The sequence below is a fragment of the Runella defluvii genome (assembly GCF_014195535.1).
Lineage (GTDB): Bacteria > Bacteroidota > Bacteroidia > Cytophagales > Spirosomataceae > Runella > Runella defluvii.
This window is the reverse complement of sequence record NZ_JACIBY010000003.1, coordinates 288357-376345: the sequence shown is the minus strand read 5'-3', so window position 1 is coordinate 376345 and position 87989 is coordinate 288357. Positions and strand designations below refer to the sequence as shown.

General features: G+C 43.8%; 65 protein-coding genes, 1 tRNA gene and 1 CRISPR repeat array (1 of these 67 only partly in view). Of the genes, 12 read left to right on the top strand and 54 right to left on the bottom strand.

Translation table 11 applies throughout. The annotated features are described in order from the left end of the window. Positions 1-172: 172 nt before the first annotated feature. The 4 genes from FHS57_RS09075 to galK are packed head-to-tail and all read right to left on the bottom strand — an operon-like array spanning position 173 to position 5134. Entirely contained in the window at positions 173-1243 is a 1071-nt protein-coding gene (locus FHS57_RS09075; protein WP_183972725.1) for a mandelate racemase/muconate lactonizing enzyme family protein, read from the bottom strand. Between the two features lie 12 nt (positions 1244-1255). Further along, entirely contained in the window at positions 1256-2308 is a 1053-nt protein-coding gene (locus FHS57_RS09070; protein WP_183972723.1) for an N-acetyltransferase DgcN family protein, read from the bottom strand. 1 nt (position 2309) lies between these two features. Beyond that, positions 2310-3941 (bottom strand): glycerol-3-phosphate dehydrogenase/oxidase, encoded by a 1632-nt coding sequence (locus tag FHS57_RS09065; protein WP_183972721.1) that lies wholly within the window; start codon positions 3939-3941, stop codon positions 2310-2312. Positions 3942-3964: 23 nt separating this feature from the next. Then, positions 3965-5134 (bottom strand): galactokinase, encoded by a 1170-nt coding sequence (gene galK, locus FHS57_RS09060; RefSeq protein WP_310586985.1) that lies wholly within the window; start codon positions 5132-5134, stop codon positions 3965-3967. 134 nt (positions 5135-5268) lie between these two features. Between galK and FHS57_RS09055 the strand changes: the two genes are divergently transcribed. Beyond that, a tRNA-Arg gene (locus FHS57_RS09055) sits at positions 5269-5342 on the top strand. Positions 5343-5436: 94 nt separating this feature from the next. Further along, positions 5437-11067: direct repeats of the CRISPR family, unit length 30 nt; unit sequence GTTTCAATTCCAAAATGGTACGATTTAAAG. A 204-nt stretch (positions 11068-11271) separates the two neighbouring features. On the opposite strand, the gene cas2 is transcribed toward FHS57_RS09055, so the two are convergent. The 15 genes from cas2 to FHS57_RS08980 all read right to left on the bottom strand — a co-directional run bounded on the left by cas2 (position 11272) and on the right by FHS57_RS08980 (position 29686). Then, positions 11272-11535 (bottom strand): CRISPR-associated endonuclease Cas2, encoded by a 264-nt coding sequence (gene cas2, locus FHS57_RS09050; protein ID WP_028525640.1) that lies wholly within the window; start codon positions 11533-11535, stop codon positions 11272-11274. A 39-nt stretch (positions 11536-11574) separates the two neighbouring features. After that, positions 11575-12579, bottom strand: a complete 1005-nt coding sequence (gene cas1b / locus FHS57_RS09045) for a type I-B CRISPR-associated endonuclease Cas1b (RefSeq protein WP_183972719.1) — start codon at positions 12577-12579, stop codon at positions 11575-11577. Between the two features lie 20 nt (positions 12580-12599). Next, positions 12600-13151, bottom strand: coding sequence for a CRISPR-associated protein Cas4 (gene cas4 / locus FHS57_RS09040; protein ID WP_183972717.1), 552 nt, complete (start codon positions 13149-13151; stop codon positions 12600-12602). Next, the gene (locus FHS57_RS09035) at positions 13148-13741 is read right to left on the bottom strand and encodes a transposase (protein ID WP_183972715.1); all 594 of its coding nucleotides are present in this window, start codon (positions 13739-13741) and stop codon (positions 13148-13150) included. The genes cas4 and FHS57_RS09035 overlap by 4 nt, the downstream gene beginning before the upstream one ends. 152 nt (positions 13742-13893) lie before the next feature. After that, positions 13894-14562, bottom strand: coding sequence for a hypothetical protein (locus tag FHS57_RS09030; RefSeq protein WP_183972713.1), 669 nt, complete (start codon positions 14560-14562; stop codon positions 13894-13896). Next, a complete protein-coding gene (locus tag FHS57_RS09025) occupies positions 14562-15548 on the bottom strand; it encodes a DevR family CRISPR-associated autoregulator (protein ID WP_183972711.1) in 987 nt (328 codons plus the stop codon). Before FHS57_RS09025 ends, FHS57_RS09030 begins: the two co-directional genes overlap by 1 nt. 11 nt (positions 15549-15559) lie before the next feature. Further along, positions 15560-17314, bottom strand: coding sequence for a hypothetical protein (locus FHS57_RS09020; RefSeq protein ID WP_183972709.1), 1755 nt, complete (start codon positions 17312-17314; stop codon positions 15560-15562). Between the two features lies 1 nt (position 17315). Beyond that, positions 17316-19847 (bottom strand): CRISPR-associated helicase Cas3', encoded by a 2532-nt coding sequence (gene cas3 / locus FHS57_RS09015; protein ID WP_183972707.1) that lies wholly within the window; start codon positions 19845-19847, stop codon positions 17316-17318. 75 nt (positions 19848-19922) lie between these two features. Further along, entirely contained in the window at positions 19923-20849 is a 927-nt protein-coding gene (locus FHS57_RS09010; RefSeq protein ID WP_183972705.1) for a helix-turn-helix transcriptional regulator, read from the bottom strand. A 59-nt stretch (positions 20850-20908) separates the two neighbouring features. Next, positions 20909-21712, bottom strand: a complete 804-nt coding sequence (cas6, locus tag FHS57_RS09005) for a CRISPR-associated endoribonuclease Cas6 (RefSeq protein WP_183972703.1) — start codon at positions 21710-21712, stop codon at positions 20909-20911. 286 nt (positions 21713-21998) lie between these two features. Further along, positions 21999-22469 (bottom strand): hypothetical protein, encoded by a 471-nt coding sequence (locus FHS57_RS09000; protein WP_183972701.1) that lies wholly within the window; start codon positions 22467-22469, stop codon positions 21999-22001. A 51-nt stretch (positions 22470-22520) separates the two neighbouring features. After that, positions 22521-23615 (bottom strand): AEC family transporter, encoded by a 1095-nt coding sequence (locus tag FHS57_RS08995; protein WP_183972699.1) that lies wholly within the window; start codon positions 23613-23615, stop codon positions 22521-22523. 75 nt (positions 23616-23690) lie between these two features. Then, a complete protein-coding gene (locus FHS57_RS08990; protein WP_183972697.1) occupies positions 23691-24872 on the bottom strand; it encodes a pyridoxal phosphate-dependent aminotransferase in 1182 nt (393 codons plus the stop codon). Between the two features lie 148 nt (positions 24873-25020). Beyond that, the gene (locus FHS57_RS08985) at positions 25021-26481 is read right to left on the bottom strand and encodes a SusD/RagB family nutrient-binding outer membrane lipoprotein (RefSeq protein ID WP_183972695.1); all 1461 of its coding nucleotides are present in this window, start codon (positions 26479-26481) and stop codon (positions 25021-25023) included. A gap of 13 nt (positions 26482-26494) precedes the next feature. After that, positions 26495-29686: a SusC/RagA family TonB-linked outer membrane protein gene (locus FHS57_RS08980; protein WP_183972693.1), complete on the bottom strand. Its 3192-nt coding sequence runs from the start codon at positions 29684-29686 to the stop codon at positions 26495-26497. An 865-nt stretch (positions 29687-30551) separates the two neighbouring features. Here FHS57_RS08980 and FHS57_RS08975 point away from each other — a divergent pair. Further along, positions 30552-31736 (top strand): pyridoxal phosphate-dependent aminotransferase, encoded by a 1185-nt coding sequence (locus FHS57_RS08975; protein ID WP_183972691.1) that lies wholly within the window; start codon positions 30552-30554, stop codon positions 31734-31736. A gap of 6 nt (positions 31737-31742) precedes the next feature. Next, a complete protein-coding gene (locus tag FHS57_RS08970) occupies positions 31743-32648 on the top strand; it encodes a Hint domain-containing protein (RefSeq protein ID WP_183972689.1) in 906 nt (301 codons plus the stop codon). Between the two features lie 86 nt (positions 32649-32734). Here FHS57_RS08970 and FHS57_RS08965 read toward each other — a convergent pair whose 3' ends face one another. Further along, complete coding sequence (locus FHS57_RS08965) at positions 32735-33586, bottom strand: ChbG/HpnK family deacetylase (protein ID WP_183972687.1); 852 nt, start codon at positions 33584-33586, stop codon at positions 32735-32737. Between the two features lie 57 nt (positions 33587-33643). Continuing rightward, the gene (locus tag FHS57_RS08960; RefSeq protein ID WP_183972685.1) at positions 33644-34636 is read right to left on the bottom strand and encodes a cyanophycinase; all 993 of its coding nucleotides are present in this window, start codon (positions 34634-34636) and stop codon (positions 33644-33646) included. 256 nt (positions 34637-34892) lie between these two features. Here FHS57_RS08960 and FHS57_RS08955 point away from each other — a divergent pair, with 256 nt between their 5' ends. Continuing rightward, entirely contained in the window at positions 34893-35870 is a 978-nt protein-coding gene (locus FHS57_RS08955; RefSeq protein ID WP_183972684.1) for a DNA/RNA non-specific endonuclease, read from the top strand. 5 nt (positions 35871-35875) lie between these two features. Here the strand turns inward: FHS57_RS08955 and FHS57_RS08950 are convergent, their stop codons facing one another. The 17 genes from FHS57_RS08950 to FHS57_RS08870 form a co-directional block, all read right to left on the bottom strand. Further along, positions 35876-36298 carry a secondary thiamine-phosphate synthase enzyme YjbQ gene (locus tag FHS57_RS08950; RefSeq protein WP_183972682.1) on the bottom strand — a complete coding sequence of 141 codons (423 nt, stop codon included), beginning with the start codon at positions 36296-36298 and terminating at the stop codon, positions 35876-35878. Positions 36299-36420: 122 nt separating this feature from the next. Then, positions 36421-37320, bottom strand: coding sequence for a helix-turn-helix domain-containing protein (locus FHS57_RS08945; RefSeq protein WP_183972680.1), 900 nt, complete (start codon positions 37318-37320; stop codon positions 36421-36423). A gap of 33 nt (positions 37321-37353) precedes the next feature. Then, complete coding sequence (locus FHS57_RS08940; RefSeq protein ID WP_183972678.1) at positions 37354-38367, bottom strand: aldo/keto reductase; 1014 nt, start codon at positions 38365-38367, stop codon at positions 37354-37356. 116 nt (positions 38368-38483) lie between these two features. Next, on the bottom strand, positions 38484-40379 hold the full coding sequence (locus FHS57_RS08935) for a CocE/NonD family hydrolase (RefSeq protein WP_229601291.1): 1896 nt from the start codon (positions 40377-40379) through the stop codon (positions 38484-38486). Between the two features lie 41 nt (positions 40380-40420). Then, complete coding sequence (gene mnmE, locus FHS57_RS08930; RefSeq protein WP_183972674.1) at positions 40421-41770, bottom strand: tRNA uridine-5-carboxymethylaminomethyl(34) synthesis GTPase MnmE; 1350 nt, start codon at positions 41768-41770, stop codon at positions 40421-40423. After that, on the bottom strand, positions 41770-41970 hold the full coding sequence (locus FHS57_RS08925; RefSeq protein WP_122930634.1) for a DUF4177 domain-containing protein: 201 nt from the start codon (positions 41968-41970) through the stop codon (positions 41770-41772). Before FHS57_RS08925 ends, mnmE begins: the two co-directional genes overlap by 1 nt. Before the next feature lie 40 nt (positions 41971-42010). Then, positions 42011-42724, bottom strand: coding sequence for a DUF3575 domain-containing protein (locus FHS57_RS08920; RefSeq protein ID WP_183972672.1), 714 nt, complete (start codon positions 42722-42724; stop codon positions 42011-42013). A gap of 10 nt (positions 42725-42734) precedes the next feature. Then, entirely contained in the window at positions 42735-43496 is a 762-nt protein-coding gene (locus FHS57_RS08915; RefSeq protein ID WP_183972670.1) for an LVIVD repeat-containing protein, read from the bottom strand. A gap of 9 nt (positions 43497-43505) precedes the next feature. Continuing rightward, positions 43506-44051, bottom strand: a complete 546-nt coding sequence (locus FHS57_RS08910; protein WP_183972669.1) for an LVIVD repeat-containing protein — start codon at positions 44049-44051, stop codon at positions 43506-43508. 14 nt (positions 44052-44065) lie between these two features. Beyond that, positions 44066-45247, bottom strand: coding sequence for a metallophosphoesterase family protein (locus FHS57_RS08905; RefSeq protein WP_183972666.1), 1182 nt, complete (start codon positions 45245-45247; stop codon positions 44066-44068). An 11-nt stretch (positions 45248-45258) separates the two neighbouring features. Further along, a complete protein-coding gene (locus FHS57_RS08900) occupies positions 45259-47280 on the bottom strand; it encodes an OmpA family protein (protein ID WP_183972664.1) in 2022 nt (673 codons plus the stop codon). Positions 47281-47377: 97 nt separating this feature from the next. Further along, positions 47378-48643, bottom strand: coding sequence for a glycoside hydrolase family 140 protein (locus tag FHS57_RS08895; RefSeq protein ID WP_221225579.1), 1266 nt, complete (start codon positions 48641-48643; stop codon positions 47378-47380). Between the two features lie 167 nt (positions 48644-48810). Beyond that, positions 48811-52176 carry a transcription-repair coupling factor gene (gene mfd / locus FHS57_RS08890; protein ID WP_183972660.1) on the bottom strand — a complete coding sequence of 1122 codons (3366 nt, stop codon included), beginning with the start codon at positions 52174-52176 and terminating at the stop codon, positions 48811-48813. A gap of 115 nt (positions 52177-52291) precedes the next feature. Then, positions 52292-53071, bottom strand: a complete 780-nt coding sequence (trpA, locus tag FHS57_RS08885) for a tryptophan synthase subunit alpha (RefSeq protein ID WP_183972658.1) — start codon at positions 53069-53071, stop codon at positions 52292-52294. Positions 53072-53074: 3 nt separating this feature from the next. Continuing rightward, entirely contained in the window at positions 53075-54268 is a 1194-nt protein-coding gene (gene trpB / locus FHS57_RS08880; RefSeq protein ID WP_183972656.1) for a tryptophan synthase subunit beta, read from the bottom strand. A gap of 215 nt (positions 54269-54483) precedes the next feature. Beyond that, positions 54484-54732 (bottom strand): hypothetical protein, encoded by a 249-nt coding sequence (locus FHS57_RS08875; RefSeq protein WP_183972654.1) that lies wholly within the window; start codon positions 54730-54732, stop codon positions 54484-54486. Positions 54733-54967: 235 nt separating this feature from the next. Then, positions 54968-55690: a hypothetical protein gene (locus FHS57_RS08870; RefSeq protein WP_183972652.1), complete on the bottom strand. Its 723-nt coding sequence runs from the start codon at positions 55688-55690 to the stop codon at positions 54968-54970. A gap of 153 nt (positions 55691-55843) precedes the next feature. Here FHS57_RS08870 and FHS57_RS08865 point away from each other — a divergent pair, with 153 nt between their 5' ends. Then, positions 55844-56689 carry an MBL fold metallo-hydrolase gene (locus tag FHS57_RS08865; RefSeq protein WP_183972650.1) on the top strand — a complete coding sequence of 282 codons (846 nt, stop codon included), beginning with the start codon at positions 55844-55846 and terminating at the stop codon, positions 56687-56689. A 13-nt stretch (positions 56690-56702) separates the two neighbouring features. On the opposite strand, the gene FHS57_RS08860 is transcribed toward FHS57_RS08865, so the two are convergent. Further along, complete coding sequence (locus tag FHS57_RS08860; RefSeq protein ID WP_183972648.1) at positions 56703-57962, bottom strand: metallophosphoesterase; 1260 nt, start codon at positions 57960-57962, stop codon at positions 56703-56705. Positions 57963-58118: 156 nt separating this feature from the next. Between FHS57_RS08860 and FHS57_RS08855 the strand changes: the two genes are divergently transcribed. Further along, positions 58119-58535 (top strand): molybdenum cofactor biosynthesis protein MoaE, encoded by a 417-nt coding sequence (locus FHS57_RS08855; protein ID WP_183972646.1) that lies wholly within the window; start codon positions 58119-58121, stop codon positions 58533-58535. Between the two features lie 86 nt (positions 58536-58621). Here FHS57_RS08855 and FHS57_RS08850 read toward each other — a convergent pair whose 3' ends face one another. The 3 genes from FHS57_RS08850 to FHS57_RS08840 form a co-directional block, all read right to left on the bottom strand. Next, positions 58622-59299: an SGNH/GDSL hydrolase family protein gene (locus FHS57_RS08850; protein WP_183972644.1), complete on the bottom strand. Its 678-nt coding sequence runs from the start codon at positions 59297-59299 to the stop codon at positions 58622-58624. 194 nt (positions 59300-59493) lie between these two features. Continuing rightward, entirely contained in the window at positions 59494-63351 is a 3858-nt protein-coding gene (locus tag FHS57_RS08845) for an SNF2-related protein (RefSeq protein WP_183972641.1), read from the bottom strand. A gap of 35 nt (positions 63352-63386) precedes the next feature. Further along, entirely contained in the window at positions 63387-63686 is a 300-nt protein-coding gene (locus FHS57_RS08840) for a hypothetical protein (RefSeq protein ID WP_183972639.1), read from the bottom strand. Between the two features lie 239 nt (positions 63687-63925). On the opposite strand from FHS57_RS08840, the gene FHS57_RS08835 reads away from it, so the two are divergent. Then, the gene (locus tag FHS57_RS08835) at positions 63926-64618 is read left to right on the top strand and encodes a hypothetical protein (RefSeq protein ID WP_221225578.1); all 693 of its coding nucleotides are present in this window, start codon (positions 63926-63928) and stop codon (positions 64616-64618) included. A gap of 4 nt (positions 64619-64622) precedes the next feature. Here the strand turns inward: FHS57_RS08835 and eat are convergent, their stop codons facing one another. Both eat and FHS57_RS08825 read right to left on the bottom strand, forming a co-directional pair. Continuing rightward, a complete protein-coding gene (gene eat, locus FHS57_RS08830) occupies positions 64623-65936 on the bottom strand; it encodes an ethanolamine permease (protein ID WP_183972635.1) in 1314 nt (437 codons plus the stop codon). A 45-nt stretch (positions 65937-65981) separates the two neighbouring features. Then, positions 65982-66707 (bottom strand): LOG family protein, encoded by a 726-nt coding sequence (locus FHS57_RS08825; RefSeq protein WP_122930653.1) that lies wholly within the window; start codon positions 66705-66707, stop codon positions 65982-65984. A gap of 98 nt (positions 66708-66805) precedes the next feature. Between FHS57_RS08825 and rpiB the strand changes: the two genes are divergently transcribed. Next, positions 66806-67240, top strand: a complete 435-nt coding sequence (rpiB, locus tag FHS57_RS08820; RefSeq protein ID WP_183972634.1) for a ribose 5-phosphate isomerase B — start codon at positions 66806-66808, stop codon at positions 67238-67240. A gap of 147 nt (positions 67241-67387) precedes the next feature. On the opposite strand, the gene FHS57_RS08815 is transcribed toward rpiB, so the two are convergent. Together FHS57_RS08815 and FHS57_RS08810 are read right to left on the bottom strand one after the other, a co-directional pair. After that, positions 67388-68626, bottom strand: coding sequence for a spore maturation protein (locus tag FHS57_RS08815; RefSeq protein WP_183972632.1), 1239 nt, complete (start codon positions 68624-68626; stop codon positions 67388-67390). Positions 68627-68660: 34 nt separating this feature from the next. Next, positions 68661-69686 carry a hypothetical protein gene (locus FHS57_RS08810; RefSeq protein ID WP_183972630.1) on the bottom strand — a complete coding sequence of 342 codons (1026 nt, stop codon included), beginning with the start codon at positions 69684-69686 and terminating at the stop codon, positions 68661-68663. A gap of 143 nt (positions 69687-69829) precedes the next feature. Here FHS57_RS08810 and FHS57_RS08805 point away from each other — a divergent pair, with 143 nt between their 5' ends. Both FHS57_RS08805 and FHS57_RS08800 read left to right on the top strand, forming a co-directional pair. Continuing rightward, positions 69830-70573, top strand: coding sequence for a DUF4290 domain-containing protein (locus FHS57_RS08805; RefSeq protein WP_183972628.1), 744 nt, complete (start codon positions 69830-69832; stop codon positions 70571-70573). Positions 70574-70623: 50 nt separating this feature from the next. Further along, positions 70624-71868, top strand: a complete 1245-nt coding sequence (locus FHS57_RS08800; RefSeq protein ID WP_183972626.1) for a pyridoxal phosphate-dependent aminotransferase — start codon at positions 70624-70626, stop codon at positions 71866-71868. A gap of 460 nt (positions 71869-72328) precedes the next feature. Here the strand turns inward: FHS57_RS08800 and FHS57_RS08795 are convergent, their stop codons facing one another. Next, the gene (locus FHS57_RS08795) at positions 72329-73864 is read right to left on the bottom strand and encodes a glutamate synthase subunit beta (protein WP_183972624.1); all 1536 of its coding nucleotides are present in this window, start codon (positions 73862-73864) and stop codon (positions 72329-72331) included. 139 nt (positions 73865-74003) lie between these two features. Then, positions 74004-78581 (bottom strand): glutamate synthase large subunit, encoded by a 4578-nt coding sequence (gene gltB / locus FHS57_RS08790; protein WP_183972622.1) that lies wholly within the window; start codon positions 78579-78581, stop codon positions 74004-74006. Positions 78582-79103: 522 nt separating this feature from the next. Here gltB and purL point away from each other — a divergent pair. After that, entirely contained in the window at positions 79104-81353 is a 2250-nt protein-coding gene (gene purL / locus FHS57_RS08785) for a phosphoribosylformylglycinamidine synthase subunit PurL (protein WP_183972620.1), read from the top strand. A 269-nt stretch (positions 81354-81622) separates the two neighbouring features. Here purL and FHS57_RS08780 read toward each other — a convergent pair whose 3' ends face one another. The 6 genes from FHS57_RS08780 to FHS57_RS08755 all read right to left on the bottom strand — a co-directional run bounded on the left by FHS57_RS08780 (position 81623) and on the right by FHS57_RS08755 (position 87549). Beyond that, positions 81623-81808 (bottom strand): hypothetical protein, encoded by a 186-nt coding sequence (locus FHS57_RS08780; protein WP_183972618.1) that lies wholly within the window; start codon positions 81806-81808, stop codon positions 81623-81625. A gap of 201 nt (positions 81809-82009) precedes the next feature. Further along, on the bottom strand, positions 82010-84067 hold the full coding sequence (locus FHS57_RS08775) for a BatA domain-containing protein (RefSeq protein ID WP_183972616.1): 2058 nt from the start codon (positions 84065-84067) through the stop codon (positions 82010-82012). A 77-nt stretch (positions 84068-84144) separates the two neighbouring features. After that, entirely contained in the window at positions 84145-85080 is a 936-nt protein-coding gene (locus FHS57_RS08770) for a sugar phosphate isomerase/epimerase family protein (RefSeq protein ID WP_183972614.1), read from the bottom strand. Positions 85081-85187: 107 nt separating this feature from the next. Next, a complete protein-coding gene (locus FHS57_RS08765; RefSeq protein WP_183972612.1) occupies positions 85188-86147 on the bottom strand; it encodes an alpha/beta hydrolase in 960 nt (319 codons plus the stop codon). Between the two features lie 94 nt (positions 86148-86241). Then, positions 86242-86748 carry a DUF2911 domain-containing protein gene (locus FHS57_RS08760; RefSeq protein ID WP_183972610.1) on the bottom strand — a complete coding sequence of 169 codons (507 nt, stop codon included), beginning with the start codon at positions 86746-86748 and terminating at the stop codon, positions 86242-86244. A gap of 66 nt (positions 86749-86814) precedes the next feature. Beyond that, positions 86815-87549: a hypothetical protein gene (locus FHS57_RS08755; RefSeq protein WP_183972608.1), complete on the bottom strand. Its 735-nt coding sequence runs from the start codon at positions 87547-87549 to the stop codon at positions 86815-86817. 150 nt (positions 87550-87699) lie between these two features. On the opposite strand from FHS57_RS08755, the gene FHS57_RS08750 reads away from it, so the two are divergent. After that, positions 87700-87989: the 5' end (the start) of an RNA polymerase sigma factor gene (locus FHS57_RS08750; protein WP_183972606.1), read on the top strand. The gene runs 319 nt beyond the window's last position; the window shows 290 of its 609 coding nt (coding positions 1-290); its start codon is at positions 87700-87702; its stop codon lies off the right edge, out of view.

Genomic DNA, 87989 nt, shown 5'->3' with positions numbered 1-87989 from the left:
TAGCTAATAGGTCAGACGGTAGTCAGACCGAACCTAGCTAATAGGTCAGACGGTAGTCAGACCGAACCTAGCTAATAGGTCAGACGGTAGTCAGACCGAACCTAGCTAATAGGTCAGACGGTAGTCAGACCGAACAAGCAAGTCAATTTATTCGGTCTGACTATCGTCTGACCTATGATACCGATGATAATCCTAAGCCCGCTTTGTCTGTTAGACTTAATAAGCCATTCTCCAGCACAAAACCACCCGAAACCACGTCTTCGGCGAGGTCAAAACTTCCGTCTAAATCCAAATAACGGGTAGTGGGGCAGGCAAAAGCAGCGTGCAAAGCCGCCGTAATGCTAACGATGCTTTCGTCGTTACAGCCCCAAAAGAGATCAATAGCTGCGTTTTTGGCAATGGTAGCAATCTCAAAAGCATTGAGGATTCCGCCGCACTTCATGAGTTTAATATTAAAAACGCCAAACGGCTGAGGGTGTTGCGCCAGTGTTAACGCCGCCTTGGCATTTTTGAGCGATTCGTCCGCGACGAGGTTCTTTCTTAGTTCGGCATCAAGCGATAAAAGCGAAGCCTCCTCTCCTACCACTAGCGGTTGTTCGATGACCTCAATCCCCACTTTTTCGGTGGCTTTGCTAAACCGTTTCAATTCTTCCAAACTGTAGCCTTGGTTGGCATCCACCCGAATTTTAAATGAAGAACCGTAGTTTTCGTGCAGTCGTAAGACCCGTTCAACGTCTTCTTCCACCACCTCTCCTGTCTTGATTTTCAACACTTTAAAACCTAACCTTCGGTATTCTTCGGCTTCTTTCAGCGTTTCCTCTACCGACATAATCCCGATGGTAACGGAGGTAGGAAGTGAGGTTATTTTTTGACCGTATAACGCCACAATGGGGATTCCAAGGTACTGCCCAAACGCATCGTGAAGCGCAATATCAACCACGGCTTGCGTACCAGGAAGCATTGGAAAAACTTGACAAGTTTCAAATATCAATTGCCTAAAATGACGAATATCCCGCCCGACAAACCCTTGAAAAAAATCCGATTGCAATTGGGCAAACGTCTGCGTTCCTGTTTCTCCGACCACTTCTTCCGCTGGGCTGGCGGCTCCAAGCCCGACGATGCCGTTTTCAAGTTCGATTTCCAAGAAAACATTTTCCGCGTCCGTAAACGTATAGCCCGCAATGGCATACGGTTTACTCAATGCCAATTTTTTGAGAAAAGGTCGAACGCGGGCAATTTTCATAAAGTGTTGATTTTATACCAAAAGTAGTTGAAGCTGCTCCACAATTTCCTGAACCCCTTGTTCCAAAGGCAACACCACAGGAATTGCCAACCGTGAACGGTATTCTTGCTGAAAATCAAGGGCTTCTTGATGGGTACAACCTTCGGTATTGAGGGCTAGCGCAATTACTTTTGACCCGAATTTTTCAATGATTTCAATTTCAGACTCCACCGACGGGATTTTACCCCAATGCGCCTCATTGTCAAAATAAACACGTTTTGGGGCGTGTACCAACACCACGTACTTCGCTTGACCCGAAATCAAAAACTCCAGTCCACAGGGGCCGCTGGGGTTTCGGAGCGACGATTGGCCTTCTACCAAAATCAGGTCGGCATTGGTTTCTTTCCAACACGAAACAATGGCGTGTTCGACCTCGCCCGACACAAAATCATTGAGCGTTGAATCAAAAATAAAACCGTATTTTCCGCCCTGCAACCAACCCGTTTGACCCGTATAAATCATTTGGGCGTTGATGTTTTGTGCCCCACAAGCTTGACGAATCAGCCTTGCCGTAGTGCGTTTGCCTAGAGCGCAATCCATCCCAATCACCGCTACAATCGGACAACTTACGTCGTAAATTTCTCCCGTCCAAAAATGCAAATCCTTGCGGGCTTTGGGTTTACGAACGTCGATAAGTTGAACATTATGTTGGGCAGCAAGCGCCGCAATTTCAGGTTTTTCCGACAAATATTCGTGCAAACCATTCACAATGGAAAGCCCCTTTTTGATGGCCTCCTCTACAATCGTGAGCATATCGGGTGGCAACACCCCTCCCACCGTCGCTACCCCAATGATTAGATAATCAACTGACGGTAACTGCTTTAAACTCTCCAACAAGCTACTAAAAATGGGGATATTGCGACTTTTGCCATCCAATACCTCACCTGCATCTTGTCCAGCGGTGGGTGCATCAATCACTCCCACGATGGTGTATCGCTCCGTGCCACGAATCAGACCGTGAGCCGTTTTGGCGTCATTGGTACTTAGAAGGCCATTAGTTAAAATGAGCGCATTGTTACTTTTCATTTTATTGCGCTGATTTGATAAATGATTGAAGTTGAGCCGTGTATTCGTCGATTTGCTGCTGTTTTTGTTCCGCCGTCCAGCCCAATTCTTGCGCCATCAAATCGGCCACAACGGGCAGGGCTTCCATAACAGCCTCCCAATCCAGAATTTCCAAACGCGTACGTCGCGCAAATACATCCCGCAAGGTCAAGGCCATTTCTTCCCGAACTTGGTAAATAACCTCCGCTTGAATGAATGGGTATTTGTCCACCAATCGCTGCGCCCAAAGGATATTTTCTTGCGTCAGACGCGCGACTTTGTGCGCCCGACTTCCGTACTTACGAATGAGATTTTTGGCTATATCTTTGGCCAAACGATATACCGTTTGAATAATTTTCCAATCTTCAAACGCATAATCTTCACCACCAACTAAGAGATGTTGAGCCGTTGTACATTCACGGTCAACGCTCAGCAATTCACAGGCTTTGTCGATGGTATCTTTGGCCATATAACGGTAAGTTGTCCATTTTCCTCCCAATAAACTTACCAAATTCGACGTAGGGTCGTGTTCAACTTCGTGGTCACGAACCAGCTTTTTGGTAGAGGCCGACTCACTCGCCGCCAGCAAAGGTCGCAGTCCACCAAAACCTGCCTTTACCTGAGACTTATCGGGGCGTTTGGCCAAATAACGAGTAAGCGTATCCAACAGAAAATCAACCTCTTTGTCATCTAAAATAGGTTCTTTGTCCAAATCTTTATAATCCGTATCAGTTGTTCCTAACAACAACTGCCCCTCAAACGGAATCGCAAAAACGACACGCCCATCGCTAGTTTTTGGAATCAGCATGGCATCATCACTTTTCAGCACTTCGTATGGCAACACCACGTGCACCCCTTTACTCGGACGAATACGTTTTGATAATTTAGGATTGGCCATCAATCGAACGTGATCCGCCAATGCCCCCGTACAATTGATAAATAATTTTGCTTTTATCCCAAACGTAGCCTCCCCTTCGGTGGGTCTTACTTGCGCTTCGGTCAGCTTGCCATTGGTATCTTTTTTTACCCCCACTAACTCCGTATAATTGGCAACAGCAACCCCTGCTTCTTCGGCTGCGTGGGCCAAGGCAAGGCAGTAACGCGCGTCGTCGAGCTGTCCGTCAAAATACAAAACTGCGCTGTGCAATTTTTTAGCATCCAACGAAGGCATTCGCAAGAGGGTTTCTTTTTTGCTCAACCAACGGCTTTTGGGCAACGCATCCCCTTTGGCAAAAAAGTCGTACATCCGCAACCCAATCGTAAAGTATAACCCTTCAAACCAGCTAAAAACGGGCGTCAGAAGGGGCAACGGTCGGGCCAAATGCGGGGCATTTTGGAGCACAATTTGGCGTTCTTCTAAGCCGTGACGTACCTGTTTTAACTGAGCAAAATCTAAGTTTTTAAACGCTTGTTCAAGGTAACGTACTCCCCCATGAATCAGCTTGGTCGATTTCGACGAAGTTTCGGAGGCAAAATCTTTTTTTTCAATCAATGCCACCTTAAAGCCGCGCAGTGCCGCGTCGAGCGCACAACCTGCCCCGCTGGCACCGCCTCCAATGATACAAATATCAAACGTTTCATTTTGAAGGCGTTGCAAATTTTTTGAACGATTCATGGGAATGAGTTTTTAGTGTAACGTTATAGCTTTTCTAGTCGGGCAACGCCTTCCGTGATACCCACGACGTGGCAGACCAGTTTTTTGTTAAACTGCGCGCGGTAGGCCACCGTCATCTTTTCGATAAAAGAATCCACTTGCGCCGTTTCGACGATATTAATGGTACAGCCGCCAAAGCCACCGCCCATCAAACGAGCCCCTAAGACTTCGGTCAGCGCAACCGTTTGTTCTACCAAAAAATCAAGTTCTACGCAACTCACTTCATAATCCTCACTCAATCCCGTATGCGTTTCGTACATTTTTTTTCCAAAAGCCACTAAATCACCCCGTTGCAAATCTTCACACGCACTTACGACTCGCTCAATTTCGCCCGTCACGTACCGACAACGGCGATAAACATTTTCAGAAAAATCGGCTTTATGCGCTTCCACTTGGGCCAACTTTACATCCCGTAAGCTGGTAATAGTCGGGTAAAATTGCTGTAAAATGGCCACACCTTGCTCACATTCTTGGCGGCGGGTGTTGTAAGCTGAATCGGCCAACGTATGTTTTACTCCCGAGTTGCAGAGCACTAACTGATAATTTTCAAAATCGAAGGGAAAATATTCAAACGTCAAATCGCGGCAATCAAGGCGAATGACGGAATTAGCTTTGCCGTGGATAGACGCAAACATGTCCATAATCCCACACTGAAGTCCAGCGAAGTGATGTTCAGCCCGTTGCGCAACGAGAGCGAGTTGTAAACGCGGGATTGCCAATCCAAATAACTCACTTAACGCCCATCCCATTCCACTTTCCACTGCTGCCGACGACGAAAGACCCGCTCCGTTTGGTACATCACCACCGAAAGCAACCTCAAAACCCGTCGGAATGACATACCCGTCCGTTATCAGTTCGCTCGTCACGCCAATGAGGTAATTGGCCCAACTTTTGGGGCATTTATTGAGCGAATCAAGGCTAAACTCAAACGTATCGTTCAAATCTGCGGCATATACCTTACAAAGTCGGTCGGTGCGGGGGGCGATGGCGAAGTAAATCGCTTTGTCGATAGCCGCGGGCAGCACAAACCCATTGTTATAATCGGTATGTTCGCCAATAAGATTGATGCGACCAGGAGCACGCACGACGAAAGAAGGAGTTTTTCCAAAAATTTGTTGAAAGTCCTCGACAATTTTTTCTGAATACAAATACACGCTAAATAGTTGGTTTGTGGGTCTTTAGTAAGTCACAAAAATAGGCAGATTCGGGAGGGATACACAATTTTTGGGGAGAATGTTGTTAAAAGTCGCAAAAACATTTATTTTTGCACCCGCGTTCGACAAGAACAGGTCCCGTAGCTCAGCTGGATAGAGCAACAGATTTCTAATCTGTCGGTCTTAGGTTCGAATCCTAACGGGGTCACTCAAACAACAGTTCCCATCGCAAAAGTGCCTTAAATTTATTTTAGGGCACTTTTTGTTTTTCTAACCAGCCTCCTCTTCTCAAATCAAACTGCTCTTCAATTCCAAAATGGTACGATTTAAAGTAGCGGCTAGTGCCTTGGGGTCGCTGTCGGCAAGCTGCGTTTCAATTCCAAAATGGTACGATTTAAAGTAAAGTATGGCTTTGGAAGACAATAGCTTATTTTAGTTTCAATTCCAAAATGGTACGATTTAAAGACGCGTAGTTACGTAGCTCAAAATCCGCTCTTTTCTGGTTTCAATTCCAAAATGGTACGATTTAAAGTTTTGAGTCGTCGCTAGGCAGATCAGCGAGCTTTGTTTCAATTCCAAAATGGTACGATTTAAAGAAGAGGGAGGAGTTGTTGAGTCTCGTAATATAACCTAGTTTCAATTCCAAAATGGTACGATTTAAAGAGCGATAAATGGCACTGGAGGAGTACATTTATTTAGTTTCAATTCCAAAATGGTACGATTTAAAGTTTGGGCTGCGCATAACGAGTCGCTTTATTGCCATCTGTTTCAATTCCAAAATGGTACGATTTAAAGGCTCACTAGCTCTACGCTGGTGATGCTGGCGGAGGTGGGTTTCAATTCCAAAATGGTACGATTTAAAGCTACACATTTGGCGTGTATATGGCTCCCCCTATCGTGTTTCAATTCCAAAATGGTACGATTTAAAGTTATCTTCTACGAAGCCCGTAGCGTCGCCAAAAACAGTTTCAATTCCAAAATGGTACGATTTAAAGAAACTTATGCTGGGTGCGCTCCAAAGTCATATTCAAGTTTCAATTCCAAAATGGTACGATTTAAAGAAGTTGGTAGCACAGCAAAATCAGTTGGCGTTTGAGCGGTTTCAATTCCAAAATGGTACGATTTAAAGATCAAGACTGGAAAGAAAGAAGCCAGGGCGTTGAGTTTCAATTCCAAAATGGTACGATTTAAAGGACTCCGTAATCGGTTCGATGAGCTAGTTGTACTTATGTTTCAATTCCAAAATGGTACGATTTAAAGCGGCGAGTGCGCAGGCGATTGCACTAGGCAATGCAACGTTTCAATTCCAAAATGGTACGATTTAAAGAAGCAACGCCACGAAAGTAGATTTCAAGCTGCAAAGTTTCAATTCCAAAATGGTACGATTTAAAGTCGGCCTTGGTAGCGCCGCCGCGACGGTATTCGTGTTTCAATTCCAAAATGGTACGATTTAAAGATGGCACTGCTGTACAGGTTCTTTGTTTCCTTTTTTTGTTTCAATTCCAAAATGGTACGATTTAAAGTTCCAACCAAAATTATCCCATCTGATAAAACTTTGGCGTTTCAATTCCAAAATGGTACGATTTAAAGAACTACGCTGCAGATTTCATGCAAATAATTGTCTAGTTTCAATTCCAAAATGGTACGATTTAAAGGGTCAACCGTGCCACCCGCCGAAATGAAGTTCGCAAGTTTCAATTCCAAAATGGTACGATTTAAAGTTCCAGGCTGGGCGATGCCCAAATTTTCCCGCGTTGTTTCAATTCCAAAATGGTACGATTTAAAGAAGGGCAAAAAATATCCATCCTCTTTGTCTTGTTCGTTTCAATTCCAAAATGGTACGATTTAAAGTCCCAAAAGTTTGGTAGAAAAGCGGTGCCCATTTCGTTTCAATTCCAAAATGGTACGATTTAAAGTCTTGAGTTCTGAAAAACTAAATCCACTACCCTATCGTTTCAATTCCAAAATGGTACGATTTAAAGCTTTGCCGTATCCATCTTTCTTAGGGCTTGACTTGTTTCAATTCCAAAATGGTACGATTTAAAGGCTCGTATTTGGGATCGGTAAATTCTTCGTTTTTAACGTTTCAATTCCAAAATGGTACGATTTAAAGGCTATAGGTGTAACGAAAGAAGAACTTACCGCCACACGTTTCAATTCCAAAATGGTACGATTTAAAGTTATAATGCAGCGTGAACCAGCGACTTGATTGCGTTGTTTCAATTCCAAAATGGTACGATTTAAAGTTTTTATCTTTAATATCTGTAAAAATATATGCTCCGTTTCAATTCCAAAATGGTACGATTTAAAGTCTATAGGAATAAAGTATGATGATAAATTAGATGATGTTTCAATTCCAAAATGGTACGATTTAAAGATGCTGGAAAGGCTGACAGTACAATCTTATCACGAAGTTTCAATTCCAAAATGGTACGATTTAAAGAAAATATTTTGATGCTCAGCGGTGAAAACTTCGTGCGTTTCAATTCCAAAATGGTACGATTTAAAGTTCAAAAATGCACAGCAGGAACAAGAGTACAACCAAAGTTTCAATTCCAAAATGGTACGATTTAAAGAACTGTAAAACTCACACTTTAAACCACTCCCAACAAGTTTCAATTCCAAAATGGTACGATTTAAAGTTGTACTTTCGCACAAATTCCCCATTGCGATTGCACGTTTCAATTCCAAAATGGTACGATTTAAAGACGCTCACAAACGAAGACTTAAACATCGTAAGCGGGTTTCAATTCCAAAATGGTACGATTTAAAGTTTGTTACAAATAATTCATCGCTTGAAGGCGTATAATGTTTCAATTCCAAAATGGTACGATTTAAAGCTCAGTACCGAGAAGTCAGAACACCTTTAACGGAATTGTTTCAATTCCAAAATGGTACGATTTAAAGAACCGTGTATATGTCATTGAAATCGCCTCCAGCAAGTTTCAATTCCAAAATGGTACGATTTAAAGAGGGACTCAAAATGTCAATAACAGCGTCAATGTGTAGTTTCAATTCCAAAATGGTACGATTTAAAGGGTTGGGGCAACCATACGGGTTTGTATGCTCCTCTGTTTCAATTCCAAAATGGTACGATTTAAAGTGTCAGTTTGATTAATCATTTGTGGAGTCCACGTATGTTTCAATTCCAAAATGGTACGATTTAAAGCCTTAGGCGGAAGCATGGTGATGATTACCGCCAAAGTTTCAATTCCAAAATGGTACGATTTAAAGGTTGTAAAAATTGAGGTTGAAAGATTGTTTAAAAGGTTTCAATTCCAAAATGGTACGATTTAAAGGAAAAAGCAAGATAACACCTATTTATTCATCCTTTGTTTCAATTCCAAAATGGTACGATTTAAAGATGATGGTAGCTTGTTATCATCGTCTCTTCTGATGTTTCAATTCCAAAATGGTACGATTTAAAGGTGACTCCCAACTACAAGCACTAACCGCCCCTTAATAGTTTCAATTCCAAAATGGTACGATTTAAAGTGTACTTTTCTGCCGCCTTACCTAGATTCACTTTGTGTTTCAATTCCAAAATGGTACGATTTAAAGTAAAAAAATCTTTTTGAGTTAATGACATGATTTTGAGTTTCAATTCCAAAATGGTACGATTTAAAGCTGTTGTAGCAGACGTGGCGGCGTTCGTTGCGCTTGGTTTCAATTCCAAAATGGTACGATTTAAAGGCCACGTTCCGAGGCCATACCTTCCGATTGAATCTGTTTCAATTCCAAAATGGTACGATTTAAAGGTTAATGTTCATTTTGGTAATGGTTATTTACGTAATGTTTCAATTCCAAAATGGTACGATTTAAAGCAGCAAATGCCCGTATTTCTCAACCATTTTCGAAAGTTTCAATTCCAAAATGGTACGATTTAAAGTAAGCAGTTGTGTGCCGATGCCAACGACGATGCTATGGTTTCAATTCCAAAATGGTACGATTTAAAGTCGATCCATCCCGCGAAAAAGCGGAAAAAGTACTGTTTCAATTCCAAAATGGTACGATTTAAAGAAAGTACGGATTAAATGCACAACAAGTCAATCAAAAGTTTCAATTCCAAAATGGTACGATTTAAAGATTATCAAAGTGCCGCTCGTAGGTAAGCAAGATGCGTTTCAATTCCAAAATGGTACGATTTAAAGCCCTCCATCTCTGCCACGTCCTTAAACATTCGATACAGTTTCAATTCCAAAATGGTACGATTTAAAGAACTGATTGGTACGGAGATAACCACAACAGAATTTTGTTTCAATTCCAAAATGGTACGATTTAAAGAGTACAACGTTTTTTGGTTTTATCCTTGGGAAAATGTTTCAATTCCAAAATGGTACGATTTAAAGCTTTTCATTTGCCGCCTCCAAAGATTTCAAAACCTGTGTTTCAATTCCAAAATGGTACGATTTAAAGTAATTTGTTTTGATACAGACTCTACCAAGTTTACTGGTTTCAATTCCAAAATGGTACGATTTAAAGTCCAAATCAAAACACTGCACCTCCCCACCGTCAAATGTTTCAATTCCAAAATGGTACGATTTAAAGCTACGTGAAGCGTCAATGAAGTTAGGGTGCGTGTTCAGTTTCAATTCCAAAATGGTACGATTTAAAGTTCGCAGACGATGAAGGCCGAGAGTACGCCAGGTTTAGTTTCAATTCCAAAATGGTACGATTTAAAGCACCTTTGGTAGAAAAGACACTGGAACGGATTTACGCGTTTCAATTCCAAAATGGTACGATTTAAAGTGTCCAAGTTCGTCCTTCGTAGTAATGAACTTCGTGTTTCAATTCCAAAATGGTACGATTTAAAGAAACGCCCCATTCCATCCCATGTCTTTGTTTTTTCAGTTTCAATTCCAAAATGGTACGATTTAAAGTGGCGCTGGTGGTATTACCTTCGAGGGGTCTATAACATGTTTCAATTCCAAAATGGTACGATTTAAAGTAGCATAGAGTTTAAATTTTATACGCCTGACATTGTTTCAATTCCAAAATGGTACGATTTAAAGAATCAAACGAGATTGGAAAGATACCACCGCAGGACGGTTTCAATTCCAAAATGGTACGATTTAAAGATGCGTATCTGGAATGATAGGCTAGTTTGGTCAAGGTTTCAATTCCAAAATGGTACGATTTAAAGAGGCGTTAAAATAGAGCGCTTAACAATCGAAAAATGGTTTCAATTCCAAAATGGTACGATTTAAAGCCAAACCTATTTTGATACAGCCTCTAAACGCTTTAGTTTCAATTCCAAAATGGTACGATTTAAAGCAGGCACTTTAATTGTGCAATAAAATTTAAGAAAAGTTTCAATTCCAAAATGGTACGATTTAAAGGTATTTGTACAAGCAATGGCATTACGGTTGTGCTGTTGTTTCAATTCCAAAATGGTACGATTTAAAGTTTTCTTTATCGGACGTTAAACCCATTTTTCGCAAGTTTCAATTCCAAAATGGTACGATTTAAAGAAGCAGGGCTTTTTTCTTGATACCGATGTTTCCAAAAGTTTCAATTCCAAAATGGTACGATTTAAAGCTATTTCAAGAAAAACAAAAGTGGTACGCTCACCTTGGTTTCAATTCCAAAATGGTACGATTTAAAGGCGTTTACGGTGGAACGTGCAAAGGCCGAAAATGAGTTTCAATTCCAAAATGGTACGATTTAAAGTACTATTACAGATATTGCGGGCGGGGGGATGCAGAGTTTCAATTCCAAAATGGTACGATTTAAAGGTACCTATTTTAGTAAGTAAGGTAAGTTTATTTTTTGGTTTCAATTCCAAAATGGTACGATTTAAAGTGTCCCGATGACGGGTCAGTGTAAGGATACGAATACGTTTCAATTCCAAAATGGTACGATTTAAAGATTTGATTTATCTAGCAATAACTTACACCCATAGAGTTTCAATTCCAAAATGGTACGATTTAAAGCCGTTGGAAAAACGGCTATTTTGGCTCAATTTTAAGGTTTTTTGCGGTATTTTTCAACTGAAAAATCGTCGATGGCCAATGACTCGATTTTACTAGACCATCGACGACTGCTCATTATCAAACACTTACGTCAACTTCAAGGGTTTTTATAGTCAATATGTCAACGAACTTTTGAGCCGTTTTCCGACTTCGACGACTTTGCCCTCAAAGAAAGTTATCAATGGAACTTCGTTCTACCCCAATAATTTCTTTGTCGAGCCACCGCTCGTTCCGACTCTTAAATAGGATGACGCTGTCTTGGTCCTCATTCATAATCGCCCGCGCACCCATCAACATTTCTTTCAACTTCGCCTCCGTGATTTCTCCTTCAAACACCGAATTTTGAATCCAGTTCAGGTACTTGCGGCAGTGTTTCAACATCTTTGCCACTCGTTTTTCTCCAATATCATACACCAATATTACATACATAGCGCTTTCCCCTCCCTACTGGGGAGAGACAGGGTGGGGTTACCACATCATTTTAAAAGGTTTATACACTTCCATACCCAGCAGGTGCTTTTGCAGTTTGTAACACTCTAGTTTTACTAAATGCTTATAACTCACGCTTCTACCCAACGAACGATGTTTAAATGTCTCTTTCAGCCGCTCTTCAAACGCTTGTACAAATACCTTTTTTGCCCCTTCTTTCAACACACAGCGGTTTATATCCTGCCGAAAATCGCTGGCTTGTAGCTGTTTTTTGTTCAATACGCTGAAAATCGTGCGATCGACCAACATCGGTTTGAATATCTCCGACAAATCCAATGCCAACGAATACCGCCTCGCCCCAGGTTCGTGCAAAAAACTAATGGTAGGGTTGAGTTGGGTGTGGTAAATTTGGTCTAAACATACCGTGTAGCACATCATGTTCCCAAACGAAATCAACGCATTCACCTCGTTTTGAGGCGGTTGCTTGCTGCGGGTTCCCATGTCAAAATCGTTGATTATCTCTCCAAATGCCCCGTAATAGGCTTGTCGGATATTGCCTTCGATGCCCATCAACTCCGCAATGTTTCCCGCATTGGAAATCAAAGGCGTATAACTTTCGATTTGTCCCAGCTGCTTGGCTACGTCTTTACCACGCCCTTGGTAGTACTTCAGGTTTTTGGACATGTTAAAAGCCGCCCCTTCAACCAAGGTCTTGGCTACGACCATCCGTTTTTTGTCGGAGAGATAATGACGCGTTTGTTCTACTTGCATTTTGCCCGCCAACAAATACTCTTTGGCCATAAACGACCCCGTATAATGTTCGTAATAGTCGAAAAAATGAACCGATACGTGGTTTTTACCCAAAAAATTGTACATCGCGCTGTTGGCGTCCAAACTCCCAAAACAATACAGGTTATCGACTCCTTCAATGGGAATGTAGCGCGGCTGTCCTTCGTTACCGTCCTCGTCAACGGGCAAAAAACAGAGCGTGTTGTCTTTACGGCTCAAGCGGCCAGGGTTAAAGAGATAATAGCTTTTTTTCATTTTTTGTCTTCCAATGGTTGTTATTCGTCTCCCACCCAGCAAAATTCAAAATAGCTACACGCTTTGCATTTTGAAATCGGCAACTTTGGCGGACATTGTTCTTGTTCGAGCACTTCCCTGATTTTTTCGATGTTGGCTTCAATTCGTAGCACGTCCTCTTCGCCAAGTGTCACCCGTTCGGTTTGGCGTAATTTGGGGTATTCGATAACACCGTGGCTGACTTCTACGCCATTTTTTTGCAACAAGTACAGATAAAACTGCACCTGCGCGACGTGCGCCCATTCTTTGGCTGCCGATTTCTTGGTTTCGTGGACAATCCCACGTTTGGCGTCAAAAAAATCTATTTTGGCCGTTAGGACAACCTCCTCACCCCAGCCATCTCCTTTCTGGAGAGGGAGTGATATTTCCACCTCTTCGTTTTTATCGGCCCGAAAAGGATAGCTCTCCTCCCTTATCAGCTTGCCTTCATACACCACCTCCGAGGTGTGTTCCATTCGGATGGCATGGTAGTGCAGCCACATTTTGCGGTGGCACAGCTGGTAATAGTTTAGCAATGTCGCAGTGATGTTCATTGGTCAAAAAATTTGTCCTTGTTCCAGTTGGCAGGATTGGTGACGATGTAGTTACGAATCCTATCCCACGATGCTTCGTTCCGAATGATATTGTCCCAAAAACGTTCTTGCCAACCAAAATTCTGCTGTGGAAAGGTTTCACGGATGTGTTTGGTACAGGCCGATTTAAACGAACGAATTACGGTTGGTATCGACCCTGCATCGGGCGAAATCGCCTGATAAAATGCGGGGGCATTCGTGGGGGGTAGAGACGTTGCATGCAACGTCTCTACGTCGTCGTCGTCACCGTTGTCCCCCCGATTTTGTTCCCGCAACGATTTATCCAATACCAAAATCCCGTGAATATGATTAGGCATCGTCACGAAGGCGCCCAACGCAATGTGTGGAAAATGCGCGGGGATGTCGTACCAACACCCCTGCACAATTGCCCCCATGGTCGATAATTTCATTTTTCCATTGACACATTCGCCAAAGAAATGTGCTCGGTCTTTGGTACAAATGGTAATAAAATAGGCCCCTTCCGACCCATAATCCCATCCTTTTAACCGTGCCGATTCGATACGGTATTTGTTCTCAAACAATTCCCCCATAGCCGTCTAAGTTTTTTAGGCATTAGACGGGGGTTGGGGGGAATGGTAATGGGATTACAAAAAATGCTAAAGGGTAGGTACGTTGAAGACAACATCTCTACAGAAAGTTGATATTTCCCTGTGTATCAAAATGTCGAGGAAACGTCATTAATTTATTTGAATAATGTAAAGCTTTTTGATGCACCTACTATTTGTAATGGCAACACTAATATCTGCTTCGACCTTTTTACTGTCGAATTGGAGTAACTATTTACACTATCAAAAGTCGCTTTTTCATCAAAATCGTCATACGACTGTAAGACTCCCATAACTCCTTTTTTAGCATCAAATGGCTTAACATTGGCTTCTGGAGGGTTATCATTAAATTCCAAAAACTGAAAAAAACAACCTCTTTTCCCAAAATAATTGATTTTATACAAATATTTCGAGAGATATTGTTTTGCTTCAATTGCCGAAACTTCAAAAATGATTTCAATCTTGTCTGAGATGAAAACATATTCTCTGAAAGAAATGGTTGGCTTAAATCCACTTCCCTCTCTTACTGGTTCTTGAATTTTAACAAATGAATTGTTTACACAAAAACTATTTGAATCAGGTATATAAAAACTTATTTTTGAGTCACGAATAAACCCAAATTCTTGACTTTTTTTCTCCTCTAATTTTGACAAATCACCACCAATCGTAATGGCTTGATTAAGAATTGCCATTTTTATAGAATAAGGCGAAGGCAAAAAAAGGGATTTTGCTCCTTTATTCGTTGAATTACTTTCTTTTAGCGAAAATAATGTCGTTGGTTGAAAAATTGCCGAAAACCTCATCATCAGGAAATTTTGTAGGGTTCATACGTCATTAAATCTGCAATAATTTCGGCAAGATTACCTAAGCCATCAAATTTTTTCAGTTCAATCATATCTGACTCTATCTTGTTCAAGCTGTTAGCAATTTTCGTGATTTCAGCTTGGTAACCATCATTTATAGCACTGATAGTTGGAGCAGGAGTTAGTTTACTTGAAATTGCAACAACTCCTTTAAAATCAGTAATATGTGGCTTTTGGGTGCTCGTCATAGCCCCTTTTGGATTAATAAATGAACTCAATAAACTTTGCAATAGTGCTTTATAGCGCGCGGCTCTATCAACTCCATCTGGATATTTTCTTGAAATATCATTAAATCCAATACGGTAAACGTCTATACTACAGACGAAAGCATACACTCCATGGTTGGCGGGACGATGGAAAATATTTTGTCCTTCATTACTTCCCGTTGTTTCTGTACTTCCAGCATTCGTAACAAGTTTTGTATGCAAGTAACTTTCAGTATTAGTTTTATTGGGGATTCCCACTGTCCAACCAAATTCAACTGTTGATTTTCTTGGCGTGTTTGAACTGTTTTTATTCTCTCCAATTTTGTCAGTAATCAAAATTCCATGCGTATCGCAAACTGTACAAATATCAATCATCGCATCTATAACATCAGCAGCAGTACCGTTCGCTTTAGCAATACTATTTTTAGAATAACTCCCTAATTCTTCCCCAGAAATTCTGTTCGGATTTAAAGCTTCTGCATATTTGCTCAAAGGCAATTGTTGTTCTTTAGCAATTTGAGCCAAATGAACGGCATGTATATGTTTAAACATATCGCCAGAGATAGCATTGACGGTATGTATTTCCCCTTCTTTATCAACAATTGTTACTTGACGAGTGATAATTTGATTTCCTTCACCTCCTTCATTATTTAAAGAATGAAGATTTAGCGTAATTTCTCCACTGATTGAGATTGAGGCAATTATTTTTTTAGCTTCAGCCATTTTGGTAGTGTTTATTGGTTAGTATCTTCTTGATTATCTTGCGTTTGCTCAGTTTCGTCTGGCTCTTGTACTTTTTCTTTTGATGAAAGAGCAAAGCCATAAGACGCTAATAATGCACCTACTAAACGAGGAGGATTACTGTCTAAAATATCATAAAACCTCATCAATTCTCCTTCTTTTACATTGGCTCTAAGAGCTTTACCTCCATTCTTTTCAGCATTTCTTCCTGTTTCAGCATTATAAGTACTGATAAACTCACCAATGAAAGTTGCTAAATCCTCCTTTGATTTAGATTTGTTTTGAAGCTGCTGAGCTAGACCATATCGAATATCAAATTTTCGTTGGTCTTTAGGTGTGTACTGAAGACTTACAGTACTTCTTCTAATAGCACCCGCGACGGCCTTAAAACCTTCATTGTTGATAATTTCACTTAATTTTGGTTCCATATTGTGATAAAATTTGTTTAAATGTTCAATTTTAAATGCCCTTACAAATTTGTTCCCTTTGGTCAATTGTTGCATTAAATAACCAGAGTACCAGTAATTGAATTTTGAAAAATGACCCAACGCTGAGTTAGATACACTTCCAAGAAAATCCCTATAGGCTTGCAATCCTTGCATTGAATCACCTAATTCTTCAATGTTCGATATTAAAGATTTTTGCTGGCTTAGAATTTCAATCCATTCTAAACTCTCATCCTTATTTTTATACTCAACAAAATCTGGAGTTTGAATAAAGGCAATATTTGCCACCGCCTTATTTTGACCCAAATCCTTTTGATAAACAGAATGAAAGCCTTTTATTGTGTTTTTTACCTTTCCTTTATTGTATTCGGGTGTTTCTTTTATAAACTTTTCAGTAAAATCAAGAATGTTTATAATATCCAATTTTATTGGTGAAGTACTTTTCAGGTGCTTTTTAAAATGACACACAACATCTTTTGCTTTGTGCAATAGAATATCATTAAACTCGGGGACAAATACCTTTAAGTCATACGAAGAACCAACTTTTACATACTGGCAAACCATCATGTCTAACGCACCCGAAATTTTCATCGTTTCGGAAATCCAATTTGAGTCTAGATTACCCATTGAAGGATTGTTAGCTTTTCCTCGGTTCAGCCCTTTCCCTTGATTCGGGTTGTATAACTGCTGAGATGTTGGCTTTTCATCTGCTAATTTAAACGACCTTTTAGCAATAGGTTGATCGGTATAGAAATTCAAAATCTCTTTAACCAATAATCTAAAGTTGTCCCTATTCTGGTAAAAGTTATCGAAGAGTTTACTAAATGATGCGTATGGGTTCTTGATTATTTCCCTGTACACATCAAACTCAGCATCTAGCTTTTTGCCAAATTCTGACAGTTTTTCTTCTGCTAGTTTCTTACGTTCAACTTTCTTCTGCTCTACATTCAAGAGCTTATTGCTTTCAATTTCGGTAAATCGCTTCTTATAATTATCTAACTCAACCTTTTGGTCAGGATAATTGAAATAGTCATTCACCAGAAGACCTTCTGGAACCTCTTGACTTGCATCTTTTTTGATAAATTTTAATATCAAGAAATATGACAAGTTATCTAAAAGCTCGTTTGTTAAAGGTTTATTGCTACTTACACAATAAAAACTCCCCTTATCTTCAATTTTTATTTGTACACCTTGAATACTAAGGTTTGAGAAAATATTTGATATAAGTTTTGCAACCCCAAAAGCTTCTAATGTCTCAGAGTAAGTGCCAGATTCTTTTTTAATTGAAAAGTTTTGATACATGTTAGTTTTCGTTAAAATATTTTTTAAAATTATCTGTCGCTTTCTGGTCACAAAGTCTAAGAATCCTTACAAAAAACAAATAAATGACATACTGCTTAAAATCACTATCATCTAATATAAACCCATCCAATCTTCCCTCTGTATCATTTTTTTCCAAGTCAAAGTCTAACTCGAACTGTGCCAACAGTTTTCGCATAACGTTATAATTAAATTCTGAAATCTTAAAAGTTGGATACTCTGCTTTTGATAAGTCTGGGCTATGATGTTTTGCTATTGCCATGGAGATACCACTTTTTAAATAGGCATTATCATAATATTCATCTAGTACTTCTTGGATAGCATAAGCTCCAACGCCTGCGTGTGGAGGTCTTTGGTTAAGTCCTGCCTGTTTTGCTAAGGCTAAGTCCTTTTCATCCTTTGAGTCATAATCTGTATGTCCCAATACTTCAAGTTCCCAGTTGGTGTCTTTCAATGCTTGGTATTTTTGCATGGGCACTTGCCATTTTTCATTGAGCTTTCCGTAGTCGTGTAAAACAATCATCCACTTTATCAGTTCAATAAAATTATCCTTTTCTAGCTCTGACATATCAATGTAGTCAGCCAATTGCTTAAATACAAAGTCCAATTTATTTCTTTTATCTCCCAAAAATTCTTGTTCAAAAGCTCCAATTAAGCCCATATTGTGCTGATAGAACGTATCTTTTTCAAGTGGTTTGAAATCATCTTTCTTTTCTTTATACACGCTTCTTGGCGACGAATTATCAAATGTAGATTCATATTGCCAGTTTAACCCTATACCTTCATCATAGCCTAAATAATAGGCATTTACGAATAAACGGTTTGGGATTTTATCAAGAGTAGTGAGCTTTTGAAGCGTAAATTTAACATCTTCATCATTTTCAAAATTCATTTCGCCTAAGAAGGTATTTTCTTCCAAAGTCCATGCAAGTGTATTCGATTCAATATCATAGTTTCTTACACCTTCTCCTTTCATAATTTTGTTTAGCCATGAAACTAAGCTCCATTTATACATACCAATTGATTGGAAGCGAAATGGATATTTGGCAACTTCATTTTTTTGGTTCTCATTGATTAAAATAACTTCTACACTCTGAATATCTCTAATTGTATGTCGGTAGTTATTCTTTTTACAATCCTTCCAGCTTTGTTTAATCTTTTCTTGATTAAATCCGCCAGCTTGTCCAGAAGACATATTTTTAATTAAATCTTTTTCTGTTTCGCCTAATACTGCTTCAATTAGTTTTTTTAGAATATTTCCATCAAGTGTTTGATATTTTTTAAGTTCAGTGAATGTTTTTTCACATAAATCTTTATCATAAGGCAAATATTTATTATTCAATTTCGCTATCTCAGTCTTATCTTCTTTGTTTTCTGGTTCTAACTTTATTCGTTCTTTCTCTTCAACCTCCAAAAGTGAATAAATAAATACTTTCCCAATTTCATCTGCAAAGCGAGCATTACGACCAACCCTTTGTAAAAAAGAGCTTATTGGTGATATTTCTGTGTGCATGACTGAACATGAAATATCCATTCCTGCCTCAATTACTTGCGTTGCTATTAATATCACATTGGTATCGGTAGCATTTTTCCCGAATAAGTTCTTCAACTTATTCTCTTTTGCTTTCCTGTCACTATCAAAAAAGCGAGAATGTAAACAGATAATTTCGGCATTTTTGAACTTCAAATTATCGGTTATCTCCTTTTTCTCAATCAGTTCATAGTAGATTTTTTGTGCATTTTCAACCCGATTACAAATGATTATTGTTTTATCCTTATGGTTTTCAATGACATTTTCTGCATTTAGTGTTGTATCTAAAACGCAAACGGTTTTCTTATTTTCGGTAGGAAGTAAAGACCTTATTCTACTTTTATCAACCTCAAAATCATCTAATGTGATAATTTCGTAATTATCCAACGTACTTTTGAGAGAGCACATAAAATCTTCACTAAGTGTCGCAGTCATTATACAACATCTACAAAGATTCCCGAGCATTTTCAATGTACCAATAGTGGTTGCCATTGAAAGCTCACTATCTAACAAATGAAATTCGTCAAATACTAAATAACTTCCAATCAATGCCCCTGCATTAATATTGGCTTGTCGTGGTGATAACGGCAATGGAAAGCAGAGGAAATTACTTAACGTTTGATCAATAGTTGAAAAAATAATATTCTTCTCAAAGTAGGGGTCATCAGAATATTCTCCTGTTTGTCTTTTTATTTCTCCTTCATCATACCCATTTTTTTTAAGAACTTCAAAAACATCTTCATAAATAGAGTTTGTCAAAGTCCTCAAAGGAAGACTATAAATCATTTTTTCAGGAAATGAGTCAAGCCCTAATTCTCGCGCATACAAAAAAGGCATTATAGATGCCCACGTTTTTCCTGCTCCTGTTGGGACTTGTAATATTACATTTTTACCTTCCAATAGTTTTTTAGCTACGGCAAGCTGATAACTGTATGGAACAATGCCATCAGAAAATGTTTTTTTGTAGTATTCTTCTATGTTCATATTTTCGTAAATCAATTTTCTGTTTCAAATATTCACCCCTCCCCCCCTCATTATTCGCCCTACCCCTCAAATTTTCTAAAAATTTATTTTTGCAATGTGCCTTCGGATATGCGCAATGAGCGATTCAGGTTCTACGATTTCAACGATATGCTCGTGATAGCCCAGAATAAAGTTGGTCAGCCCAAAGAACTTTTCATTTACATTACATTCAAAATCATATACACCAGGTTCGCCAGCCGAGGGTTGTAAATAGGCTTGCGTAAGCGGGAAGCGTTCTATCAATTCGTTATAGCCACCCACACGCAGGCGAATATGCACCCGTATTTTTTGGTCATTTACAATCCTAAAAGGGTCTGTGGCAGTTACATAATGTTGCGTTTCGTATAGCCAAGGTAGTTCCTGCAATTCTACTCGCTCAATTCTTGAAATCCTGTAATGCCGAATGTCCTTGCGTTCGATGGCAAAAGCATGAAGTATGTCTTCTTTTACATTTACCGAAAACGGCTCTACCAACCTATCTGACACTTCGCTACTATTCGTTGAACGGTAATTGATCAGTTTCACCACTTTTTTATGTTGCTTGGCTTGCTCCAGCAAATTCGCTTTCGAGAGAAAAGTCCTTGAAAACAAGCTACTTCCCAATTTTGATACATCATAAATGGCATTCAATTTTTCCTGCATTCGCTTTGTTCTTTTTTCAGAAGCTTTGGCATTGTTGGCAAGAGCATCCATCAAAATTTCTTTCTCGGTTTCTGTAAAAAACAGCATATCCTCTAAGTGTTGCATCGACTTGTTAGGAACGATAGCATATCGGTATTGATGGTCGTGTTCCACATTAAAATCGGCATCACGAAGCTCTTCAAAATCCTTTTTGATAGTATCGGGGACAACGTTGTACATGGTCGCCAATGTCCTTCTCGTATATTGGTACGGGCTCTCAATGAGGAGCTTGAGAATTGCCAACAAGCGGTATTTTGGACTATTATCGTTGAATTTATTCATAACTCAAATTCATTAACCTAGCGCATTTTCTTTTTCTAAAAATTAACTTCCAAAACCCTTCATCCCACCACCTCTACACACCCACATCCCATCGAACAATACTTCCCAAATCCTCCCAAATAGCCTACCTCGATGAGTTCGGGCGGGGCGGTCAGGGAAAACGTAAAATTGTGATAACCAATTACTTTTGTTTGCTCCTTCTCTTTGCCTTCTTTGGCCAGAAAACCTCGCTTTTTTATCCGTTCAGGGTCGCTTAGCAACTCAAACTTGACCAGTCGCTCGGCAATCGCCGCGTCCATCTCCATGGAAGGTTGCACCGAACGCAGTTTATCGACCAAATTCACCGCAAAAAATCGCCCAAAATCAGCGTCCGTTGGGGTTAAATATTGATCCAAATCATCTACTTTTTGGGCCACAACCATCGGCGACAGCGTACGAAATGTCATCGAACTTTCCATCGCGGGCAAGGGCGCTGTCTCCACGCGTTCTACCACAAAATCGGCCCTACATTCTCGATTATAAATGCTCAGTTGCTGCTGTTGAAACAGCCCAACGATAAAATTTTCGGCCGCTTTGTCCACATAAAATGAAATATACAACGTCAAAACACCCGAACGCAGCACCATATACGTATCACCTTTCTTAATGGGTTCGATGCTGGGTATTTGCAAAGCTGAAAAAGTAAAGTGCTTAAACGCCTTTCGACTCTCGGGTACTTGGTAGCCCCGTTCATGCAGAAAACCAGCATACTCAGCGTCGGCATTGGCCAAGCGACCATAAATCCACGCTTGCAGGGGATATTGGTAGTTGAACACTAAACGCTGACGGTCTCTAACGGGGGCTAACGTGAGTTTGAATCGCATGAATTATGTCATTTAGAACGCTAATTTATGCCATAAGTTAGTTTAACGAGAACTTTACTTATGTTTTACTAAAAAAATAAAAAAACAACGCCGAGACGAGTGCCTCGGCGTTGTCAGTTCAATCATTGATTATTCAAACCCACCAATAATCTTTAAGTCAATAGTCCACGGTCGATGGTCAATAGTCCATGGTAGTCGAGTCATCCATAGTCCACTGTCGATAGATTAGACCATTGACTATGGACTGTAAACTATCGACTGACAACTGTGGACTGTCAACTATTGACTAATTCGCTTGGAGACGCGCTAGTTTTGTAAACGCTTGCTCCTTGTATTTTCCAGTCAGTGTTAGTGATACAGTATTTCCAGATTTAGGGGCTGCTAGTCCAAATTCAGCCCACGTTTTTGTAATCGTTGCACGGCCTTTGGAGTCGGTTGTCACGTCGGCAATTTTTGTTCCCGTGCGCGTCGTCAAGGCCAAACTCAACCCCGTAAGAGGAATAGAGTCAATGCCTTTCTTGTAATCCAAAATATTGGTTTTGTCCAATTCAAAAATCCGAACGCTGACCGTCGCTTGCGTACTTGTCGCTTTTGACGTGACGGTAGGCTCAGTTGTAAAACCTCCGCCATCGCCCACGGCATTGTCAAACACTAGCAATACAGGCGAAACAACTCTGTCCACAAAGGGGTCTTCTACTTTGCAAGATGCTGCTGCCAAGGCCGTAGCCACAAATAAGAATATTTTCAAAGTTTTCATTGGTTCATCAGTTTTGTTGAAACATTCATTGTAACAAGTGTTCGTCGTTTTTTATGCTTTCGACAAACGAACGGTTTTACGTCCCAAAAAAGTTGGAACAAAACCCACTAACATCAAAACAATTCCCGAGATGGCAATGGTACTGGTATGGGCAAAAAACGTTCCCGTTGACAAAATCCCTAAAATAAGTAACGTAGAAAAAGGCAACGAAAAGGCCATGACCAACACCGCTAACTCGGCATTAAACGTACGGCGTTCTTTTGGAATCTCCAGGGCTTCTTCGCGTGAGTTAAAAGCTGAGATGTGTGCAAATGGCCAAAAACTCGCCGAACTCAACGGAATGACGGTGGCCAACAAAATCATGGTTGGGTCATGAATGCCCAGCAGTGTAATAACAGCGGCGCTAAAAAGCATCGTTAGTCCTGCACGAAATACCAACAACGAAGCAATAAGTCTTTTTTTACGTTGTTTTAGTTGAACAGCTACCCCGATAAAAATCAACACCAACGGCGTCATCATCGCGCTTGTTTTGTCAAATACTTCCTGCACAATCATCGGAAGTGCTTTAAAATTTAAGCCTAAGCTCAACAAAACCGCCGCCGAAATAATGATGATGTTAATGGGTTCTTGAACGAGGTTCATCAAAAGACTTTTGATTTTTTCGCCCATTTTGGTTTCCTCCGATTTGGTATTTTTGAGGAACATGTTCATAGCGATAACGTACAAGAAAATCAATACAAAAAACTTGTTTCCTACGTCGCCAAGCGCAGCCATGGCTACACTTTTTTCACCCAAAAATTCGGCAATAAACGGGAAGCACGATAAGCCTGGTGCCAACGACGGCAACAACATCACCAACGTACGCCCCATCGAACTGTCTTTTTCGATGCCAAAAAAAGGAAAGGCCAACGGCGCTGTGAAATACATAAAAAAGTTAAACAACAACGTTAACGCAGGAACTACAATCAGCTTGGCGTCCACGTCGATTTTCATCAACGCAATAAAAATCGTGGCAGGAAGTGCCACCGAAAGCACCATTTCCTTGATTCCGTTGGTTTGTTCTTTGTTCTTAAACTTAGAACGTAATATAAGACCTAACCCAATCAACGCCAGAAGGGTTATGGCTTTTTGTAAAGCTTCACTCATAAGTAAATGTGGAAAAGTAACAATTCGTTGGGCGTAGGTAGGTTTGCTACCTACGCCGCTGTCCTTATTTCAAAATTAGCTTATCGCCTCAAGCGTACTTACAAACTGCTTGATTTCGTCCATCGTCCCCATACTTACGCGGCACCAAGGCTTGCCCTGAATTTCGTATCCGCGTACCATGATGCCTTTCGCCATCATTTTTTGGAGCAATTCTTTGGTCGGAATGTTGATCGGGAAAATCACGAAGTTGGTGTATGAAGGCACGTATTTGTAACCCAAACGATCCAAGTTTTTGCAAAGATACATCTTCACTTCGTGGTTCAGTTTACGTGTTGTGTCTTGGAACTCTGCATCGTCCATACTTGCCACCGCTGCGGCAATCGACGTTTGGGTGATTCCCATTCCACCACGGGTGATTTTCTGAATTTTATCCAACGTTGCAGGGAGCGCCGCTACGTATCCTACGCGCAAACCTGCCATACCCATAATTTTTGAGAAAGTACGGGCGATGATAACGTTTTTCTTTTGTGCCAACAACGACACCATACTCTGAGTATCAGCACCTACGGCCAATTCAAGGTACGCTTCGTCCACAAAAATGGGTACTTTTTCCGAAACACGTGAACAGAAATCCAATAGCTCTTTGCCCGACGTGATGCTACCCATTGGGTTGTTAGGGTTACAGATATAAACAAGTTTTGTGTCCTTGTCGATGGCCGCTTCCATTGCTTTCAAGTCGTGCGACCAGTCACCTTTGCACGGCACCGCCTTCCAAGTAGCTCCCGTCGCTTCGGCTACTTTTACCAATGACATATAAGTTGGGTCAGCCGAAACTACATTTCCACCTTTTTGGAAAAGTACGATGGCCACTTTCTCTAACAAATCCGACGAACCAGGGCCCATCATGATGTGGTCAGGAGTAACGCCTTCTTTTTTAGCGATTTTTCCAACAAGGTTTTCTAACTCTTTCCACGAATAACGGCTACCGCCCGCAACGGCATCTGCCACTGCCTTCCGAGCGCTCATTGGAGGGCCGTAAGGGTTTTCGTTGGCATTGATACGCACGATGGTTGGGGGCGTTTTTGGCGGGTTTTCCAACACCGTTTCTCTGAGTAAAGGGCTATGAAATAAGTTACCGTTGGTGTCTATACGTGAAGGTACATTTGCGAAGGCACCTACTGCTGGGGCAGCGGCCATTCCTCCTAAGGTCATCAAACCTGATTTAAGTAAACTGCGGCGGTTGATAATCTGTGTCATGTGTTTGTGAGTGTGTTTTGAATTGGTGGTTTAGCTTATGGCTTTTGTTGGTACTTTGTTATGGTGACTCTAAGTTAACTATTTTATTCACAACTACATAGCAAAATTCAAATTATGTATTTCTGTGAATAAAAATTTAACAAATGACTTATTTTTCAACCCACCAAAGCTTGGTTTTCATGTTATCGGCACCGCCATTGAGGGCAATACCTTTTTCCAAACTAGCTTTGTTGAGTGAATATTCGGTACTTGGATACGGCAAACGGGTTGGCAACACACCATCATTTTCAAAAACGGCGCGTGGATCTTTGGCAGGTAATACAGGGAAACCTGTTCTGCGGTATTCGGTCCAAGCCTCTACCCCTACTCCGTAGAGTGCTATCCATTTTTGATCAAGTACTTTTTCGCGCGTTACGGCACCTACTTTGGTAAAATAATCGGCAGGCACTTTCAACCCATATTGTTCAAAAGAAGCCGTAATCCCGTTTTCAAAATACGTTTTGGCATCGCCTGTAATGTCTCCATCAATGGCTGCTTCGGCCAAAATCAGGTTCAATTCTGAAAGCGTCATAATCACACTTGGTGTTTCGGGGCGGGTGAAGTAGTTTCCAATCGTTGAGCTCGACGACAAGTAAGTCGTGGCAATGGCATCGGGCAAACCGTTGGGGTGTCCTACGTATTTTCCAGCTACTGGATTCGCATAAATCGTGATGCGGGTATCGCCCAAAGCGTTGAGCTTATCGGCCAAGGTGCTGCTGATGTTCCAGTCAGTACGGCTACCGCGTACCATCACTTCGTGCCATTCGTTGTTGCTTGGGAGCGTTGCCGTATTTTTAATCAAGGCATTGTCATCGTTGCTCGTAAAAATGGGGTATTTTGTGGCATCGCCCAAAATTTCTCTCATAATCGCCCGCGACTCAGCCGACTTCTTCGCAGCCTGGCGATTGGCCAAACGCAAACGCAATGAATTGGCAAACTTCTTCCATTTCAGGATGTTACCTCCGTAAATAATATCCCCTTGAACGCCTGGCCCACCGACTATGAGTTTTTCGTTGGCAATTTTCAGGTCGTTCAACAATCCTTCATAGATTTTATCTTGTGAATCATACGCAGGGGTGTAGCTAGGCGACTCGGCTGTCCCTTTTAAGGCTTCCGAATACGGAATGGCACCCCAAAGATCCGTCGTCACCGAAAACAACCACGAACGCATTACCAATGCCACGCCTTCGTAATTAGTGTTTGGCGCTTTGCCCGTTGGCGAACTATCAACAATGATTCGTTGGAAGTTCAACAAGCCATCGTTAAAGAAAGACGCCCAGTTGTTGTTGTAAAATGCGGGTGAAAGTCCGTAGTTATCTCCTTCGTTTGAGTAAATATTACGGGTAAAATACTGCATCCAAAGCATCATTCCGTCGATGTTCAAACGCTCAAAACGCGTGCTTCCCCCCCAAAATCTGTCCACCGATTTTTCCATGGCGTAGGGCAGCAAATACTGCGGACCAATGGCCGTTGGGTTATTGGGGTCGATGTTCATTTTGTCAAACTCTTTGGTACAAGAAGAACCCAAAAGAGCCGCCAACGTCAGCGAAAGTAATGTGTATTTTTTCATAGAGATAAGTCGTTTAGAATCCGAGAGATACGTTAAAACCAACACTACGAGAGTTAGGCAACTCGCCGTACGCAAACCCTTGACGGTTTCCACCGAAGCGGTCCACTTCTGGGTCGATGTGTGGTGTATTCTTGAACAAAATCGCAAGGTTACGTCCAACGATTGACACTTTGGCCGAGCGAATAAAAGAGCGTTTCAAGATGGCCTCAGGAACTGAATAACCGAAAGACATCTCGCGAAGTTTGACGTAACTTCCGTCATAAATAACGGCTTCATGATAACGACGTGGATTGTTGTACCCGTATAATTGATTGGCTGCCACAATGATGTCGTTTGGTGCATATACCGACGAGCCATCTGCATTGGTGCTTACCACTTTTACCCCTTTACCGATGATACCTTCTTCACGTCCAATCGCCGTTTCTTCGTACTGACCTGTCCAACGCGCCGTTCCCGTACCTTCGTCGAAGAAATCGCCTCCTACGCGTACATCAATCAAAGCAGCTAAAGAGAAGCTCTTGTACGTGAAGGTGTTAGAGAAACCACCCGTCCAGTCAGGCTGGATATTTCCGAGCAAACGTGGTGTGGTTGAAACCACTGGCAAACCGTCTTTGTAGATAATTTGACCGTCAGGAGCTTTTTCAAAACCAATGCCGTACAAAGCACCATAAGGTTGGCCAACGCGAGCTTCCGAAGTCAATCCACGCTGAGTGTGTAGCGTATAAGTAGTTAATCCTTCCGCAAGTGCGATTACTTTGTTGCGGTTGCGGGCAAAGTTAAAGCTCACATCCCACGTAAATCCGTTTACGGTTTTCAAAGGTGTCCCTGACAATACCACTTCAAGTCCTTTGTTGACAATTTCTCCCGCGTTTAAGATGCGACTATTGTAACCAGATGCTTTTGAGATTTCTACGCCAAGAATCTGGTTTTTAGACGATTGATTATAATACGTCACGTCCAATCCTAACTTACCACGAAGGAAACGCAAGTCTAAACCTAACTCAATTCCTGTTGTGATTTCGGGTTTAAGGCTAGAATTAGAGATGGTAGTGTTTTCATAATACTCGGGTGTGCTACCATTCCAAGCACTGGCTGAGCGGAATGTTTGGGCCAATTGATACGGCGAAGCATCGTTTCCAACTTGTGCCCAGCTAGCGCGCACTTTACCAAAAGTCAAAATAGAGCTTTGAAGATCCAACAAATCTGTCACTACTGCGCTTGCCGAAACCGATGGATAGAAGTACGAGCGAGCATTAGAAGGCAACGTGCTAGACCAGTCGTTACGCGCTGTAAAATCCAAGAACAAGGCGTTTTTCCAACCTACCTGTGCCGTTCCAAACACACTTTGCATTTCTGTTTTTTCGATGCGGCTCGACACGGTGTTCAAACTGGTTACGGAGTTTGATAAGTTATAAAGGCCATCTACCACCAACTCCCCAACTTGCGTGAAGTTACGTTTGAAATAATTGGTACGTTTGATGGCTCCCGCTTGAGCACTTACCGAAATGTTGTTGGTTACGCTTCTGTTGAACGACAAAATGATGTCGCTGTTGGTTTCTTGGGCACGTTGTACATCTTCCGAATATTGTCCAGGTGTACGGTTTCCGTTACGAACACGGTCGAAGTTGATGACGTTGATGCGCGTATCTGACCAATAGTCCGTTCCCGAACGAGCTAACACACTAAACGAAGGCGAAATTTTGTAGTTCAAGGCAATGTTACCTACCAAACGGTCTTTTTCATTGGATGATGGCAGGTAGTCTTGCGTGTAGAATGGATTGGTAAAAAACGTATGTTGCCAGTTAGGCGGGTCATTGTCTGGAAGGCGACCAGCCACTTTACGTTGAATATGCACCGTTGTATAATCGGCATATTTTTTCAACATCGACCAATCGGTGTGGCGGTGTGCCCAAATAAACTGCTGACCTTCTTGGAACGAACGGTTATCTGAGCCACTTTTTACGTATTCAGCTGATACTGTTGCACTTAACTTTGAAGTGAAGTTGTAATTAGTATTCAATTTAAAGTTATTCCGCCAAAAGTCATTGTTGTACATAATCCCTTTTTGGTCCATCCGACCCATCGACAAGCGGAAGCTTCCTTTATCGTTTCCTGCCGAAAGGGCTACGTTGTTGGTTGTAGTAGCACCCGTTTCCCAGTATCCTTCCCAGTTGTTGGGTTGAGGAGTAAGCGGCGCTACATCAGCTCCCGTGTACCAATGACGTACCAGACGGCCATCCAAAGGAGCACCCCAGCTTTCGTCCGTCCCTTCTGTTCCAGTCAAAGGTGCGTTAGGGCCATAGGCAGCGCGGTATTGTTGGATTTCGGTAGGATCAGTAATTGTACCCGACCAACCGTCATTATACCAAGTACGGTATCCGTTTCCTCCACCGTACATGTTTTGAAACTTTGGTTTGACCAATGGGCGCTCAAAAGTTGTATTGTGGTTAAACTCAATACCAATTCCTTTGGTACCCGCGCCATTTTTGGTGGTAATCAAAATAACCCCGTTGGCCGCGCGCGAACCATACAATGCTGCCGCGTTAGGGCCTTTTAGGATACTAATATCTTTGATGTTGTCGGGACTAATTTCCGACAAACCACCGCCGAATTGCTTTTCACCGCTAGTCATACGACTAGAGGTTGATTGGTCGATGGGGACACCGTCGATAACAACGAGCGGTTGGTTGTTCCCAGAAACCGACGAACTTCCTCGAATCTGCACCGTTGAGCCACTTCCAGGCCCTCCGTTGCTCGCCACGCGCACCCCTGCCACGCGCCCAGAGAGGCTATTGACAACATTGTTGGAGCGAGATTCAGAAATTTGATTTCCTTTGATTTCTTGTACGGTGTAACCAAGGGCCTTTTTCTCTTTCTCGATACCAAAAGCCGTTACTACTACCTCCTGAAGCGCTTTAATATCGGGTTGAAGCTCAATGTTAATGCTTGAACGCCCGCCTACGGGAATTTCCTGAATTGAATAACCAATAAAACTATAGACCAAAACCGCGTTATCGTCAGGAACGCTAATTTTGTAATTTCCTTCTGCATCCGTCACAACTCCAGCTCTCGTACTTTTTACGATTACGTTCACGCCAGGCAAAGCGCCTTCGTCTTTTGAAGTAACCGTACCTTTGACAAACCTTTGGGCATATCCAACCCACGCGATTGTCATTAATGCTGATAAAAGTAGATATTTTTTCATCTGGTAACAGTTTAGTTTTAGGTATTCGTGTGACTCCTTTCACGCATTGCACCGACTGAACAGTTGTTAATCTATACTGGCCGCATTAGCATAAACTAACCATCCGAACAGTCGGGCAAGCGTGGCCAAGCAAGAGGATTTTTCCTCCTTTATCTTTCGATTGAAAACAGCGAATGGAAAGAAGCTAAACTTCCCGTTCGGATTTCAATCTGATGCCATTTTGGAATTTCAAGTAACTGCGATACTCAGCGAGCAAACGTTCATAACCTCGTTTGCTTCCTTGCAAGAAATATGGTGGTCTGCACAGAGACCTTTCAATTTTTAGTGTTGAAACAACCCCTACAAGTGCGGCTCTGGAGCTATTCAACTAGAAGAAAATTGTACTATTCCTTAGTTTGTTGAATCGAAAGTATAGCATCATCTCCAAATTGCCAAATATATTTTAATAAATTTTGCAAAATATTTACATTTTACTGTTTTAATGCAATTATTTGTTGTTTTTACATTATTTTATTCTATATTTTCAATCATTACCAAACAATTATTAACAACAAAATAACAAAAATAGCTTGTTTATCAAAAACGTCATTTTGGTTATATTTTTGATTTTTTACCATTTTTTAGTTTAATTTTTGATGTATATACGCCAAAATTTTGATTTTTGTTAAATTTTTGATTGCACATTTTTGAAATATGTATTGACATTAAATTATATTTTTCTAATTTTGCATCATCAAAGACGCAGTCACTTATTCACACCATTAGTATATATAGTAAGAATAAGTACTTCCGTTTTATCGCCGCCAAGCGAGAGTCCAGTTTTTCTTTTGGGAAACAAAACGAAAACCTTTTTACCGCTATCACTATGTCTTTTATTGTAAATCGTCGGGATTGGTTAAAGTCTGGGCTACTGGCCTCATCAGGACTTGCTTTGGGTTCAGCAACTACAGCTCAAGCGTCAACGGCTTATTCATCACTAGGAATTTTTGATGTATATGCTGAGCGCGAACGAGAAATTGTTCAAGAGGCTCTGTTGGCAGCAGCACCCCAAGTACGGGCACGTTTGTCGTCCAATGAAAACCCTTGGGGCCCTGCGCCAACGGCGATTAAGGCCATTGCCGACAACGCACCAAAAGCCTTTTTGTACGCTGGCCCCGTAACGGCCGAACTCAAAAAGACGATTGCAGGCATGCACGGCGTCACACCCGACCAAGTGATGCTGGGGGCAGGTTCTTCGGAATTGTTGATGGCAAGCCTTCTATTGGCCGCCACCAAAGGAAAAGTGATGATGGCCGAAACTTGCTACATCTCTGGACGCGATGCCCGCGAAGACGGCGCAACAATGAAAACGGAAAAAGTGCCTTTGACCAAGGACTATCAATACGATTTGGAAGCGATGGCAACGCGCGTAAACAGCGAAACTAGCATGATTTACGTGTGCAACCCCAACAACCCAACGGGTGTGATGTTGCCTTCGGCCAAGTTAAAGTCGTTTTGTGATTCGGTTTCTCCCAAAGCAACGGTTTTAGTGGACGAAGCCTACATCGACTACGCTCCCAATCCCGCCACGGATAGCATGGTAGAATGTATCCGTAAAGGACAAAATGTGCTCATCTTGCGTACGCTCTCTAAGCTCCACGGTTTTGCGGGCTTGCGAATTGGCTACGCCTTGGGGCAACCAGCTTTGTTGAAAGATTTGCGCAAATTCTGCTCGGGCGGCTTTACCGTTTCTACCACTTCGGCAGCGGCGGCAGTTGCGTCTTTCAAAGACAAAGCATTTCAGGACATGGTTTTAAAAAACACCATCGAATCTAAGAAATTCCTCTGCGACAGTCTTACTTCAATGGGATACAGTTATTTACCTTCATCAGCAAACTTCGTTTTATTTCCCATCAAAATGAAAGGGCCTATGCTCCTTCAAAAAATGATGGCTGAGGGCGTCAGTGTTAAAAGTTGGTTTTTTGACCAACAACACTGGTGCCGCGTAAGCATCGGAACCATGGACGAAATGAAAGCCTTTAAAGATGCTTTTGCAAAATCGGTCAGCTAAAAAGTCATGAGATTTATTCCCTTTGTTTTAGTCGCTGTCAGTTGGGCAACGTTTGCTCAGGAAAGGCAGCCAGGAATGACGTTGGCCGAATTTGACAAAGCAAAAGCCGTAGAGATTCGTAGTGGCTCCCCAAAACAACATTTTCGGAGCCACGGCCTCTCCTATCGTCAGTACGAAACCCCGCTGTCGTTTCAGTTTAACGATGGTGTGGAACACAAGGTATCGTTTTATGATATTTCGGAACGTACTGGCCAAAGCGCACTTGGACAACTGGTCGTGTATTCGTCGCAAAACCGCCTCGTAACGCTCGTTTTACCCAATGAAACTTCGTCCAAAGCTGTTAAGGATAATTTCGTAGCTGACTTAAAAGCCAAAAGCCTTACCAACGACGGACTGGGCATTTGCGTCGCGTTTGCATTAAGCCAAGCTCAACCGCACTCAAAGATTGTTTTAGCACATCCTCAGGAATTTTGCTTTCCTGCCGAAACTTTTGTCAACCTCGTGGATGGTACCGAAAAGAAAATTTCGGGCATCAAAGCTGGTGATGAAATTACGGGCATACGAGCTAATCGAGTTGAGAGAGTGGTTGTCAATGAAGGCGTTTTTTCGCTTACGCGCCTGCTTGTTCGTCCCAACGGGCAAGCGTGGGTAAGTACGCGCAACGAAAGTGGTTTACTTTCGTTGGAGGTGACGCCCTACCATCCTGTTTTGACACTTTTGGGTAAAAAACGCGTGGAAGACCTCCGCGCAGGCGATTGGCTTTTTGTGCGGGACGCCGTTACGGGCAGGTACCTTACTGCCGAATTGACCAACATTGCCTCAGCTTTCCGAACCGTTGACAAGGTGTATCATTTACAAACTGAAGGCGGCACGTATGAAGCCGAAAACATTGTCGTATTGAATAAGCACTAGCATTCCGAACCCTTCTATATACAAGAACTGTCTTAAAAAGAAAGGGCGCTCTCCAGCGCCCCCTTTTTAGACAGTTTCTTTTTTTATTACTTCCCCTGCATAGCTTCTTTGATGCTTACTAGCTTGATACCGCGCTCCGCAATGATTTTTTTTACTTCGGCACTCGTAAAAGCGCGCGTCACCCCTTCGCGGTCATAAGCTACATTTTCGTAGCCCACGTGTCCTACACCTTTCATGTCTCCCGAATCGTAACCTGGGTGTTCGACCAAAAAGTGCGTTCCTGCGGGAAGATTTTTGAGGATTTCGACCAAATCTTTTTCCTTTTGTTCGGGCGATTTATCGGCTCCACCAAACCCACGAACGTACTGAACGTCTTTGGGCATTTGAATGGGTAAGTTATATTCTTTCGACAAGCGCTCTACCATCGTTTTTACCTCGGCAGTAGCGTTGGTGCAACCCATGTGCGCCGATAAGTGACTTGCCCACGGCAAGTGCTTTTTGACGAGTTCAATTTGTGCCCGAAACTCGCGCTCTACTTCGGCGACGTTGATGGTTTTTTGAAGCAGATACGGGCTGTCTTTTAATTTTTTGTTTTCCCAAACAAACTGTGGAAAATACCCGTCGGCGTCCGTCAACGAAGGAGCTGACGTTAAGGGACGCCATTTTAGGTTTTCCCACTCGCTCGTGAGGCATAAATGCACGCCGACGTCGTAATTGGGCTGGGTTTTAAGCATTTTCACGGCTTCCATAAACCACGGTGCGGTGGCGAGGATTTCTACCGAACGGCTGATTCCATAGGTATAGACTTTCATGCAGGCGGCGTTGGCCGTGTGACAAAAACCAATATCGTCCGAGCGAATAATCAGACGGATTTCGTTGGAGGTTTGGGCCAATAGGCTTTGGGCTAGGAATAAAAATGCTATTAGTATCTTTTTCATGGGTTTATTTTTTTCTCGCAGATGGGCGCAGATTAAATCCACGCAGATGCACGCTGATTATTCGGTAATGACGCCATCATTGGCAAACCAGTACGTCCACGTTTGGCCTTTGGGGAGTTTCCAAGTGTTTAGGTCAAAGCGCCCGTCTCCGTTGAGGGTCGCGGGGATTTTATACACTTTTACGGCTTTTCCGCCACGGTTCCACGTCAGTTTTTGTCCTGATTCGCAGCGCTCTGGTTTCTTTTTGTTGACCATAATAAAATAAGCTGCTTGACTCCCAAAGACACGGGCGATGCCTTTTTCATCAATGCATACCGAAGTTTTTTCATCGACCCCAATTCCTTTGGCTTTCATATCCCAATCTTGTTTCATTCTAGCCAAAAAAGCCAAGTGTCGTCCGTGCCGACTGCGGTTGCTGTAGTGGGTGTCGGTAATGGTATTTTTTAAGATGGGTATATCAATAAAACCACCGTTTAAAAGGGTCATTTTGGGATGAAAAGGATTTGTTAGGGCTTCTTCTGAATTGATACCGTCGTTGAGGGCAGCAAAACCAACTTCCCCCAAAATAGCACAACCCGCACTCGTTCCTCCGATAGGTGCTTTTTTGACGTGAATCAAATAATTGATGGCTTCTTCAACGGGGGTATCTTGCCAAAACTTCACATAATTCCCTTGGTCACCACCCGCAATAAAAAGAAGTTCGGCTTGCCTAATTCGCTGTCCAACAGCAGGATTCATGGCCAATTCTCGATTATTGATAAGCAAGGTTTCTACCGAATTAACCCCTCCTAAACCATAGATAAAATCATTGTAGCCCGTAGCGCCACTGGCCCGAATAATGACCACATCGCCGCCTTTAGCACGTTCAATCATCCACTGCAAGGCTTCTTTGACGTCGGTACTCCCGCCACCTAACACAAAGCCCGTTTGGGTCGGAACGGTTACATCGGCGGTGTCGCCCACTATCCCAATAGAAGCGGGCGTCATTCCCTTCGTTTGGGCAAATAGGGGGGTAATTTTTAAAAACAGAAGTAAAAAAATCAAGCGCATTGGGATAGTAAGTTTAGATGAAGTGTACAAATAAAAGAGTTATTCATTCGTTTTTTGTGTGCCGTGAAAAAAATAACACCTTTGGAGCCAAATGTGAGAAACAGCCTGTTAATCGTCAACCGTTACTCGTCAATTGTAAAACACAGATTATCAACCCACTAAGTATTTTTTAGAATATGCTAGGACAAGACACTCAGTTAACGATTAACAGATAACTATTAACTTTGCCTCTGTACTTATTGTAAAATTTATTTGTATGAATCTTTTCCGTTCGTTGGCTGTCCTAGCGCTGGTAGCTGTTGTCGTCTCAAGTTGTGCTCCAGGTTACACGCCTGCAACTACTAATCAAAGCCCACATTTAGCCCTTGGAAATCCAAGTAATGCTCAAACCAATCCTTCGTCGTACGACAATTATTTATTGAACAAACCCCAATTTGCGCTTTCGTACAACCGTTCCAAAGGCCATGCCAACTGGGTAGCGTGGGAGTTGTCGCCAAAATGGTTGGGAACGATTGACCGCCAAAATGATTTTCGTCCCGACGAAGCTTTGCCACAAGATTGGCCTAAAATAAAACCTAGCGACTATTCAAGTTCAGGATTTGACCGTGGGCATTTGTGCCCGTCGGCCGACCGAACCAATTCGATACCTAGCAATTCAAGCACTTTTTTGATGACCAACATGATTCCGCAAGCGCCCGACCTCAACCGAGAAGCGTGGGAGCACTTGGAACAATTTAGTCGGGAATTGGTCGAGAAAGGCTACAAACTGTACATAACGGCAGGTGCCTATGGCACAGGTGGCGAAGGAAGCAAAGGCACCGCTACCAAACTCGACGACGTGGTCAATGTCCCCGCGCGGGTGTATAAAATCATTGTGGTATTGCCTGGAAATGCCTCGGTGAATGAAATCAACAGCACTACGCCCGTGATTGCCGTCGATTTCCCGAACAAAAACAGTACGGTCAAGAACACAAGTTGGATTCGCTATATCACAACCGTGAGCGAATTGGAGCGAAAAACGGGCATGGATTTTTTCAGCAACCTCCCCTCTTCTACCCAATCAGCCCTCCAAAACGCGCGATTTGACTACCGCAGCACGTCCATTAATGTTGACACCAAATGCAGCGTTTATAACGGGAATGCCCTGTACATTGGCAAAAGTGGGGGCTGTTATTACCTCACGGCCAGTGGCAAAAAAACGTACGTTGACCGCGACTTATGCGACTGTAAGTAAACAATTTACTCTCCCCACGCTGTTATCATAACTGTGCGAGCACCTCCATCGTTGCGGTGTTCGCACAAATAAATTCCCTGCCAAGTTCCTAACGCTAAACGCCCATTTCTTACGGGCATGAGCACCGAAGCGCCTAACATTGAGGCTTTTAAATGCGCAGGCATATCGTCAGAACCTTCGTAATCGTGGCGATAATCGGGGTCGTTTTCTGGGACGGCCTTGTTAAAAAACATTTCAAAATCTTGACGAACCGTAGGGTCTGCGTTTTCATTGATGGTCAACGATGCTGACGTGTGTTGGATAAATACTTGGCACATGCCAACGGAGATTTCGCGCAGTTGGGGAAAAGCCTGCAAGACTTCGGAAGTTACGAGGTGAAAGCCTCGTTTGCGAGGTTTTAATTGGAGTTGTTGTTGAAAGAATTTCACTTGATTTTTAGCATCTTACTATCGAAAAGTCATGGCTAAAGCTTACGTATTATTGTTCCTGCTTGCATTCCCCAGCCTAAAGGCATGGGGTTAGAAGAGTCACACCTTATGCATCCCTCCCTCTACGCCCGAAACGCCGTAGGCGTCATTCCTGCGTGTTTTTTGAAGAAATGGTTAAAGTGGGCAGGTTCTTCAAACCCCAGTGAGTAACTGATTTCTGACACGTTCCGATGCGTATGGCGCAACATCGCTTTGGCCTCTCCCATCAGTCGTTCGGCGATGTGCTCGGTGGTTGTTTTTCCCGTACTTAGTTTAATCGCCCGATTGAGGTGGTTGACGTGGACATTCAACTTTTCGGCGAAGTCTTTCGCAGAGCGCAATTGAAATTTTTGGGTAGTAGGTTCAACGGGAAACTGCCGTTCGAGCAATTCCATAAAAACGGTAGTAATGCGCGCATTGGCATCAATGTTCCGATACAGTTTTTCGGAGGGTTGGATTTTAAGCGCATTATGAATGATTTCCATAATGTAGTTCCGAATGAGGTCGTTTTTGAAACGATAATCGGACTGAATTTCTTCCAACATTTTTTCAAAAATCACCCCAAAACTGCGAAATTGAGCCTCATCTAGCCTATAAGCAGGCTTTCCTCCAGGGGCATACATGGGCAATTCTCGCAAACTATTTCGGAGGTGGTCGCTAAAATATTCTCCTCTAAAAATGCAGAAAAAACCCGTACGCTCCTCCCCCAAGTGCTCCATGGTGTAGGGAACTTCGGGGTTAAAAAACAACAATGTCGCTCCGTTCACCTCCAAGCTTTTATCGGCATAGTGATAGACAAAATGCCCTTTTATCAGCGAAATTTTGTAAAACTCCCGACGCGCATACTTTAGCGGCGCTTTTTTAGTTGGCGCGTGGTCTTCTACCCGAAATACGTTAAAATGCCCAGGATCGTTGGGGTCTATTTCAGGAAGCGTCGCATATTTTTGCCGATAAAATTCTTCTAAGGTTTCGACGATTGACATTGTTGTTTTCTTTAATTACTCAAATACAAGGACTTATCGGCGGTCAGCGCCTTGGCGTTCAATCATCCACGCGGGGTATTCGGCGGGCAATTTGCTGATTAAATCCAAACGTGCCAATTCTTCGGCGGTTAGACTCACCTCGGTCGATTTGATGTTATCGGCCAACTGCTCTGGTTTTTTTGCGCCAATGATTACCGTCGAAACCGCAGGCTGATGCAGCAACCAAGCTAGCGCAATTTGAGCTACGGTTACTCCTTTTTCGGTAGCTATTTCGCGCATCACTTCGATGATGTCATAGGCTTTGTCTTTGTTGATAGGTGGGAAGTCGAAATTAGCGCGTCGAGCATCTTCGGGTGTTTCGTGGCGACCGTATTTCCCGCTTAATAAACCACCCGCCAACGGACTCCAAACCATCAAGCCCACTTTTTGATCCTGGAGCATCGGAACAATTTCGCGTTCCAAATCACGGCCTGCAATCGTATAATACGCTTGCAACGAAATGAATTTCGACCAGTGGTTACGCTCCGAAATTCCCAGGGCTTTCATGATGTGCCAAGCTGCTAAATTGCTGCAACCAATGTACCGAACTTTGCCACTTTGAACCAACGAATCTAACGCCGACAGGGTTTCTTCCAAGGGCGTAACGGGGTCAAACCCATGAATTTGGTACAAGTCGATGTAGTCTATTTGGAGGCGTTTGAGGCTTTCGTCGGCTTGTTGCAAAATGTGTTTGCGGGTCAAACCCGTTTGGTTTGGCCCCGCGCCCATGCGCCCTCGTACTTTGGTCGCAATTACCAATTCATCGCGATTCAAGCCCAATTCACGAATAGCCTTCCCCGTCATTTCTTCGCTAAGGCCCTCGCTGTAAACGTTGGCCGTATCAATAAAATTAATCCCCGCCTCTACCGAGGCTTTCACCAAGGCATTTACTTCGTCTTGTGGCAACGTACCAATAGCAGTCCACATTCCTTTGCCTCCAAAGGTCATGGTACCTAAACACAATTCCGATACTTTCAGTCCTGTGTTTCCTAACAAGTTGTACTTCATAGCTCGTTTGTTTTTAACTTTTGATTGATATTTAACAATGCAAAAGTAAAAGTTGGAGCCAAACCAAGGGTTGTTTGAATCAAACGGATGCTTGTAAAATTCAAACAATTGTCTTTTTATTCTACTACCCGAACACCGACATACGAGGAGGCATTTCCCGAACAAAATATTTTGTGAGTTGCCTTTTGAAAATCGCTCGCGTCGGCTTTATATATATTCAAAAACTTCTGCGGATTGCGGTCAACCAACGGAAACCAGCTACTTTGAACCTGAACCATGATTTTATGGCCTTTTTTGAAACGGTGCGCCGCATCTTGCATATCGAACTTTACGTGTTCAATTTTGCCAGGTTTCATCGGTTCTGGAGTGGTAAAGCTATTTCTAAACTTAGCACGCATCACCTCACCACGCACCAACAATTGAAAACCACCCATCGCTTTTCGGGGATTCTCGGGGCTGTCGTTGGGTGCGTCGCCAGGATAAACGTCGATTAATTTTACAATAAAATCGGCATCCGTTCCCGTCGTTGACACAAAAAGGTCAGCAAAAACATTTCCCGAAATGGTCACATCATCGGTTAACACGTCTGACTCATACACCAATACATCGGGGCGTTGTGAGGCAAAACGCTGGTCCTCGTACATAAAATCACTTCCTCTTATGACACGAATCTCAGACGTATAAGGGACAGGACGTGCAGGGTCGCTGGTGTATTCGTTGAACGCAGGTTCTTTTCCCTTTTGGACACTTTCTGGGGTTGGGTTAAATGAAAGTTTACCGTCGGGGTGGAAATACAATTTCTTTTCTACCGAATTTTTGGGCGGCCACTGGTCGTAGGTACGCCATTGGTTAGCACCCGTTTCAAAGATGTACGCCTCGGGCAATTTAGGATCAGGCGCGTCTTTCAGATGGTGATTGAAGAAAGGCAATTCAATGTTTTTTTGGTAAAACTCACTCGTCGCCGAGCCGAAGCGAATGTGTCCTAACGACTCGCCTTTTCCACGCGCCCAGCCTCCGTGAATCCACGGCCCCATCACCAAACGATTCGACGACGAGGGGCTATTTTTTTCGATACCTTCGTAGGCTTTCAATGGCCCGTACAAATCCTCTTGGTCAAACCAGCCCCCAACAACCATCACGGCAGGTTTTACATTTTTGAAATGCGGAACAGGCGTACGTGACTGCCAAAACTCGTTGTAGGTTTCGTTTTCCATCAACTGATTCCAAATGCGGTTTTCGCCTTTAAAAATCCGCTCATTGACGTTTTTGAGAGGACCCAATTTCATGTAAAACTCATAGCCATCGGGCGTACCATAGGCCGAAAACCCTGGACGTGCTTTGGCCGCAGGTACGGGACGCGGCGCGCCAAAACCTGAGATAAAGGCAAACGTTCCCATCAAAAAGAAAGCGCCGTTGTGGTGGCGGTCATCCCCCATAAACCAGTCGGTCACAGGGGCTTGAGGCGAGGCCGCTTTGAGGGCAGGATGGGACTCAATGGTCGTCATGGTAGAATAATAACCAGGCGACGAGATTCCCCACGTGCCCACTTTTCCGTTGTTGCCTTCGATATTTTTCACCAACCATTCAATCGCATCGTAGGCATCGGAGCTTTCATCGTTGTCGGTCGCGTTTTTCTTATTTGGAATAAACGGACGGTACGCCTCAAAACTGCCTTCCGACATGTATTTTCCGCGGACATCTTGGTAAACAAAAATATAACCATCGCGCGCAAATAGCATCGACGGCCCCAAGGAAGTTTTGTAGAGTGTATCTCCATAGGGAGCAACGCTGTAAGGAGTCCGATTGAGCATAATCGGGTACTTTTTCCCGCTTGCTATGTCCTTGGGGACATAAATCGACGTAAAAAGTTTGACACCGTCACGCATCGGAACCATGCGTTCCATTTTGGTATAGTGCTGACGAATATAGACAGAATCTTCGTTGATTTTAGGGGTTTGCGCCATCGAAAGCTGCACCAAACCAACCAGTAAGAGGGTAAACAAAAACTTCATTTGGGTCATGGATTATAGTGAAGTGTAAAATAGAAAAATTGTTACTTTCCAATACAGAACTTACTGAAAATATTAGCTAATAAATCATCGGTAGCGATTTGCCCCGTGATTTCTCCTAAGTGGTGCAATGCCAAACGAATATCTTGCGCCAAAAAGTCTCCCGTAATTCCTATCGCAAGGCCATTCAGAACGTCCGATAGGGCTTGTTGCGTTTTTACCAAGTGTTCATAATGACGCAAGTTGGTCACCACAGTATCGTCGGCGGCTTTGGCAGCCACTGCCACTGCGACCAATGCTTTTTTAAGGTCTTCGATACCTGTACCTGTTTTGGCGGAAATGGGGATTTCAACCTCACCCCCTGCCCCTCCGTTGGGTGAGGTCAAATCCGCTTTATTCCTTACCCACAACACCTTTTTCCCCTCCTCTAGCCCTTCCGCCAACTGCTCCACATCGGCGTAGGTTTCTGGACTATCAAACAACAGCACCACCACGTCGGCTTGGTTCATGGCTTTTTTGGAACGCTCAATCCCAATTGACTCCACCACGTCAACCGTCTCACGAATACCTGCCGTATCAATGATTCGGAATTTGATGCCATCTAGGTAAAGGAGATCTTCGATAACGTCGCGGGTGGTTCCTGCAATCGACGTCACAATGGCTTTTTCTTCGTTCAAAAGCGCATTGAGCAACGTCGATTTGCCCACGTTGGGTGCCCCAATGATGGCCACGGGTATTCCCTCTTTGAGGGCATTTCCAAAATCGAAGGAATCAATGAGCGGCGCGATGGTCGTTTGAAGGTTATTTATCAACGCCCGTAAATCGTCCCGATTGGCAAATTCAACGTCTTCCTCGCCAAAATCCAATTCCAACTCTACCATGCTGGCAAAATGAATCAGGTCTTCGCGCAGAAATGCCAATTTTTTTGAAAATCCACCCCGAAGTTGGTTCAAGGCCGTGCGATGACTAGCGGCCGAATCGGCGGCAATCAAATCGGCCACTGCTTCGGCCTGTACTAAGTCAAACTGACCATTGAGAAAGGCGCGTTGCGTAAACTCCCCTGGACGCGCCAACCGTGCGCCATTTTGAACGAGGAGCTTCAAAATTTGGCGAATGATGTAGTCTGAGCCGTGGCAAGAAATTTCGACCGTATCTTCTTTGGTAAACGAAGTTGGTGTTTTAAAAACAGCGATTAAAACTTCATCAATGATGTCGTTGCCCGAACGAATGGTTCCAAAATGAACCGTATGGGAATCGACTTTCGTCAGGTCTTTGCCCCGAAAAAGTTTATTGACGACCGCAAATGTCCCTTCTCCTGACACTCGAATCACCCCAATGGCTCCTACCCCTGACGGGGTCGCCAAGGCACAAATAGGTTCTTGCTGAAAAACCATTAGAAAGTTTTTGCCCGTTTAAAAATGAAAACAATTTTAGAAGTCATCCCTTCGTAGGCGTTCATATCCAATGAGTTCACCAACTCCCATCCTTCACTTGCCATGCTATTGAGCTTATCTTCAATATCTTGTGGGTCAAGTTTGGTTCCCCAGAAACCCCCAGGTTTAACCTCAATTACCTTGTATTCGTAGGTTTGCATTTTTATCCTATTTTGTCTGTTAGCAGTATCTCTTTTTTTGCTAACGCAAAGGTAATGCTTTCGGGTTTCGTTGTCCTAGAAGAAATCCTAAACTAAATCCGCCCGTAATAGACGGAATGGTTTCGTACCTGCCTGGCTGAAGGGTACGCAAATTAAAAATATTTACATTTCGCCACCAGTTGTTTATGCTTCCCTCCTCGGCATCGTTAGTGACCAAGAGATTTCGAAATCCGCCCCCAAGGTACAAATCAATCACCAATCGCCTTGGCACAACCACCTGATAACCAGCTTTTACATGGCTAGCCGAAACCCGACGACGGGTTTTCAAAAATCCTTCTTCAAAATAAGCACATCCTCCTGTGGTGAGGTTGCAGCCTCTGCCCAATGCCCGATATTCTTTAATAAAAACCTCTTTTCGGTAATATTCAACGGCTAAATACCAACTCCCTCGTTGTGAATAAGGATCAGAAAAATAATAACGGCCCTGGGTTCGGAATCGGAAATTATTTTTGCTGGCAAACTCTTTCCCATCTTCCCAAGGACTCAAAGCCGCATTACCCCAACCAGCCTCTTGATAGATGCTCCAACGCGTTGCAATCGGTATCTCTGCCCCAAGCGTCAGCGTATTATCGGGGTCTATGAGGGTTGTGGGGACTGTTTTTAAGATTACTTTGGGACGAAGTGTATCTTGCGCCCAAAGCATTTTGCCCATTAAACTGAACAAAAAGAGCCAATACCATCTGTATTTTTTCATTCCGCAAGTGTTAAGGTTCAATGGCTAATTTGCTCAACACCTCCAGCTTCCCGCCCTCTTGCAGACCGTATTGAATCAAGCCGCCGTCGCCCGTCACTAGTAAACTTTTGCTCGTAGGGATCACATCGTAGGCTTTAATGTCTCCTATGACGTGTTTCAATTTAGGCTGTTTGGGGTCGGCTAGGTCAAAAATTTTCATCCCCCGATCTCCTTCGCAAACAAACAGTTGGTCGCCACTTACGCCCAACCCGTAGGGTGATTCCATCGTTTGGGAATTGATTAACCTTGGGCTTTTCAAATCAGTCACGTCAACCACGTCCAACGTACTAGCGGTTGCCATTCGTCGGCAGCCCGAGCCTCCACGGAGCGTAACGTAAGCATAGTTTCCTTGAACAACGACTGGGTCGCAGCTTTGAACGTGAAAATAGCTCGACAACAACACAGGAGAGTCAGGCTGCTGGTTATCAAAAATGTACATCCCAGCATTGGCACCGATGAAAAGGGCATTCTTGTAGGGAAAAATCGTTTCCAAACCTACCGTCAAAGGGATAGTTTTTGCCGACACAGGATTGGTTGGGTTAGCGATAGAATAAACCTGAAGCTTATCAGGCAAGACGCAATAAAGCACATCACCCACAATGGCAAATCGGGCCATCGAACCGCCCGTACCCGTTTGGCTATTAGGATTTACGTCAGCACTTTTGTCGGTTGCACAGCCAAGAGCAAATGCAAAACAGAGCGCACAAAGGGTAGCTAAGTTAAAATTTTTCATAACGATTGCTTAACGAAAACATTTAGGACGATTCATTTTCACTTTTTCCCAACCCACCACAACACCTTTCGATGCCTCAACGCACTCAAAATAAATCTGATTGTAAGGAGGGTACGAAGGCGACGGAAACGCATTGGTGATTCGTTTTTCTACCTTCACTTGCGTAGGATCTGCAATGTTGAGCACCACAAAATCGGGGCCATTGTCGGCATACAAAAAGTTGCCTTTCACCGCCATGTCAACATTCCCCAAAATCTTGATGAACGACATTTTTTTGGGGTTTCGTGGGTCAGCGTTGTCTATCAAATGAATCCCTTTGCCCTGTTCATTGATAAATAAATAATTGCCTCTAACGTAGATTTTGCCAGGTTTTTTCAGCGGCTGCGGCGCTTCGGTTGTCACTTGGTTCACCTCATTTTCAGAAGCATAAATCGGGCGATAGCCTTCCCCGCTGAACGCAGGTGCTCCCGCAGGTGGTTCGTTGACATCCACGCCAGATTGGCACCCCACTACCAGCCCTATGCCGATGAAAACGAGGTAGCTTAATTTTTTCATACGTTTTACAGTTTTTAAGTGATTGGCAAAAACTCTAGTTTACCTTCCTCAACCCGAACTAACTCCCTGTAAACCAGCGCATCGTTAATATCACGATACTCAATGGAAAGATGTTGTTGGTCGAAAGTTAGCCAGGCAAATCCGTTGAAACCAACATCAATGCGCCGTAATGTAGTACGTTTTCGCTGATCATAAAAGGCAATCGCCTCTTTGTTATTTTTCGGTAAATCAATTTCCGCAGGCATTCCTCCGTGGCCAATGCACCGACCATTAATAGTTAAGTTGGTGAGTTGTTTAGGATGATATACGACCATTCGGTGTTCGTGTCCCCATATCCATATAACAGGACGCACGGCATCGCCTAAAAGTTGGGAGAGCTGCTTGGCAGGCTCAGGAAACGACTTACGAAACGAAGAAAAAGGGGGATGATGACTCAAGAACACGATACCACGCTGATCGGCGGGGTTTCCTAATTGTACCTGTTCGCGCAGCCACGAGACTTGTTCTTTTCGTAAATGACAATCGGGGGGAGAGAGCACTTCTAGAAACGGACGTTCGACCGAGGTATAGCCCGTATCCAGTCCAATAACGCGCCAGTGATCATTTTCCAAACAAAAAAAACCTGCTTTTTGAATCCGCACCGAATCCCCTTCTCGAACCCCCATCGTGGGGAGTAAATACTTGAAAAAAGCGTCCCCATTGGAATACATTTCGTGGTTTCCCGACAAGGCCAAACTGCCCCATTTCCCGCGCGGCCACGATGCCTTGGGGCTGGTAAAATTGGCGGCTACTTCGCTGGGCGTTCCGACAAAATAAATATCTCCCAAGTGAATTGAATAATCGGGGGAATGCGATGCCACAACTGCTCCCACTGCGTCGGATTCGGGGGTATCGGAAGCCCAATCTGAAAGCAACGCAAGTTGAGTTACGCCATTTTTTCCTTCCATTTGGAAAATCCCGTTATCGTCTCCTTGGGGATAGCTTTGGTAGGGATGGCGTTTCCCAAAACGGCTTTTGAGGTAATGATAAGCAAACCCAAAGACGTTGAACCACAAAAACTCCGTCAAAGTACGGGTAGTATCGGAAGAAATGGAGGGTTGTTGGGCCTGCGACTGCTGGGTTCGGAAGTGGTTTTCGGCTTCGGTATGGCCAATGGCGACATACTCTTTTAATTCACGTTTGGGTGGCTGAGACATGCAGGGCAAATTCAGACCTTGAGAATCGTAAATTCTACTCGGCGGTTTCTCTTACGGGTTTCTTCTATTTCGTTACTGGCAACGGGCTTGGTAGAGCCCCAACCTTTAATTTGAATGCGCGGTTCGGCAATTCCTTTCCCCATTAAGTACTTCTTTACCTCTTTCACTCGATTATCCGACAGTTCCATGTTGAGGTTAAAATCGCCTTGGTTGTCGGTATGACCTTCCACCAAAATTTCCATGTTGGTATATTTATTCATCATTTCGGCGATTCGGTCTAAATCGGGCAGTGACTGGGGTACAAGCTCAAATTTACTTTGCTCAAACACCACCGTATTGAGCGTAATCTTCTTTCCTTCTTTGATGGGAACCAATAAAATATTCCGTTTGATGTCGCGGTAGCGTTTGTCTTTGGAAAGATCAACGATTTCGTCCAACGGAAAAAAACCATCTTTCACCGCGCTCAGTCGATATGATTCTTGCACAGGAAGCAAAATTTTATACTCTCCCGTTTCGGGGTCGTACTCAACTTTCGACACGTTCGAGTTGTCCTTCATCAAGTTGGTCACCACTTCCGTTGTCACGGGTTTTTTTGTATCAGCATCCAACACACTCCCCGAAATCATGGCTACGGGTTCGGGGCGAATAGCAGAATATACCTTGAAACGAAAAATATCTTCGCCCCCCATGGAATTTTGCATCGAGCTGACGTAGGCATAATCACCCGACGCAGGAATACTCAAAAAGCCGTCCCATTGAGGTGTATTGATGGCTGGGCCCAAGTTTTCGGGTTGCGACCATTTCGTCCAGCTTTCGTCTAATCGGCGCGTGATAAAAATGTCACCTCCGCCGTAGCCCGCGTGGCCGTAGGACGTAAAGTAGAGGGTTTTGTTGTCGGTAGCAATAAAAGGCGCACTTTCTACGTCGGCAGTGTTAATGACGCTTCCCATGTTGAGGGGCTTGCTCCACGTGCCGTCGCTCTTTAAAAATGACACGTACAAATCACGGTCGCCGTTGGTATCTTGCCGCTTGACCGACATAACCAATACATTTCCTTTGGGGGAAAGCGCAAACTCGGTGTTATTTCGTTTATCAAGGTTGTAAATATCTTCAATTTTACACTCCACAGGCGCATTCCATCCTGATTTAGAACGAGTTGACTTTGACAAACCAAACGTCATCGTTCCATCGGGGCGATAAACGTTCATCAGGTACAACGTCTTTCCATCGGGCGAAATACTCACGATGGCATTGTTGTCGGCATTGTTAATTGGACTTCCCATATTCTGGGCTTCCCCCCACAGTTCGCCTTGGCGGGTGGAGAACCAAACATCCTGATTTTCGGCACCACCAATATTTTTCTCAAATTTCCCTCTAGTAAAAAATATCGTTTTCCCATCGGGCGAAATCACAGGCGCTACTTCTTGCGCCTTAGAATTGACCCCCACGCCCAAATTTTCCTTGATAATTTCTTTGGGAGCATCTTTATACACATTGATTTTAAGCTCAAAAGGTTTAGAAGAGGTGTTTAGGCCGATGGCGTCAATCTGATTGTACCCTTTTACCCGAATCGGATTCAAAACTACTTTAATGGAACTAACCACAAACGTAGTATCGGGCATGTTGAGCGATAACACGCGGCCTACATCCGACAAAACGGGCATCCCATTGTCGAGCACCGACACCTCTTTTCCAGCCGCATCGTAAGCAAAAACTTTGGTGATGCAACCTTGGTTAAAATTTTCAACAATGACGATTTGGCGCGCTTTTTGTGGTGAATCAAAACCGACCTTAATCCATTCTTCAACGTTAGAATCGGCATTGTAAGGCGACCAAGCACAGGCGGTTTCGCCAAAAGGAGGTATCGAATTGGGATACCCCAACACTTGCACAGCTCTGTATTCTTTGCCCGTTGACTCTTTGATATATTCAGAAGAAAAACCCTGTAACTTACTGGCCCACTGCACCTCTTGTGCGCGGCAAAGACCCACAAAACCCAAAAAACAGTACAACCAACACGTTATCTTGGTCATTACAGCGATGAAGTAAGTTCTATTTTATGTGTTTATTATTCGGTAAAAATAAGCAAAAATCGTTCCAAAAACACCTTCTGGTACAGATTTGGCAGATTTACTTTCGGCCTACATTGCCTAGCAACAGCAACCAATCTTCATCCAAGGTAGGTGGCGTAAGTTCCCTGATTCCCTGCGGTTTAAAATAGCCACCAATGAACCGTTTGTTGGTCTGGGGATTAATCCATAAAGCGCGAATATTTGTACCATTTATTTTACCAACATTCACTTTTAATGTCCTACTTGTGGGTATATAAATGGCTGCCATGCGGTTGTTGGGCAACACCGACACAATCCCGTAATCATCATTTCCGTACGTACCTCGCCCTTCTACCAAAACCTCATCGGTGGTATCGGGTCGAAACAAGTACCACGGCAATCCGCTAAAAATTTTGAAATACAGCTCCATATCCTGTGCGCCTCGAAGTTGGATTTTTTGCCGCCAATCGTCCCCAAAATCAGCGACTGAACTTCCGTAACAATGCCCACTTCCACCACTTAATAGCGACCAATACGCCTGCCGACGAATCACTTGGGCATTTCCATCTTTTTCATCCTCATACTGTGATTCACCTAAAATAAATACCTTTCGGGGATTTTTGTTATGTTCGCTCAATGAGGCTTCATAGACCTGGGGCATTTCCATGGTCCAAGTACCCGTCTTTCCTCGAAAATACGTGTATATCATACTAAAATCCAGCCAAGCTTCCTTTCCTGCCACATCCGTGCTGGAATGCGAGCTTGCCGCGTGGTAGGTCATCAGGTGATGCGGCGCTTCGGCTTTGATGCCCTCGGCCATCGCCCGCTGCACGATTTCCTCTTGTTGGGGATCACGGTCGCCGCCCATTACCCAGAGTATATTTGAAAATTTATTAAATCGTCTTCCCAAATAAGCACCATACGTGCGGCATTTGTCGGTGCCATTCTTTCGCTGCACCTCATCCCAATTCGTTTTACAACACCCTAGCCAAGCGGGTGCAAGCGCCACCACAATTTGCAAATGAGACGCATAACGAACTACCTCTTCCACGTATTGGAAATACTTTTCGTTAGGATTGGAAAAGTCGCCTTTTGACGCAAACGGAAACTGACCATACGCGTTTGCATCGTCGGGTTCGGTTGGAAGCAACTGGACAAAAACCGTATTGAATTGCTGTGCATTACGAGCCGACAAATACACTTTTGCCTCTTCTAGTTTAAGTTTAGCAAGAAGATTCCAGCCCGCATCTGCATTTAGCAAAAAGGGGCGGTTGTGTTTGTCGGTAAGATAACGGCCATTTTTACTGACTTTCAACGGAAAAATGCCTTGGCTAACTACGGTCACTGGCGCCTTCTTTTTTCGAGAAGACGATCTTCGTTTTTTCTTTTGGGCAAAGAGCGTAGTTGTCGCAAGAAGCAACAGTAAAATCACACGTAACGTTTGGGGCATAACAAAAGAGTCAAGAAGGTTAGGAAAGGGGCAAAACTAATAAAAAACGAAGAACTACCCACCTACTTCACCGTCAGTTCTTCCAAGACCTTGCGTAGCTCAGGCAAGCTCCTAACGTCGGAGCAAGTAAGAAGCAATTTGTTTTTAAGGTCTTTGAGCGCAAAACGCTTGGGATTGCGTTGGATATGACTGAGGATATGCCCAAATTTTGGAGACTGGAAAAACGAATCGTTGCCAGTTGAAATAATGTAGCCTTTGAGCGTATTATTTTTGAGGGTCAACTTATCCATAAAAAGCGCTTCGGCCATCCACCTGATTCTCACCATCTCAATCAACCACGTTACTTCCTCAGGTAAAGGACCGAAGCGGTCTGCAACCTCATCACCAAAAGCGCTCAATTCTTCTTCACTCTTGAGGTTGTCCAGACGAGTATATAACGACAAACGTTCCGAAATATTTTTTACGTAATAATCTGGAATCAAAATCGACAAGTCGGTTTCAATCTGGCAATCGACCTGAATGGCCTGTACCGCCTCGCCCAAATCAAACAAATCCTTGAACGTCGTTTGTTTTAATTCTTGCACGGCTTCGTCCAAAATCTTGTGGTACATTTCGTACCCAAGGTCATTGACAAAACCACTCTGCTCGGCGCCCAATAAATTTCCTGCCCCCCGAATATCAAGGTCACGCATTGACACTTTGAAGCCATCGCCTAGCTCCGAAAACTCTTCCAACGTTTGAAGTCGTTTGCGGGCATCGGTGGTCAAGTGGGAAATGGGCGGCGTCAACAAATAACAAAATGCTTTTCGGTTGGAACGTCCTACCCTACCCCGCATTTGGTGAAGGTCTGACATCCCAAAATAATGGGCTGAATTGATGATGATGGTATTGGCATTTGGTATATCAATCCCTGACTCAATGATGTTGGTACTTACCAAAATATCGTATTCGCCCTCGATGAAGCGCATCATCACCTTTTCCAGTTTATCGCCTTCCATTTGGCCGTGCGCAACCCCAATACGGGCCTCTGGAACCAAGCGCAAAATCAAGTTGGCAATAGACTCAATGTCGTTGACACGATTATGGACAAAGAAAACCTGCCCACCGCGGTTAAGCTCATAACTTACCGCATCACGAATAAATATTTCACTAAAGACCTGCACCTCAGTCGTTACTGGCTGGCGGTTTGGTGGAGGCGTCGCAATCACCGATAAGTCACGGGCGCCCATGAGAGAAAAGTGGAGCGTTCGCGGAATCGGGGTTGCCGTCAGGGTCAGCACGTCGATATTAACGCGCATTTCTTTTAATCGGTCTTTGACCTTTACCCCAAACTTTTGTTCTTCATCAATAATCAACAAGCCCAAATCTTTGAACTTGATGTCTTTATTGACAATTCGGTGTGTACCTATCAAAATATCCACCCTTCCCGCTTCTACCTCTTTCAAAATCTCCTTGATTTGTTTTTCAGATTTGAAGCGGTTGATGTACTCAACCCGCGCAGGGAAATCGGCCAAACGCTCGCTGAACGTTTTGTAATGTTGCATGGCCAAAATCGTCGTCGGCACCAACACAGCCACTTGTTTGCTATCGGTTACGGCCTTAAACGCCGCCCGAACGGCCACTTCTGTTTTCCCAAAACCGACGTCACCACAGACCAAACGATCCATCGGATGCGGTTTCTCCATGTCCTCTTTCACATCCGCCGTTGACTTGGCTTGGTCAGGCGTATCTTCGTACAAAAACGACGATTCGAGTTCGGCTTGTAGGTAGGTATCTTTGGTAAAAGCAAAACCTTGGGCATTTCGGCGTTTGGCATAAAGTCCAATCAACTCCTGCGCAATGTCCTTGAGTTGTCGTTTTACTTTTGATTTTTTGTTTTCCCACTCTGGCGAGCCCAATTTACTCATGGTCACTACGCCGCCTTCTTTGCCTGTGTATTTCGCGATTTTGTGCAAACTGTGGATGCTGACAAACAAAATGTCATTGTCGCGGTAAATCAGGCGAATCGCTTCCTGGTCTCGCCCCCCTACATCTACCTTTTCCAAGCCCGCAAAACGCCCAATTCCATAATCCACGTGGGTCACAAAATCGCCCGTTTTCAACGACTTCAACTCCTTCAATGTCAAGGCTTTTGACTTACTAAATTTCTCCTTGACGTGGTATTTGTGGAAGCGTGAAAATATTTGGTGGTCGGTATAACAAATCACCTTGAGCTGGTCGTCGATGTACCCCTCTCGAAGCGAAATATTCATGGGGCGAAACTTGACATACGGGTCAAGCTCATTCACTATTTTCTCCAAACGTTCCAATTGTTTGGCCGATTCCGCCACAATCACGTTGGTATAACCTTGGTGCTGGCGTTCGGACAAATCATCAATCAATCGTTTGAAATCTTTGTTAAAAGAAGGCTGCGGTTTTGCCCCCCATGTTTCTCGAAAAGAAGCATTGTTTGTATCGCTTTTTGGGCTAAATGGGCCATAAAAACGCCTTCCAAACTCAATCGTTTTGAAGGTTTTTATTTGGTTCAAAAACCCACGACGCGTTTCAAAAATCTCGTTCGGGTCAGATACCAATTGAATATCGCCACTTTTAACACCAGTCAGGGCATTTTCGGCCTTTTCAAAACATTCTTCAATCACCTCAAGGGTCAACTCTACGTCTTTAAACCACAAAAGGGCATTGGTTGGAAGAAAACTCAAAAACGACTCACGGGTTTCGAGCGTCAATTTGTTTTGAATATCAGGAATAATGTTGACGTGCTTAACCGCCTCTACCGACAACTGCGAATCGGGATTAAACGAACGAATACTTTCTACTTCATCCCCGAACAATTCGATGCGATAGGGGTATTCACTGGCATAAGAAAACACGTCAATAATCCCCCCTCGCACCGAAAACTGACCCGCTTCAAACACAAAATCAGTTATTTCGAAGTCGTATCCCAACAAAAATTCACGCAAAAACTGCGCATCTAACCGCTCGCCTACTCTTACGGTGAAGGTATTGGTAAGCAACGACCGTTTGTTGATTACTTTTTCAAAAAGTGCCTCTGGGTAAGTCACCACCAAAAAATTATCAGGTACGGCCACGTTGAGTTTATTCAAAATCTCAGCGCGCATGAGTACGTTGGCATTCTCAATTTCCTCGTAGTGGTAGGGGCGTTTGTACGACGTTGGGTAATACAAAACTTCTTTGCCAAGTAAATTTTGCAAGTCGTTTTGTAGGTAAGCGGCCTCTTCGCGGTCGCTGGCTACGAACAAGCCCAATCGAGGCAAGCTTTGATGTACCGCCGCCCCAATGACAGCATCCAAGCTCCCAGCAAGCCCCTTGAGCTGGACGTGCTGCTGGGCGCTTGAAATCTGATTTACAATGACTTGAACGAGGCTGTCGTTGGCGTATAACTGAAGAAAATCGTGGGTTGAAAGCATTATCTTAATTCTAAAAAGCCACAAACGTAGGTTGTTTTTTCAACCAATTTTGGCATTATTTATACAACAAAGTTAGGAAGAAATTGATTTAATTTACCTCACAAACCGATGCACTTCAATTAAGTCTTAGCTCTTTCACAAAATCTTCAACCGCCTTTGAAGCGTCAGTTTGTTGTAGTTTTCGGATAAACGCCGAGCCAACAATCGCTCCTTGGCCGTAACGATGCGCAAATTCTACCTCTTCACGGGTTGATATATTAAACCCTATTGCCTTGGGATTTCGCAATGGAAGTGCCTGAATACGTTCCAAATACGCCTTACTATCTGACAACGTTTTGTTGGCAGCACCCGTTGTTGAACTCGACGACATGACGTACAAAAAGCCACTTCCTTCGGCGTCAATTTCCAGCAAACGCGCCTCACTTGTACGAGGTGTAACCATAAAAATGGGGGCAAGGTGGTATTTTTGGTACAATGTCTTAAAATTCTTCTGGTACTCCGACAAAGTCAAGTCTGGAATCAAAACCCCATCAATGCCAACTTGGTGACAACGTTCGCAAAAACGTTCTACCCCAAACTGAACAATTGGATTGAGGGCGCCCATCAACACCAGTGGATACGAAATTTCGGAACGAACCGAATCAAGTTGTTCCATTAAAACCTCCAGCGTCATTCCATTTTCAAGGGCAACTTGGTGGCTATGCTGAATCGTGGGGCCGTCCATCAAAGAATCTGAAAACGGGAGTCCAACTTCCACAAAATCAATATTTGCTTTTTGAAGTTCTTTCAACAGCACTGCCGTGTCGGGCAATTTCGGGAACCCTGCCGTTATGTAAAGACTTAACAAAGAAGGCTTTGACTGAAATGTAGTTACAAGTCTATTGCTGGTTTTCATGAATTATAAAGTGTTTTGGGTAGAACGATAATTGATGTAAGTCTCTAGGTCTTTGTCACCCCTGCCTGATAAGCAAACCACCACCACTTGAGCAGGTGCCAACGAAAGTTGTCGCAAGGCCGCTATGGCATGAGCCGATTCTAGTGCGGGTATGATGCCTTCTATTTTTGAAAGTAACAGGGCCGCATCTAGGGCATCCTTATCGGTTACTGCCACAAACTGTGCACGTTTTTGGTGGTGTAAATACGCCAATTGTGGCCCAATGCCAGGATAGTCCAATCCAGCCGAAACCGAATGCGCCTCCTTTACTTGTCCGTCGGGCGTTTGCATAAAAAGAGTCTGTGTACCGTGCAAAATTCCTTGTTTTCCCAAGAACGTAGCCGCCGCCGAATAATCCGTTTCGATGCCTTTTCCTGCTGCTTCGGCCGCAATGAGCTGCACCGAAGGTTCGTCTAAAAAATGGTAAAAACTACCGATGGCATTGCTCCCACCTCCCACGCAGGCAACGACATAATCGGGCAGTTGCTGCCCCGTAATGGCGGGAACTTGCTCACGCAATTCTTTGCTTATAACGGACTGCAAACTGGCGACCATGTCGGGATAAGGATGGGGGCCAAACACCGAGCCAATAACGTAAAAAGTATCTTCTGGTTCATTTATCCAAGCTCTAAATGCCTCATTGACGGCATCTTTCAGGGTTTTACTTCCCGACGTGGCTGGAATCACCGTGGCTCCTAACAAGCGCATTCGTTCTACGTTTGGGTATTGGCGTTGCATATCAACTTCCCCCATATAAACACAACATTCCAAGTTCAACAACGCACACACCGTCGCCGTCGCGACTCCGTGTGAACCCGCCCCTGTTTCGGCAATGATTTTCCTTTTGCCCAGTTGTTTTGCCAATAGCACTTGTCCAAGTGTATTGTTCAATTTGTGTGAGCCCGTATGACAGACATCTTCTCGTTTCAGAAATATTCTTGCACCGATTTCTTCCGATAACCGACGGGCTTCATACAAAGGCGTGGGCCTTGCAACAAACTGAGAAAGCAGCGTTTCGTATTCTTTTTGAAAACGTTCTGAGCGTAATATATGCTGGTAATGCTGTTGAAGTTCTTCGATATTGGGGTACAGAACTTCGGGTACGTAGGCACCTCCGTAAGGGCCATAAAATCCGTGTTGGTTTACTTGATATGACATTTTTGTAAAAATTGGTTTGGCAGAAGAGAAAAAACGAATGGGGAGGGCCGAAAACAAAAAAAGCCACCTGTAAACAGGTGGCTTCATGTATTTTTATACAATACCCTCTTAAAGGACACGCCATGACTGTTCACACTTTCTCCGTTGGAAAGTGCGCCACCAGCAAGTCGTATAAAGGGCTGAATTATTCATGCCGTAAATGTAGGAAAACTTTTTTATTTATGCTCTAATCGTATTTTTTTGACAACATCCAGCGTCACGTCGGCCAAACCTGCGATTTGAGCATCATCAAAATCGGTAGATTTTATCATTTTAAGCACAAAAGCCAACTTTTGAGCCTCTTTTCCTTTTTTTTCACCTCTTTGCTCACTGAGACGCCGTTCTCTATCTAATACAAACTCAACAATTCCCATTGTCTCTTTTGGTTTATTTAATAATTGGGTAAAAGTTTTAGAGTAATTCAAAGTAGCCTCGGTAGAGGCGCAACATTTGTAGTAGCAACAGGTAATTTTTTAATTTTTGCTTCGGACAGAGCCGCCTGTGCGGAAGCATAACTTGTTGGTTTTTGTTATGCTTCTCCGAAGCAAAAGGATTCTAACTTTATGGACGACAATTTCTAGCCTACAAAGGTTACGCTTCGCCGAAGCGAAATAAACTACTAATACACTAAAACTTTTGCCCAACTACTTAATAAGTACCCTAAAATGCAAATCGTAAACCTCCAGTTACATTGACGACTCCTACATTTTGCTGAATATCTACCGATTGTGTAACGGAAGGAAAACCCGTCGTTGTTACTTTGTTATTTACACCCTTAAAGGTTGTGCTTATCAAACTTGCATCGGCATTTACCACAAGCGCTACTCCGCTAAAAAGCCCAATATGAAACGTAGCCCCTGCACCGTATGCTAAATCTGACGCCATTTGGCTCGAAGTTTCTACGTTGATGTTATAATTTTGAAAAGCACCCGTTGTTACAAACATCGGACTGTTCACTTTGGCATAACCCACCAATAGACGCCCTTCTAATCCAAGACGACTACCGCCTAAGCGCAAGGTAGGTCCAATCATCGCACTCAACACATCCCATTCTTTTGCTTCTACCACCACTGGATTAAGGATGCCATATTGATTTAACGCAATCTTCTGAATTCCTTCTTCCCTAGTTTCGTTTTTATTGTAGGAAACCCTGGCCGCTAACCCAAGACGTTTGGTTGGATAATAGCTGGCCACAAATTGCGCACCAATACCGTCTCCCGCAATTTCACCACGCGTTTCTCCAAAAACTTTGGTAGCAAGTTCCCGAACAGACAAACTTTTGCCAGCCGCAATGTTCAAGGTGAAACGGTCATAATCTTGTGCAAAACCAGTTGATATACAAATAGCAACTAAAAAAAATCCCAAAAAGCCAGAACGTATCATGGGTAGTTAATAAGGTTAATAAATAAAGACGGGAACAAGACGCTAATTACGGTCGAAAGTCTTAAAAAACGAAATTATAAGCGATTAGATTATTTTTCGGCGGTATTTTTCGTCGTTTTTTGGCTTTTGCATAACAAAGAAAATGGTTATAACATGGCCCTGATTCAAGCGTTTCAAAAAGACGAAGCACTCCTTGCTGATATTAGAAAAAGCCAATCAAATCCTTCAGGTTTTCGGACATGGTGGCTGGGGCAAAGTGGTTTTTTGATTCAATGGCAAGGGAAGCATTTATTGTTTGACCCCTATCTGTCGGATTCGTTAAGCATCAAGTACGCCCAAACCGACAAACCCCACGTTCGTATGAGTGAACGGGTGATTGCGCCCGAACTGCTTGAAGGTATCGACATCGTCACGTCGTCGCATAACCACACCGACCACCTCGACGCCGAAACGCTTTTACCGCTTTTTAGCCGAAATCCATCCATCCAACTGGTCATTCCTGAAGCAAATCGGGCATTTGTGTGCCAACGATTAGGCTGTTCTACTGCTTGGCCAAAAGGAATAAACGACGGAGAAAGCCTTGAAATAAAGAACTTTACACTTCATGGCATCCCCGCCGCCCACAACACGGTTGAGCGAGACGACCAAGGCCGCTGTAAATTCATGGGCTTTGTCGTTGAATTTGGCCCCTATCGGGTATATCATTCGGGTGACACCCTTTGGTTCGATGGTTTGCCCGAACTTCTCTCACCTTACCAAGTTGACGTGGCGTATTTACCCATCAATGGCAACAAGCCTGAGCGGCGGGTAGCAGGCAACCTCAATGCTGAAGAAGCAGCCCGACTTGGGAAGCAGATTGGTGCCAAATTGGTTGTTCCTCATCATTACCATCTATTTGAATTTAATACAGCCGAACCAAGTGAATTTGAACACTTTGCTCGGCTGTATCACACTCCTTATAAAGTTTTACAATTGGGAGAAGGCATTGACATTGAATAACCATTTTGATTGGTTATGCACTCACTAATTCCATTAAAGTAATTTCGGGTAAAATACCGACTCGACCTGGATAACCAATATACCCAAAACCGCGATTGACGTATAAATGTTGGTCGCCTTGGGTATATAAACCACCCCACTGTTTGTATCGATACTGCACGGGGCTCCATTGAAAACCGCCTACTTCTACCCCAAATTGCATTCCGTGGGTGTGCCCCGCAAAGGCAACGTCGATGTCCTTAAACTGCGAAGTTACTTGGGCGTTCCAATGGCTTGGGTCGTGCGATAAAAGCAATTTTACGGAAAAATCGTCGGTACGTTGGTGGGCTTTTTCCAAACTTCCGTATTTGGCAAAACCACCCATTCCCCAGTTTTGAATCCCCAACAAGCCAATTTGCTCGTTACCCACTTTAATGGCGCGGTGTTCGTCTAGGAGTAAATCCCAGCCCAATAAACGGTGCGCATCTTTCAAATCATTGAGATTTTTTATTTTAGCTTCTACCGAAGGCCACTGGTAATAATCGCCGTAATCGTGGTTTCCCAACACCGAAAATTGCCCCAATGGTGCTTTTACTTTTTTGAAAATATCAATGTAATTTTTTACTTCATCGGCGGTATTATTGACCAAATCTCCCGTAAAGAAAAACAAATCGGGTTTTTCGGCCATCAACATATCGACACCGCCTTGAACGGCTGTTTTGTTAAAAAAACTCCCCGAGTGAATGTCCGACAACTGGGCAATTTTTATTCCTTCAAACGCTTTTGGCAGGTTTTTAACAGGAACCCGAACGCGGCGAATGCGGTAATCGTGCGCTCCCGAAATGATACCATAGGTAAATCCCGCGACCGTCGTACCTGCCACGGCCAAAGCAGATTTCATCAAAAACTCCGAACGAGGAATCGTAGGAGCGTCCACGACGGGAGCAGTTGTTGGTGGCTGTGATTGAAAGAGACTGACCACCCATTTTCCAAAACGTACGACATCGTCGATAAGGAGTAAAAACATGCCAAAAAATTTGGCAAAATAGGGAATCAACAACGCACTCCAGATGAGTTGACGCGTGGTTCTTGAAAGGGAATCGGGCGGAATGATGAACTGAGTGACAATCCAAACCACTAAACTTGCCACGGGAATAGCCCAATAAATGGTTGAAATGAGTCGGCGGGTTTCTAGTGAACTAGCGCGAGAAAGGGTTTTTACGGCCTGAAAAACGTACAAATCCAACAGAAAAAAAAAGCCTATTGTGAGGAGAATGGCTGGTAATCGGTTCATAAAGCTAGAAGGGGAAATTACAATTTTGACAATGGATGAGTAACAAAAGACGCTTTAAAAAAGTGTTTTTCTTGGTCAGAATTGTGGGAAACGGCAAATAGTTGGGATGAACTGACTATTTTTGAGGCCGAGTAATTTTGTTAAGCTTTTCACCCAATGATAGATATTCAACTCACCGACGCGCCACTTTCACTTGATGCCTGTTATCAATACGTTCTTTCTGACGATGCGGGTGGACTTGTCACTTTTGTCGGCACGGTTCGTAATCAAACCAAAGGGAAGCAGGTATTACGGCTAGAATTTGAGGCTTATGCCCCCATGGCCATCAAAGAAATGCAGAAAATCGCCGAAGAAGCGGTGCGTCGCTGGCCAGTGTTAAAGATTTCGATACATCATCGCGTGGGCGTGCTTGCCATCGGCGAGGTTCCAGTCATTATTGCCGTTGCCTGCGCCCACCGAAAGGCTGCCTTTGAAGCGTGTCAATTTGCGATTGATACCTTAAAAGAAACGGTACCGATTTGGAAAAAAGAATTTTTTGAAGACGGCGAAATTTGGGTCGCCGCCCACCCATAATTTTATGATTCAGTAAAATGTGCTAAAGTTGCTAACTTCGGGGCGAGCTCATTCGACATTCTACCCTCGACAATCGACATTCACCTTTACATTCCCTTCAACACTTTCCACATTTCGTCCGCTACGAGCTGATTTCCAGCGTCGTTGAGGTGAACGCGATCGGTTGTGAGGATATTTTTTTCGTCGTTGGTGGCGTTATTTTTTAGGTTATAGTCTAAAAACGATTTACGAAGGTCAATCAAAGGCAAGCCTTGTTTTTTGGCCAAATCGCGAATCAATTGTGAATAACGGTTCAAATCTCCATCTTGTTGGTTGGAGAAATCGGTGCGCTCACCAATGACGGCGGGTGTACACATAGCCACCCGAATGTTGGCGGCTTTGAACTTCTTCAACAATGCTTCGTAAAAGCGAACAAACTTATCAGGGTCAGTACCTGTTCCCGATGAGGCTTTGTGCCAAACATCGTTTACCCCTACGTAAATCACCACAATATTGGGTTGTTTTGCTAACACATCGTCTTCCAAGCGCAAGTAAAGGTCATATACTTTATTCCCTCCAATTCCCGCTCCAATTAGCTCATATTTATCCTTTAGTCCTTGTTTTTCAAGCATTTCACCCATTTTAACGATGTAGCCACCAGGTTTAACGGCAGCTTGGGTAATCGAATCGCCAAAGAAAACAATTCGGAGCGGTTTGTCTTGCTGAAATGCCAACAAGGGAATGGCCACAAGGGCTAATTTGAGGTAGTGAAAAAAGGATTTCATTGAAAAGAGTGTAAAATTGATTCGTTTAGAAAAGCAGTTTCTTCCTTCATTCTAACCCTAACAACCTCAAAATGCCGAAGGTTTACTTTCTCAGGGTTGTGAGCAACCCACTTCCATTTGTTCTTTCTATGAGGCTGGTTAAGAGTAACCAGCTGCACATTTTAAGTTAGGAGTAACCAGCTGCACGGCAGGTTTTAACTAAACAACTGCAAAATATCGTCTTTATCCAGCTTTTTCAAGAACCCTGCATCGGTCGAAATCAAATCATCGGCCAAGGCGCGTTTTCGTTCTTGGAGTTGCATGATTTTTTCCTCGATGGTGTCTTTGCAAATCATCCGATAAGCAAAAACCCGTTTGGTTTGGCCAATGCGGTGAACGCGGTCAATCGCCTGTTGTTCCACGGCGGGGTTCCACCACGGATCTACGATATACACATAATCGGCTTCCGTCAAATTCAGCCCAATGCCCCCTGCTTTTAGACTCATCAAAAACACCCGACAGGCTTCATCTCCCTGAAAACGATTTACCCGTTCGGCACGGTCGTTGGTCTGGCCGTCTAAGTATTCGTAAGGAATTCGGTCGCGTTCGAGTTTTACTTTGATGAGGTCAAGCATTTTCAAGAACTGACTGAAAATGACAATTTTATGATCAGAAGCATTTTCTTCAATTTCTCGGACAATTTCGTCCAGCTTCACCGAATCGTTGCCATAATCTTCATCATCGGAAAGCAAGGCGGGCGAATCACAAATTTGACGTAGTTTTAATAATCCTTCCAAAATCAAGAACGACGCCTGTTCGCGGCCCACTTCGTCCATTTTTCCCGCAATTAAATCACGGTATTTGTCCTTAAAGGCATTGTAAACTTTGCGTTGACGTTTGTCCATTTCGCAAAACAGCACCGTTTCTGTCTTTTCTGGCAAGTCTTTGGCCACCTCTTCTTTGGTACGTTTTAGCATGAATGGATATACCATTCGGCGTAGCTCCGCAGCACGTGTTTTGTCTTGGTATTTATCAATTAATACTGCGTATTCGGCTCGGAAGAAATCTTCTGCCCCCAAAAAACCAGGATTTAGAAAATCAAATTGGGAGTATAAATCAAAGGTGTTGTTTTCGACGGGCGTCCCTGTCATCGTCAAGCGGTTTTTGGCATTAATCAATTTCACCGCCTTCGCAATCATCGAGTCAGGATTTTTAATGGCCTGTGCTTCATCCAAAATCACGTAATGAAACCGAAAATCCTGCAACAACTCTATGTCCGAACGCACGGAGCCGTAGGTGGACAAAATGATGTCGTATTTGTTAAAAACGCGCGTATTTTTGGTTCTTTGTGGCCCCGTATGGACGTACAAACGCAATTCAGGGCAAAATTTAGCGGCTTCGGCTTGCCAGTTAAAAATCAAGGTTTTGGGCACTACCACCAAATGCACCCCTTTCGGGAAACGATTTTTTTGTTCTTGCAAAAACGTCAGCATCTGCAACGTTTTCCCCAATCCCATGTCATCGGCCAAGCAACCTCCCCAGCCAAATTCATCCAAGAAATTGAGCCATTTGTAGCCTTCTTCTTGATAAGGGCGCAACTGAGCTTGCACATTTTTAGGTAATGCAATGTCTTTTATAGCCCTAAAATCAAGCAACTTCTCCCGTTTATCGTCTAGTTCACGTAGCAATTTCGGATTTTCGATATACTCTTTGTAACGTTCCAAAATTGTAAAATGCTGTTTCGACAAGCGGAGGGTGTCTTTTTTGTCATCCACTTTGCCAAAACGAAACAACTGGGCGTACTGCGCAACCCACTCATCGGGCAATAAGCCAAACGAACCGTCTTTTAACTCAACGTAATTTTGTTTCTTTAAAATAGCTTTTCGTACTTGGGCCAAGGAGACAACCTGTTCGCCAAACGAAATTTCTATCTGCAAATCAAACCAGTCGATACCCGACGAATTCTTGATTTTGAAGGTCGCCTTGTTGGGATTGTATCGGAATTTTTTGAGGTTATTGAAGCCAAAAAGTTTGGCGCCATGTTGGTTCAAGGCTTCATAAAACTGAAACAACCAGCCATTTTCCAACACCGAATCGGCAGGCAAATAAAAATATTCGTCCGTTTGATGGGCAAAATCAGGATGTTGGCTTTGCAAAAATTGCACAAACTGTTCTTCCGCATCTCGGTCACGCCGCTGAATTTGCACAGTATTTTTATAAGCATTTACGCGTGCTTGCCGAAAATCTCGCGGCAATTCTATCGACGCTTCATCGTCGCTGGAATAAATAAAAGCGGGGATTATCAGCAAATTATCTTCGACTTCCTTCAAATACACCCGACCTTCTTGCCATTCTAAATCGGCCTGGGTAATGGATTGACCTTTGTCAAACTCTAACGAAAACTGGTCGGCCAGTGGAATCACAAACCCATTAAAAAAGTCATCGTCTCGTACACTTCGTAGGCGAATAGCTCCGCCCAATTCCAAGAAATGGCGTGCTACTTTGGCCGCCGCCGTTGACCGAAAACGGCATAGTAGGTTATCAGGCAGCACGACCAGCCAGTACGTTCCGACATCTTGTAATTGTTGGAAAGAAATTTGTTCTCCCGTTGGTAGCACCACAAACGCCTCCAACAAAGTCTCCTGCCCCGTCCGAGAGAGTTTAAAATGCAAATCAAGCGGTGTTTCTGTCACCTTTACCGCATGGCCTGTATTTCCGTAACTGTCATTTTTTTTGTTGACCCGAACCACTTTTTCCACCAACATCGGAAACAACTTCTCCAACACCTTGCCCGTAATTTCCAAGGCTTCGTCGATGGCTTCGCTGGTGTAGTTCAAGTTCCAAGAATTGGCGGAGATTTTATGTCCACGTTGGCGAAGGGTTTCGTGCAAAAACTCTTGTTCCAACAAACGACTGGTTTTGATAATTTCTAAATCTTCCGTTTGGGTAGTTGGTCGTTCCTTGTCGCCCCACGTACTTCGGGTGACGTTCGTTACTTTGCCTGATTTAGCATTGAGGTTTCCTTTGGCAATTTCCAGGCGCATAAAGGGCAAGGTTTTTACCGAAAATTGCTCAAAAATATACACGTAAACCAACCGCTCTTTGCCCGCATTTACGGGGACAAAAGGGCTATTGGGCTTCACAGGCAGGGTATTTTTTAGAATATTGTTCCATTCCACCCCCTCAATGGGCTGAATGCTTTTGTCCAACAAAATAATTTCTAACTCCCCTTTTGGATTGAATTTAAAATCAAACTTTCCCTCCAAATCATCTTCCAAGGTGTATCCATAACGCACCAATAAAGCGTTCTTTTCGGGGCCCCAATCCCGCAACGATTCGAGGTAATGAGCACCGTATTGCATTTTTAACCAAACCAATGCCCCCATCATGTGTTCGCACAAAGGCGTGCGAAGCTTTTGCTCACAACTGCACGACAGATGGACACGCCCTTTTTCCAAACGCTTCACCGTCACGGCATATCGTCCGTCTTTTTTCACATACACATCCAGCGTCTCAGAGTCGTTTTCTTTCAAAACAGAAAACACATTCAAATAATGACGCCGCCCCGTCCAGTGTTGTGGAGAACAATGCCGTTGAATATAATGCTCCTCCAGCGACGGCATTTCGAGGGTAATATCCGCCATAGAGTGTATCCCTTTCTCCTGAAATTCAATCACTTTTGGCGCTTGTGGGCGTTTACCATTGGTCAGGTCAATGATCACCTTTTGCAGGTCTTGCACCGACGCTTTCGGTTTTTTATTGTCACGCTCAAGGTACTCATCTAACGCCAACGACGCCGCCACGGCGTGCTTGCAAGGATAATGCTCTGAGGGACAATCGCAATAACTTTGAACGCCCTCGGCATCGTCGAGGTTGACCAGTTCTAATTCATATTTTTCAAAACTAGACTGGCTTTCAACTTCAAATTTAGCCCCATAATAATCCCCGTTGAAGGACGTCATTTTCACCCCTCCATTTCGGTAAATATCATTCCCTCGCTGCCGCACTGCCGTCGATGCTTCTCTTCGTAACGCTGCTAAACTCTCAAAAATAAGTCCTTTATAAAAAGCCATGAATCTTGTAATCTCGTCTAAACTGTACTATTTTTCTACCCACATTCTTCTAAACACACTTCGGGCAAGTCATAAAGTTGATTTTCAACTTCTTTCATTTTAGGAAAATTGGTTGTATCGGGCAATACCCCGTAACGAAATGTGAGTTCTGCCAATTCAAATTCAACGTTTGCTTTGGTTGCCCAGAGCAACGGAAACGCCACCCGAACTTGATACACTGTCCCTTCAATCACCTCATAGGGCGGTTTTTTGTAGAGGGTTGCAATATGAACCCGTACTTTATCTCCTACTTTGAACGGAGACACTATTTCTGTTTGTGGAAATATCACTTTCATAATTGCGCGAATAACGATAAAACAACCCACCTTTGCAACGAAGTTCCGCACGGAATCGTAATATTGTACAACATCCATCAACGAACCAAATGCTGCGAACTCTATTCTTTGTTTTGTTTTGGGCAACCCTCCTTCCTGCTTCTTACGCACAAATCGAAGACTATTACACTCCCCGAAGAAAGAGTAGTCCGATTATCTTTAACCACCCAGATCTGATAAAAGTTGACAACCATTGGTATATGGGTCTCGAAGGGGGCGGAAAATGGATGGGGACTAATCTCAGTAGTTCGTTGACAGGGCTTATTGGGTTTCAAAAATCGGTCATTGATGGATACGCGGCAGCACAATTTGGCTACTTACACCACCTCCAATGGGGTATCGAAACGGGTTATATTCGCAATCCTTCGCGCATGGTATTGGCCATCAATAGCGCGCGTCCTTTTGTTTATCGAATAGAAGATTTACAACATAGCATTCCTCTCCGCTTCAAGTGGCGGGTTTTTCGACTTGGCAGAATCCAAAAAAAATCGGGCATGTACGTTGGGACTGGATTCGTCTGGACACCCACCCGAAATCGTACCCAAATCAATCAGTTTGATTTGGCAGGGCTGGCGCGGGTGAGTGGTTCGCGAACCCAATTTGATACGCTAATCGTTGAAAATTATTCTTACACGACGGGCAAAGCCAAACTCGAATGGGAAGGAAATTTGGAGTTTGTCGGACGAATTTCTCAGCATTTTGAGATTGTTGCCTACGGTCGAGCTACCCTTGCTCCTTCCTCAAGTATTGAGTCACGCACCGAACTTTTTGTCAATCGTATTGCTCAAAGTACATCTGTTGCCGCATTAAAACCAATGACGTACCAATTTGGCATTACTTTTCGGTATTTGTACGGCTTTATGAATACCTACCGAAGCGAGTACGAAGAATAAAATGCTACTTATTCCTTTTGCGCGTCCACATAAATATACCCAACGCAACGGCAAGCATCCCCAGAAACAGCGAGCTTAGGTACAGGTTGTAATACACAATGGCGACTAAACAAAGCACCGCAAGCCCCAACGCCAACAGAGGTACCCACGGATAAAAAGGTGTTCGGTAGGGTCTTTCCAATTGCGGCTCAGTTTGTCTCAGACGAAACAAACTCAGTAAACTCGTCAGGTACATCACCATTGCCCCAAGTACTGAAAAAATGATAATTTCGTCCGTTTTACCCACAAAAAGCGCCACCAAGCCCACAACTCCACCCGCTAACAATGCCCAGTGAGGGGTTCGGAAACGTTGATTTAAAGTGGCTAATTTCTGAGGCAAATAGCGCTCACGCGCCAACGCATAAATTTGCCGTGAATAGCTAATCGTATTGCAGTGAAAGGAAGCGAGGAGTCCAAATAGCCCTAAACTTGCAAAAAGCTTAGTCCACGCGTTATTTCTCCCCAACGTAATGGAAAGCGTCTCTGGCAATGGATAATCCATGTCAATCAACGTCCGCCAATCGGTAGCCCCGCCACTCAACACCATCGTCCCCAAGGCCAGAATAACGAGCGTCAGAATACTCAAAATATACCCTTTGGCAATGGTTCGTTTGGGGTCTTTTACTTCTTCTGCGACCATGGCAACGCCCTCGATGGCAACGTAAAACCAGATAGCAAAAGGCAAGGCTTCAAAAACCCCTCCAGCAGTAATTGGAGGATTGTGCGCCAAAAAATTTTCGGTTTTGTAAAACGGCCAAACTAACCCCATAAATACAAGCAGTTCCACTACTGACAACGCCGTGATAATCAAAGAGAAATTGGCCGAATCGCGCATTCCGAAGAGGTTGATTGCGATGAATACAACGTAAGTGCCAACAGCCACGCCCATCACCGACAAATCGGGGTGTAAAAAATGGGCGTAACCACCCAATGCAAACGCGATAGCAGGAGGCCCCATGACAAAATCGACCAACGTTGCAAACCCCGCCACAAAGCCCATGACAGGGCCAAATGCTCGAAAGGCATAACTAAATGCCCCACCTGCTTCGGGAATGGCGGCGGTGAGTTCGGTATAGCTAAAAATAAACGTTAGGTAAAAAACGGTGACGATGAGCGTTGCCACCAAAAAGCCCAACGTACCTGCGACGGCCCAGCCGTAATTCCAACCAAAATAAACACCCGATACGACCAGCCCAACGGCAATGGCCCAGAGTTGGGGCGTTGTGATGACTTTGTGAAGCGTAGGGGTTGGTTGGGACGTTGGCTCGGGAATGGGCATAATAAAAAAATGGTTCTGTGGGTAATCCACAGAACCAAAGTAACCCTAAAAGTTAGGTTTGAGCAAGTATTTAGCGTAGAAATCGTCAATGACTTTCACTGCTTCTTCGGCGGTATCCACCACGCTAAACAGTTTTAAGTCTTCAGGATTAATATTACGTTCGGTTTCCAGCATGGTGTCTTTTATCCAATCAATCAGTCCCGACCAATAACTTCTTCCCACCAACACAATCGGGAAACGCCCAATTTTCTTGGTTTGAATCAAGGTCAAGGCTTCAAAAAGTTCGTCTAACGTTCCGAACCCTCCAGGCATTACCACAAAGCCCTGAGCGTACTTGACAAACATCACTTTCCGAACAAAAAAGAAATCAAAGTTGATATTTTTGTCGGCGTCGATGTACAAATTTGAATGCTGTTCAAACGGCAGTACAATGTTCAATCCTACCGACTTTCCACCTTGTTCAAACGCCCCTTTGTTACCCGCTTCCATGATACCTGGGCCACCGCCTGTTATCACACCGTATCCGTGGCGCACCAATTTGGCCGCGATTTCTTCCGTCATTTTATAATAAGGATGATCTGGCTTGGTTCTGGCCGAACCAAAGATTGACACACATGGACCAATTTTTGCCAACTTATCAAAACCTTCTACAAACTCGGCAAGTACCTTAAATATTACCCAAGAATCGGCTGTTTTTATTTCGTTCCAATTGCGATCTTCAAATGCTACACGAATCCGATCTTCTTCATTCAATGCTTCAAATTCTGACATACTCATTTTGGTTTTTTAGGGTTGTTCTTAATGAAGACATCCGTACCTTTGCGGTAGGGATTACAATAACGAAAACTTTTCTAAAAATAGTTCTATAAATGGCTAAAAAAATTGCAATTGGAGGCGACCACGCAGGTTTCCCCCTAAAACAACCGTTGGTAGATTGGCTTATTCAACAAGGATATGAAGTAAAAGATTTTGGTACATATAGTGCCGACTCCGCCGACTATGCCGACTTTGCGCACCCTGTCGCACTCGCTGTAGAAAGTGGTGAATTTGAGGAAGGTGTACTTGTCTGTGGCAGCGGGCAAGGCGTGGCTATTACGGCCAACAAGCACCAAGGAATTCGTGCGGCATTGGTGTGGGACATGCCTTTGGCAGAACTTGCACGTCAGCACAACGATGCCAACATCATTTGCCTTCCTGCGCGTTTTATCAGCCAGGAAGTCGCTTTTGAGTGCGTTAATCTCTTTTTAAATACTGCGTTTGAAGGTGGTCGCCACGCAATTCGCGTAGGGAAAATTTCTTGTTAAGAGTGCAGTATATGTGCGTCGGGGTGCTCACAACCTGACTTTTTTTATGATGGTATCAACCCATGTTAAAAAGACTCGTCGGGGTGTGAGCACCCCGACGCACGCAATATGTGTGTCAGGTTGCTCACAACCTGACTTTCACGTCATTTACTCATAGAAGAACAAATAGCCAAGTAATATCCCCGCAATGACCCCTACAAAATCAGCGATAAGCCCCGCGACAATCGCATAGCGGGTGTTCTTGATTCCTACGGATCCAAAATAGAGGGCAACGATGTAAAAAGTAGTATCGGTCGAACCTTGGAAAATGCACACCAATCGACCAATGAACGAATCAGGGCCAAATTGCTTCATGCTATCAATCATCAACGCCCGCGCTCCACTTCCACTGAGTGGCCGCATTAGTGCCACGGGAAGTGCTTCCGTAAAATCGGTATTGACGCCCATCAACCCCACTACCCATTTGAAGCCGTCTATCAAATAGCTCATGGCACCCGCATTGCGAAAGGCGCTAATGGCGACCAACATGCCAATAAGATAAGGCATAATTTTAACGGAAGTTTCAAAGCCTACCTTTGCCCCTTCAATAAAGGTATCAAAAATATTGACTTTCCGCACCAGCCCTCCCACGAGAAACGAAACGATAATTGACATCAAAATCAGGCTTCCCGTTATTTTTGAAAAGGTTTCAAGCCCTTCTTTCGACAGACCTGATAAATACCAAAGAAGCAGGGCAATCGCAAACGTAATTCCCCCTAACCAACCGATGACCGTTCGATTCCATAGGTTGATTCGTTGGTAAGAGCCTACAATCAGGATACTCACCAGCGTCGTCACGTACGTACCAATCAAGCACGGGATAAAAATATCTGAAGGGTCTTTCGCCCCCAAAATCGCCCGCTGCGCCATAATCGACAACGGAATGATGGTCAAACCAGAGGTATGCAGAACCAAAAACATGATTTGGGCATTGGAAGCCGTGTCTTTGGACGGATTCAGCTCCTGCAAACTTTGCATGGCTTTGAGACCAAAAGGCGTAGCGGCGTTGTCTAGCCCCAGCATATTGGCCGAAAAGTTCATAATCATCTGCCCATTTGCGGGGTGATTTTTAGGAACTTCGGGAAACAGCTTATTAAAAAACGGCCCAATGATTCGTGCCATGAAGTTGATGGCTCCCGCTTTTTCACCGATGTTTAAAATCCCCAAAAAGAAGGTCATCACCCCCGCCAATGGCAGCGCAATGTCCATCACGGCCACTTTGGCCGAGTCGAACATCCCCTCCACCATGAGTTTGAAAATTTCGGTGTCGCCCAAAAAGATTAACTTTAGCAACGCCACCACGAACGCCACGACAAAAAATGCCGCCCAAATGTAATTCAATGCCATAGGTATAGGGTTTAGGAGAAAACAAAGTCTATTATTATGACTTTCCGATTAGTTTTTTGGCAAAGCCATAGGTATGTATCAATCCGAGCCACGACTTGCGTTTGAACAAATCATAATAGTACGAAATCGTCACTGCCGAACTGAATTGTATCTGTCCAAACTTCTCATTAATGTATTTTTCGGCATTTCGTTCAGCATTCCAGTACGTTTCTGAACTAGAATTGGCTTTTGTTCCGCTCCCTGTGGTATCAAACGCCGCGTGACGTGTGTAATCTTCGAGGGTTAAATGACGAAACGTATATCCACGCTTAAACATATCGTGCGACCATACCGTAGCCGTATCAACCCCGTTCCAACCTCCTCCATAACACCCAATATCACCATTGGGAAGTGTTTCTTTGCGGTATTTTTCAAGGTCAATCATGGCACAATATTCGTTCAAACGACACTCGGGCAGAATGTGTGTGCGGCCATTGCGAATCACTTTCAGTTGAATATCGCGGCGAGGCGTAGCGTGAGCTTCGGCCAAGGCAATAGCCTCTTCGGTCGTTGGCACATATTGCTCAAACATCTTTGAGTTACACTTATTGCCCCAATCAGGTCCAGCAGGACAGCTCCAACACTGACCAATAGAGCCTACGCCCGTCAAGTTTTTTGGTCCCTTCTCAAATTCTTTGAGCATATCGCCAATCATATCCCCGTAAAAAAGCATGTCGTTGTGCATCACCACCAAGTACTTTTTATCGGACACCTCAAGTGGATATTGGTACATGATACTCTGGCGAAAACGGGTATCCACTTTGGCCCGCTCGTGGTCGCGTACACCCAATCCTAAAAAATAATGCGGGTATTGCACCACTAATTTGACCGATGGGTCGTTACGGAAATAATCAATGATTTTAAAAATTCCCACGTAGTCGTCGTGGGGTTGGAGTCGCTCGCGGGAAAGGTAAATTTTATCAATGTGCTGACCACTGTACTGCATCAAGGTTTTAATAGTGACAATGGCTTGGTAAGGCTTGCCGTAAAAGGCTATGCTTACATCTACTTTTTGACTCATTCGGGAGGAGTTAGAGGCGGTTTTCGACCGTTGATGGTTAAAAAATCAAAAATCTAAGTTCCAAAATTACGACGACGGCGTGATTTTGCCAAAGTAACTTGATTTTTCATAACTTTGTATGTGATTTATAAACTTCAATACCCTTGAAAGAATACGGTAGTAACGTCCAAAAATTAGCCGATTATCTCGTTTCCATTCCTGAACGTGATAAACGAACCCTCCAAGCGCACGTCTTGGTGGAATTAATGCGTCAAATCCACCCCAATATGCGTGATGGCCAAGATTATTCTCAAAAACTTTGGGATGATTTGTACATCATGACCAACTTTAAATTGGACATTGACAGTCCTTTTCCTCCTCCATCGCCCGATGCCGTTGGGAAAAAACCGCTCCGAGTTCCTTACACCCAAGAGCATATTCGTTACAAACAATACGGCAAAAACCTGCTTTTGCTCGTTGAAAAAGCAATCGCTTGCACCGACCGCGAAGAGAAGTTTGCATTTATTTCGTATTTGATTCGTCAAATGCGCACTTTTTACAATACTTGGAACAAAGACAATCCTGAAGACAACGTTGTATTTACACAGCTCGATGAAATTTCGCAGGGGCGTCTAAAAGAAGAATTGGCTTACCTTCGTCAAAACGGATTGGTGGACTCGACACCTCGTGATAAAGGAACGCACGTTGAACGCTATCAACGTAACTTGCAAAACAATCGCGGAAGTTATCAAAGCCACAATCGCGACCGTAGCAATAACAACAATAACCGTAACAACAACGGCAATAGCAATAATAACAACAATAATAGTAACAACAACGGAGGAGGTAGAAGTAATAACAATAACAACAATAAGTTTCGGAACAACAAGAACAACCGAAGACGCTGATTTAGATCGTTCGAGACGGTACAAACGCCGTTTCACAATTCATTACTGACATGCAAATTCAAAAAAGCAAACGCCTTGAACATCTACGGTACGATATTCGAGGCCCCGTTTACGAAAAAGCGCTAGAGCTTGAAAGCCAAGGGTACAAAATTGTTAATTTGAACATTGGAAACCCCGCCCCTTTTGGTTTTGACGCCCCTGATGAAATCATTCACGATATCATCCTCAACATTCGTAACGCCCAAGGGTACGTTGACTCTCGGGGATTGTTTGCCGCCCGCAAGGCAGTAATGCACTACACCCAAACCCAAGGAATCAAAGGAGTCGAAATCAATGACGTTTATATCGGCAACGGCGTAAGCGAGCTTATTGTGATGGCCATGCAGGCGTTGTTAAACGAAGGTGACGAAATCCTCGTTCCATCCCCCGATTATCCTCTTTGGACGACTTCAGTTGCCCTTAGTGGCGGAAAACCTGTTCACTATATTTGCGACGAACAGAGCGATTGGAATCCCGATTTGGAAGATTTGGAGAGCAAAATCACACCACGTACAAAGGGGATTGTGATGATTAATCCCAACAACCCGACGGGTGCCGTCTATGAAAAAGAGGTCATTCAGAAAATCGCCGAAATCGCCGAGCGTCATCAGCTGATTTTGTTTTCTGACGAAATCTACGACAAAATCCTATACGATGGGGCTAAACATTACCCCGTGGCCACGATGGTTCACGATACGCTTTGTGTCACCTTCGGAGGACTTTCCAAAAACTACCGTGCGGCTGGTTTCCGTGGTGGTTGGTTGATTTTGAGTGGGGCAAAACACCGTGCCAAATCGTACATTGAAGGCTTGACATTTTTGGCGAGTATGCGTTTATGTGCCAACGTTCCAACGCAATATGCCATTCAAACCGCTTTGGGAGGATACCAAAGTATCCAAGACTTAGTGCTTCCGATGGGGCGTCTTCACAAACAAATGAACTTGGTCTATGACCGACTAACCGCTATTCCTGGCGTAAGTTGTGTAAAGCCTAAAGGTTCTTTGTACGTTTTCCCTAAAATCGACCTGCGTAAGTTTGATTTTCAAAACGATGGGGACTTTGTCTTTCAGTTACTTTCTGAGCAGAAAGTACTAGTTGTGGCAGGTACAGGGTTCAATTATATTCACAATGACCACTTCCGAATTGTATTTTTACCATCAACCGACGAGCTAACAATTGCCATGAATCGGATAGAGCTGATGCTCGATGAACACCGTATTCATGCCACTAAGTCGGTGGAAGAGTATTTGGTTTGACAAAAAAGCATAAAAAAAGCTTCCCTTGGAAATTACGTTTTCAAAAAATCCACTCCAAGTTGAGTGGATTTTTTGCTTAAAAATTACCAAATTTTAAAAACAATACCATTTATGACCAAACTCAACGGGTTTATTCTCTTCCCCCCCTAATTGAAGGCCTACTATATGGTTTATAAATACCAATAATTCTATCCCTTATTTCAGCTTTTGGATTATCATCGTGATGCTTTTGTTGTTGATGTAGTTTCAAAAATTTGAGATTCTTTTGTGCACCATTCTGATGCCTTGTCACAGAAACAAAATACACAAAAACCCCGAAAATTGCCGAATTTGGCTTTTTTCGGGGTTTATTTATCTATAAAAAACTGTATATCAGTAGGTTAAACCTTAAAAGGAAAGCCTAAGTGCTTGCGCACACGAGGCCCAGAGCGGTTAACAATTAACAATTAACAGTACCTACCTAAGCGTGCGAGAAGACAGGATTAAACATGCCCACTTCTTTGGCTTCCAGCATCGACTCGCCCATCAAGAACTCATCTACTTTGCGGGCTGCTTCGCGGCCTTCTGAAATCGCCCAAACAACCAACGATTGTCCACGACGACAGTCACCTGCCGCAAAAACTTTGTCAATCGAAGTAGCATAATTCCCTTCCGAAGCTTTGATGTTTTTACGCATGTCCGTTTCGATACCGAATTGTTCGATTAAATACTGTTGAGGATGCACAAAACCCGCAGCAATGAGTGCCAAATCGCAGTTAACTACGCGTTCGTTTTCAGTAATTGGTGCTTTGCGGCCATCTTCCAACGTGCGCTCACCCGTGATGTCAGCAATACGCAAACCTGTCAATTTTTCGCCATCACCCACAAACTCTTGCACGGCAATCGCCCAAAAACGGTCACAACCTTCTTCGTGCGAAGTTGACGTCCGTTTGGTCAAAGGCCACTGAGGCCACGGCGTTTTTTCATCACGAACTTTATAAAAAGGTTGAAGTTTATCGTCGTATTTTGGCGCAGGCATTACTTCCACTTGCGTAATAGTCGCCGCTTTGTGGCGGTTTGATGTTCCAACGCAGTCAGAACCCGTATCGCCACCACCAATCACGACTACGTGTTTGTCAGTGGCCAAAATTTCGCCATTCACGTACTTATCACCACGGTGGTCAACCACCCGCGCGATGTCAGACACCCGTTTATTTTGCTGGCTCAAAAACTCCATTGCAGGATGAATACCTTTTCCGATGTATTTGTCCCAGCCAGGAATACGAATATCACGAGGCTCCGTTGAACCAATAGCGAGTACCACCGCGTCGAACTCACGCAAAATTTCTTCCGCCTGAATATCCACGCCAATATTTACCCCCGTCTTGAACTCAACTCCTTCTTCAGCCATTACAGCTGCGCGACGTGCCACGATCGTTTTTTCCAATTTAAAATCAGGAATACCATAGCGAAGCAACCCTCCTACCTCGTCGGCGCGCTCAAAAAGCGTGACCAAGTGTCCTGCATAGTTAAGCTGAGCAGCTGCCGCCAAACCTGCGGGGCCAGAGCCAATCACTGCTACTTTCTTACCTGTGCGTTTGGCAGGAATGCGTGGTTTTACGTAACCCTTCGCAAAGGCCGTTTCGATGATGGATTTCTCCACGTACTCAATCGCAACAGGTGGTTTATTGATACCCAACACGCATGAAGCTTCGCAGGGGGCAGGGCAAATGCGACCCGTAAACTCTGGAAAGTTGTTGGTACTGGTCAATAATTGGTAAGCATATTCCCAGTTTTCTTCGTAAACAGCGTCGTTAAATTCTGGGATAATATTTCCTAGTGGACAGCCATTATGGCAAAAGGGAATACCGCAATCCATGCAGCGAGCTGCTTGTTTTTTGGCATCATCCGTTGTCCCTAGCAATTCAATTTCTTTATAATCTAAGCGGCGTTCTTCTACACTACGCTTACTTGGCAACTCACGGCCAAATTCAATGAATCCAGTGGGTTTTCCCATTTTAGTACTGAATAAAAGATTAAATGAGCGATTGAGAAATGAATCCAGATGTGCTTTTCTTAGCTTATTTGCTTTATTTTTCAAAACCCTACAGGCAGGAAAACCTGCCTGCAAGGCCGAATATTAAGGGATGGGCTAATTATTGGGCTACATCAACAACGATGTCTTGATAGACGACGTTTTTATCAGCAATCTGTTGCGAAAGGCTGATTCCACGGCTTGCCAAGGCTTTCTTGAAGTCGTTTGGCAATACCTTCACAAACTGACTCAAGTACGTATCCCAGTCTTGGGTCATCATAAATGCCACATTACTGGTGGTATATTGGAAATGTTTCTCTACAAAACCTTTCACAATTGTTTTATCTTCGTCGGTCAAGGCATCTACGCTTACCATTTCAGGGTTTACTTTTGGCGCAAAGTCGGCGTTTTTATCCCAAACATAGGCAACTCCACCCGACATACCCGCTGCGAAGTTTCGTCCAACTTCTCCGAGAATAATCGCAACGCCACCTGTCATGTACTCAAGACCGTGATCTCCTACTCCTTCTACGACTACTTTTGCGCCAGAGTTACGCACACAGAAACGCTCTCCAGCCGTTCCGCGAATATACGCTTCTCCCGAAGTTGCTCCGTAAAAGGCTACGTTACCGATAATGATATTTTCTTCTGGCACAAACGAGGCTTCACGGTCTGGATAAACCACGAGTTCAGCCCCACAAAGTCCTTTTCCGAAATAATCGTTGGCATCGCCTTCTAGCTCAAGACGTACGCCTGAGGTATTAAAGGCTCCAAAACTTTGTCCTGCTGTTCCTCTGAATTTAAAGTGAATGGTTCCGTTTGGTAACCCAACGCCGCCATATACCTTCGATATTTCGTTGGAAAGCATATTTCCTACCGAGCGATTGAGGTTATTGATAGGATATTCTCCGTACACCTCTTCTCCTTTTTCGAGTGCTGGTTTGGCGGCTTCTATCAATTGCCAGTCAATGACTTCTGCAATTCCGTGGTCTTGCTCCTCTTGTTTAAATTGCGCAACATCAAGGCTTACTGGCTCTTTGAACAACATCGCATTGAAATTCAATGCTTTGTATTTCCAGTGTTTAATATCATCACGCATTTCGAGGTATTGTGCTTGTCCCACCATTTCGTTGATGGTACGGAAGCCCAACTGCGCCATAATTTCGCGCAACTCCTGTGCCATGTACGTAAACATGTTCACGACGTGCTCTGGTTTTCCTGTGAAAAGTGCGCGCAACTCTTTGCGTTGTGTTGCAACTCCCACTGGACAAGTATTCAAATGACACTTACGCATCATGATACAGCCCGTAGCAACGAGTGCGGCTGTAGCTACGCCAAATTCTTCGGCACCTAGTAACGCCGCAATCGCTAAGTCACGACCTGTACGCATTTGACCATCGGCCTGCACAGTCACTCGTCCACGAAGTTTATTTTTCACCAACGTTTGGTGTGTTTCGGCCAACCCAAGCTCCCAAGGAAGACCTGCGTGGCGAATGGAACTCAACGGAGACGCCCCCGTTCCTCCATCGTGACCCGCAATAAGGATATGGTCAGCGTGCGCTTTAGCAACCCCTGTGGCAACCGTTCCTACGCCTGCTTCAGATACCAATTTCACGCTGATGCGTGCGGCACGGTTGGCGTTTTTAAGGTCATAAATCAATTGAGCTAAGTCTTCAATTGAGTAAATATCGTGGTGAGGTGGCGGCGAAATCAAGCCTACACCTGGCGTCGAGTGACGCGTACGTCCAATCCAATCATCGACTTTATGCCCTGGTAACTGCCCTCCTTCTCCAGGTTTTGCCCCTTGGGCCATCTTAATCTGAAGTTCTTGGGCATTTGATAAGTAATGGCTCGTTACCCCAAAACGTCCCGATGCCACCTGCTTAATGGCTGACGACATAAAGTCACCGTTTGGAAGCGGTTGATAACGAATCTCATCTTCGCCTCCTTCACCTGAGTTTGATTTGCCCCCGATGCGGTTCATAGCAATGGCAAGCGTTGTATGTGCTTCCCACGAAATTGAACCAAAGGACATCGCACCTGTAGCAAAACGCTTGAAGATACTTTCAACAGGCTCTACTTCGTCGATTGAAATTGCTTTCCCTTTCTTGAAACGCATCAAACCGCGAAGCGTAAGGGCTTTTTGGGTCTGATCATCAATCAATTTCGAGAATTTCTTAAAAATTTGATACCCTTCTTCTCCACCTTTGCGGGTCGATTGTTGCAAAAGGTGAATTGTTTGCGGGTTAAAAATGTGTGCTTCTCCGCGTTGTTTCCATTGATAGAAACCACCCACTTCTAGGTGCGGATTTACCATCGGCGTTTCTGGATAGGCTACTTTATGGCGAACCAATACTTCACGGGCGATTTCTTCGATACCCATACCGCCAATACGCGAGATGGTTCCTGTGAAATACTTGTCTATCACGTCTTTATTGATACCCAAACACTCAAAAATCTGCGCTCCTTGGTACGACTGAAGCGTCGAAATACCCATTTTAGAGAAAATTTTGAGCAATTCTTTATCAATCGCCTTGATGTAATTAGCGTAGAGTTTTGTATTTTCAAACTCTCCATTAATCATCTTTTGGCGGTTCATGTAAGCGATGGTTTGGAAGGCCATATACGGACATACCCCCGCAGCGCCATAACCAATGAGTGTAGCAACATGGTGCGTTTCAAAAACATCTCCTGCCTCTACAAGGATACCTACTTTACCACGTAACCCTTTACGAATCAAGTGATGGTGAACCGTGGACATGGCCAACAACGACGGAATCGGTGCGTGGTCAGAGTCAATGGCACGGTCAGACAAAATAATGATTTCAAAACCGTCTTCAATCGCGTCTTCGGCGTAGGTACAAATACGTTCCAACGCACGCGCCAGCCCTTTTCCACCTTGGTCGGCACGGAAATAGGTATTGATTGTTTTGGCCTGGAAATGGTCTTTGTCAACCCAACGAAGTTTATCAAATTCTTCGATGGTCAAAACAGGTTGTTCTAATTCAATCTGACGACAATGCAGCGGCGATTCGGTCAATAGGTTTTCGGTTGAACCTACAAACGAAATCAAAGACATAATCGAGCGCTCCCGAATAGAGTCAATCGGCGGGTTGGTTACTTGTGCAAAAAGTTGCTTAAAGTAATTAGAAAGGTGCTGACTTTGATCCGATAATACCGCTAATGGTACATCGACTCCCATCGAACCAATCGCCTCATAGCCTGTTTCAGCCATCGGCCCAATCACCATCCGTAGGTCTTCGGAAGTAAAGCCAAACGCGATTTGACGCTTTAGTAAAAGTTTATCGTCATACGGAGCAAACGGACGTTGTGAAGGTTCGAGGTCAGAAATTTTGATTTTATTTTCATCCAACCATTTTTGATACGGCTGACGTGAACAAATATCGGCTTTGAGCTCTTCGTCGGGGATGATACGGCCTTGTTCCATATCCACCACAAACATTTTACCCGACTGCAAACGACCTTTGGTCACTACGCGCGCAGGGTCGATGTCGAGTACCCCTGCTTCCGAGGCCATAATAATGGTATCGTCGTCCAACACCCAATAACGCGAAGGACGCAAACCGTTACGGTCGAGGGTAGCACCGATGATTTTACCATCCGTAAATGAAATCGACGCTGGACCATCCCAAGGTTCTTGAATAGCCGCGTGGTATTCGTAGAAAGCCTTACGTTCTGGATCCATGGCCTCGTTGCCATCCCAAGCTTCAGGTACGACCATCATCATTACGTGTGGCAATGAGCGACCCGACAAATACAAAAGCTCGATGGCGTTGTCCAAGTTGGCCGTATCTGAATTAGTTAAATCACAGATTGGCAACAACATGTCCATTTCTTCTTTGGTGAAGTGCTCTGTCCAGAACGACTTCTCGCCAGCACGAATCCAGTTGACGTTACCACGAACGGTGTTAATTTCACCATTGTGAGCCACGTAGCGGAAAGGCTGTGCAAGTTTCCAAGAAGGAAACGTATTGGTAGAAAAGCGCGAGTGAATAATGGCAAAAGCCGAAACGACTGATTCACTGTGCAAGTCTGGGAAGTAATAGTTCAATTGACCTGTTGTCAGCTGACCTTTATAAGAAATAGTACGGCACGAAAGCGACGAGAAATAAAAATGCGCTTTGGCACCCACTACAGTATCGTTAATAATACGAGTGGCGTATTGACGAAGTACAAACAACTTACGCTCAAAACCCAACTCATCCGTAACTGAATCAGGGCGTTTGATGAATAGTTGTTCAACTTGTGGTTCTACCGACAAGGAGCCTTCCCCCAAAACATCGTTGAGTGTTGGAACGCGGCGGTAGCCTAGCAATTCCATGCCCAACTTTTTGATTTTTCGGTTAAGGATATCGCGGCATTCACTGCGAAGCTTTTCATCTTTAGGGAAGAAAATCATACCAACACCGTACTCGCCCGCAGCTGGGAGGGTAATGGCCAATTTGGTACATTCTTCCACAAAAAACTCATGAGGGATTTGAATAAGAATTCCAGCACCGTCACCCGTGTTAGGATCGCAACCGCAAGCACCGCGGTGATCCATACGTTCGAGCATCGTAATCGCATCAGCGACCATCTGGTGAGACTTGCGACCCTTCATATTGGCGCGGAAACCAATACCGCATGCGTCATGTTCAAACTCGGGGCGATATAACCCCTGTTGGGCAGATTCTAACATGGTTTTGTTGTATATTGGGGGTTGGTTGACTTCCGATTCGTCACTTTGTTGCCTAAGTACTTCTACGGAACTTTAATCTCACGCAAGTTACACAAAAATTTATTTGGTACAACAACCTTTTTACCAAATATTGTATCTGTATTTTTAAAATATTGAGAATATATCAAATTATCTTGGAATTTTACAATTTCATAACACCAAAGATTAATATTTCATATTTTCGCAATAATATCTAGTTTCATAAGATATTTTTCAAAAAAACCTCATTTTCATTAACAATTCATCAATTAGAGTTGCCTATCTGGACTCTGTTTTTGCATTTTTGCAATCAAGCCCTGTTTTTCGACTTTTTCGACCAGTTTACATGAGTATTCTTTGTAAAAAGAAGTGAGTATTTCCTGAAAAAAGACGCTCAAATAGGCACGCAAGGAAGAAAATATAAAATAATGTTAGAAAATAGGTGCCGTCAAAGTTAACTTTGCGCCTTTAGTACAAATCACCAATCCCCCAACTCCTCCGCTCGTGGAACACGTAGAACAACTACCAACCGTCGAAACCGCCAAAAAACTAGGTATTCTTCCCGAAGAATTTGAACAAATCAAACAAATACTAGGCCGCACGCCCAACTTCACTGAGTTGAGCATATTCTCGGTGATGTGGTCGGAGCACTGCTCGTACAAAAACTCAATCGTTTGGCTTAAAACCCTCCCCCGCGACTCTGACCGTATGCTTGCTAAAGCTGGCGAAGAAAACGCTGGTCTGGTTGACATTGGTGACGGCCTTGCGTGTAGCTTTAAAATTGAATCTCACAATCACCCTTCAGCCCTTGAACCCTATCAAGGTGCGGCAACGGGTGTCGGCGGTATCAACCGTGATATTTTTACGATGGGTGCGCGTCCCATCGCTCAATTAAACTCTCTCCGCTTCGGAAACCCCGAATTGGCCAAAACAAAATGGCTCGTAAAAGGGGTAGTAAAGGGCATCGGCGACTATGGCAATGCGTTCGGTATCCCAACAGTAGGTGGCGAAGTTTTCTTTGATGATTGTTATAACACCAACCCACTCGTCAATGCGTTTTCGGCAGGAATCGTAAAGGCGGGTGAAGTAGCTCGCGCCATTAGCTATGGTGTAGGCAATCCCGTATTTATTGTAGGTTCGGCAACGGGCAAAGACGGTATCGGAGGAGCTAGTTTTGCTTCGGAAGATATTTCTGAAAAGTCAACCGAGAAATTGCCAGCCGTTCAGGTGGGTGACCCTTTTATGGAGAAACTTTTACTCGAAGCTTCACTTGAAATCATCCGTACAGGTTATGTAGTGGGTATTCAGGACATGGGAGCTGCGGGTATCATCTGCTCAACCTCTGAAATGAGTGCCAAAGGCGAACACGGGATGATTATCGACCTCGATAAAGTACCAACGCGCCAAGCCAACATGAAAGGCTGGGAAATTTTGCTTTCTGAATCACAAGAACGTATGTTGGTGGTGGTTGAAAAAGGCAAAGAAGATGTCATCAAAGGTATTTTTGATAAATGGGATTTGCATTGCGCCCAAATCGGTGAAGTCGTTGAAGGCGGACGTTTGCATTTCTTCCAACACGGCGAATTGATTGCCGATGTTCCTGCTCACGATCTAGTACTAGGTGGTGGTGCGCCTCAAAATCACCGCGAATACCGCGAACCTGCTTATTTCCAAGAATTTAAGAAATTTGATATAAATTCGGTGGCTGACGTCAACTCAGCAGCTGAAATTGCAGCTGTAACGCGTCACCTTCTGTCGCATCCAAACATCGCTTCTAAGAAGTGGGTGTATGAGCAATACGACTCGATGGTAGGCACAGCCAACCGCTCTACCAACCGCCCTTCGGACTCGGCAGTGGTTCGTATTCGCGACGTAGAACGCCCTAACTACCAAAAAGGCATTGCCATGACGGTTGACTGTAACGCTCGTTACGTCAATGCTGATCCATTTATTGGTGCACAAATTGCGGTTTCGGAAGCAGCTCGTAACCTCGTTTGTACAGGAGCTGAACCGTTGGCAATTACCAACAACCTTAACTTTGGAAACCCGTACGTTCCTGAAGTATATTGGCAATTTGTTCATGCCGTTAAAGGAATGGGCGAAGCTTGCCGTAAATTCAGTACACCTGTGACGGGTGGTAACGTGAGTTTCTACAACCAATCATCGGACGACGGCCCTGTGTTCCCAACTCCAACGATTGGTATGATTGGTTTGATGGAAAAACCTGAAAGCCAAATGACGCTCGACTTCAAAAACGAAGGTGACTTGATTTTCTTGGTTGGTCAGCCGAAAAACGACATTGCTTCGTCGGAATACTTGTATTCATACCGTGGTGTAAAAGCCTCTCCTGCTCCCGCGTTCGACCTCGACGAGGAGTTTGAATTGCAACAAGCCGTAGCACAATTGATTTCTAATCAGTTGGTTGAGTCAGTTCACGACGTTTCTGACGGTGGTCTGATGGTCGCTTTGGCCGAGTCTGCCTTGCCTCGCGGATTTGGTTTTGAAGTTGCAACCCAAAGCCCGTACCGCGCCGATGCGTTCTTGTTTGGCGAAGCACAAAGCCGCGTGTTGGTCAGTGTAAGCCCTGACAAGCAAGCTGAATTCCAAAAAGTACTTGGTGCTGACCTTAAAATCACGCACGCCTTGCTTGGTAAAGTAACGAAAGAAGGCTTTGTGGTTGATAAACAAACGGTTATTTCAGGAGCAGAAGCTAAAGATTTATATGACAACTCATTGGGTAAAATCATGAGTTAGTCTAGTTGAGTTTATACCAATAAAAAACGCCGTCAGTGAAAATTGACGGCGTTTTTTTTGGTCGTTTTAGCTACATTGTCCTAAAACATACCAAAGGACTAAAAATATAACGACTGTGCTTACACAGCCTCCTCCTAATTTTTTTGCGCCGTAGCCTGCTAATAATCCCCGTATTAAGTCATTCATGTCTATAAAGTTTAGAGTCGTTTGTTGCAATTTATCAAAAATTTGAACCAAACGTATATTTTACAAAACGGGAAAACTTTTCCTCAAATTGGGGCGAAAAAAAATGGCGTTTCATTCTTGGACAAGGTTTTGAGAAACCTTTTGCTCATTCTGCGTCTGCGCTGGTTTTGAGAAACCAGCAGCACCTGTTCGAGAAACTCTTTGCTCATTCTGCGTTTACGCTGGTTTTGAGAAACCAGCAGCACCTGTTCGAGAAACTCTTTGCTCATTCTGCGTTTACGCTGGTTTTGAGAAACCAGCAGCACCTGTTCGAGAAGCCTTTACAGATTCTTCGTCTGCGCTGGTTTTGAGAAACCAGCAACACCTGTTCGAGAAACCTTTTGCTCATTCTGCGTTTGCGCTGGTTTTGAGAAACCAGCAGTACCTGTGTGTGCCTCTGGTTTCTCAAAACCAGAGGTAGAAGAAACTCTTTATTTTATCAGGCGAATGACTAAGATTTCTAAAAGCAAGAACGCCAATGCCGCCCACAAGAAATAGTTCCAAAGGCTAACACCAATGTTTTGTTTTTGAAACTCTTTCACAAAATCACCGTCCGCCACGTGGTCAAACACTTGTACGTTGGGCTGATTAGCGAATAGTTTCCGAAGTTCATCGGGTGTATAATAATCTAATTGCGATTCTTGATTGTCATGATTCAGGGCCAACAATTGAACGGTTTGTCCGTCTTTTTGCAACTCATAATAACCCGACTCCATGTCTTGTTCGGTAGTCAATTGATTGCTCTTCGGTAACTCGAGGGTCAATTGGTTTCCATTCAAACGTTGAACTGGAATCAACTCTATTTTACCTTTTTTAAGTTTAAAAATCGTGTTTTGTGGTAAATCTGGAACAGTCAGTGCGATGTTGTTTTCATCAAACGAATAGGCCGCGCGCTGTTCACGTACGCTCTGCGCGGCGATTTTGTACATCACAGGCACAAAAAGTGCATTTTGTGCAAAGCTTCCAAAAGCTTCCGTAAGCGGATTTGCCAAGACGTAAACCTTGCCCCGCTGAACAGCCGACTGACTCAAGAAAACGTCTCCACTACGCAAACTCAACAACTTAGCCCCACCTGCTTGCCATTGCCAAACGGGCTTTGAGACTGGTAATTCAAGGTTCTCTTGGCGAATGGATTGCTCAAAAACATCACTAAAAAACGGACTTTTCCGCTCAGGATTGGTCAATGGAATGGGCTCGTTGGACGTTCGTTCACTCAATGAATTTACACCAAGGGCGCTTAAAAAACCTCCGTAAGAAGCTATATCGGGGTTCGATGGGGGAACAACCAAAATACTTCCTCCTTTACGGACGAAGTTTTCTAATTCGGTGCGCATCGCTCCTTCTACCCGCTCCACACTTTCTATAACGACCAAATCGGTCTGCTTCAATAAGCCAATGTCGGCATTATTGGCGTTGAGGCTACGCATGGCAAACAGGCTGTCGTTGGCAAAAACATTTTCAATCGAACGGTTGGGGTTGGCTTGTCCATACAAATGCAAGACGCGAATGACGGGTGAAGCGTTTAACACAAAAAAGTATTCGTTGTCAAACGTAATGGGCAAATCATCAAACACAATTCGTCCGCGCTTAAAACCTTTCCCGCGAACATTAAAATTGAAAGAAGCCGTCGCCGAGCCTTTTGGGGCAAGGTTGACGGGTGCAGTCGAAACTTGAACATCGTCCAAAAACAATTTGACAACCAAGTTCTGAACGTCATCATTGCCCGAATTACTCACCCGAACGTACAAAATATTGTTCTGAAACTCCCTCACAAAAGGCGTATTCAACCATACCGAATCGACATACACATTTTGGTTCGCAACGGCTTGCACAGGCACAATAAACAACCGATTGGAAGAATCAACTTTAAGACTTGCTACGTCGCCAACGGTGCTTTTTTGAAAGTCAGAAAACCAAAAAAATTGATTTTTTCCACTCCCCGCGTACCTCGACATCAAATTCACCTGACGTTTGTAAATACTTGGCAGCGACCGTGGTGTGTGCGAAAGCTTGAGGGTAGTCAAGCGATCTTTGATGCGGTCGGTCGTTGTGAGTTGTTGTTCTTGGGCATCAAAGTCATTGGTAATCAACTGCAAACGAGTGGCATTTCTAAACAGCGTCAATAATTGATCGAGCTTTCCTGTGGCTATGTCAAAAAAACGTTGGTTATTATCTTCGTTTTGCATCGAGAACGAATTGTCCAAATAAACACTCGTCACGCTTTGGGCATTGGTTCCAGATTTATTTTCGCTTGGAAGATAGGGCTGAGCAAATGCCAACGCCAAGGCCGCAATGGCAAGAACCCGGGTTGCCAATATCAAGTACTGTTTCAAACGTCGAAACGAACTTGTTTCCATCTCAACGTTTTTCAACAACGAGACATTAGAAAAGTAAATACGGCGGGTGCGGCGAAAATTGAACAAGTGAATGGCAATTGGAATCCCCACTGCCAGTAAACTCCACAAAAAGGTCGGAAAAAGAAATTGCATTCAGGTTTGGTGTTATCGGTAGTCGTTAGAACTCTAAACGCAAATATCGTGCAAAGCGTTTAGATTCTGTACGAAAATCAAATCCCCGCGATTACTTTATTAATTTTTGCCAAGCCCATTTTGGCAACTTCAAGGGCATCTTGGGCATAATAGGTCTTATTAAATACTTCCAACGAAAGCACGATGGGCCGCTCTGGGTTTTTGATGGTCTTTAAAATTTGGCCAATGGGCGCAATCCCATCACCTGGATAAACGCGGTCGGCATCTACAATGGTTTCTTTCGGGAAGTTTGCGGGATAATCATTGATGTGGAATATTTCCACTCCAGGTTTACCCACCAACTTGAGGGTATCCAAGCTCGAACCGCCTTTGAACAAATGATATACATCCAACAACAACCGCGCCGACGGGTGGCCACTCTCCACCGCCACATACATCACTTCACTGAGTTTGTTGAGGTTTTTTGAAAAGCCCCACAGTTCCAGTTGCGGAATTACCTTGGTCTGGTCGCTTATTTCAAGGATGGTACGGTAACGTTCGGCCGCTTTTTGAAGGTCGATGCGGGGAGCTTGAGGGGCTTGGGCGCCAACGGGCGGGGTTGCTACGCGCATACAGCCCACTTCTGCCAACAGCTCCATTTCACGTTTAAGTTGGTCCACTCCTTTGGCTCTTGCGGTTTCATCGTCAACAATCCAAGCCGCAAAACCGATGGCATTTTCGAGCTTTATGCCAAAATCCGACGCGACTTTTCGGGCTTGTGCGGGAGTATTCCCGTTTTTTATAAATTCTTGGAGGGTATCCATCCAAATTTCTACCGAACGAAACCCTGCTTTGGAAGCCGTTTCTAGTTCTTTGACGTATCCTAATTTTTGTCCTCGAATGGTGCTCATGTTCAGGCAAGGCACAAAAGAGGCTGATTTGGCAGGCTCAACGGCTTGCGAAGTTTCTGGCAACATACTCATTCCTGTGGTAGCGGTGAGTAAAGACAAAGTCTGACGACGGGTAATTTGCATAAAAACATGGGTTTATCTGCTTAAAAGCCAAAAACGACCCAAATTTATTGTTGTCTTGAAAACTTTCTTTTGATGTAACAGCACTCAATGATGGTTTAGGACACAATTCATGGCTGTAACACATACGTTTTGTCAAGCCATTTCGCAATTCCCTCCCAGCTTTCAACGGGGATTTTGGCGTGAGTGGCATTTTTCATAACGTAAAATTCTTTCTTGTTGCCTGGCACGAGATTATAAAACTCTTTGACCTTATCAATGGCAAATAATTCATCTTTGTCCCCTACTCCCACCAAAACGGGTACATTCAACTTCGCAGGAAGCCGAAGCTGTTTTACATCCAGCATTGTCACAAATCTTGGGGTATAATGAAAAGTAAACAAGGTATCAGGCGTAACAGTCATCCCTTCCCGATAATACTCCACCGACTGGAACGAAGGGCGAAATACCGCGCTTGCGATGATTTTGGCTTTTACAAACGGATTCATCGGCTTGTTAAGCCCAGGCCGACTCTCGTATGCACCCGAAAGAAGTACCAACCCTGCCACTTCGTTGGGAATAGCATTGGCCGCGCAAATCGTTGCAGCCACCCCTAAGCTATGTCCCATTACTACGACTTTTGCGAATCCCAATTTCTTGAGGTAAACGATTGCTTCTGCCAAGTCGGCAATCCATCTCTCTTTGTTTGGGCTATCGCCACGGTTTCCGCCCGAGAGCCCGTGGCCTCGGTAATCAAGGCCAAATGTGGTATAACCGCCCTTCGAAAATGGAATGGCCGCCATGCTATAAGGACCACTATAAGCCGTAAAACCGTGAAAAATGAGTACGGCAATATCCTTTCTAGCAGGAGTTAGCGAATCGGGATTCCATCGACGTAGAAAGAGGGTTTCGCCATCCGAAGTTTTCATCAAATGATGTGGTCCTTCGTAGTTTTGGCGTAAAGAAGTTGCTTGTTCTGGGGTAATACCTTTATTATCAATACGCCATTTGTTGGGCCAATACGCCAAGGATAATCCCGCCAAGCACACAACAAATACTAAAAAAAGTACGGCATACAGAAATCGTTTCATCGGTTGAGAGGTTAAGGAAGTTTCAATTTCTAGCAATACTACAAAAAAAAAGCCCAACCAAATGGCTGGGCTTCTAAATGTATAATTAGCGTTATTAAAATTTCACTGGTACCGAGAAACCTGCAGTGTCCCATCCCAATACAATTGCATTGTCTTTGGCTTCGATGGTAAGTTTTTCAACTGGCTCTTTTGAGCTTGTAGCAGGTACAGTCACGCGAAGTACGTCTTTGTCTTGCTTATAGTTGTAGGCACCCCACTGTTTTACTTCACTGTTCAAAATAATTACCCATTCTTTCTCACCAGGAATTGTGAAGAACGCATAATCGCCTGCTTTCACGTCTTTACCACCTAGCTTTCCGTCTTTCTTGAACGTAATTACGGTTGCTTCGTTGGCGCCTGTACGCCATACTTTACCGTACTTTTCCAAGCTTTGGCTTCCTTCAGCTCCAAAAATCACGCGACCTTTTTTAGAAGGTTGTCCATAAACGATTTTAATGTTACCATTTTCAGCGGTTACGCGAGGGCTCGCAGGAGGATTTTGGCTGTAGGCAAATGTGAATGCAACAAGCATACAAAACAGAGTTGCGAATAAATTTTTCATTTGTTGTTTGTAAGAATAAATGATTAGGTTGAACTACTAAGAAACGGAACTTCTTTGAAAAAGTTGTCAAAGTGGGTTGAAATTTTTAACGATTTCAATCATACCCTTTTCGGTCGTTGGCGTAAGCTGGCGTTCTTTAGCAAACATTTCCATTTCTTTTGCCTGATTTCCAAACAGTTTAAAAAACCGTTTACCAGTTGGAATGCCCGAAAGTTTACCATCTTCGTACCAGTAATATTTCGTCGTTTTGATAAATTCTCCCTCATATTCACTCTCACTCCCCGATGCTTCGTAACCAGTAGTTTGGGCACTACTCTTGGAATGTAGCAAACATTGGTGTTCTTTCAAAATCATCGTTTTCCCCTCGTAAATAGGTTCATAGTATTGATTTTTGAGTAGTACAAAACGGTGGTTTTGAAGAACAAACTCGGTTGGCTTCATCATAACTGCCTCCAAAAGTGGATTAGCCATGACGTGAAGCACGCCTTTTTGTTGGTTATAAGCCATCAAATACTCGGCCTCGTGCCCATTTTTTTCAACCGTTTTCCCCTTGAACCACCCGTTTTTAAAAAAAGGCGTTCCTTTATAGACTTTTGTAAAGGTATTATTGGTCTTATTAACTCCCTCTAATGCTCGATAGAAAGCCACCAAAACGGTATCCCCTTTTTGGTTCACTTCGATGCGTGCATCTTGGTCGGTCATTTTGGTCTCAGGCAAAAAGTAGCTGTACGCATTTTTATCTTGGGCTAAACCGTGTAAACAATACCCAATGAAAAGCAGGCTGATAAATATCTTTTTCATCGTCTTATGGCTAAATTGTTTGCTAATGAACCTAAAAATAACACAATTCATTCAAAGAATGTCTTTATTTTTTTACCCAGAAAATAATGGAAGGAATTAGCTATATTTCAACTGACCTCGTAATATTGTGCTACCACTTCCTTTTTGTATATGCCAGTACCCGTCGATGAGCCTTTGTTAGCCGAATTGTGGAGCCGCTTTAAAACAGGGGATGAAAATGCTTTTGACCAGCTCGTTGAATTACGTTATCGGGTGTTGTTTAATTACGGTACCCGGTTCACCAAAGACCGCGATTACATCAAGGATTGCATCCAAGATTTGTTTTTGGAACTTTGGGAACGACGCGAACGACTCGTTGACACGCCGTACGTGACTATTTACCTCATCAAAGCCCTTCGAAACAACTTTGTTCGTCAGCTCAAGCATGACAAACCTTGGCT

What these genes read in the sequence shown, in the direction of transcription:
- FHS57_RS08795 (WP_183972624.1), bottom strand. Translation starts at nt 73,864, where the DNA reads ATGGGAAAACCCACTGGATTCATTGAATTTGGCCGTGAGTTGCCAAGT.
- cas6 (WP_183972703.1), bottom strand. Translation starts at nt 21,712, where the DNA reads ATGCGATTCAAACTCACGTTAGCCCCCGTTAGAGACCGTCAGCGTTTA.
- FHS57_RS08850 (WP_183972644.1), bottom strand. Translation starts at nt 59,299, where the DNA reads ATGAAATCCTTTTTTCACTACCTCAAATTAGCCCTTGTGGCCATTCCC.
- FHS57_RS09035 (WP_183972715.1), bottom strand. Translation starts at nt 13,741, where the DNA reads ATGGGGGAATTGTTTGAGAACAAATACCGTATCGAATCGGCACGGTTA.
- FHS57_RS09010 (WP_183972705.1), bottom strand. Translation starts at nt 20,849, where the DNA reads ATGAATAAATTCAACGATAATAGTCCAAAATACCGCTTGTTGGCAATT.
- FHS57_RS08860 (WP_183972648.1), bottom strand. Translation starts at nt 57,962, where the DNA reads ATGAACCGATTACCAGCCATTCTCCTCACAATAGGCTTTTTTTTTCTG.
- FHS57_RS08845 (WP_183972641.1), bottom strand. Translation starts at nt 63,351, where the DNA reads ATGGCTTTTTATAAAGGACTTATTTTTGAGAGTTTAGCAGCGTTACGA.
- FHS57_RS08870 (WP_183972652.1), bottom strand. Translation starts at nt 55,690, where the DNA reads ATGATACGTTCTGGCTTTTTGGGATTTTTTTTAGTTGCTATTTGTATA.
- FHS57_RS08815 (WP_183972632.1), bottom strand. Translation starts at nt 68,626, where the DNA reads ATGGCATTGAATTACATTTGGGCGGCATTTTTTGTCGTGGCGTTCGTG.
- FHS57_RS08960 (WP_183972685.1), bottom strand. Translation starts at nt 34,636, where the DNA reads ATGCGCTTGATTTTTTTACTTCTGTTTTTAAAAATTACCCCCCTATTT.
- FHS57_RS08800 (WP_183972626.1), top strand. Translation starts at nt 70,624, where the DNA reads ATGCAAATTCAAAAAAGCAAACGCCTTGAACATCTACGGTACGATATT.
- FHS57_RS08780 (WP_183972618.1), bottom strand. Translation starts at nt 81,808, where the DNA reads ATGAGCAAAGAGTTTCTCGAACAGGTGCTGCTGGTTTCTCAAAACCAG.
- FHS57_RS08970 (WP_183972689.1), top strand. Translation starts at nt 31,743, where the DNA reads ATGAGATTTATTCCCTTTGTTTTAGTCGCTGTCAGTTGGGCAACGTTT.
- FHS57_RS08765 (WP_183972612.1), bottom strand. Translation starts at nt 86,147, where the DNA reads ATGAAACGATTTCTGTATGCCGTACTTTTTTTAGTATTTGTTGTGTGC.
- FHS57_RS08825 (WP_122930653.1), bottom strand. Translation starts at nt 66,707, where the DNA reads ATGTCAGAATTTGAAGCATTGAATGAAGAAGATCGGATTCGTGTAGCA.
- FHS57_RS08810 (WP_183972630.1), bottom strand. Translation starts at nt 69,686, where the DNA reads ATGAGTCAAAAAGTAGATGTAAGCATAGCCTTTTACGGCAAGCCTTAC.
- FHS57_RS09065 (WP_183972721.1), bottom strand. Translation starts at nt 3,941, where the DNA reads ATGAATCGTTCAAAAAATTTGCAACGCCTTCAAAATGAAACGTTTGAT.
- FHS57_RS08920 (WP_183972672.1), bottom strand. Translation starts at nt 42,724, where the DNA reads ATGAAAAAATACAGATGGTATTGGCTCTTTTTGTTCAGTTTAATGGGC.
- FHS57_RS09070 (WP_183972723.1), bottom strand. Translation starts at nt 2,308, where the DNA reads ATGAAAAGTAACAATGCGCTCATTTTAACTAATGGCCTTCTAAGTACC.
- FHS57_RS08975 (WP_183972691.1), top strand. Translation starts at nt 30,552, where the DNA reads ATGTCTTTTATTGTAAATCGTCGGGATTGGTTAAAGTCTGGGCTACTG.
- FHS57_RS08965 (WP_183972687.1), bottom strand. Translation starts at nt 33,586, where the DNA reads ATGAAAAAGATACTAATAGCATTTTTATTCCTAGCCCAAAGCCTATTG.
- cas2 (WP_028525640.1), bottom strand. Translation starts at nt 11,535, where the DNA reads ATGTATGTAATATTGGTGTATGATATTGGAGAAAAACGAGTGGCAAAG.
- FHS57_RS08990 (WP_183972697.1), bottom strand. Translation starts at nt 24,872, where the DNA reads ATGACACAGATTATCAACCGCCGCAGTTTACTTAAATCAGGTTTGATG.
- cas4 (WP_183972717.1), bottom strand. Translation starts at nt 13,151, where the DNA reads ATGAACATCACTGCGACATTGCTAAACTATTACCAGCTGTGCCACCGC.
- FHS57_RS09000 (WP_183972701.1), bottom strand. Translation starts at nt 22,469, where the DNA reads ATGAAAACTTTGAAAATATTCTTATTTGTGGCTACGGCCTTGGCAGCA.
- rpiB (WP_183972634.1), top strand. Translation starts at nt 66,806, where the DNA reads ATGGCTAAAAAAATTGCAATTGGAGGCGACCACGCAGGTTTCCCCCTA.
- FHS57_RS08775 (WP_183972616.1), bottom strand. Translation starts at nt 84,067, where the DNA reads ATGCAATTTCTTTTTCCGACCTTTTTGTGGAGTTTACTGGCAGTGGGG.
- FHS57_RS08995 (WP_183972699.1), bottom strand. Translation starts at nt 23,615, where the DNA reads ATGAGTGAAGCTTTACAAAAAGCCATAACCCTTCTGGCGTTGATTGGG.
- FHS57_RS08835 (WP_221225578.1), top strand. Translation starts at nt 63,926, where the DNA reads ATGGGTCTCGAAGGGGGCGGAAAATGGATGGGGACTAATCTCAGTAGT.
- FHS57_RS08910 (WP_183972669.1), bottom strand. Translation starts at nt 44,051, where the DNA reads ATGAAAAAATTAAGCTACCTCGTTTTCATCGGCATAGGGCTGGTAGTG.
- FHS57_RS08945 (WP_183972680.1), bottom strand. Translation starts at nt 37,320, where the DNA reads ATGTCAATCGTCGAAACCTTAGAAGAATTTTATCGGCAAAAATATGCG.
- FHS57_RS08905 (WP_183972666.1), bottom strand. Translation starts at nt 45,247, where the DNA reads ATGTCTCAGCCACCCAAACGTGAATTAAAAGAGTATGTCGCCATTGGC.
- FHS57_RS09030 (WP_183972713.1), bottom strand. Translation starts at nt 14,562, where the DNA reads ATGATGAGGTTTTCGGCAATTTTTCAACCAACGACATTATTTTCGCTA.
- FHS57_RS08755 (WP_183972608.1), bottom strand. Translation starts at nt 87,549, where the DNA reads ATGAAAAAGATATTTATCAGCCTGCTTTTCATTGGGTATTGTTTACAC.
- mfd (WP_183972660.1), bottom strand. Translation starts at nt 52,176, where the DNA reads ATGCTTTCAACCCACGATTTTCTTCAGTTATACGCCAACGACAGCCTC.
- cas1b (WP_183972719.1), bottom strand. Translation starts at nt 12,579, where the DNA reads ATGAAAAAAAGCTATTATCTCTTTAACCCTGGCCGCTTGAGCCGTAAA.
- FHS57_RS08915 (WP_183972670.1), bottom strand. Translation starts at nt 43,496, where the DNA reads ATGAAAAATTTTAACTTAGCTACCCTTTGTGCGCTCTGTTTTGCATTT.
- FHS57_RS08925 (WP_122930634.1), bottom strand. Translation starts at nt 41,970, where the DNA reads ATGCAAACCTACGAATACAAGGTAATTGAGGTTAAACCTGGGGGTTTC.
- eat (WP_183972635.1), bottom strand. Translation starts at nt 65,936, where the DNA reads ATGCCCATTCCCGAGCCAACGTCCCAACCAACCCCTACGCTTCACAAA.
- FHS57_RS08985 (WP_183972695.1), bottom strand. Translation starts at nt 26,481, where the DNA reads ATGAAAAAATACACATTACTTTCGCTGACGTTGGCGGCTCTTTTGGGT.
- FHS57_RS08900 (WP_183972664.1), bottom strand. Translation starts at nt 47,280, where the DNA reads ATGACCAAGATAACGTGTTGGTTGTACTGTTTTTTGGGTTTTGTGGGT.
- mnmE (WP_183972674.1), bottom strand. Translation starts at nt 41,770, where the DNA reads ATGGTTTTTCAGCAAGAACCTATTTGTGCCTTGGCGACCCCGTCAGGG.
- FHS57_RS09025 (WP_183972711.1), bottom strand. Translation starts at nt 15,548, where the DNA reads ATGGCTGAAGCTAAAAAAATAATTGCCTCAATCTCAATCAGTGGAGAA.
- FHS57_RS09020 (WP_183972709.1), bottom strand. Translation starts at nt 17,314, where the DNA reads ATGTATCAAAACTTTTCAATTAAAAAAGAATCTGGCACTTACTCTGAG.
- FHS57_RS08865 (WP_183972650.1), top strand. Translation starts at nt 55,844, where the DNA reads ATGGCCCTGATTCAAGCGTTTCAAAAAGACGAAGCACTCCTTGCTGAT.
- FHS57_RS08840 (WP_183972639.1), bottom strand. Translation starts at nt 63,686, where the DNA reads ATGAAAGTGATATTTCCACAAACAGAAATAGTGTCTCCGTTCAAAGTA.
- gltB (WP_183972622.1), bottom strand. Translation starts at nt 78,581, where the DNA reads ATGTTAGAATCTGCCCAACAGGGGTTATATCGCCCCGAGTTTGAACAT.
- FHS57_RS08955 (WP_183972684.1), top strand. Translation starts at nt 34,893, where the DNA reads ATGAATCTTTTCCGTTCGTTGGCTGTCCTAGCGCTGGTAGCTGTTGTC.
- trpB (WP_183972656.1), bottom strand. Translation starts at nt 54,268, where the DNA reads ATGTCATATCAAGTAAACCAACACGGATTTTATGGCCCTTACGGAGGT.
- FHS57_RS09075 (WP_183972725.1), bottom strand. Translation starts at nt 1,243, where the DNA reads ATGAAAATTGCCCGCGTTCGACCTTTTCTCAAAAAATTGGCATTGAGT.
- FHS57_RS08770 (WP_183972614.1), bottom strand. Translation starts at nt 85,080, where the DNA reads ATGCAAATTACCCGTCGTCAGACTTTGTCTTTACTCACCGCTACCACA.
- FHS57_RS08760 (WP_183972610.1), bottom strand. Translation starts at nt 86,748, where the DNA reads ATGAAAAATTTATTCGCAACTCTGTTTTGTATGCTTGTTGCATTCACA.
- FHS57_RS08855 (WP_183972646.1), top strand. Translation starts at nt 58,119, where the DNA reads ATGATAGATATTCAACTCACCGACGCGCCACTTTCACTTGATGCCTGT.
- FHS57_RS08980 (WP_183972693.1), bottom strand. Translation starts at nt 29,686, where the DNA reads ATGAAAAAATATCTACTTTTATCAGCATTAATGACAATCGCGTGGGTT.
- FHS57_RS08940 (WP_183972678.1), bottom strand. Translation starts at nt 38,367, where the DNA reads ATGAAGTACAACTTGTTAGGAAACACAGGACTGAAAGTATCGGAATTG.
- cas3 (WP_183972707.1), bottom strand. Translation starts at nt 19,847, where the DNA reads ATGAACATAGAAGAATACTACAAAAAAACATTTTCTGATGGCATTGTT.
- FHS57_RS08935 (WP_229601291.1), bottom strand. Translation starts at nt 40,379, where the DNA reads ATGAAGTTTTTGTTTACCCTCTTACTGGTTGGTTTGGTGCAGCTTTCG.
- trpA (WP_183972658.1), bottom strand. Translation starts at nt 53,071, where the DNA reads ATGAAAACCAGCAATAGACTTGTAACTACATTTCAGTCAAAGCCTTCT.